Annotated in this window: 91 protein-coding genes, 1 tRNA gene and 2 pseudogenes (1 of these 94 running past the window's edge); 61 read left to right on the forward strand and 33 right to left on the reverse strand. The window is 73.1% G+C overall.

Annotation, left to right across the window (positions count from 1 at the left end):
• The 3 genes and pseudogenes from ABZ573_RS18000 to ABZ573_RS18010 all read left to right on the forward strand — a co-directional run.
• A pseudogene (locus ABZ573_RS18000) lies at positions 1–558 on the forward strand (class I SAM-dependent methyltransferase); the annotation flags it as partial.
• Between the two features lie 118 nt (positions 559–676).
• Entirely contained in the window at positions 677–2,014 is a 1,338-nt protein-coding gene (locus tag ABZ573_RS18005; protein WP_358119183.1) for a M23 family metallopeptidase, read from the forward strand.
• Between the two features lie 152 nt (positions 2,015–2,166).
• Positions 2,167–3,819, forward strand: a complete 1,653-nt coding sequence (locus tag ABZ573_RS18010) for an alpha-amylase family protein (protein ID WP_358119186.1) — start codon at positions 2,167–2,169, stop codon at positions 3,817–3,819.
• A gap of 49 nt (positions 3,820–3,868) precedes the next feature.
• Here the strand turns inward: ABZ573_RS18010 and ABZ573_RS18015 are convergent, their stop codons facing one another.
• A complete protein-coding gene (locus ABZ573_RS18015) occupies positions 3,869–5,452 on the reverse strand; it encodes a DUF4139 domain-containing protein (RefSeq protein ID WP_358119189.1) in 1,584 nt (527 codons plus the stop codon).
• Positions 5,453–5,564: 112 nt separating this feature from the next.
• Here ABZ573_RS18015 and fabG point away from each other — a divergent pair, with 112 nt between their 5' ends.
• Positions 5,565–6,323: a 3-oxoacyl-ACP reductase FabG gene (fabG, locus tag ABZ573_RS18020; RefSeq protein WP_151456211.1), complete on the forward strand. Its 759-nt coding sequence runs from the start codon at positions 5,565–5,567 to the stop codon at positions 6,321–6,323.
• A 39-nt stretch (positions 6,324–6,362) separates the two neighbouring features.
• Here fabG and ABZ573_RS18025 read toward each other — a convergent pair whose 3' ends face one another.
• Together ABZ573_RS18025 and ABZ573_RS18030 are read right to left on the reverse strand one after the other, a co-directional pair.
• Complete coding sequence (locus ABZ573_RS18025) at positions 6,363–6,785, reverse strand: hypothetical protein (RefSeq protein ID WP_358119192.1); 423 nt, start codon at positions 6,783–6,785, stop codon at positions 6,363–6,365.
• Positions 6,778–7,173 (reverse strand): hypothetical protein, encoded by a 396-nt coding sequence (locus tag ABZ573_RS18030; RefSeq protein WP_132231162.1) that lies wholly within the window; start codon positions 7,171–7,173, stop codon positions 6,778–6,780. Before ABZ573_RS18030 ends, ABZ573_RS18025 begins: the two co-directional genes overlap by 8 nt.
• Before the next feature lie 302 nt (positions 7,174–7,475).
• On the opposite strand from ABZ573_RS18030, the gene ABZ573_RS18035 reads away from it, so the two are divergent.
• The 4 genes from ABZ573_RS18035 (at position 7,476) to erm (ending at position 12,573) form a co-directional block, all read left to right on the forward strand.
• Positions 7,476–8,885 carry a glycosyltransferase gene (locus tag ABZ573_RS18035; RefSeq protein ID WP_151456208.1) on the forward strand — a complete coding sequence of 470 codons (1,410 nt, stop codon included), beginning with the start codon at positions 7,476–7,478 and terminating at the stop codon, positions 8,883–8,885.
• A gap of 90 nt (positions 8,886–8,975) precedes the next feature.
• Positions 8,976–10,202 carry a glycosyltransferase gene (locus ABZ573_RS18040; RefSeq protein ID WP_151456207.1) on the forward strand — a complete coding sequence of 409 codons (1,227 nt, stop codon included), beginning with the start codon at positions 8,976–8,978 and terminating at the stop codon, positions 10,200–10,202.
• 221 nt (positions 10,203–10,423) lie between these two features.
• Positions 10,424–11,329 (forward strand): Gfo/Idh/MocA family oxidoreductase, encoded by a 906-nt coding sequence (locus ABZ573_RS18045; RefSeq protein WP_358119198.1) that lies wholly within the window; start codon positions 10,424–10,426, stop codon positions 11,327–11,329.
• Between the two features lie 446 nt (positions 11,330–11,775).
• Positions 11,776–12,573: an ErmE/ErmH/ErmO/ErmR family 23S rRNA (adenine(2058)-N(6))-methyltransferase gene (gene erm, locus ABZ573_RS18050; protein ID WP_311412079.1), complete on the forward strand. Its 798-nt coding sequence runs from the start codon at positions 11,776–11,778 to the stop codon at positions 12,571–12,573.
• Between the two features lie 4 nt (positions 12,574–12,577).
• Here the strand turns inward: erm and ABZ573_RS18055 are convergent, their stop codons facing one another.
• Positions 12,578–12,769 carry a DUF2795 domain-containing protein gene (locus tag ABZ573_RS18055; RefSeq protein ID WP_151456204.1) on the reverse strand — a complete coding sequence of 64 codons (192 nt, stop codon included), beginning with the start codon at positions 12,767–12,769 and terminating at the stop codon, positions 12,578–12,580.
• A gap of 90 nt (positions 12,770–12,859) precedes the next feature.
• Here ABZ573_RS18055 and ABZ573_RS18060 point away from each other — a divergent pair, with 90 nt between their 5' ends.
• Positions 12,860–14,116 (forward strand): erythromycin esterase family protein, encoded by a 1,257-nt coding sequence (locus ABZ573_RS18060; RefSeq protein WP_358119203.1) that lies wholly within the window; start codon positions 12,860–12,862, stop codon positions 14,114–14,116.
• A 111-nt stretch (positions 14,117–14,227) separates the two neighbouring features.
• On the opposite strand, the gene ABZ573_RS18065 is transcribed toward ABZ573_RS18060, so the two are convergent.
• From ABZ573_RS18065 to ABZ573_RS18075, 3 genes are all read right to left on the reverse strand, one after another.
• On the reverse strand, positions 14,228–16,441 hold the full coding sequence (locus ABZ573_RS18065) for an MMPL family transporter (protein ID WP_358119206.1): 2,214 nt from the start codon (positions 16,439–16,441) through the stop codon (positions 14,228–14,230).
• A gap of 38 nt (positions 16,442–16,479) precedes the next feature.
• Positions 16,480–17,025, reverse strand: a complete 546-nt coding sequence (locus ABZ573_RS18070) for a TetR/AcrR family transcriptional regulator (protein ID WP_151452909.1) — start codon at positions 17,023–17,025, stop codon at positions 16,480–16,482.
• A gap of 98 nt (positions 17,026–17,123) precedes the next feature.
• On the reverse strand, positions 17,124–17,468 hold the full coding sequence (locus ABZ573_RS18075; RefSeq protein ID WP_358119459.1) for a helix-turn-helix domain-containing protein: 345 nt from the start codon (positions 17,466–17,468) through the stop codon (positions 17,124–17,126).
• A 263-nt stretch (positions 17,469–17,731) separates the two neighbouring features.
• Between ABZ573_RS18075 and ABZ573_RS18080 the strand changes: the two genes are divergently transcribed.
• The 4 genes from ABZ573_RS18080 (at position 17,732) to ABZ573_RS18095 (ending at position 22,843) form a co-directional block, all read left to right on the forward strand.
• Positions 17,732–18,529, forward strand: coding sequence for an isocitrate lyase/phosphoenolpyruvate mutase family protein (locus ABZ573_RS18080; protein ID WP_358119211.1), 798 nt, complete (start codon positions 17,732–17,734; stop codon positions 18,527–18,529).
• A gap of 31 nt (positions 18,530–18,560) precedes the next feature.
• Entirely contained in the window at positions 18,561–19,520 is a 960-nt protein-coding gene (gene ligD / locus ABZ573_RS18085) for a non-homologous end-joining DNA ligase (RefSeq protein ID WP_358119214.1), read from the forward strand.
• 388 nt (positions 19,521–19,908) lie between these two features.
• Complete coding sequence (locus ABZ573_RS18090) at positions 19,909–20,460, forward strand: DUF1772 domain-containing protein (RefSeq protein WP_327029455.1); 552 nt, start codon at positions 19,909–19,911, stop codon at positions 20,458–20,460.
• A 151-nt stretch (positions 20,461–20,611) separates the two neighbouring features.
• A complete protein-coding gene (locus ABZ573_RS18095) occupies positions 20,612–22,843 on the forward strand; it encodes a PQQ-binding-like beta-propeller repeat protein (protein WP_358119217.1) in 2,232 nt (743 codons plus the stop codon).
• Positions 22,844–23,143: 300 nt separating this feature from the next.
• Here ABZ573_RS18095 and ABZ573_RS18100 read toward each other — a convergent pair.
• The 4 genes from ABZ573_RS18100 to ABZ573_RS18115 all read right to left on the reverse strand — a co-directional run bounded on the left by ABZ573_RS18100 (position 23,144) and on the right by ABZ573_RS18115 (position 25,953).
• Positions 23,144–23,218 (reverse strand) — tRNA-Arg (locus ABZ573_RS18100).
• A gap of 279 nt (positions 23,219–23,497) precedes the next feature.
• Positions 23,498–24,190 carry a winged helix-turn-helix domain-containing protein gene (locus tag ABZ573_RS18105; RefSeq protein ID WP_151452913.1) on the reverse strand — a complete coding sequence of 231 codons (693 nt, stop codon included), beginning with the start codon at positions 24,188–24,190 and terminating at the stop codon, positions 23,498–23,500.
• 225 nt (positions 24,191–24,415) lie between these two features.
• The gene (locus ABZ573_RS18110; RefSeq protein ID WP_358119220.1) at positions 24,416–25,078 is read right to left on the reverse strand and encodes a DUF305 domain-containing protein; all 663 of its coding nucleotides are present in this window, start codon (positions 25,076–25,078) and stop codon (positions 24,416–24,418) included.
• 8 nt (positions 25,079–25,086) lie between these two features.
• On the reverse strand, positions 25,087–25,953 hold the full coding sequence (locus ABZ573_RS18115; protein WP_151452902.1) for a DUF3105 domain-containing protein: 867 nt from the start codon (positions 25,951–25,953) through the stop codon (positions 25,087–25,089).
• Between the two features lie 100 nt (positions 25,954–26,053).
• Here ABZ573_RS18115 and argS point away from each other — a divergent pair, with 100 nt between their 5' ends.
• Both argS and lysA read left to right on the forward strand, forming a co-directional pair.
• A complete protein-coding gene (gene argS, locus ABZ573_RS18120; protein WP_358119223.1) occupies positions 26,054–27,718 on the forward strand; it encodes an arginine--tRNA ligase in 1,665 nt (554 codons plus the stop codon).
• Between the two features lie 8 nt (positions 27,719–27,726).
• The gene (gene lysA / locus ABZ573_RS18125; RefSeq protein ID WP_151452900.1) at positions 27,727–29,139 is read left to right on the forward strand and encodes a diaminopimelate decarboxylase; all 1,413 of its coding nucleotides are present in this window, start codon (positions 27,727–27,729) and stop codon (positions 29,137–29,139) included.
• A gap of 118 nt (positions 29,140–29,257) precedes the next feature.
• Here lysA and ABZ573_RS18130 read toward each other — a convergent pair whose 3' ends face one another.
• Positions 29,258–30,370 (reverse strand): RNA-guided endonuclease TnpB family protein, encoded by a 1,113-nt coding sequence (locus ABZ573_RS18130; protein ID WP_358119226.1) that lies wholly within the window; start codon positions 30,368–30,370, stop codon positions 29,258–29,260.
• A gap of 107 nt (positions 30,371–30,477) precedes the next feature.
• On the opposite strand from ABZ573_RS18130, the gene ABZ573_RS18135 reads away from it, so the two are divergent.
• The 4 genes from ABZ573_RS18135 (at position 30,478) to ABZ573_RS18150 (ending at position 37,920) form a co-directional block, all read left to right on the forward strand.
• On the forward strand, positions 30,478–31,791 hold the full coding sequence (locus tag ABZ573_RS18135) for a homoserine dehydrogenase (RefSeq protein ID WP_358119462.1): 1,314 nt from the start codon (positions 30,478–30,480) through the stop codon (positions 31,789–31,791).
• A gap of 226 nt (positions 31,792–32,017) precedes the next feature.
• Entirely contained in the window at positions 32,018–33,067 is a 1,050-nt protein-coding gene (gene thrC, locus ABZ573_RS18140; RefSeq protein ID WP_132231180.1) for a threonine synthase, read from the forward strand.
• 191 nt (positions 33,068–33,258) lie between these two features.
• A complete protein-coding gene (locus tag ABZ573_RS18145; protein ID WP_358119230.1) occupies positions 33,259–36,564 on the forward strand; it encodes an efflux RND transporter permease subunit in 3,306 nt (1,101 codons plus the stop codon).
• A 111-nt stretch (positions 36,565–36,675) separates the two neighbouring features.
• Positions 36,676–37,920, forward strand: a complete 1,245-nt coding sequence (locus tag ABZ573_RS18150; protein WP_151452895.1) for an MFS transporter — start codon at positions 36,676–36,678, stop codon at positions 37,918–37,920.
• Between the two features lie 94 nt (positions 37,921–38,014).
• Here the strand turns inward: ABZ573_RS18150 and ABZ573_RS18155 are convergent, their stop codons facing one another.
• A complete protein-coding gene (locus ABZ573_RS18155; protein ID WP_151452894.1) occupies positions 38,015–38,545 on the reverse strand; it encodes a hypothetical protein in 531 nt (176 codons plus the stop codon).
• Positions 38,546–38,684: 139 nt separating this feature from the next.
• Here ABZ573_RS18155 and thrB point away from each other — a divergent pair, with 139 nt between their 5' ends.
• From thrB to ABZ573_RS18170, 3 genes are all read left to right on the forward strand, one after another.
• The gene (thrB, locus tag ABZ573_RS18160) at positions 38,685–39,629 is read left to right on the forward strand and encodes a homoserine kinase (protein WP_358119234.1); all 945 of its coding nucleotides are present in this window, start codon (positions 38,685–38,687) and stop codon (positions 39,627–39,629) included.
• Positions 39,630–39,925: 296 nt separating this feature from the next.
• The gene (gene rho / locus ABZ573_RS18165) at positions 39,926–42,133 is read left to right on the forward strand and encodes a transcription termination factor Rho (RefSeq protein WP_358119237.1); all 2,208 of its coding nucleotides are present in this window, start codon (positions 39,926–39,928) and stop codon (positions 42,131–42,133) included.
• A gap of 854 nt (positions 42,134–42,987) precedes the next feature.
• Positions 42,988–46,485, forward strand: coding sequence for a phosphodiester glycosidase family protein (locus ABZ573_RS18170; RefSeq protein ID WP_358119240.1), 3,498 nt, complete (start codon positions 42,988–42,990; stop codon positions 46,483–46,485).
• A 69-nt stretch (positions 46,486–46,554) separates the two neighbouring features.
• On the opposite strand, the gene ABZ573_RS18175 is transcribed toward ABZ573_RS18170, so the two are convergent.
• Positions 46,555–47,646, reverse strand: coding sequence for an AAA family ATPase (locus ABZ573_RS18175; RefSeq protein ID WP_358119465.1), 1,092 nt, complete (start codon positions 47,644–47,646; stop codon positions 46,555–46,557).
• Between the two features lie 104 nt (positions 47,647–47,750).
• Between ABZ573_RS18175 and rpmE the strand changes: the two genes are divergently transcribed.
• Positions 47,751–47,975, forward strand: coding sequence for a 50S ribosomal protein L31 (gene rpmE / locus ABZ573_RS18180; protein WP_088998650.1), 225 nt, complete (start codon positions 47,751–47,753; stop codon positions 47,973–47,975).
• A gap of 100 nt (positions 47,976–48,075) precedes the next feature.
• Positions 48,076–49,164, forward strand: coding sequence for a peptide chain release factor 1 (gene prfA, locus ABZ573_RS18185; protein WP_151452889.1), 1,089 nt, complete (start codon positions 48,076–48,078; stop codon positions 49,162–49,164).
• 20 nt (positions 49,165–49,184) lie between these two features.
• Here prfA and ABZ573_RS18190 read toward each other — a convergent pair whose 3' ends face one another.
• Positions 49,185–50,735: a GGDEF domain-containing protein gene (locus tag ABZ573_RS18190; RefSeq protein WP_151452888.1), complete on the reverse strand. Its 1,551-nt coding sequence runs from the start codon at positions 50,733–50,735 to the stop codon at positions 49,185–49,187.
• Between the two features lie 72 nt (positions 50,736–50,807).
• Here ABZ573_RS18190 and prmC point away from each other — a divergent pair, with 72 nt between their 5' ends.
• The 4 genes from prmC (at position 50,808) to ABZ573_RS18210 (ending at position 55,239) form a co-directional block, all read left to right on the forward strand.
• Positions 50,808–51,755: a peptide chain release factor N(5)-glutamine methyltransferase gene (prmC, locus tag ABZ573_RS18195; protein ID WP_358119244.1), complete on the forward strand. Its 948-nt coding sequence runs from the start codon at positions 50,808–50,810 to the stop codon at positions 51,753–51,755.
• A complete protein-coding gene (locus tag ABZ573_RS18200) occupies positions 51,755–52,399 on the forward strand; it encodes an L-threonylcarbamoyladenylate synthase (protein ID WP_151452912.1) in 645 nt (214 codons plus the stop codon). Before prmC ends, ABZ573_RS18200 begins: the two co-directional genes overlap by 1 nt.
• Complete coding sequence (locus ABZ573_RS18205; protein ID WP_151452887.1) at positions 52,400–53,011, forward strand: phosphotyrosine protein phosphatase; 612 nt, start codon at positions 52,400–52,402, stop codon at positions 53,009–53,011. It begins immediately after the preceding gene.
• 116 nt (positions 53,012–53,127) lie between these two features.
• Positions 53,128–55,239, forward strand: coding sequence for a transglycosylase domain-containing protein (locus ABZ573_RS18210; RefSeq protein ID WP_151452886.1), 2,112 nt, complete (start codon positions 53,128–53,130; stop codon positions 55,237–55,239).
• A 12-nt stretch (positions 55,240–55,251) separates the two neighbouring features.
• On the opposite strand, the gene ABZ573_RS18215 is transcribed toward ABZ573_RS18210, so the two are convergent.
• Positions 55,252–56,745 carry an SDR family oxidoreductase gene (locus ABZ573_RS18215; protein ID WP_358119249.1) on the reverse strand — a complete coding sequence of 498 codons (1,494 nt, stop codon included), beginning with the start codon at positions 56,743–56,745 and terminating at the stop codon, positions 55,252–55,254.
• 35 nt (positions 56,746–56,780) lie between these two features.
• Between ABZ573_RS18215 and glyA the strand changes: the two genes are divergently transcribed.
• The 13 genes from glyA (at position 56,781) to ABZ573_RS18280 (ending at position 67,728) form a co-directional block, all read left to right on the forward strand.
• Positions 56,781–58,067: a serine hydroxymethyltransferase gene (glyA, locus tag ABZ573_RS18220; RefSeq protein ID WP_358119255.1), complete on the forward strand. Its 1,287-nt coding sequence runs from the start codon at positions 56,781–56,783 to the stop codon at positions 58,065–58,067.
• Positions 58,064–58,495: a hypothetical protein gene (locus ABZ573_RS18225; protein ID WP_151452883.1), complete on the forward strand. Its 432-nt coding sequence runs from the start codon at positions 58,064–58,066 to the stop codon at positions 58,493–58,495. Before glyA ends, ABZ573_RS18225 begins: the two co-directional genes overlap by 4 nt.
• 164 nt (positions 58,496–58,659) lie before the next feature.
• Positions 58,660–58,881, forward strand: a complete 222-nt coding sequence (locus tag ABZ573_RS18230) for a hypothetical protein (protein ID WP_132231195.1) — start codon at positions 58,660–58,662, stop codon at positions 58,879–58,881.
• Positions 58,882–59,703, forward strand: a complete 822-nt coding sequence (gene atpB / locus ABZ573_RS18235; protein WP_151452882.1) for a F0F1 ATP synthase subunit A — start codon at positions 58,882–58,884, stop codon at positions 59,701–59,703.
• A gap of 93 nt (positions 59,704–59,796) precedes the next feature.
• Positions 59,797–60,024: an ATP synthase F0 subunit C gene (gene atpE / locus ABZ573_RS18240; protein ID WP_088998660.1), complete on the forward strand. Its 228-nt coding sequence runs from the start codon at positions 59,797–59,799 to the stop codon at positions 60,022–60,024.
• Between the two features lie 31 nt (positions 60,025–60,055).
• Entirely contained in the window at positions 60,056–60,586 is a 531-nt protein-coding gene (locus ABZ573_RS18245; protein WP_088998661.1) for a F0F1 ATP synthase subunit B, read from the forward strand.
• Complete coding sequence (locus ABZ573_RS18250; protein ID WP_151452881.1) at positions 60,586–61,407, forward strand: F0F1 ATP synthase subunit delta; 822 nt, start codon at positions 60,586–60,588, stop codon at positions 61,405–61,407. The genes ABZ573_RS18245 and ABZ573_RS18250 overlap by 1 nt, the downstream gene beginning before the upstream one ends.
• A 92-nt stretch (positions 61,408–61,499) precedes the next feature.
• On the forward strand, positions 61,500–63,155 hold the full coding sequence (gene atpA, locus ABZ573_RS18255) for a F0F1 ATP synthase subunit alpha (RefSeq protein WP_151452880.1): 1,656 nt from the start codon (positions 61,500–61,502) through the stop codon (positions 63,153–63,155).
• A 10-nt stretch (positions 63,156–63,165) separates the two neighbouring features.
• Entirely contained in the window at positions 63,166–64,095 is a 930-nt protein-coding gene (locus ABZ573_RS18260; protein WP_151452879.1) for a F0F1 ATP synthase subunit gamma, read from the forward strand.
• The gene (gene atpD / locus ABZ573_RS18265) at positions 64,095–65,531 is read left to right on the forward strand and encodes a F0F1 ATP synthase subunit beta (RefSeq protein ID WP_151452878.1); all 1,437 of its coding nucleotides are present in this window, start codon (positions 64,095–64,097) and stop codon (positions 65,529–65,531) included. Before ABZ573_RS18260 ends, atpD begins: the two co-directional genes overlap by 1 nt.
• A 212-nt stretch (positions 65,532–65,743) precedes the next feature.
• Positions 65,744–66,886: an LCP family protein gene (locus tag ABZ573_RS18270; protein WP_151452877.1), complete on the forward strand. Its 1,143-nt coding sequence runs from the start codon at positions 65,744–65,746 to the stop codon at positions 66,884–66,886.
• A gap of 89 nt (positions 66,887–66,975) precedes the next feature.
• Positions 66,976–67,260, forward strand: a complete 285-nt coding sequence (locus tag ABZ573_RS18275; protein WP_358119265.1) for a F0F1 ATP synthase subunit epsilon — start codon at positions 66,976–66,978, stop codon at positions 67,258–67,260.
• Positions 67,261–67,272: 12 nt separating this feature from the next.
• Entirely contained in the window at positions 67,273–67,728 is a 456-nt protein-coding gene (locus ABZ573_RS18280) for a DUF2550 domain-containing protein (protein WP_151452875.1), read from the forward strand.
• Positions 67,729–67,939: 211 nt separating this feature from the next.
• Here ABZ573_RS18280 and ABZ573_RS18285 read toward each other — a convergent pair whose 3' ends face one another.
• Positions 67,940–68,512 carry a cob(I)yrinic acid a,c-diamide adenosyltransferase gene (locus ABZ573_RS18285; RefSeq protein WP_132231212.1) on the reverse strand — a complete coding sequence of 191 codons (573 nt, stop codon included), beginning with the start codon at positions 68,510–68,512 and terminating at the stop codon, positions 67,940–67,942.
• Between ABZ573_RS18285 and murA the strand changes: the two genes are divergently transcribed.
• Positions 68,511–69,950 carry a UDP-N-acetylglucosamine 1-carboxyvinyltransferase gene (murA, locus tag ABZ573_RS18290; RefSeq protein WP_151454884.1) on the forward strand — a complete coding sequence of 480 codons (1,440 nt, stop codon included), beginning with the start codon at positions 68,511–68,513 and terminating at the stop codon, positions 69,948–69,950. The two genes, ABZ573_RS18285 and murA, sit on opposite strands and share 2 nt — an antisense overlap.
• A 174-nt stretch (positions 69,951–70,124) precedes the next feature.
• Positions 70,125–70,973 (forward strand): 3-hydroxyacyl-CoA dehydrogenase family protein, encoded by an 849-nt coding sequence (locus ABZ573_RS18295; RefSeq protein ID WP_358119270.1) that lies wholly within the window; start codon positions 70,125–70,127, stop codon positions 70,971–70,973.
• Positions 70,974–71,005: 32 nt separating this feature from the next.
• Here ABZ573_RS18295 and ABZ573_RS18300 read toward each other — a convergent pair whose 3' ends face one another.
• Positions 71,006–72,190: an MFS transporter gene (locus ABZ573_RS18300; protein WP_358119273.1), complete on the reverse strand. Its 1,185-nt coding sequence runs from the start codon at positions 72,188–72,190 to the stop codon at positions 71,006–71,008.
• Positions 72,191–72,248: 58 nt separating this feature from the next.
• Between ABZ573_RS18300 and ABZ573_RS18305 the strand changes: the two genes are divergently transcribed.
• Positions 72,249–73,205, forward strand: coding sequence for an ArsR family transcriptional regulator (locus ABZ573_RS18305; RefSeq protein WP_151454881.1), 957 nt, complete (start codon positions 72,249–72,251; stop codon positions 73,203–73,205).
• Positions 73,206–73,225: 20 nt separating this feature from the next.
• Here the strand turns inward: ABZ573_RS18305 and ABZ573_RS18310 are convergent, their stop codons facing one another.
• Together ABZ573_RS18310 and ABZ573_RS18315 are read right to left on the reverse strand one after the other, a co-directional pair.
• Positions 73,226–74,071, reverse strand: coding sequence for an ABC transporter permease (locus ABZ573_RS18310; protein WP_327029434.1), 846 nt, complete (start codon positions 74,069–74,071; stop codon positions 73,226–73,228).
• Complete coding sequence (locus tag ABZ573_RS18315; RefSeq protein WP_151454879.1) at positions 74,068–74,916, reverse strand: ABC transporter ATP-binding protein; 849 nt, start codon at positions 74,914–74,916, stop codon at positions 74,068–74,070. Before ABZ573_RS18315 ends, ABZ573_RS18310 begins: the two co-directional genes overlap by 4 nt.
• A 150-nt stretch (positions 74,917–75,066) precedes the next feature.
• On the opposite strand from ABZ573_RS18315, the gene ABZ573_RS18320 reads away from it, so the two are divergent.
• Positions 75,067–77,073, forward strand: coding sequence for a protein meaA (locus tag ABZ573_RS18320; protein WP_358119278.1), 2,007 nt, complete (start codon positions 75,067–75,069; stop codon positions 77,071–77,073).
• Positions 77,074–77,148: 75 nt separating this feature from the next.
• Here the strand turns inward: ABZ573_RS18320 and ABZ573_RS18325 are convergent, their stop codons facing one another.
• Both ABZ573_RS18325 and ABZ573_RS18330 read right to left on the reverse strand, forming a co-directional pair.
• Positions 77,149–77,451, reverse strand: coding sequence for a DUF1540 domain-containing protein (locus ABZ573_RS18325; RefSeq protein ID WP_151454877.1), 303 nt, complete (start codon positions 77,449–77,451; stop codon positions 77,149–77,151).
• A 61-nt stretch (positions 77,452–77,512) separates the two neighbouring features.
• On the reverse strand, positions 77,513–78,448 hold the full coding sequence (locus ABZ573_RS18330) for a polysaccharide deacetylase family protein (protein WP_358119281.1): 936 nt from the start codon (positions 78,446–78,448) through the stop codon (positions 77,513–77,515).
• A gap of 1,102 nt (positions 78,449–79,550) precedes the next feature.
• Between ABZ573_RS18330 and ABZ573_RS18335 the strand changes: the two genes are divergently transcribed.
• On the forward strand, positions 79,551–80,147 hold the full coding sequence (locus ABZ573_RS18335) for a hypothetical protein (RefSeq protein WP_358119284.1): 597 nt from the start codon (positions 79,551–79,553) through the stop codon (positions 80,145–80,147).
• 210 nt (positions 80,148–80,357) lie between these two features.
• Here the strand turns inward: ABZ573_RS18335 and ABZ573_RS18340 are convergent, their stop codons facing one another.
• The gene (locus ABZ573_RS18340) at positions 80,358–80,975 is read right to left on the reverse strand and encodes a DUF4126 domain-containing protein (RefSeq protein WP_151454886.1); all 618 of its coding nucleotides are present in this window, start codon (positions 80,973–80,975) and stop codon (positions 80,358–80,360) included.
• A gap of 71 nt (positions 80,976–81,046) precedes the next feature.
• On the opposite strand from ABZ573_RS18340, the gene nucS reads away from it, so the two are divergent.
• Entirely contained in the window at positions 81,047–81,706 is a 660-nt protein-coding gene (gene nucS, locus ABZ573_RS18345) for an endonuclease NucS (RefSeq protein ID WP_311412038.1), read from the forward strand.
• Positions 81,707–81,778: 72 nt separating this feature from the next.
• Here nucS and ABZ573_RS18350 read toward each other — a convergent pair whose 3' ends face one another.
• A complete protein-coding gene (locus ABZ573_RS18350; protein WP_151454874.1) occupies positions 81,779–82,456 on the reverse strand; it encodes a methyltransferase domain-containing protein in 678 nt (225 codons plus the stop codon).
• A 68-nt stretch (positions 82,457–82,524) separates the two neighbouring features.
• A complete protein-coding gene (locus ABZ573_RS18355) occupies positions 82,525–84,021 on the reverse strand; it encodes an aldehyde dehydrogenase family protein (RefSeq protein WP_358119289.1) in 1,497 nt (498 codons plus the stop codon).
• A 263-nt stretch (positions 84,022–84,284) separates the two neighbouring features.
• Here ABZ573_RS18355 and ABZ573_RS18360 point away from each other — a divergent pair, with 263 nt between their 5' ends.
• The 7 genes from ABZ573_RS18360 (at position 84,285) to ABZ573_RS18390 (ending at position 90,740) form a co-directional block, all read left to right on the forward strand.
• Entirely contained in the window at positions 84,285–84,749 is a 465-nt protein-coding gene (locus ABZ573_RS18360) for an FHA domain-containing protein (RefSeq protein ID WP_151454872.1), read from the forward strand.
• A gap of 98 nt (positions 84,750–84,847) precedes the next feature.
• Positions 84,848–85,906 carry an alpha/beta hydrolase gene (locus ABZ573_RS18365; protein ID WP_358119293.1) on the forward strand — a complete coding sequence of 353 codons (1,059 nt, stop codon included), beginning with the start codon at positions 84,848–84,850 and terminating at the stop codon, positions 85,904–85,906.
• A 197-nt stretch (positions 85,907–86,103) separates the two neighbouring features.
• On the forward strand, positions 86,104–87,891 hold the full coding sequence (locus ABZ573_RS18370) for a 3-hydroxybutyryl-CoA dehydrogenase (RefSeq protein ID WP_151454870.1): 1,788 nt from the start codon (positions 86,104–86,106) through the stop codon (positions 87,889–87,891).
• 40 nt (positions 87,892–87,931) lie between these two features.
• Positions 87,932–88,426: a SigE family RNA polymerase sigma factor gene (locus ABZ573_RS18375; protein WP_151454869.1), complete on the forward strand. Its 495-nt coding sequence runs from the start codon at positions 87,932–87,934 to the stop codon at positions 88,424–88,426.
• Positions 88,423–89,472: a hypothetical protein gene (locus tag ABZ573_RS18380; protein ID WP_358119299.1), complete on the forward strand. Its 1,050-nt coding sequence runs from the start codon at positions 88,423–88,425 to the stop codon at positions 89,470–89,472. Before ABZ573_RS18375 ends, ABZ573_RS18380 begins: the two co-directional genes overlap by 4 nt.
• A gap of 65 nt (positions 89,473–89,537) precedes the next feature.
• The gene (locus tag ABZ573_RS18385) at positions 89,538–89,864 is read left to right on the forward strand and encodes a hypothetical protein (RefSeq protein ID WP_358119302.1); all 327 of its coding nucleotides are present in this window, start codon (positions 89,538–89,540) and stop codon (positions 89,862–89,864) included.
• A 66-nt stretch (positions 89,865–89,930) separates the two neighbouring features.
• Positions 89,931–90,740 (forward strand): alpha/beta hydrolase, encoded by an 810-nt coding sequence (locus tag ABZ573_RS18390; RefSeq protein WP_358119305.1) that lies wholly within the window; start codon positions 89,931–89,933, stop codon positions 90,738–90,740.
• Positions 90,741–90,959: 219 nt separating this feature from the next.
• Here ABZ573_RS18390 and ABZ573_RS18395 read toward each other — a convergent pair whose 3' ends face one another.
• The 5 genes from ABZ573_RS18395 to mce form a co-directional block, all read right to left on the reverse strand.
• On the reverse strand, positions 90,960–92,222 hold the full coding sequence (locus ABZ573_RS18395; protein WP_358119308.1) for an AI-2E family transporter: 1,263 nt from the start codon (positions 92,220–92,222) through the stop codon (positions 90,960–90,962).
• A gap of 303 nt (positions 92,223–92,525) precedes the next feature.
• The gene (locus tag ABZ573_RS18400; RefSeq protein ID WP_358119311.1) at positions 92,526–94,835 is read right to left on the reverse strand and encodes a hypothetical protein; all 2,310 of its coding nucleotides are present in this window, start codon (positions 94,833–94,835) and stop codon (positions 92,526–92,528) included.
• Between the two features lie 186 nt (positions 94,836–95,021).
• Complete coding sequence (locus tag ABZ573_RS18405; protein WP_132231256.1) at positions 95,022–96,284, reverse strand: cell division protein DivIVA; 1,263 nt, start codon at positions 96,282–96,284, stop codon at positions 95,022–95,024.
• 310 nt (positions 96,285–96,594) lie between these two features.
• On the reverse strand, positions 96,595–97,950 hold the full coding sequence (gene ccrA, locus ABZ573_RS18410) for a crotonyl-CoA carboxylase/reductase (RefSeq protein ID WP_151456553.1): 1,356 nt from the start codon (positions 97,948–97,950) through the stop codon (positions 96,595–96,597).
• Between the two features lie 344 nt (positions 97,951–98,294).
• Positions 98,295–98,768, reverse strand: a complete 474-nt coding sequence (gene mce, locus ABZ573_RS18415) for a methylmalonyl-CoA epimerase (RefSeq protein WP_121399562.1) — start codon at positions 98,766–98,768, stop codon at positions 98,295–98,297.
• 60 nt (positions 98,769–98,828) lie between these two features.
• Here mce and ABZ573_RS18420 point away from each other — a divergent pair, with 60 nt between their 5' ends.
• The 6 genes and pseudogenes from ABZ573_RS18420 to ABZ573_RS18445 all read left to right on the forward strand — a co-directional run.
• Positions 98,829–100,028, forward strand: coding sequence for an acetyl-CoA C-acetyltransferase (locus ABZ573_RS18420; RefSeq protein WP_327029421.1), 1,200 nt, complete (start codon positions 98,829–98,831; stop codon positions 100,026–100,028).
• Between the two features lie 33 nt (positions 100,029–100,061).
• Positions 100,062–101,066 carry a methylmalonyl Co-A mutase-associated GTPase MeaB gene (meaB, locus tag ABZ573_RS18425; protein ID WP_327029420.1) on the forward strand — a complete coding sequence of 335 codons (1,005 nt, stop codon included), beginning with the start codon at positions 100,062–100,064 and terminating at the stop codon, positions 101,064–101,066.
• Positions 101,067–101,141: 75 nt separating this feature from the next.
• Entirely contained in the window at positions 101,142–101,555 is a 414-nt protein-coding gene (locus ABZ573_RS18430) for an Asp23/Gls24 family envelope stress response protein (RefSeq protein WP_151456557.1), read from the forward strand.
• Between the two features lie 108 nt (positions 101,556–101,663).
• Positions 101,664–103,352, forward strand: coding sequence for a methylmalonyl-CoA mutase family protein (locus tag ABZ573_RS18435; protein WP_151456558.1), 1,689 nt, complete (start codon positions 101,664–101,666; stop codon positions 103,350–103,352).
• A 230-nt stretch (positions 103,353–103,582) separates the two neighbouring features.
• Positions 103,583–104,500: a tetratricopeptide repeat protein gene (locus ABZ573_RS18440; RefSeq protein WP_327029419.1), complete on the forward strand. Its 918-nt coding sequence runs from the start codon at positions 103,583–103,585 to the stop codon at positions 104,498–104,500.
• Positions 104,501–104,604: 104 nt separating this feature from the next.
• Positions 104,605–105,513: pseudogene (locus tag ABZ573_RS18445) on the forward strand (arginase family protein); the annotation flags it as partial.
• Positions 105,514–107,146: 1,633 nt separating this feature from the next.
• On the opposite strand, the gene ABZ573_RS18450 reads toward ABZ573_RS18445, so the two are convergent.
• The gene (locus ABZ573_RS18450; RefSeq protein WP_358119319.1) at positions 107,147–109,108 is read right to left on the reverse strand and encodes a penicillin-binding transpeptidase domain-containing protein; all 1,962 of its coding nucleotides are present in this window, start codon (positions 109,106–109,108) and stop codon (positions 107,147–107,149) included.
• Between the two features lie 287 nt (positions 109,109–109,395).
• On the opposite strand from ABZ573_RS18450, the gene ABZ573_RS18455 reads away from it, so the two are divergent.
• A complete protein-coding gene (locus ABZ573_RS18455; RefSeq protein WP_151457063.1) occupies positions 109,396–114,474 on the forward strand; it encodes an NAD-glutamate dehydrogenase in 5,079 nt (1,692 codons plus the stop codon).
• An 85-nt stretch (positions 114,475–114,559) separates the two neighbouring features.
• Here ABZ573_RS18455 and ABZ573_RS18460 read toward each other — a convergent pair whose 3' ends face one another.
• Positions 114,560–115,243 (reverse strand): class F sortase, encoded by a 684-nt coding sequence (locus ABZ573_RS18460; RefSeq protein ID WP_358119322.1) that lies wholly within the window; start codon positions 115,241–115,243, stop codon positions 114,560–114,562.
• A 1-nt stretch (position 115,244) separates the two neighbouring features.
• A protein-coding gene (locus ABZ573_RS18465) for a hypothetical protein (RefSeq protein ID WP_358119325.1) crosses the window boundary here: on the reverse strand, positions 115,245–115,343 show its final stretch. The gene runs 996 nt beyond the window's last position; 99 of the gene's 1,095 nt are visible here — the last part of the coding sequence; the start codon falls outside the window, past its right edge — the gene reads right to left on this strand; its stop codon occupies positions 115,245–115,247.

A 115,343-nucleotide genomic window follows, 5' to 3' on the forward strand; every position in this document is an offset into this window, starting at 1 on the left:
GCCCTCTACGACCACACCGTGCCCGGCGGGGTGTGGATCAACAGCGACGTGTGCGGGCCGGACGGCCGGGACCGGACGGTGCACCTGCGCCTGGCCACGACGGACGGCGTCAACCCGCCAGCGCCGCGTGCCGACCTGGCGGCCCTGGCGCCCGGTGAGGTGACGGCGTACGTCGACGCGCTGTCGACCCGGGCCCGGCTGGACCAGTTCGCGGTCGACTACCGGTTCCCGTTCGCGTACCGCCCGGTGGACGGGGCGGACGGCGTGGTCGAGCTGACCCTCGGCGCGGCGATGGACTTCCTCACCCGCAAGGACTACACCGACAACTGGCTGTCGGAGACCCAGGAACAGTTCTGCGGCCTGGAGTACGCCGACTGGAAGTCGTTGCTCACCGACGTCGGGTTCGAGATCGACCCAGCGAGCGCGACGTCCCGCAACGACTGGATCGTCACCAACCGCCTCGCCCCGGTGGCCGCCCTCAGCACCCCGGCCGGCGAACCGCTGGACTGGCCCGTCACCCACGTACGCCTGATCGCCCGCCGTCCGGTCAACACCTGACGGCCCCGGCCCGGGCGTCCTCGCCGTCGCAGCACGGGCGCGGGGAGGACGCCGACGACTGCCTCGTCTATCTTGTCTCGGCAGTTGTATCGATGCCGATGAGATCGCGAGGCATGGCGTGACCAAGGAGACAGCGGGTAGGCGGCTGCGGGCGCTGACGGTGGCCGCGGCGGTTCTGTGCGGACTTGTGCTCGTGCCGGCGCAGCCGGCGGCCGCGCAGACCGGGGCCATGATCCAGCCGGTGGGCGGGCGGGTCACGGGGGTGTTGTCGAACAGGTGCGGCGCCACCGACAGCGACCACTACGGGGTGGACGTCGCGGGGAACGGTGGGACGGCGATCGGGGCCGCCTATCCGGGCACGGTCGCGTTCGCCGGTTGGACCTCCGGCGGGGGCAACATGGTGACGCTCTCGCACGCCAGCGGCTACCAGACCCGCTACCTGCACATGGCGCAGCCGGCGACGGTCGCGCTCGGACAGCAGGTCGGGCAGGGGCAGGTGCTCGGGTACGTCGGCAGCACCGGCAACTCGACCGGCCCGCACCTGCACTTCGAGATCCGCCGCAACGGCGCGGTCCACAACATCGCCCCGGCGTACGCCTGCGGCGCCACGGTGACCAAGGGCGCGCCGATCAACCTTCCCTTCCCGGACCTGACGCCGGCCGGGGCCGCTCCCGACCGGTTCGCGTTCGTCAACTCGGCGGGGGTGTTGTACGCGAAGGATGGCGCGTACTCGTCGTGGCAGGCGGTCAACGCCGGTGGGGCGACGAAGGTGGTGCTGTCCGGCAACCGGATCGGTTGGGTGCAGGGTGGCAACTTCTATGTCAAGGACGGTGTGTACGGGCAGTGGTTGACGCTGGCCGGGGGCGGGCAGGTGCGGGACATCGCGGTCAGTGGTGACCGGTTCGCGTTCGTGAACTCGGCGGGGGTGTTGTACGCCAAGGACGGCGCGTACTCGTCGTGGCAGGCGGTGAACTCGGGTGGGGCGACGAGGGTGGTGCTGTCCGGTAACCGGATCGGTTGGGTGCAGGGCGGCAACTTCTACGTCAAGGAGGGTGTGTACGGGCAGTGGTTGACGCTGGCCGGGGGCGGGCAGGTGCGGGACATCGCGGTCAGTGGTGACCGGTTTGCGTTCGTGAACTCGGCGGGGGTGCTGTACGCGAAGGATGGCGCGTACTCGTCGTGGCAGGCGGTGAACTCGGGTGGGGCGACGAGGGTGGTGCTCTCCGGTAACCGGATCGGTTGGGTGCAGGGCGGCAACTTCTACGCCAAGGACGGCATCCAGGGCGGGTGGCTCACCCTGGCCGAGGGTGGACAGGTCAGCGACGTCGCGGTCGGCGGCGACGACTGGTTCGCGTTCGTCGGCGGCGGGAACTTCTTCGCCAAGCAGGGCATCCACGCCGGGTGGCTGACGATGGCCGGCGGCGGGCAGGTCGGCGACGTCGACATCGCCACCTGACGGGCCGCGCCCGCCGGCCGGGCGCTGCGGGCGAGGTCGTGCCCGCACCGCCCGGCCGTCGCGCTGCCGGCTCTCCGGCCGGCCCACCGAGGAACTCGGAGCGCCGGGCCCCGGTGTTTGCGGGCAGCCGGGATCGGAGACATTAGCCCGGCATGGCTGACAGGTGGTACTCGGAGGCGGTCGTCTACTGCCTCGACATCGACACGTACGCGGACTCCGACGGCGACGGGGTCGGTGACATCCGGGGGCTCATCGGCCGGCTGGACTACCTCGCCCGGCTGGGCGTGACCTGCCTCTGGCTGCACCCCATCCACCCGTCGCCCAACCGCGACGACGGGTACGACGCGACCGACTTCTACAACATCGACCCGCGCTTCGGCACCCTCGGCGACTTCGCGGAACTGCTGCACCAGGCGCAGAACCGCAGCATCCGGATCATCATCGACCTGGTCGTCAACCACACGTCGAACGAGCACCCGTGGTTCCAGTCCGCCCGCTCCTCGCCGGACTCGCCGTACCGGGACTGGTACGTCTGGGCCGACCACGAGCCGGCCGACCGGCACCAGGGCATGGTCTTCCCCGGCGAGCAGCACGAGACGTGGACCTACGACCGGACCGCCAAGGCCTGGTACTACCACCGGTTCTACAAGTTCCAGCCGGACCTGAACTTCACGAACCCCGCGGTCCGCGAGGAGATCAAGAAGATCGTCTCGTTCTGGCTTCAGCTCGGCGTATCCGGCTTCCGGATGGACGCGGTGCCGTTCATCATCGAGCTGACCGAGCCGGGCAACCCGAACTCGCCGAAGGACTTCGAGTTCCTCACCGAGCTGCGCCAGCACGTGCAGTGGCGCCGGGGCGACGCCGTCCTGCTCGCCGAGGCCAACGTCGAGCCCGACCAGCTGCCGACCTTCTTCGCCGACAGCGGCGGCTCGGGCAACCGCCTGCACATGCTCTTCGACTTCATGCTCAACGGGCGCCTGATGCTGGCCCTGGCCCGGCAGGACCCGGAGCCGATCATCGAGGCGCTGCGGGACACCCCGGCGCTGCCCGAGGGCGGGCAGTGGGCCACCTTCCTGCGCAACCACGACGAGATCGACCTCTCCCGGCTCACCGCCGAGCAGCGCAACCAGGTGTACGCGGAGTTCGGCCCCGACGAGAACATGCGCATCTACGACCGGGGCATCCGCCGCCGGCTCGCCCCGATGCTCGGCAACGACCGCCGCCGCATCGAGCTGGCGTACGCGTTGCAGTTCTCGCTGCGCGGCACGCCGGTGCTGCGCTACGGCGAGGAGATCGGCATGGGGGAGGACCTGTCGCTGCCCGGCCGGGAGGCGATCCGCACCCCGATGCAGTGGTCGTACCAGCCGAACGCCGGCTTCTCCACGGCCGACCCGGAGAAGCTCGTCCGACCGGTGATCGACAAGGGCGAGTACAGCTACGAGAAGGTCAACGTGACCGTCCAGCGCAGCGACCAGAAGTCGCTGCTCGCCTGGTTCGAGCGGATGATCCGTACGCTGCGCGAGGCCCCCGAGGTGGGCTCGGGCTCGACCACCCACATCGACGTGGCGATGCCGCCGGGCGTGCTGGCGCACCGGGCCGACGGGCGCACCGGCACGATGGTCTTCGTGCACAACCTCGGCACCACCGACGCCGAGGTGGACCTGAGCATGCTGGAGCCGGAGGCGGACCTGCCCATCGACGTCCTCGCCGACCGCAACTACGGCGACGTGGGCAAGCTGGACCGGCTCAAGGTGGCCGGCCACGGCTACCGGTGGATCCGCCTCTGCCGGGGTCGCGGCCTCTGACCCGGCCGCCAGGTCGACGGCCGTCCGCCGCGCCCCGGCGGACGGCCGGTCACTCCCGCCAGCCGGCCAGCTCGACCCCCTTGGCGATCTCGACCCGGAAACCCATGGCGATCTCGCTGCTCTCGCCCGGCCCGAGCCGGAGCCGCCAGGTCAGCTCGCCCAGCTCCGTGCGCTCGGCCGGGGGCGGGACGAGGGTGGACTCCCGCACGACCACCGCCTCGTCCCGGGACACCGGCAGCTGGTCGCGCACCTCGACGCTCGCCGGCCGGGGCGTGTGGTTTGCCACGCTGATCCGGTACTCCACGTCCCGCCGCCGGGTCGAGCCGAGCGTGGCCCGGGTGTCGGCGCGCCGGCCCAGCTTCCGTTCCACCCGGACCCGGTCGTCCACGCCGAGCGCCAGCTCGGTCTCCTCACCGGGCGCCCACACCGGCAGCCGGGTGGCCGCGACGAAGTCGGCGCCGTGGAAGACCGCCGCCGGCCCGGGGAGCAGCGTGTGCGCCGAGGTGTTGCGGACCGTCGCACGCAGGTGCGCCTCGGTCGCGCGGACCGGCACGGTCACGTGGTCCAGCCGGGCCGGCAGCTCCAGCACGGCGATGGTGGCCCGGTGGGCGCTGCCGTCCGCCGGCACCGCGACCGGGCGGGCCGGCCGGTAGGTGGCCGCCGTGACCCCCTGCTCGACGGTGGCCACGCTCTCGCGCATCTCGGGGCGCGGCGCGCCGGACCGGGCCACGGCCCCGGCGGGCGGACCGGCGGGCGCCGCGGGGGCCGGCATCGCGCCGAAGCTGGCCGCCTTCGGCATCGGCGGCGGCACCGGCCGGAGCCGGTCGAGATACCAGGGCGTCAGTTCGGGTACGCGGGTCGCCGCCGCCGGCCGGGCCGTCGAGAGTTCGAGCACGCACTCCGGCCAGTCCTCGCCGGTGTCCTGGCTGACCAGCCCGAACCAGGTGACGGTCATGGTGTCGTCGACCAGCCGCAGGTCGTAGGAGGGCTGCCAGCGGGCCCCGTCGATCAGGTAGCTCAGCTCCAGGTCCAGCTCGTCGTCGTCGGCGTCGACCGACACGGTCACCTCGGCGACCAGCTGGTCCGGTCTCCGCTTGCCGCGCGTGGCGTCCAGTTGCCGCTCGACGGCCGCCAGCTCCTCGGTCAGGTCGGTACGCTGCCGGGCCAGCGCGCGACGGCGGCGCTGGGAGTCGGCGAGCTGACCGGCGACCGAGTCGGCGAAGGTGGCCACGTCGGTCGGGGCGGCGTCGCCGGAGGCCAGCGCGCGGGCGTACGTGCCACCGGCCCGGTCGGCCAGCCGGGTGAGGAACTGCCCCCGCTGCGTCTCGACCTCGCTCGCGTCGTCGACCTCGGCCAGCGCGTCGGCCAGTTCCCGGGTCCGCTGCTCCAGCTCGCGGACCTGCCCGTCGGTGCTGCGCGGCTGCCGCCACGTCGTGACGTCCACGCCGAGCACGGTGGCGGCGCCCCGCCCACCGACCCGCAGCGAGTCCCGCCGCAGGCCCATCGGCAACGGTGCGACGCGTACGCGGTGCTCACCGGCGGTCAACCGGGTGCTGCCCCGGCGGGTGACCCGGGCGCGGTCCGGGTAGACGGTGACACCGACGACGGGTGCTGCGATCTCCACTGCCTTCACGGCGGCGAGAGTAGCCGGGCGATGCTCGTGAGCGGTGTCCCGCGCGGGGCCGGCGTCGGCGTACGGCTGGGTTAAGCTCCTTCGATCGAGCGTAAGTTACCGGGAGGTAGGCATGTCGGAGGAGCAGCGGGTCGCCGTCGTCACGGGCGCGGCGCGGGGGATCGGGGCGGCCACCGCCCGGCGGCTGGCGGCCGACGGCCTCGCGGTCGCCGTGGTCGACATCGAGGAGTCGGCGACGAAGGAGACCGTGGACGCGATCGTGGCGGCCGGCGGCCGGGCGCTCGGCGTCGGCGCGGACGTGTCCGACCGGGCCCAGGTCGAGGCGGCCGTGGCGCGGGTCGCCGCCGAGCTGGGCGCCCCGACGGTGCTGGTCAACAACGCCGGCGTGCTCCGCGACAACCTGCTGTTCAAGATGACCGACGCCGACTGGGACACGGTCATGGGGGTGCACCTGCGCGGCGCGTTCCTGTTCAGCCAGGCCGCCCAGAAGCACATGGTCGAGGCGAAGTGGGGCCGGATCGTCAACCTCTCCAGCACCTCGGCGCTGGGCAACCGGGGCCAGGCGAACTACGCCGCCGCGAAGGCCGGCCTCCAGGGCTTCACCAAGACCCTCGCCATCGAGCTGGGCCCGTTCGGGGTGACCGTCAACGCGGTCGCGCCCGGCTTCATCGTCACCGACATGACCGCCGCCACCGCCGCCCGGATGAAGGTCGACTTCGAGGCGCTCCAGAAGCACGCCGAGTCGGAGATCGCGGTACGCCGGGTCGGCCGCCCCGAGGACGTCGCGCACACCATCTCGTTCCTCGCCAGCGAGGGCGCCTCCTTCGTCTCCGGCCAGGTGATCTACGTGGCCGGCGGCCCCAAGGACTGACCCCCGCGTACGCCCCGGCGGGCACCCGCCCGCCGGGGATCAGGCCGCCGGGGCGGGGCGGGTGCGCCAGAGCCAGAGCAGGCCGAGCACCGGCAGGACCAGCGGGATGTAGCCGTACCCGCTGCCGAACTGCGACCAGACCGTCTCGTCGGGGAAGAGCTCCGGATCGGCGAGGCTGAGGGCCCCGACGCCGAGCACCCCGACCAGCTCCACGGCGCAGCACGCGAGGGCGACGCGCCGGCCGGCGGCACCGGCGCGGGCCAGCCCCACCGCCGCGACGATGTAGATGGCCGCGGCGAGGGCCGAGAGCAGGTACGCCACGGGCGCCTCGTCGAACTTCGTGGCGATCTGGAGGCCCGCGCGGCTCGTCGCGGCGATCGCGAAGAGCAGGTAGACCGCGATCAGCAGCCGCCCCGGGCCGGCGTTGGTGCGCTTCGACTCCGGGGCGCGTACGTCAGCCACCCAGCACCTCCCAGGTCTGCTGGAGCCGTACGACGACCACCGGCGTGACCAGGCAGACCGCGCAGACGATCGCCGAGCCCCAGCGCGTCGGCTCCATCCGGGCGAGCACCCAGGCCAGCGGCGGCAGGCAGACCACCGTGGCGACGTACCCGAAGAAGGCCCCCGGCTCGCCCGGCCGCTCGCCCCCGCCGATGGCCACTAGCGCCACCGCCGCGAGCGCGAGCAGCGCCACCTCCAGCACGGCCAGGCCGGCGAACTGCACCCGGTCCGGTGCGCGGTGCCGGAGCGTCGCCACCAGCGCCCACGCGGCGACGAGGAGCGACAGCACGATCGAGGCCGTCGCGAGGAGCCCGTCCACCGGCGAACCCGCCGACGCCGCGCTGGTCATCGGGGTCGTCCGGGGTGTGTCTCGGTCACCGGCACAGCCTACTAACCCGCGTAGTACACCCCGTCACCCGCCGCCTCCTGTCAGGGGTCCGCCGTCCGTCCGCCCCGGCTCCCGGTGGTCCGACGGCGTCGGTCCGGCGGGCGTGGGAGCGTGTTCCGCCGAGGCGGCGGCGAATGTCGTCAGAGGACAGTGGGGTACCCCTATTGACCCCTACTCACGGGTAAGCGGAACGTCGCGGACCGTTATTCTCGGGCCACGTCGCCACACTCCGACGGCACGTTCGTCTGACGGAGAGGATCGCCATGTCGCTGCCCACCATCCCCCCGGCGCTGAGCGTGGTGATGCCGACCTACCAGGATCCGCAGTGCCTCGCGCTGACCCTGCGGGCGCTGACCCGGCAGACGCTGCCGCCGGAGCGCTTCGAAGTGATCGTGGTCCGGGACGGTGGTTCGTCCGACGGGTACGCCGAGGCCCTCGCCGAAGGTGCCGGCCTCCGCCTGCGCGTGGTGGAACTCCCCCGGCGCAAGGGCCGCTCCACCGCCCGGAACGAGGGGGCGCGGGCTGCCACCGCACCCCTGCTCGTCTTCCTCGACGCCGACTCGTGGGCCGTGCCCGACCTGTTGGAGAGGCACCTGGCGTGGCACGGCACGCCCGGCAACGCGGCGGTGCTGATCGGCCGGCGGGACGAGATCGGCCTCGCGGACCTCCCGGCCGTGCTGGCCGGCGAGTCGGACACGATCGCGCGTGCCTTCCCGCACGGTGGCGACCTGCGGTTCGCGACGGGACTCCCGGACGACGGCGGCGACTGGCTCCGGGCCGGCTGGGTGATCGCCTACACGCACAACATCTCGCTCTCCACCTCGCTCTTCACGAAGGTCGGTGGCTACCGCGAGGCGTTCGGGCTCAGCTACGGCGTGGAGGACGTCGAGCTGTTCTACCGCGTGGACCGGAGCCTGCCGGACGGCGTCAACTTCGGCTACGACGACGATGCCCGGGTCGTCCACCTGCCGCACCACAAGAACATCACCCGCAACTGGATGGAGATGAAGGCCAACTTCCAGCAGGCGGCCAGGTTGTACCCCTGCCTCGAGTGGGAGTTCCTCACCGCGGTCATGGGGTACGAGGCGATCCGGCGGATCCTGTACTACCGGTCGCTCGTCGACGAGTGCGTCGAGCGCTCGGCCTGCGCCATCGGGCCCGCCGTCGCGCGCCTCGCCGGCAAGTTGCGGGGACCCAAGGCGCTCTGGATCGGCACCGGCCGCGCCGAGGCGAGGCTGCCCGCCTCGGCGCTGACCTACGACTACTCCGCTCCCGTCGGGCCGGCCAACTTCCACCTGCTCGGCGTGGCCCCACCCATGCCGGCGGGCAGCATGGACGCGGTGGTCAGCGTCGACTTCTGGCGGTACCTGCTGTGGCCGGAACTCTGCCAGTTCATCTCCGCCTCGGTGCAGCTGGCCGGCGAGGTCCACCTGGTCGCCACCGCCGCCGCGACGCCGGGGATGTGCGCCGCCGACCCGCAGACGCTGGACTACCTGCGCCAGGCGCAGGCCGCCGAGTACGTGGCCGAACTGCGCGCGGTCGAAGGGCTCGGTGACGTGCTGACACTGCGGGCCCGCCAGCCCGTGACCGGCGCCGTGCGCCGGGTGCCCGGCCAGGTTCCCGCCAGGACACGACCCACGGCACTGGCGCCGGGGCGTCCCCCGGCGAGGTAGCAGATCGACGGTGCGGCCGGGCCCGACGTGCGGGTCCCGGCTCGCTGCACCGTGCCCGGATCCGTCGCTACAGCCGGAAAGGCGAGCATCATGCGCGTACTGTTGTCGACCCTCGGGTCACGCGGCGACGTCCAACCACTGGTGGCGCTGGCATCGCGGTTGAAAGCTCTCGGTCTGCAGGTTCGCCTCTGCGCCCCACCGGACTTCGCCCGGTGGGTGGCCACCTTCAAGATTCCGTTCGTGCCTGTCGGCCCGCCCTGGCGCAGGTCGGCGGCGCCCAGGCCGCGGGCCGCCGTACCCCGCCCGTCGCCGGCGCAGGTGCGTCAACTGGCGGAGTCCTCCGTCGGCATCCAGTTCGAGGTGTTGTCGGCGGCGGCCCGGGACTGCGACGCCGTCGTCGCGTCGACCGGCCTCCAGATCGCCGCCCGCACCGTGGCGGAGAAGCGGGGCATACCGTACGTCTTCACGGCGTTCTGCCCGGCGGCCCTTCCCTCACCGCACCACGCTCCGCTGCCGCTGCCCGCCCTCGGGGAGGTGCCCGCGCCCGCGTCGGCCGACAACCGCGAGCTGTGGGCCGCCAACCAGCGGCACGTCAACGACACCTTCGGCGCGCCGCTCAACGCGCTCCGGGCGACGATCGGACTGGTTCCGGTCGACGACGTCAGCGCCCACATCCACACCGACCAGCCGTGGCTGGCGGTCGACCGGACGCTGGCGCCCTGGCCGGACGCCGCCGACCGGACCGTCTACCAACCGGGCGCCTGGCTCCTGCCGGACGAACGACCGCTGCCGCCCGAGTTGACGGCCTTCCTGGACGCCAGCGACGAGCCGTGTGTCTACGTCGGATTCGGCAGTGTCGCCGCACCCCCAGGCCTGCTGGAGACGGCCGTCCAGGCGGTGCGCGCGGTCGGCTGCCGCCTGGTCGTCTCCCGGGGCTGGGCGCCGCTCTCGCTGGCCGTCCGGGCGCCCGACTGCCTGGTCGTCGGCGAGGTGAACCAGCAGGAGCTGTTCAAGCGGGTGGCCGCAGTGGTCCACCACGGCGGCTCGGGCACCACGACCACGGCCGCGCGGGCCGGGACGCCGCAGGTCGTCATCCCGCAGGTCTACGACCAGCACTACTTCGCGCGCCGCGTGTCCGCGCTCGGCATCGGCGGCGGGCACTCCGGCGCGGTACCGACCGTCGAGTCGCTGACCGCGGCTCTCAGCGCCGCACTGCGGCCCGAGGTGGCCGCCCGCGCCCGGGCTTTCGCCACCACCATCAGCACCGACGGAGCCCAGCTCGCCGCGGAGCGGTTGACCACCGCCCTGCGGAGCTGAGCCCGGTTACCGGCGGGTCAGCCGCGACGACCGCCGGCGGGGTGGGCACTGCCGTCCGGGCGGCATCGGGGAGTGGTCAGGGTGGCGGCCGAACCAGCCGCCACCCTGACCACCGATCCCCGAGCGCGGGCGCGGGCGCGCCGACGACACCCGGCACAGGGTCCGGCGGGGCGCACGGCCGCGGGTACCGTGGTGTGACTCGACGACGGTGGAGGTAGCTCGTGGTGCGGTTCGGGTTGTTCGGCACCGGTCACTGGGCGGCCGAGACGCACGCCGCGGCGCTGCACGCGCACCCGGGGGTCGCGTTCGCCGGCGTGTGGGGCCGGGACCCGCGCAAGGCCGCGGCCCTGGCCGAGCGCTACGGAGTGCCGGCGTTCGACGACGTCGACGCGCTCATCGACGCCTGCGACGCGGTCGCCGTGGCCCTCCCGCCGGACGTCCAGGCCGGCATCGCGGTCCGCGCGGCCACCGCCGGCCGGCACCTGCTGCTGGACAAGCCGCTCGCGTTGAGCGTCGCCGACGCCGACCGGGTGGTCGACGCCGCACAGGCGGCGGGCGTCGCCTCGGTGGTCTTCTTCACCGGCCGCTACCGGCCGAACATCGCCGCTTTTCTCGCCTCGACGGCCGCCGTCGGCGGGTGGCACACCGCCAAGGCGATCCGGTTCGGCTCCATCTTCCAGCCCGGCAGCCCCTACGGGGCCTCGCCCTGGCGCCGGGAGCACGGCGCGCTGTGGGACATCGGCCCGCACGCGCTGTCGCTCGTCCTGCCGGTGCTCGGCCGGGTCACCCGCGTCGCCGCGATGGACGGGCCGCGTGGGCTCGTCCACCTGCTCCTCACCCACGACGGGGGCGTGACCAGCACGGTGTCGCTGACCCTGGACGCCCCGCAGGAGGCGGTGAGCCAGGAGTTCGTCTTCTACGGCGAGAACGGCGTCGAGACCGTTCCGGCCGGCGAGGGCGACTCGGCGACCGCCCTCGGGGTGGCGATCGACCAACTGCTGGAGGAGATCGGCTCGGGCAGCCGGGACCACCGCTGCGACGTGCGCTTCGGCCGCGAGGTCGTGACCGTGCTCGCCGCCGCCGAGACCGCCCGCGCCGAGGGCCGCACCGTCGACCTGCCGAGCTGACGGCCGCACCGCGGAGGCGGAAAAGCGGTCGCCTCCCGGGGACGGGCGCGGCTAGGGTCGCCGGATGTCCGCACACGCTCTGATCGAGAGGGTCGGCACGCCGGCCGTCCTCGGGTCGCTTCTGGCGGCCCGTCTGCGAGTCCGGCGTCCGGCCCTGGCCGGCGCGACCCGCGACTGACCCCGCACCGCACCCGCGGCGCCACCGCCTGGGCATCCCCGGGCGAGACGCCGCCCCCGCCACGCATCCGGGTGCCGTCCCGGGGCTGAGTGCCGCCCGTCGGCACCACCCCGGTCGTCCGCTCCGACGTGGCGCTTCGCCGTGCGCCGCCGATCCCGCGTTCCGCGTCACGCCCAGGGCCGTCCGAGTCCCCGAACCCTCGGACAGGCCCCGTTCGCGGCTGCCTGTCCGCTCCGTCGCCGCACGGCGACAGACAGGACGACGACCCGTGGCGCCCCGCCGTACCCGAGCAACCGAACGCGACCGGTCCCGTCGCGTACTCTCCCAGAACTTCCTCGCCGACCCGGCCGCGATCGCCCGGATGGTGCACGCCGCCCGCCCCCGGCCCGACCGGCTCCTGCTCGAGGTGGGCGCGGGCCGGGGCCAGCTCACCCGGCCGCTCGCGGCCCGCTGCCGGCACCTGACGGCGTACGAGGTGGACCCGGCCGCCGGCGCCGAGCTGGCGAGGGTCTGCGCGGCTCTGCCGAACGTGACGCACCGGCAGGTCGACTTCCTCACCGTCACCCCACCGCCGGAGGAGTTCGACGTGGTCGGCAACATTCCCTGGTCGCTGACCTCGGCCGTGGTGCGCTGGTGCCTGGCCGCGCCCAACCTGCGCGCGGCCACCCTGCTCACCCAGGTGGAGTACGCCCGCCGCCGCAGCGGCGACTACGGCCGGTGGTCCAGGCTGACCGTGCTGACCTGGCCGGAGTTCGGCTGGCGGCTCGCCGGGCGGGTGCCCCGCACCTCGTTCCGCCCGGTGCCGGGGGTGGACGCCGGCATCCTGCGCGTCGAGCGGCGGCCGGAGCCGCTGCTGGCCGCGTCGGCGCTGCCCGCGTACCGCCGGATGGTGGAGATCGGCTTCGACGGGGTCGGCGGCTCGCTCGCGGCCTCGCTGGCCCGGCACCACCCGCGGGCGCGGCTGGCGGCGGCGCTGCGGGCGATCCGGCTCGACCCGGCCACCCCGGTCGGGCACGTCTGGCCCGAGCAGTGGCTGGTGCTGTTCCGGCTGCTGCACGCCCGCTGAGGACTCAGGCCAGCGTGTTGAGGGCCTCGCTCAGCTCGGCGGGGGAGTCGAACTCCTCCGCCGGCAGGGCCCGGAGCGTCTGGAGCATCGCCGTGCTGACCCCGTTCTCCTGGCCCCAGCGGATCAGGTCCTCCCGGGAGACCGGGTAGTCGAGCCCGGCCAGGTACTCCTGCAACTGCACGCCGGTGACGGTCATGCCGGCGGCCTACCCGCTCAGGCCGCCGGCACACGCCCGCCGATCGACGTCCGGCGGTTTGCCCCGGTGGCGCGCCGGGTAGCCGCCGACATGCTGGTTCAGCGGCTCGGCGCGCCGAGCGACTTCGACCCGTTGCTGGAGCGCGTCCGGGACGCCCGGATCGTGATGATCGGCGAGGCGACGCACGGCAACTACGACTACTACCGCCTGCGCGAACAGTTCACCCGCCGGCTGATCGCCGAGTGCGGGTTCTCCTTCGTGGCCGTGGAGGGGGACTGGCCCGACTGCGACCGGGTGCACCGCTCGGTGACCGCCGCCCCGGGCGGGGCCGCCGACCCGCGCGTCGCGCTGGAGCGCTTCGAGCGCTGGCCGACCTGGATGTGGGCGAACGCCGAGGTGGCCCGCTTCTGTTCCTGGTTGCGGGCGTGGAACGTGGAGCGTCCCCAGGACGCCCGGGCCGGCTTCCACGGCCTGGACGTCTACAGCCTGTGGGAGTCCATGCAGGCGATCTTCGACTATCTCGGCGAGGAGGACCCGGGTTCGCTGGAGGCGGCGCAGGACGCGTACCGCTGCTTCGAGCCGTACGGCAAGCGGGTCGAGGAGTACGGGGTGGCGAGCCGGTTCGTCTCCGCCCGCTGCGAGGAGGAGGTCGTGCGCCTGCTGGCGCGTACCCGCGAACAGGCCGCCGCGGACGGCCCGGACAGCTTCTCGGCCTGGCAGAACGCGGAGGTGGTGGCCGGCGCGGAGCGCTACTACCGGGCGATGGTGGGCGGCGGGCCGGAGTCGTGGAACATCCGGGACACGCACATGACGGACACCCTGGACCGGCTGCTGGAGCGTTACGGCCCGGGCGCGCGGGGCGTCGTCTGGGCGCACAACACGCACGTCGGCGACGCCCGGGCCACCGACATGGCCGCCGACGGGATGGTCAACATCGGCCAGTTGGCCCGCGAACGGCACGGCGCCGACGAGGTGGTCCTGGTCGGCTTCGGCGGCTACCGGGGCACGGTGATCGCCGCGCCCCGCTGGGGTTCACCGGCCGAGGCGATGGTGGTGCCGCCGGCCCGTCCCGGCTCGGTCGAGCACCGGCTGCACGAGCTGATGCCCGAGCGGGCCGTGCTGGTCTTCGGCGGCGACGACCAGCCCGGTTGGGTCACCGGAACCGCCGACCACCGGGCGATCGGGGTGGTCTACGACCCGTCCTTCGAGTCGTGGGGCAACTACGTGCCGACCCGGCTGGGGGAGCGCTACGACGCCCTGATCTGGTGCGACGAGACCACGGCCCTGCACCCCCTCCCGGCCCTGACCACCCCGGGCGAGATGGAGACCTATCCGGCCGGCGTCTGACCCCGGGCCCACCCAGGTCCCGGCGATCATGCAGTCGTGGTGCCCGTTCCAGCCGGGTTCGCCGGTTGTGCGGGGCACCACGACTGCATGATCGACCAAAGCGGTGGTGGGTCAGGGGTGGGCGGGGGACTTTTCGTCCAGGTGGGCGCGGAGGCCCTCGCCCTCGATGTCGACGTTGGGCAGGATCTTGTCCAGCCAACGGGGGAGCCACCAGGCCCGCTTGCCGAGCAGCGACATCACGGCCGGCACGATGGTCATCCGGACCACGAACGCGTCGATGGCGACGCCGATGGCGAGCGCGAAGCCCATCGACTTGATGACCGGGTCGTCGAGGAAGACGAAGCCGCCGAACACCGAGATCATGATCAGCGCGGCGGCGGTCACCACCCGGGCGCCGTGCCCCATCCCGTTGATGGTCGCCTGCTGCGCGGTGTCGCCGTGCACGAAGTCCTCCCGCATCCGGGAGACCAGGAAGACCTCGTAGTCCATCGCCAGGCCGAACAGGATGCCGATCAGCAGGATCGGCAGGAAGCTGACCAGCGGGCCGGGCGTGTCCAAACCGACCAGGTCGGCGAGGTGGCCCTGCTGGAACACCGCCACGGTGATGCCGAAGGTGGCGGCGACGGTGAGCAGGAAGCCCAGCGCGGCCTTCACCGGCACCAGCAGCGAGCGGAAGACCAGCATCAGCAGCAGCACCGACAGGCCCACCACCAGCAGCAGGTACACCGGCAGGGCGTCGGAGAGCTTCTCGGAGACGTCGATGCCGATCGCGGTCGCCCCGGTCAGCAGCACGTCGACGTCGGGGAACCCGCCCACCTCCGCACGGACGTCGTTGACCAGGGTCTCGGTGGCCTCGTCGGTCGGGCCGGTCTTCGGCACCACCCCGAGCAGCGCGGTACGGCCGTCCGGGCTGAGCTGCGGCGGGGCCACCGCGAGGACGTTCTCGGTGCGCTGGATCAGCGCGGTGACCTGCGGAATGGCGGCCGAGGTCGCCTGCGGGGTGTCACCGGCGACCACCACCGCGAGCCGGCCGGTGAAGCCGGGCCCGAAGCCCTCGGTGATCACGTCGTTCGACTCCCGGGCGGCCGAGCCGACCGGCGCGGTGCCCGCGTCGGGCAGCGCCAGCCGCATGTCGGGCGCGGGCAGGGCGAGCAGCCCCAGCCCGATCAGCCCGACCAGGATGACCGGAACCCGGAACCGGGTGACGAGGCGCGCCCAGCGGAACCCGAAGCCCGACCGGTCCTCGGCCGGCGGAGTGCCCGCGTCGGCGGCGTCGCCCGCCCGGTCCCCGGCTGCGGCGTCCCCGACCGTCGAGCGCAGCTTGCGGGGCAGCACCCGGCGACCGGCGAAGCCGAGCAGGGCCGGCTGGAGAGTGATCGCGACCAGCACCGCGACGGTGACCGTGCCGGCGGCGGCCAGACCCATCACCGTCAGGAACGGGATGTTCACCACGGCCAGCCCGGCCAGCGCGATGACGACGGTGGCGCCGGCGAAGACCACGGCCGAGCCGGCGGTGCCGACCGCGCGGCCCACCGCCTCGTCCGGTGGCAGCCCCTCCATCAGGTTCTGCCGGTAGCGGGAGGTGATGAAGAGCGAGTAGTCGATGCCGACCGCGAGGCCGAGCATCAGGGCGAGGATCGGCGCGGTGCTGCTCAGGTCGACCACGCTGCTGATCGCGAACAGACCCGCCATGCCGACGCCCACGCCGATCAGCGCGTTGAGCATCGTCATCCCGGCCGCCACCAGCGAACCGAAGGTGACCACCAGGACGATCGCGGCGACCGCCACGCCGATGACCTCGGTCGAGCCGACCTCCGGCACGCTGCTGAGCACCTCGCCGCCGGGCGCGACCTCCCAGCCCTGGGCCTCGGCCCGCTCGCCGACCTTCTCGTACGCGTCGCGCTGGGCGTCGGTCACCTCGTCGGCGCCGGTGGCGAACTGGACCTGGACCAGCGCGTACCGGCCGTCGGGGGAGACCGCCCCCACCTGGAACGGATCGACGGCGCCGACGACGCCGGGCAGCGTGGCGGCCTCCTGAGTGAGTTCCTTCACCACGGCCTGCCCCTGCGGGCTGGCGAGCGCGCCGTCGGCCGGCGCCCTGACCGCGATCGTGCCGGTCGCGCCGCTCGCCGCCGGGAACTGCTCGGCGAGCAGGTCCAGGGCGCGCTGCGACTCGGTGCCGGGCATGGTGAAGTTGTCGGCTATCGGGCCGCGCAGGGTCGCGGCGGCGAGGCCGAGACCGACGAGTACGACGAGCCAGATCGCCGCGACGAGTCGCCGCCGGCGCATCGAGCCCCGGCCGAGCCGGTAGAGCAGGGTGGCCATGAGTTCCTTGTCCTCGGTCGTGGATGGTTGGGTACGGATCAGTCGACGGGCTCCAGTGCCCGCCGGGCGAGCGCCAGCAGGGCGGCGCGCAGCTCCTCGTCGGGTACGTCGGCGAACTCCCCGCAGGTCTCGGAGATGCCGGCGAGCAGCACCAGCGCCACGATCCGGGCGGACGGCCGTTCCGGGTGCCCGGCGAGCGCGTCGACCAGGCGCTCGGACATCCGCTGGATGTGCGCGAAGGCGGGCTGCTTGAGCAGCTCCGGGAACTCGCCCCGGAGCAGGGCGATCTCGCGGCGGAAACGGACCGCGAGGTCGACGAAGCCCTCGGCGGCGACCCGTTGGGCGTCCGCGCCGCGATGTGCGCGGATCCGCTCGTCGAGCGCCTGGAGGACGTCGATCGCCGGGGCCATCAGCTCGGTGAGGATGGCCTCCTTGTTGGCGAAGTGGTAGAGCACCGCCGCCTTGGAGCAGCCCACCTCGCGGGCGATGTCCTGCAACGAGGTGCCCCGGTAGCCGGTCGTCGCGAAGCGTCGGGCCGCCGCCGAAAGGATTTCGTCGTGCGTCTCCGGAACCATCCGCGCCATGCCGGCCCACCTCCCCGACCAGCATGCCTGACCGATCGGTCAGACCCTGACCGATCGGTCAGATGGAGGGCGTGGCGTTCCCCACACGCGGCCGAGGTTTACCCCTCCGGAACGGGCGGGAGGTCCCCGCCGTGCGCCCGGTCGTACCTGGCCCGGGCGTCGGCGATCGCGCTGCGGTGCCGTTCCGCCCAGTGGGTCAGGGCCACCAGCGACTCGTGGAGTTCCAGCGCGATCGGGGTGGCGGTGTACTCCACCTTCGGCGGGACGGTCGGATGGACCTTCCGGTGCAGCAGCCCGTCGCGCTCGAGGTTGCGCAGGGTGAGGGTGAGCATCCGCCGGCTGATCCCCTCCACGCGGCGTTCCAGCTCCGTGAAGCGCACCGGGCCCTGGGAGGCGGCCACGAGGATGCCGATGCTCCACTTGCCGCCCACCCGGTCGAGCACCTCGCGGACCGTGCACGCCGTGGCCTGGCCGGGGGCGAAGGACCCGTCGACCGCCCCGCACGCCTCGGACGCCCGCCCGGCGGTGCCATCGCTGTTCCCCTGCGACACGCCCATGCCTCCTCACGCTCCGCCCTCATGGTCACAGAGGGTGTTCCCCGACGACAAACCGCGTCGCCCGTGCGCCGCCGGCGGCGGAAGCGGCAAGGTCCATCGACACGGAATCGGGGCTGCGTCCCGGGCGCCGGTCCGCCGAGAATCGGCGTATGACCGACGATCTCGCCGCCCGGGCGGCGGCGCTGCGCACGCTGCACCGGCCCGGTGACCCGCTGATCCTGCCCAACGCCTGGGACGCCAGCTCCGCCCGCCAGATCGCCGCCGCCGGCTTCCCGGCCGTGGCCACCAGCAGCAGCGCCGTCGCCGAGGCGCTCGGCCACGCCGACGGCGAGGCCACCCCGCCGGGGGAGATGTTCGCCGCCGTGGCCCGCCTCGCCCGCGCCGTCGCCGTCCCCGTCACCGCCGACCTGGAGCGGGGGTACGGGCTGCGCCCCGCCGAGCTGGTGGGGCGCCTGCTCGACGCCGGTGCGGTCGGGCTCAACCTGGAGGACTCCGACCCGCGTACCGGCCGGTCGGTCGACGCCGGGGCGCAGGCCGACCTGCTCGCCGAGGTCCGGGCGGCGGCCGACGCGGCCGGGGTGCCGGTGGTGCTCAACGCCCGCATCGACGTCTTCCTCGCCGGCGGCGGCGACCCCGCCGCCCTGCTCCCGGAGGCGGTCAGCCGGGCCACCCGCTACCTCGCCGCCGGCGCGGACTGCGTCTACCCGATCCTGCTCGCCGACCCGGCGATCCTGTCCGAGCTGGTGGCCGCCGTGCCCGGGGCGGTGAACGCGCTCGCCCGCCCCGGCGCCCCCACGGTGCCGGAGCTGGCCGCGCTCGGCGTGGCCCGGGTCAGCTACGGCGGTGGCCTGTACGCCGCCGCCCGCGGGCACACGCAGCGGATGCTCGACGTCGTCCGGGCCGGCGGCGATCCGTTCGCGGCGGTTCGCCCCGCCGCGTCCGGTTGACCGTCGGCCCCCGGGCCGCGAAGGTGGTCGGATGAGTGGCGCTGACGAGACCCGGGACGGGGTGTCGCTGACCAACCTCGACCAGCCGTTGTTCGACGGCGCCGACGCGACCAAGCGGGACCTGGTCGACTACCTCGACGCGGTGCACGAGCGGATCCTGCCGCAACTGCGCGGCCGGCCGCTGTCGGTGATCCGGGTCCGGCCGGGGCAGCCGCCGTTCATGCAGAAGAACCTGCCGAAGTACACGCCGGACTGGGTGGCCCGCACGCCGGTCTGGGCCGAGGCGTCGCACCGCGAGATCTCGTACGCGCTCTGCGACGACCGGCGCACCCTGCTCTGGTTCGCCAACCAGCGCGCGGTGGAGTACCACCCCACCCTGGCCACGGTCGACGACCTGCACCGCCCCACCCACCTGGTGCTGGACCTCGATCCGCCGGAGGGGGACTCCTTCGCGCTGGCGGTCGCCGCGGCACGGCTGGTCCGGCAGGCGCTCGCCGACGCGGGGCTCGCCGGCGCGGTCAAGACCAGCGGGGCCAAGGGCGTGCACGTCTTCGTGCCGGTCGCGGAGGGCGCCACGGTGGAGGACATGGCCGCCGCGACCCGGGCGGTGGCGGCCCGCGCCGAACGGCTCGACCCGGCGCTGGCCACCACCGCCTTCATCCGCGAGGACCGGGGCGGCAAGGTGTTCGTCGACTCGACCCGGGCCGGCGGGGCGACAGTGGTGGCCGCCTACAGCCCCCGGCTGCGGCCGGGCGTGCCGGTCTCCTTCCCGGTCGACTGGGCCGACCTGGGCGACGTGACCCCGGCCGACTTCACCATCCGCACGGCCCCGGCGCTGATCGCCGGACGCGACCCCTGGGCCGAGCGGCTGCCCGCGCCGCAGCAGCTCCCGGCGGACCTGGTCGCGGAGGGGCACACCATCCCGGTCGCCCGGGTGCAGGCCATGCACGAGGGCAAGCGCCGGGCCCGCGCCCGCCGCGCCGCCGGCTGACGTACGCGAACCAGCCCTCGCCCCGTCACCGGCGGCCCTGCCGGCGTCCGCCACCGTCGGCGCTGCTGGTGTCGGCCACCGGCGGCCCTGCCAGTGCCCGTCACCGCCGCCGTCGCTCGGCCCCGTCGCCTGTCGCCCGTTGCCCGCCGCCGTCGCTCGTCCCGTCGCCCGTCGCCCGCCCCGGGCTACGTCGGGAGGCGACGCCCGGCCGCGCGGACGGGCGACCGGCCTGCGCCGCCGTACGTCCACAGGCGACCCCGCCTTCACGCCCTCGGGCGGCAGACGGGCCGTGGCGGCCGACCTAGCGTCGACGACGACCCAGCGGACGGCGCCGGGACGACCCGGCCGACGGCGCCGGGACGGCGTCGACGGATCGGCAGGAGGAGACATGACCCGCGACAGGCTCACCTGGACGGTGCTCGTCGTTCTGGTGTGGACGGCGATGATGTCGTTCGGCGGCGTCGCCGCCGAGACCGTGATGCTCTACCCGAACATCTTCGGGGACCCGCCGGCGTCGCTGGACCGGGCCCGCGAGTTCCTGGTGGCGGGCGGCCCGAGTGACTACTTTCCGCCGCTCGGCGCGACCGTCGTGCTCGCCTGCCTCGCCGCGGCGGTGCTGACCTGGCGCGACCGCCGGCTGCGCTGGTGGATCGCCGGCGCGGCCGTGGTCTTCGTCGCCTGCGAGTTCCTGTTCTCCGTGTTCTTCTTCTGGCCGCGCAACGAGATCATGTTCGTCGACCCGGTCGGCACACACTCACCGGAGTACCTGCGTCAGGTCGCGGCCGAGTTCGTCGCCGGGCACCGGGTGCGCCTGGTGGGCGGGGCGGTGACCGCCGCGCTGGCGTTCGTCGCGCTGCTGCGTTGGGCAGGGCGGCCCGGCGCGGACCCGGCCGACCAGGCGGGACGGCGCGCCACGGACCCGGCCGACCAGGCGGCGTGACCCCGGTCCTGCAAGGAAGCGAACATTTCTCCGGCGATGTTGACGATCTCCTGCGGATCTCGGCGAGATGTGCAGGAGATCGCTGGTTCGGCGGTCGTGGCCCATGCCACACTTCCCGGCATTTCCCGCGCCCGTCGGAAGGACCGCACCCATGCCATCGCCGACCGCCAACGAACCCGCCCGTCTCCCGATGGACCGCCGCCGGCTGCTCGGCCTGGGCGTCGGCGCGGTCACCGCAGCGGCGACCGGCGCGACGGTCGGCGCCGCGCCCGCGACCGCCGGCCGGACCGCACCCCGCCCCGGTGGGCCCTGGTCGCCGGGGTTCGCGCTGCTGGGCGACACGCAGATCGACGTGGACCTGCCCGAGCGGACCGAGGGCGTGCGCTGGACGTACGAGCAGATCGCCGCCCGGAACCCGGAGGTCGTGTGCCACGTCGGGGACATCGTCGAGCACGGCTCCGTGGCCGAGTACGACACCTACCTCGACACCATCCCGGCGGCGCTGCGACCCCGGATCCGGCACGTGCCGGGCAACCACGACTGGCGCTGGGACAGCACGGCCGGTGAACGGTACGGGTCGTTGTTCGGGCCGAGCCGGTACTCGTTCGACCACGACGGCCTGCACTTCGTCGCGCTGGACCCGAGCCACCTGCTCCAGGAGCCGGGCGGGTTCGGCGAGTCCGGCATCCGGTGGCTGACCCGCGACCTGGACCGGGTGCCGCGCGGCGTGCCGATCGTCATGCTCTGCCACTTCCCGTTCGGCGGCGACAACTACTACGTCTCCGACCAGGAGCGGCTGCTGCGGCTGCTCGACCGCTACGACGTACGGGCCATGTTCGCCGGGCACGTGCACGCCGAGCAGGTGCAGCGCTTCAACGGGGTGACCCAGTTGGCGGTCGACGACACCCGCGGCTCGGCGATCTACTACTGGGTGCAGCGCACCGACGGGCCCGACGGCGAGGTGCTGAAGGTCACGGCCGTGCAGCGGGCCGCCGACGGCAGCGCCGAGTCCCGCGCGGTGCTGGACATCCCGATCGCCGGCCCGCGTACCGCCGCCGCGCAGCGACCCCAGGCGATCTCGCTCGACCCGGCGGGCGCCGCGCTGGCGGTGTCCGTGCGGCTCGCCCCGCACGCCCGCACCGCCAACGTCAAGGCCCAGCTCTATCCGCAGCACACCTACGGGCTCAAGGACGACGGCCAGTGGCGCAACCTGGCCCCCGACGGGGCCGGCCGCCGCTACACCGGCGGGCTGGACCTCACGTCGCTCCCGCCCGGCGAGCACCGGATGACCGTACGGGTCACCGACGCCGACGGCGCCTGGCACGAGCAGACCCGCACCTTCGCCCTCCCCGACACCGCCCGGCGGCTGCGCTGGAGCGAGCAGCTCGGCGCGCCGGTGCAGGCCGGCCTGGCGGCCCGGGACGGCCTGCTGATCGCGGCGACCACCGGCGGGAACGTCGTCGGCGCCCGGCCCACCCGCCGGGGACTGTCCCGGCGCTGGCAGACGCGGATCGGCGCGGTGCACGGCCGGCCGGCGTTCGCCCCCGACGGCGGGACCGTCTACGTCCCCTCCGACGACCACCGCCTCCACGCCCTCGACGCGGCCACCGGCCGGCGCCGGTTCACCTACGACGCCGGTGCCCCGGTGCTCGGCAGCCCGCTGGTCACCACGGTCGACGGCCGTACCGTCGTGGTGATCTCCGCCGGCGAGACCCGGCAGGCCGTCGACGCGCGCACGGGCGACCCGGTGTGGCGGGTGGTCGGGAAGGGCATGTTCGCCGGGCGCGCCGCGAGCGACGGCACCCGGGTCTACGCCGGCGCCGGCGACGGCAACGTCTACGCCCACGACGCCCGCACCGGTGCCGTGCTCTGGTCGTTCTCCACCACCACCCGCACCACCGCCTACAGCCGCCTCATCTACGGCCCCTGGGCGGACAACCTGGAGGTGCTGCCCAACGGGCTGGTCCTGGTGTCCACCGTGGCCAGCGCGTTCGCGCTGGACCCCGCGACCGGGGAACCGCGCTGGTCGGTGGCTGGCTCCTACGTCTACGCCCCGAAGCTCGTGCTGGACGGCGGCGACGTGCTGATGTTCGACGACGGCGGTCGCACCGCCTCCCGGGTGGACCCGGCCACCGGCCAGGCCCGCTGGACAGCCGGGCTGGGCGCCCGCCCGGTCAGCACCGGCGCGGCGATCCACGACGGCGTCGCGTGGGCCCCGACCACCACGGGACTGCTGGTCGGGCTCGACGTGGCCACCGGGGCCGTCCGCTCCCGGTTGCAACTGACGACCAGCGCCTACTGCTACAGCCCGCCGGTCGTCATCGGCGACCTGCTGCTGGTCGGCGACCAGGACGGTTTCCTGCACGGCCTCGCCGCCGACTGACCCCCGTAGCGGTGCGGCACCGCCGCCTGTTCGACGCGGTGCCGCCCGCCCGCACCCGGTCCGTGCCCGGCTTTCCGGCGGGCTCCCGCGCGGACGGCGGATGTGGGCGCGAGGGCGGCCCGGGTGACACCGCACCCGGGCCGCAGCAGTGCATCGCTGCGGGGAACGGCCTCGCCGCAGCCCTGGACACGGAGACGCCCGACGACACCTGTCGTCGGGCGTTTGCGTGGTCGTCGTCGTTCGAAGATCGACGGAGGGAACGGTCAACCTCGGATGAGCGAGGTGTTGACTGGTGTGGTGTGGTGCCCCCGGCAGGATTCGAACCTGCGCCCCCGCCTCCGGAGGGCGGTGCTCTATCCCCTGAGCTACGGGGGCTCAGCGACTGGAGAAGACTAGCAAACGTCTCCCCGGAACGCCGAATCGGTATCCGGCGCGCGCCCTCGTGTCGCCCCGCCCTGCTGGTGTCGTTCGCCGGAGGACCGGTGACGGGTGCCGCCCTGTTCCACCTGCGCCGGACGCCGCTGCCGGAGAGCCCTCCGGCCGGCACGAGTGGAACCTCACGGGTGTCTCCGGGCACCGGATACACCCCTGACGTTCCACTCGCCGATGCCGCTCGCGGATGCGGCCGGCTGGTGCGGGGGCGGGCGCGGGTGGTCAGGCGGCGACGGCGCGGCCGCAGCTCGGCAGCGGGTGCAGCACGATGCGGCGGGGCAGGCGCCGGGGCCACTCGTTGCGGGGCCAGGAGCCGTCGACGATCAGGTGCACGGTCCGCTGCTCCTCGCCGCTGAGCCGCAGCACGAAGTCGCGCGGGAGCGGCGGGTCGACCGACGGCGTGGTGATCATGAAGCGCACCCGGCCGCGGGAGGAGACGGCGGAGATGACGTCCGCCGCGGGCATCGTGCCCCGCAGGCGTACGCGGCCGATCCAGTAGACCTCGGCGAGGTGCTCCTGCGCCGCCCGGGTGATGGCCGGGTAGTCGCTGCGCACCCAGCGTTCCACCGCGCCGACGCAGAGGCCGCAGGCCCGTTCCCGGGGCTCCCGCGGGCCCAGCCCCCAGGCCCGCAGGTACGCGCCCACCGCCCCGGCGTCCATGGACGGCTCGAAGCGGTGCTGGATGAGGGTGTGCAGGCTCTGCCGCGTCCACAGCTCCTCGTCCAGGCCCAGCTCGTCGGGATGGACGCCCCGCAGGACGTCGATCAGTTCGAGCTCCTGTTCGCGGCTGAGCGTTCCCGGCTCGCCCTGCCGCTGTCCGCGACGGACGGCTGCCACCGCCCCGTCACCGCCGATGGTGTGGCGCCGGCACCAGCTGGTGACCGAACGCCGTGCGTCTCTCAGTGCAACCCCCACGTCCTGCGCAACGAGCCCGAATCGCAACTGGTCACGATATGTGTGGAGAAAACTCTCTTAGTGTCGCAATGGGGTAGATCGTGCATGACACCGCTTACCACTCAAAGCGGACAGGGGTGCGGGGTGGCCGGCTCCCTGAGGGGGCCGGGATGGCGAGAGGTCCGCGTCGGCCGGGTGAAACGGCGGCGACGCGGACCTCTCGACGGGCGACGGTGCGGCGGCGGGTCAGCCGCCCAGCCGCTTCAGCGCGTTCTGGAGATTGGTGAGGTCATTGCGCTGGGTGTTCTTCATGGTCTGCGCGGTCCTGACGACGTCGGGCTCGTCGCTGACGTCGAGGATGCCGTCGATCATGTGGATGCCGCCCAGGTGATGCCTGATCATCAGTTGCAGGAAGAGGACGTCCAGCTCCCGGCCCTCGGCCGCGTGCAGCTTCGCCATCTCCTCGGGGGTGGCCATGCCCGGCATGAGGCCGTTCCTGACCAGGCCGGCGCCGTCGGACATCCACGACATCGGCGGCTCGCTGCCCGCCGGGTCGAGCCCCCACGAGCGCAGCCACGTGTGCATTGTGCCGATCTCGCCCTGCTGGGAGGTGGCGATGTCGCCGCCGATGCTGCGGACCTCCGGGTCGCTGCCCTCGTCGAAGGCGACCAGGCCCATCTCCACCGCCTGCGCGTGGTGGGTCAGCATGTCCCGGGCGAAGCCCGCCTCCGCCGAGGCGTCGCCCGGCCGGGTGAGCCGGGGGGTCAGCATGCCACCGGCGTACCCGAGGAGCAGCCCGACCACGACGGCCAGGGCCAGCGCGGCCGTGCCCCAGCGGGCCGGCGACCGCCGTTCCTCCGGAGCCGGGCTGGCCGGCTCGCTGGTCGCGGTCATGGTCGGGATGCTCATCGCTCTCCTCAGCCCTGCGGCATCTGCTGGGCGTCGTCGCGCGGCGTGGTGCCGGTGGCGGTGATGCCCTGGCTGCACAGCGCGGTCGGCCCCTCGATCGAGGCGTTGACCCGCAGCGTCTTGATGAACTCGTCGATGCGGCCGTCGTCGGCGTTGTCGACCTTGAGCTGGTAGCCCCACGCCTGGAGCGAGATCGGCTTGTCCAGCCCCTCGAACGGGCTGAGCATCAGCTTCTCCTTGCCCCGCACCTTGTCGGCGAGCTTCGTCACCTGGTCGGCGGCCAGGTCCGGACGGTAGGTGATCCAGACCGTGCCGTGCTCCAGGCTGTGCACCGCGTGCTCGTTGGCGATCTGGGCGGGGTAGACGTCGCCCATGCAGTTCTGCCAGGCCGCGTTGTGGGGGCCGGCCACCGGCGGGAGCACCGTGTAGGTGAGGGGCCCCGTCTTGTGGTTGCCGCCGGACACGAGGTCCTTGTCCTTCTCGCGGAAGTTGACGATGCCGTCGATCGCGTCCGCCCGGTCCTCCCAGGGCTTGGCGCCCTGGAACGTCGCCCAGGCGCCGTAGCCGATGATCGCCACGGCCAGCACACCCACGGCGACGAAGAGCGCGATCGGCCCCCATGAGCGGCCCTGGCTCACCTTCACCGGGGTGATGGGCTTGCGGCCCTTGCCCCCGGCGCCGGGGCGGGTGCCCGTCGGCTTGCCGGACCCGGCCTTGGCGCCGGTGGAACCGGTCTTCGCGCCGGTGGAACCGGGCTTGGCGCCGCCGGACCCGGTCTTGGCGCCTGCTGCCGGCCGGCCCGCTGCCGGCTTCTTGCCGGTGCTGACCACGTTCGGGCGCCGCTCGGGGCCGCCACCCGGTGTGCTGATGCTCATCGTGCCTCGTCAGGTCGGTCGGTCAGGGGATCCGGCGGGCCGGTCTCACACACTGGGTCGCCGCCGCGGGTGCCGAGTCTACCCCCGATAACATGGATCAGTGACTCCCGCAGAACTCGCCGAGGTCGTCCTATCCGCAGCCCACGCCGTCTTCACCGAGCGTGGCCTGGACCGCTCCGCCCTGCCGGAGCGGACGGCGGTCGAGCGACCTCGCAGCCCCGAGCACGGCGACTACGCCTCCACGCTGGCCCTCCAGCTCAGCAAGAAGGTGGGCGTCCCGCCGCGCGAGCTGGCCACGGCCCTCGCCGAGCAGCTCGGCCGGGCCCCGGGGGTCAAGTCGGTGGAGATCGCCGGCCCGGGCTTCCTCAACATCCGGCTCGACGCGGCCGCCGCCGGCCAGCTCGCCCGCACGATCGTCGAGGCGGGCGAGGCGTACGGGCGCAGCGACCGGCTCGCCGGGCAGCGGATGAACCTGGAGTTCGTCTCGGCGAACCCGACCGGCCCGGTGCACATCGGCGGCGTCCGCTGGGCGGCCGTCGGCGACGCGTTGAGCCGGCTCCTGCGCGCCACCGGCGCCGAGGTCGGGACGGAATACTACTTCAACGACGCGGGCTCCCAGATCGACCGGTTCGCCCGGTCGCTGCTCGCCGCCGCGAAGGGCGAGCCGGCCCCCGAGGACGGGTACGCCGGTGCGTACATCAGCGAGATCGCCGACGCCGTCCGGGGTGCCCGACCCGACGTGCTGGAGCTGAACGACGCCGCCGCCCAGGAGGTCTTCCGGGTCGAGGGCGTGCAGCTCATGTTCGCCGAGATCAAGTCCTCGCTGCGCGGCTTCGGGGTGGAGTTCGACACCTACTTCAACGAGAAGGACCTGCACGAACGGGGGGAGCTGGACCTGGCCCTCCAGCGGCTGCGTGACCAGGGCCACCTCTACGAGTCGGACGGCGCGACCTGGCTGCGCACCACCGACTTCGGCGACGACAAGGACCGGGTGCTGCGCAAGTCCAACGGCGAGTGGACCTACTTCGCCGCCGACTGCGCCTACTACCTCGACAAGCGGGAGCGCGGCTTCGACCGCGTCGTGATCATGCTGGGCGCCGACCACCACGGCTACATCGGCCGGATGAAGGCGATGGCCGCCTGCTTCGGCGACGACCCGGAGCGCAGCCTGGAGATCCTGATCGGCCAGCTGGTCAACCTGGTCCGCGACGGTGCCCCGGTCCGAATGAGCAAGCGGGCCGGCACGGTGGTGACCCTGGAGGACCTGGTCGACGCGATCGGCGTGGACGCCTCCCGCTACGCGCTCGCCCGCTACTCCAGCGACTCCCCGATCGACATCGACGTCGAGCTGTGGACCCGGGCCACCCGCGACAACCCGGTCTACTACGTGCAGTACGTGGCGGCCCGGACGGCCAGCGTGGGCCGCAACGCCGCCGAGGTGGGGCTGACCCGGGGCGACGCCGAGGCGTTCCGCCCCGACCTGCTCGGCCACGAGAAGGAGAACGAGCTGCTCAAGGCGCTCGCCGAGTTCCCCGCCGTGGTCGCTGCGGCGGCCGAGCTGCGCGGCCCGCACCGGGTGGCCCGCTACCTGGAGGAGCTGGCCGGGGCCTACCACCGGTTCTACGACGAGTGCCGGATCCTGCCGCGCGGCGACGAGGAGACCACCGACCTGCACCGGGCCCGGCTCTGGCTGAACGACGCCACCCGCACCGTGATCGCCAACGGCCTGCGCCTGCTGGGCGTCTCGGCCCCGGAAAGGATGTAGGAGCGGTAATGCGTGCTCACGAGGCCGGTGCGCTGCACGGTGACATCGGCAGCCGGGGGCCGTCCTGGCTGCGTACCCCGGTCGACGTCAACGCCCTGGTGCCGCAGCTGTGGCCGCGCAACGTCACCCGCGACGGCGACGGCGTGCTCGCCGTGGCCGGCCTCGGCGTCCGCGACCTCGCGGCCGAGTTCGGCACCCCGGTGTACGTCCTCGACGAGGACGACCTGCGGTCCCGGGCCCGGGACTTCCGCACCGCCTTCGACGGCGTCGACGTCTACTACGCCGGCAAGGCCTTCCTCTGCCGGGCCGTGGTCCGGATGATCGCCGAGGAGGGCCTGCACCTCGACGTGTGCACCGGGGGCGAGCTGGCCACCGCGCTGTCGGCCGGGATGCCGCCCGAGCGGATCGGCTTCCACGGCAACAACAAGTCGGTGACCGAGCTGAGCCGGGCGCTCGACGCCGGGGTCGGCCGGATCATCCTCGACTCGTTCGACGAGATCGGCCGCCTCACCGCGCTCGCCCGTGAGCGGGGCGTGCGCCCCCGGGTGATGATCCGGGTCACCGTCGGCGTCGAGGCGCACACCCACGAGTTCATCGCCACCGCGCACGAGGACCAGAAGTTCGGCTTCTCCCTCGCGGGCGGGGCGGCGGCCGAGGCGGCCTTCCGGGTGCTCGACGAGGGCGTGCTGGAGCTGCGCGGCCTGCACTCGCACATCGGCTCGCAGATCTTCGACGCCAGCGGCTTCGAGGTCTCCGCCCGCCGGGTGCTCGGCCTCCAGGCGCAGATCCGCGACGCGCGCGGGGTGGAGCTGCCCGAGCTGGACCTCGGCGGTGGCTTCGGCATCGCGTACACGACGCAGGACGACCCGGCCGCCCCGCAGGACCTCGCGAAGCGGCTGCGCCGGATCGTCGAGGCCGAGTGCGCCGCCGAGCGGCTGGCGGTCCCGCACCTGTCGATCGAGCCGGGGCGGGCGATCGTCGGGCCGGCCGTGTTCACCCTCTACGAGGTCGGCACGGTCAAGTCCGTGCCGGTAGGCACTGGTGGTGACGGAGCGGACGGGCGTCGTGCCTACGTGAGCGTCGACGGCGGGATGAGCGACAACATCCGCACCGCGCTCTACGACGCGTCCTACTCCGCGACGCTGGCGTCCCGGGCGTCGACCGGCGAGCCGATGCTCGCCCGCGTGGTGGGAAAGCATTGTGAGTCCGGGGACATCGTGGTGAAGGATGAATTCCTGCCCGCCGACGTGCAGCCCGGAGATCTTGTCGCGGTGCCGGGCACCGGTGCCTACTGCCGGAGCATGGCCAGCAACTACAACCACGTGCCCCGCCCCCCGGTGGTCGCGGTGCGCGACGGCCAGGCGCGCCTGATCGTCCGGCGGGAGACCGAAGAGGACCTGCTGGCATTGGACGTGGGTTGACATCCTCCGCCGCCCTGATGGGCGGGGGCTCCTTCGGTCGCCCGAAGGTGTTCCTGCTTCGTCGCCGACTGCCCGTAGGGAGAATCCCGTGAGGTGTTACGTCAGCTCGACAGGCGTTTTACCTCTCCGCAAGCCCTGCGGCGAGAATGTTGTTGGCGGCGTTGACGTCCCGGTCGTGCGTGGTGTCGCAGCTGGGGCACGTCCAGACGCGGACGCCGAGGGTGAGTTTGGTGTTGATGCGTCCGCACGCCGAGCAGGTCTTCGACGACGGGTAGAACCGGTCGATGGCGATCACGGTGCGGCCGTACCAGGCTGCCTTGTACTCCAGCATGTTGCGCAGTTCCGACCAGGCCGCATCGGAGATGGCCCGGGCCAGCCGATGGTTGCGAAGCATGTTGCGTACGGTGAGATCCTCGATCATGACCGTTTGGTTCTCGCGGATGAGTCGAGTGCTCAGCTTGTGCAGATGATCGCGTCGCCGGTTGGCGATGCGGGCATGGATACGGGCCACCTTGACACGGGCCTTGGCCCGGTTCGCGGACCCCTTTTCCTTACGGGACAGGTTCCGCTGCGCTATGGCCAGCTTCCGCCGCTCGACGCGCGCGTGACGCGGGTTGGTGACCTTATCTCCGGTGGAAAGGGTCACCAGGCTGGTGAGGCCGGCGTCCACACCGACCACGCTGGACGAGGGCGGCAGCGGCACGACGGTCGGGTCTTCCACCAGCAGGGACACGAAACAGCGACCGGCCGTGTCTCGGGACACCGTCACCGTGGACGGATTCGCGCCTTCGGGCAGGGGCCGGGACCACACGACAGCCAGCGGCGCGTGCATTTTCGCCAAGGTGAGCCGACCGTCGCGCCAGCGAAACGCCGACCGGGTGTACTCCGCCGACGCGCGCGATTTGCGCTTGGACTTGAATCGGGGGTATCGGGCGCGCTTGTCCCAGAAGGCGGCGAAAGCGCTTTGCAGATGTCGCAGCGTCTGCTGCAACGGCACCGACGACACCTCGTTGAGGAACGCCAGGTCGTCGGTGCGTTTCCAATCCGTCAGCCACGCCGAGGACTGCACGTAGCTGGTGCGCTGCCGGTCGTTGGCCCATGCCCGGGTGCGCGCTGCCAACGCCCGGTTGTAGACCAGACGCACGCATCCGAACGTCCGGTTCAACTGTTCGGTCTGCTCAGGGGATGGATAAAAGCGGTACTTGTACGCCCGCTTCACTACCTCACCCACGCCTCATATCTTACCGGTCTGAGAACACTCACCGAGGGGAGGGAGCGGCGTTTCCTCCCCTGCCTGGAGGCCGGGGTATCCACGCCGCGACACCGATGACATCACCTGTGCGCCTGGCACTGCTCGGCTGCGGCACGGTCGGTAGCGAGGTGGTCCGGCTGCTGCACGAGCAGGCGGCCGACCTCGCCGCCCGGATCGGCGCCCCGCTGGAGATCGCCGGCATCGCCGTACGCCGTCTCGGCCGCGACCGGGGCGACCTGCCCGTCGACCCGACCCTGTTCACCACCGACGCGCTGGGGCTGATCAAGCGCGACGACGTGGACGTGGTCGTCGAGGTGGTCGGCGGCATCGAGCCGGCGCGGGGCTGGCTGGTGGAGGCGCTGCGGGCCGGCAAGAGCGTGGTCACGGCCAACAAGGCGCTGCTCGCCGAGGACGGCGCCGCCCTGCACGACGCGGCGGCCGAGGGCGGCGGCGACCTCTACTACGAGGCGTCCGTGGCGGGGGCGATCCCGCTGCTGCGCCCGCTGCGCGAGTCGCTGCACGGCGACCGGATCAACCGGGTCACCGGCATCGTCAACGGCACCACCAACTTCATCCTCTCCGCCATGGACGCCACCGGCGCCGGCTTCGCGGAGGCGCTGGAGGAGGCCACCGAGCTGGGCTACGCCGAGGCCGACCCGACCGCCGACGTGGAGGGCTTCGACGCGGCGGCCAAGGCGGCCATCCTCGCCTCGCTGGCCTTCCACACCCGGGTCGGCGCGGCCGACGTGCACCGGGAGGGCATCACCGAGGTCACGGCGGCCGACGTGGCCAGCGCCAAGGCGATGGGGTGCACCATCAAGCTGCTCTGCATCGCCGCCCGGGGCGCCGACGCCGCCGGCCGGGAGACGGTCAGCGTGCGGGTGCACCCGGCGATGATCCCGCTGGGCCACCCGCTGGCCAGCGTCGGCGACGCGTTCAACGCGGTCTTCGTCGAGGCCGAGGCGGCCGGGCCGCTGATGTTCTACGGCCGGGGCGCGGGCGGCGCGCCGACGGCCAGCGCGGTGCTGGGCGACGTGGTGGCAGTCTCCCGCAACCGGCTCGCCGGGGTCCGGTCGGCCAGCGAGAGCGCGTACGCCGACCTGCCGGTGCGGCCCATGGGGGAGGCGCTGACCCGCTACCACATCAGCCTCGACGTGGCCGACCGGCCGGGTGTGCTGGAGGCGGTGGCCGGCGTGTTCGCCCGGCACAACGTGTCGATCGCCACCGTGCGGCAGGGCCCGGCGGGCGGCGGCGCGACCGGCCGGGGCGAGGACGCCGACCTGGTGATCGTCACCCACGTGGCGCCGGACGCGGCGCTCGCCGCCACCGTGCGGGAGCTGCACGGGCTGGACATCGTCCGCTCCGTGGCGAGCGTGCTGCGGGTCGAGGGCGGGCTCTGAGCGGTCCGTCCGCGGGGCCCCGGTGACGGGAGCGGGCCGGCCCGTGACCGCCGGCGGTGCGGGTCGGGCGCGCCTGGGCCCGTCCGCTGTCCCGGCCCGGCGGGGCGAGCGCTTCCGCGTCTCGCCTGATGGTTAACTGCGGGTGCGCCGGCGGGCACACGGCGAGACTGGTCCAGGCTGGAGGCGTGCCCGACTCGGCGGGACGGTAGAGGCGAGGGAGAACGACATGTGGCGGGGTCTGATCGACGCGTACCGGGACCGGCTGCCGGTCACCGACGCCACCCCGGTCGTGACCCTGCACGAGGGGAACACGCCGCTGCTGCCCGCGCCGGTGCTCTCCGCCCGGCTCGGCTGCGACGTGCACCTGAAGGTGGAGGGCGCCAACCCGACCGGCTCGTTCAAGGACCGGGGCATGACCCTCGCGGTCTCCAAGGCGGTCGAGGCCGGCAACAAGGCGATCATCTGCGCCTCCACCGGCAACACCAGCGCCTCCGCGGCGGCGTACGCGGCCCGCGCCGGCCTGACCTGCGCGGTGCTCGTGCCGCAGGGCAAGATCGCGCTGGGCAAGCTGGCCCAGGCGCTCGTGCACGGGGCGAAGCTGCTCCAGGTCACCGGCAACTTCGACGACTGCCTGTCGCTGGCCGCCAAGCTCGCGCAGGACTACCCGGTCGCCCTGGTCAACTCGGTCAACATCGACCGGCTGCACGGCCAGAAGACGGCCGCGTTCGAGATCGTCGAGGCGTTGGGTGACGCGCCCGACATCCACTGCCTGCCGGTCGGCAACGCCGGCAACGTCTCCGCCTACTGGATGGGCTACTCGGAGGAGCTGCGGGACGGCAACGCCACCCGGGCCCCGAAGATGTACGGCTTCCAGGCCGCCGGCGCCGCCCCGATCGTCACCGGGGAGGTGGTCCGCGAGCCGTCCACGATCGCCACCGCCATCCGGATCGGCAACCCGGCGAGCTGGACCAGGGCGCTCGACGCCCGGGACTCCTCGGGCGGGCTGATCGCCGCCGTCACCGACCGGGAGATCCTGGCCGCGTACCGGCTGCTCGCCCGCGAGGTCGGGGTCTTCGTCGAGCTGGGCAGCGCGGCCAGCGTGGCCGGCCTGCTCCAGCAGGCCGCCGCCGGCCGGGTCCCGGCCGGCTCGACGGTGGTCTGCACGGTCACCGGCCACGGCCTGAAGGACCCGGAGTGGGCGATCTCCACCGCGCCCGTGCCCACCACCATCGCCAACGACCCGCTGGCCGCCGCCCGCTGCCTCGACCTCGCCTGAGCCGCGAGCGGGATCGGCCTCGCCTGAGCCGCCGGCGGATCGGCGCCGGCCGAGGTCGACGGGAGGAAAATCGGGGCGGCGCAGGCGAGTCCTGTGCATCGGACTGGGGCAGGGCCGACCGGGGCCGGTCGGGCCGGGTGGGGGAGAATCCGTACCCCCGCCAATCGCCTTTCCAGGAGTGAGTCACGCCGATGTCGCTGCTCGCCAGATTCAGCCTCGCCAACCGAGGGCTGATCGCCCTCATCGCGGTGGTGACCACGCTGTTCGGGGCGTTCGCCGTACCGTCACTGAAGCAGCAACTCCTGCCGTCGCTGGAGTTCCCGGCGGCCTTCATCGTGGCGGTCTACCCCGGCGCCGGGCCCGAGGTCGTCGAGTCGCAGGTCACCGAGCCGATCGAGAACGCCCTCCAGGGCATCCCCGGGCTGGACCAGGTCACCTCGACCTCCCGCGAGGGCTCCACGACCGTCCAGGTCCAGTACGAGTTCGGCACCGACCTGGACGACGTGGTCAACAAGATGCAGACCGCGCTCAACCGGATCGACGCGCAGCTGCCCGAGGGAGTCGACCCGCAGGTCATCGCCGGCAGCACCGACGACCTGCCCGCGGTGGTGCTCGCCGCCTCCGGCGGTGACGACCAGCGCGTCCTCGCGGAGAAGCTGCGCGCCACGGTGGTGCCCGAGCTGGAGGCGATCGAGGGGGTGCGGACGGTCGACCTGACCGGCGCCCGCGACGACGTCGTGGTGGTCACCCCGGACCCGGCCAAGCTGGCGGCGGCGAAGCTCCAGCCGACCGCCCTCGGCGCGGCGTTGAAGACCAACGGCGTGACGGTGCCGGCCGGCGCGGTGACCGACGGCACCCGCGCGCTCCCGGTGCAGGTCGGCACCCGGCTCGCCACGCTGGACGACCTCCGGGGCGTCGTGGTCGCGCCGGCGACGGGCCGGGCGGCCCCGGTCCGCCTCGGCGACGTGGCCACCGTCGAGCAGCAGCTCGCCCCGGCCACCGCGATCACCCGCACCAACGGCAAGGACAGCCTGGGCATCGCGGTCACCGCCTCCCCGGACGGCAACGCCGTGGAGATCTCCCACGAGATCCGGGACCGCCTCGCCGACCTGCGGGAGGCCTCCGGCGCCGAGCTGACCGTCGTCTTCGACCAGGCGCCCTTCGTCGAGAAGTCGATCGAGAGCCTGACCACCGAGGGCCTGCTGGGCCTGGTCATGGCCGTCATCGTCATCCTGGTCTTCCTGCTGTCGGTCCGCTCCACCGTGGTCACCGCGGTCTCCATCCCGCTCTCGGTGGTGGTCGCCCTGATCGCCCTCTGGATCGGCGACTACTCGCTCAACCTGCTCACCCTCGGCGCGCTCACCATCGCGGTCGGCCGGGTGGTCGACGACTCGATCGTCGTGCTGGAGAACATCAAGAGACACCTGGAGTACGGCGAGCCGAAGCGGCAGGCGATCCTCGCCGCCGTCCGCGAGGTGGCCGGCGCGGTGACCGCGTCCACCCTCACCACGGTCGCCGTCTTCGCGCCGATCGCCCTGGTGGGCGGCTTCGTCGGGCAGCTCTTCGCGCCGTTCGCGATCACCGTCACGGTGGCCCTGCTCGCCTCGCTGCTGGTCTCGCTGACCGTCATCCCGGTGCTCGCGTACTGGTTCCTGAAGCCGCCGAGCGGCACGGCGGACGACGCCGAGGTGCGTCGGGCGGCCGAGGAGAAGGAGCTGCGCAACCCGTTGCAGCGGGCGTACCTGCCGGTGATCGGGTTCGCCACCCGCAAGCGGGCCACCCGGTGGATCACGCTGGGGCTCGGCGTGCTCGTGCTGTTCGGCACCTTCGGCCTGTCCCGCCAGCTGGAGACCAACTTCATCGACGACTCCGGCCAGGACACCCTGAGCATCACCCAGGAACTGCCGGCGGGCACCGGCCTGCTCGGCACCGACGCGGCGGCCAAGCAGATCGAGGCCGTGCTGGAGCGCACCGAGGACGTCGAGACGTACCAGGTCACGGCGGGCGGCGGGGACAACCCGTTCGGCGGCGGCGGCAACAACGTCGCCAACTGGTCGCTGGCCCTCGGTGACGGGACCGACGCCCAGGAGATGCGGGAGAAGCTGCGCCGGGAGTTCGACGCGCTGGGCCCGGCCGTCGGTGAGGTCAGCTTCGGCGCCGGCCAGGGCGGGGCGGCGGCCAACCAGATCGAGGTGGTCGTCCAGGGCACCGACCCGGAGGCGCTGACCCGGGCCGCCGAGGAGGTCCGGTCGGCGATGGCCGGGCTGGCGGGCGTCGAGGACGTCTCCACCAGCCTCGCCACCCGGGTGCCGCGCGTCGACGTCACCGTCGACCGGGTCGCCGCCGGCCGGGTCGGGCTCACCGAGGCCGCCGTCGGCCAGGTGGTGGCCCAGGCGTTCCGTGGTTCGCCCCTGGGGCAGGTCACGCTCGACGACGGGCAGCGGGACGTGGTGCTGCGGTTCGCGGGCAAGCCGCCGACCACGGTGGAGGAACTGCGCGCGATGCCGGTCGGGCCGGTGAAGCTCGACGACATCGCCGACGTCACCCAGACCGAGGGCCCGCAGCAGGTGAGCCGGATCGACGGCGAGCGCAGCGTCTCCGTCACCGGTACGGCCACCGGCTCGAACCTCGGCGCCATCACGCAGGAGCTGCAGAAGAAGCTGGACGGCATCGACGTGCCGGGGGCGACCTTCGCCATCGGCGGCGTCAGCGCCGACCAGGAGGAGGCCTTCGCCGACCTGGGCCTGGCCGTGCTCGCCGCCATCGCGATCGTCTTCCTGATCATGGTGGCGACGTTCCGGAGCCTGGTCCAGGCGCTGATCCTGTTGATCTCCATCCCGTTCGCGGCGACCGGCGCGATCGGCCTGCTGCTGGCCACCGGCACCCCGATGGGTGTGCCGGCGCTGATCGGCGTGCTCATGCTGGTCGGCATCGTGGTGACAAACGCGATCGTGCTGCTGGATCTCGTCAACCAGTACCGGGCCCAGGGCATGGGGGTCCAGGAGGCGGTGGTCGAGGGCGGCCGGCGCCGGCTGCGGCCGATCCTGATGACGGCGATCGCCACCATCTTCGCGCTGCTGCCGATGGCGCTCGGCCTCACCGGGGAGGGCGGCTTCATCTCCAAGCCGCTGGCGATCGTGGTGATCGGCGGGCTGCTCAGCTCGACGCTGCTCACCCTGATCCTGGTGCCGACGCTCTATGCCATGGCGGAGAACACCAAGGAGTCGTTCCGCGCCCGTCGGGCCCGCCGCTCCGGCGGGGTGGCCCCGGCCACCGGCACGGGCGACGGCGAGCCGGCCGGCGACGACGGTGGGGCGCCCGCCGCCGAGCAGGTCCCGGTGCCCGCCGGGGGCGCCCCGTCCACCGCCGGCACGGAGGCCACCGACGCCCCGGCGTCCCGGCCGACGCCGTCGGGCGCGCTGGTGGACGGCACCGACCAGTTCGAGGTGCTGCGGCTGCCGAAGAGCCGCACGTCCCCGCTGCCGCCGGCCGAGTAACGGCAGTGCGCGAACACCCCCGACGGGTCCCACCCGCCGGGGGTGTTCGCGTTCGGTCAGGTACCCGCCGTACGCCTGGCCCGCCGGTCACCGCCCGGTAGGGTCCCGAACGTGCCGTCCACCGTCTCGGTCCTCACCCACAACCGCAACTTCCGCAATCTGTTCCTCGCCGAGCTGGTGGTCTTCGGCGCCGACTGGTTCGTCATGGTGCCGCTGCTGGTGCTGCTGCCGGACCTGACCGGCAGCGGCGTGTGGGGCGCGCTGGTGCTCGCCGTCGACACCGGGATCGTGGCGCTGCTGCTGCCGTACACGGGCACGATCGCGGACCGGTTCGACCGGCGCAAGATCATGATCATTTCGAACGTCGCGGCCCTGTTCGGCGTGCTGCTGCTGCTCGGCGTCCGCAGCGCGGAGACCGCCTGGCTGGCGATGGCCGGGATCGGTGTCGTGGCGGTCGCCAAGGCGTTCTACTCCCCGGCGGCCCAGGCGGCCCTGCCCAACGTGCTCGACCCCGACGAGCTGGCCGCCGGCAACGCCGTCGCGGGCTCGGCCTGGGGCACCATGACCGTCGTCGGCGCCTCCCTGGGTGGCGTGCTCAGCGCCGCCGTCGGCCCGTACGCCTGCTTCTGGGTGGCGGCGGTGGGCCTGGTGGTCGCCGCGGGCCTGGCCACGCTGATCCGCCGGCCGTTGCAGGCGCCCCGCGACGCGGAGCTGCCCGTGCAGCGGACCTGGCCGGCGATCCGGGAGGCGCTTGGCTACATCGGGCACCGGCCGAGGGTGCTGGCGCTGGTCACCGTGAAGTCGGCGGTGGGCCTCGGCAACGGCGTGCTGACGGTGTTCCCGCTGCTCGCGGCGGTGTACGGCGTGGGTCCCGTCGGCACCGGGCTGCTCTTCGCGGTCCGCGGGGCGGGGGCGCTCGTCGGGCCGATCCTGATGCGCCGGGTGCTGACCAACCGCGCCTGGCTGCTGCCCGGGCTGGCGCTGTCGATGTCCCTCTACGGCCTGGCCTACCTCGGCACCTCGGTCGCCAACTGGTTCCCGCTGGTGCTGGCCCTGGTCTTCGTCGCCCACTTCGCCGGCGGCAGCAACTGGGTGATGTCGAACTTCGCCCTGCAGGGGGAGGTGCCGGACCGGCTGCGGGGCCGCGTCTTCGCCACCGACATGATGCTGGCGACGCTCGCCGTCTCGGTCAGCCAGCTCGCCGTGGCCGCAGTGGTGGACACCGTGGACGAGCGGGTGGTGCTGGCCAGCTGCGGCCTCGTCACGGTGGTCTACGCGGTCGGCTGGCGGATCGCCACCCGCCGGCTCTCGCTCACGGACCCGGCCGCGCAACCGGCCCCGAGCGCCGCCCGCTGACGGCGGCGGCCGGCCCGAGCGCCGCGCGCTCGCACACGCCGCCCGCCGACTCCGAGCGCCGCGCGCTCGCGCCGCCCGCCGTCCCGCCCGGCGGTCAGGGCTGGTCCGTCCCGGCGCCCGTCGGCGTGTCCGGCCGGGATCGACCGCCCCACTGCGCCGGCACGTCGGCCCCGCCCTCCACGGTCCACCCCGGGTCGGTCGGCGGCACCGGCTGGGCGACGGGCCCCGGCGCGGTGGTCGGCACCGGCCCGCCGCCGGCGAGCGGCCGTCCGCCGAACGGGCCGGCCTCCGCGCCGCCCGCCCGCCGCCCGACCAGCACCGCCGCGATCAGCAGACCCGTCCCGATCGGGTACGCCAGGGCCTGCACCCCGCCGTAGGCCAGGTTCATGAGCCGGAAGTTCGAATATCCCCAGTCGAAACTGAACGCGCGGGACAGCAGCAGGATCCAGGCCACGTTGAACAGTGCGCTGCCCAGCAGCACGCCGAGCCCGGACAGCGCCAGCAGCCGGGGCTTCCGGGGCAGCCGCCCCCCAGCCGTCGCGGCCAGTACGAGCCCGACCAGCAGCACCAGCACCGTGGGCGCCTCGAAGACGACCGTCCTCGCCAGGTACTCGAATTCGCGCATTCCCGCCTCCAGCCGCCGTCGGTCGGGCCAGGCTAACGGACCGGCGGCGCCACCACCGTCCGGTGACGAGGCCGTCGGGCCCGGTCCCATCCGGCGGGCGGCGATCCGCCCCGTCGGTGCGCAGCCCTACCATGAGCCCGTGCCGACGAACTTCATCTCCGGCCCGGTCCGGGTCCGGGTCCCCGCCACCAGCGCCAACCTGGGGCCGGGGTTCGACGCCCTGGGGCTCGCCCTGGCGCTGCACGACGACGTGGCCGCCGAGGTGACGGCGGGGGGCGTCACGGTGACCGTGGCCGGGCAGGGCGCCGGGGAGTTGCCGGCCGACGACCGGCACCTGGTCGTCCGCGCCATGCGGGCGGCCTTCGACGGGCTCGGCGGGCAGCCGCCCGGGCTGGCGGTGGAGTGCGTCAACCGCATCCCGCAGGCCCGTGGGCTGGGTTCCTCGTCCGCGGCGATCGTCGCCGGCGTGCTGCTGGCCCGTGCGCTGGTCACCGACGGCGAGACCCGGCTCGACGACGCCGCCGCGCTGCGCCTCGCCGCCGAGATCGAGGGCCATCCGGACAACGTGGCGCCGTGCCTGCTCGGCGGCTTCACCCTGGCCTGGACGGAGCCCTCCGGCGCCCGGGCGGTGTCGCTGCCGGTCGCCGACGGCGTACGCCCGACGGTCTTCGTGCCGGCGGAGCGTGGCCTGACGGCCACCGCGCGGGCCGCGCTGCCGGCCACCGTGCCCCACGACGACGCGGCGCTGAACGCGGGCCGCGCCGCGCTGCTGGTGCACGCGCTGACCGCCGACCCGAATCTGCTGCTGCCGGCCACGGTCGACCGGCTGCACCAGGACTACCGCGCCGACGGCATGCCGGGAAGCGCCGCCCTGGTGAAAGCGCTGCGTGAGGCCGGTGTGGCCGCCGTGGTCAGTGGTGCGGGCCCGACCGTCCTGGCCCTGACCGGCCCGCCCGAGGGCTTCGACCCGGGAACAGGCTGGGAGGTCTGGCGGTTGGATCCAGACGGGCGCGGAGCACAGGTTGCCCGGGGTAGACTGGGACACGCAGAGCGGGACCCTGTTGCCGCAGGTCGGAAGAGTTGATTACGCTCTAGACTTAGCACAGCCGCGAAGCATGCGATCTCCCTGCGGGTCGGCGCACCCCCGAAGCTCTCGGCGGTCAGCCCGTCACCCCTGCCTAGGCCCACGCCGCACCGCAGTCTTCACAGGTCGCCGCAGACGGCGAGACCTGCTCACCGACCTTCGGTGAGTCGGGAAACCGACCGGCTGCTGTGTCACAGACTCCCGCGACGCGTCCATGCGAGGCGGGTGCACCGAGGCCGCCCGGCCACCTTGTTTTCGACTCCGGGCAGTCCCGGCCTATCGAGGGAAGGAATCCATTGAGCGACACCACCGACGTGACGTCGGATGTTTCCAACGTCGCTGGCGATGCCACCACCGCCGCCGCCCCCGCCCGTCGTCGGCGTAGCGGCACCGGCCTGTCGGCGATGCTGCTGCCGGAGCTGCAGAGCCTGGCCGCGTCGCTCGGCATCTCGGGCACGGCCCGCATGCGTAAGGGCGAGCTGATCAGCGCGATCTCCGAGCGGCAGGGCGGCGCCACCGCCGGGACCCCTCGACCGCGGGCCGAGGCCGCTGCCGCTCCCGCCCGTGAAGAGGCCCACGCCGAGGTCCGCGAGAGCACCGAGCGGCCGGCGGCCGGGCGGCGTACCGCGGAGCAGGCTCCGGCGGAGCCGGCGGCTGCCGAGGCCGAGCCCCGTGGCCGGACCCGGCGCAGCCGGGCCGCCACCTCCGAGGCACGGGCCGCGGAGGCCCGTCCGGCGGAGGCTCGTGAGGCGGAGGCTGCCCGTCCGGCGGAGGTTCGTCCGGCGGAGGCTCGTCCGGCGGAGACGCGCGCGGACGAGGCCGAGGCCGGCGAGCGTGCCGACCGCGGCCGTGAGCGCGGTGACCGCGCCGAGCGCGGCGACCGTGCCGAGCGCGGCGACCGTGCCGAGCGCGGCGACCGTGCCGAGCGCGGCGAGCGCGGCGAGCGTACGGAGCGGGGCGACCGTGCCGAGCGCGGCGACCGCAACGAGCGCGGTGACCGTGCCGAGCGTGCGGACCGCGGTGACCGCGCGGAGCGGGGTGACCGTGCCGAGCGCGGTGACCGTGCCGAGCGGGGCGAGCGCAACGAGCGGGGTGACCGCGGCGAACGTGCCGAGCGCGGTGACCGCAACGAGCGGGGCGAGCGTGCCGAGCGTGCCGAGCGGGGCGGCGACCGTGACCGCAACGAGCGCGGCGACCGGGGCCAGCGCGTCGAGCGTGACAACGACGGCGACGACGACGAGAGCGGTGGCCGGCGTGGCCGGCGCAGCCGGTTCCGGGACCGCCGCCGTGGCCGCGGTGAGCGCGCCGAGGGCGGCGACGGTGGCCGCGATGGCGGGCGCGACGGCGGGCGCGAGCCGCAGGTCGGCGAGGACGACGTGCTCGTCCCGGTGGCCGGCATCATCGACGTGCTCGACAACTACGCGTTCGTACGGACCACCGGCTACCTGGCCGGCCCGAACGACGTCTACGTCTCCATGTCGCAGATCAAGAAGTACGGCCTGCGGCGCGGCGACGCCATCACCGGTGCGGTGCGCGCCTCGCGCGACGGCGAGCAGCGGCGGGACAAGTACAACCCGCTGGTGCGGCTGGACACCATCAACGGGATGGAGCCGGACGAGGCGAAGCGCCGGCCGGAGTTCTACAAGCTCACCCCGCTCTACCCGCAGGAGCGCCTGCGGCTGGAGACCGAGCCGCACATCCTCACCACCCGGGTCATCGACCTGGTCATGCCGCTCGGCAAGGGCCAGCGCGCGCTGATCGTGTCGCCGCCGAAGGCGGGTAAGACGATGGTGCTCCAGGCCATCGCGAACGCGATCACGCACAACAACCCGGAGTGCCACCTGATGGTGGTGCTGGTGGACGAGCGGCCCGAAGAGGTCACCGACATGCAGCGGTCGGTGAAGGGTGAGGTCATCGCGGCGACGTTCGACCGTCCGCCGCAGGACCACACCACGGTGGCCGAGCTGGCGATCGAGCGGGCGAAGCGCCTGGTCGAGCTGGGCCACGACGTGGTCGTGCTGCTCGACTCGGTGACCCGCCTCGGTCGGTCGTACAACCTGGCGGCGCCGGCCAGCGGCCGGATCATGTCGGGTGGTATCGACTCCACCGCGCTCTACCCGCCGAAGCGTTTCCTGGGTGCGGCCCGCAACATCGAGAACGGCGGCTCGCTGACCATCCTCGCCACCGCGCTGGTGGAGACCGGGTCCATGGCGGACACGGTCATCTTCGAGGAGTTCAAGGGCACCGGCAACGCGGAGCTGAAGCTGGACCGGAAGATCGCCGACAAGCGCATCTTCCCGGCCATCGACATCCACCCGTCCGGCACGCGCAAGGAGGAGATCCTGCTCGCGCCGGAGGAGCTGGCCATCATCCACAAGCTCCGGAAGGTCCTGCACTCGCTGGACTCGCAGGCGGCGCTGGACCTGCTGCTGGACAAGCTCAAGCAGACCCGCACCAACATCGAGTTCCTGATGCAGATCGCCAAGTCGACGCCGGGGGAGTGACCCTCCCCGGGTGAGACAGCGAGAAGGGCACGGCCAGGAGGCCGTGCCCTTTTCGCGTCCCTGCCCGTCGGTTTCGTGGGTGAGCTTCGGTGCCGCGTGCCGGTGCCGGTGCCGGTGCGGTGCCGGGTGCCGGGCGTCGGCCGGGTGCCGGGCGTTGGGCGCTGTGTACCGCAGACGGGCAGCCGGACGATACACCTTGCCAGCTCGCTTCCGTGACGATCGGTAACCTTCGGCTCGAAGAGCCTTCGTTGTGACTCTACGTGACCGAATTTGGGCGCGTGAAGAGCTTGCCGCCTCGGCCGTCGCTGCTGAGGGCCTGTGACCAGGTAATTCGTCGTGGGGTGCGATCCGGCCGCATCATCCTCCAGTTCCCCTTTGCTCTGCATCCACATAGGCACCGCTTACATGGCGTGTCCGGTGCGGATATGGATGCAGAGCAAAGGGGGCGGAGCGAGGGGTGGAGCGGCGCAGAGTCGCCCACTCTCCGTGACCGAATGTGGGTGGTCGTGCGGTCCCGGGCGCACGCCGCAGGGCGACCCACCGAGCGCACGCGCGGTGTGGGTGGCCGTGGGGCCTCGAGCACATGTCGTGGTGTGGCCGTGGGGTGCGGCGGCGGGGCGCGCGGTCGCGGCACGTGCTGCCGGATTGTGGCTCCGCTTGTGCGGTGCGGTGCGGTGCGGGGAGGTGCGGTGCGGTGCGGGGCCCGCGCTCCCTGAGGCCCGCGCTCCGAGGGGCCCGTGCTCCGGAGGGCGGTGTCGGCAATGGCGGGGACGACCGCCGGAAGGGTGGAGTTTTCCTTCGCTTTGGCCGGCAGCTATTGAAACTTCTATTCATCGTCCGGTTGACTGTCGCCCATGCGTACCCGCAGACGATCCGCCCGGCTCGCAGGCGTCCTGCTGCTGACGCCGCTGCTCACCCTGGCCGGCACCGTGCCGGCGAACGCCGGTGCGCCCGCTCCGGCCACCGACCCGTCCCTCACCGCCGCCGAGGACGCGCCGCGCGCCTCCTCGTACTCCGCAGGCTCCGTGACGCTCGCCGGCGATCCGGCCGCGAGCATGTCGGCCGCCGCGGCCCCGACCGGCGTGGAGCCGGCCGGCGGGCTGGAGACGGCGAAGACCACCCGCCCGGTCGCCCCGGGCCTCAACCTGACCTCCTTCGACCGGTACGACGCCGACGGCTGGCTGCGCGCGGACGCGCTGACCGCCGACCTCACCGGCGGCCTCACCGTGGACTACGTCAATTCCGGCGCGGTCAGCCGGGCCGAGCCGCTGCGCGGCGCCGTCGACGCGGCCCGTGCGGTTGCCGCCGTCAACGGCGACTTCTTCGACATCAACAACTCCGGTGCCGCCCAGGGGGTCGGCGTCCGCGACGGCCAACTGGTCCAGTCCGCGGTCAGCGGGCACCGCAACGCCGTCGCGATCACCACCGAGGGGCTCGGCCGGGTCATCGAGGTGAACTTCGACGGCACCGCGACCCTGCCGACCGGTCCGGTGACGCTGACCCAGTTCAACAACATGATCCAGGCGAACGGGATCGGCGTGTTCACCGCGCTCTGGGGATCGTACACCCGGCAACGTGCGGTCGAGGGCGCCGCCCGCGTCACGGAGGTCACGGTGGTCGACGGCCGCGTCGCCACCGTCGCCGGGACGGCCGGAAGCGGGGCGGTCCCGGCCGGCACCACCGTGCTGCTCGGCCGCGACGCCGGCGCGGACGCCCTCGCCGGGCTGCGTCCCGGCGACGCGGTGACGGTCGCCTACCGGCCCAAGCCGGCCGACGGCAGCAACCTGCACGCGGCCGTCGGCGGCGGCAACGTGCTGGTCCGCGACGGGGTGGTGCAGAGCATCGCCGACGCGTCGCTGGCCCCGCGCACGTCCGTCGGCTTCTCCGCCGACGGCCGGCGCATGATCATGATGACTGTGGACGGTCGGCAGGTCGACAGCCGGGGCGTCACCCAGACCGAGATGGGCCGCATGATGGCCGAACTCGGCGCCCACCACGCGCTCAACCTCGACGGCGGCGGCTCCTCGACGCTGCTCGCCCGGGAACCGGGTGCGGCGGCCGTGCAGGTGGAGAACAGCCCGTCCGACGGCAGCGAGCGGGCCGTGCCCAACGGCCTGGCCATCTACGCGCCCAAGGGCAGCGGCCGGCTCACCGGGTACTGGCTGGAGACCGCCAGCGACCCGACCACCGCTCCCGGCGTCGCGCCGGTGCGCGGCGGCCGGCCCGACCGCGTCTTCCCCGGCCTGACCCGCCAGCTCACCGCCGCCGGCCACGACGAGACGTACGGCCCGGCGGCCGGCGCGCCGACGTGGCGGGCCAACCCGGCGGTGCACGGCGTCGTCGACGGCAAGGGCCGCTTCCGGGCCCTCCTGCCCGGAAGCACCACGGTCACCGCCTCGCGGGGCGCGGCCCGTGGCACCCTCGACCTGACCGTGCTCGGGCCGCTGGCCCGGATCGACTCCACGGTGGACCGGGTCGGCCTGACCGGTGCCGAGGGCAGCGCGCTGTTCGGCGTCGTCGGTTACGACGCCGAGGGCAACACCGCCCCCATCGAGCCGGCCGACCTGAAGCTCGACTACGACAAGGACCTGCTGAAGATCGCGCCGACCGCCGACGGCAACCTCGCCGTCACCGCCCTGCGGGACACCGGCTCGGCGCTGGTCACCGTCCACGTCGGCCGGAGCAGCACCGTCCTGCCGGTCACCGTCGGGCTGACCGACGTGCCGGTGGCCGGCTTCGACGACGCGGCGGCCTGGAAGTTCAGCCAGGCGCGGGCCAGCGGCGCGGTCGCGCCCGCGCCGGGCCGCACCGGCACGGGCCTGAAGATGACGTACGACTTCAGCCAGTCCACCGGCACCCGGGCCGCGTACGCGGACCCGCCCGCCTGGATCGAGGTCGCCGGCCAGCCGCAGGCGTTCGGCATGTGGATCCACGGCAACGGCACGGGGGAGTGGCCCAGCCTGCACCTGCACGACGCCCAGGACACCCAGCACGTGCTGCGCGGCCCGCTGATCACCTGGACGGGCTGGAAGTACGTCGAGTTCGCCGTCCCCGCCGGGGTGCAGTACCCGGTGCGGGTCCGCCGGTTCTACGTGGCGGAGACCAACGCCGCCGCGCAGTACCGCAGCGAGGTCATCATCGACGACCTGGTGGCGAAGGTGCCGCCGACGGTCGACGCGCCGGCCGAGAAGCCGCGCACCGACCGGGTGGTGCTGCGCGACGGCACGGTGGACGGGGCGCCCTGGCGCTTCGCCGTCCTGTCCGACGCGCAGTTCGTCGCGGCGAACCCGGACAGCGACCTGGTCGCCCAGGCCCGCCGTACGCTCCGCGAGGTCAAGGCCGCGAAGCCGGACTTCCTGGTGATCAACGGCGACTTCGTGGACACCGCCTACCCGGCGGACTTCGCGCTCGCCAAGCGGCTGCTGGACGAGGAACTCGGCGGGGAACTGCCGTACTACTACGTGCCCGGCAACCACGAGATCATGGGCGCCCCGATCGCCAACTTCCGGGCCGCCTTCGGTGACACCGAGCGGACCTTCGACCACAAGGGCACCCGGTTCGTCACGCTGAACTCGTCGACGGGTTCGCTGCGCGGCGGCGGCTTCGACCAGGTGCGGATGCTGCGCGAGGCGCTCGACTCGGCGGCCGGTGACCCGGCCGTCGGCTCGGTGGTCGTGCTGCACCACCACCCGCCGCGCGACCCCAGCCCGGCCAAGGCCAGCCAGCTCGGCGACCGGAAGGAGGCGGCGCTGCTGGAGCAGTGGCTGGCCGACTTCCAGCACCGCACCGGCAAGGGCGCCGCGTTCGTCGGCGGGCACGTCGGCACCTTCCACGCCGACCGGGTCGACGGGGTGCCGTACCTGATCAACGGCAACTCGGGCAAGAACCCCTCCACCCCCGCCGACCAGGGCGGCTTCACCGGGTGGACCGAGTTCGGGGTGGACCCGGTGAGCCCGGCCGAGGCCGACCGGGCCCGGCGCAACCCCCTCGTCGAGGGCCCACGCTGGGTCAGCGCCGAGACGCACGCACACGTCGACGCGCTCACGCTGACCGCCCCGGCCAGCGTCGCGGTCGGCGCCCCGGCGACGGTCACCGCCACGGTGACCCAGCCCGGCGGGCGTACGGTGCCGGTGGCGGCGCCGGTGAGCGCGGACTGGTCCGCCTCGCCGAACGTGCACGTCGGCTCGATCCTCGGGCTGAAGCCCTGGCACGTGGCCCGCTTCGACCCGGCCACCGGCAAGCTCACCGCCCTGCGCCCCGGCGCGCAGGTCAAGCTCGCCGTCGCGGTCAACGGCGCGCGGGCGGAGGCCACCGTCACCCTGACGGCCGCCGCCGCGGCTCCCGCCGCCTGAGATGCAAGGAAGGGCACCTTCCTGTCGCCCAGGCGATGGGAAGGTGCCCTTCCTCACACCCGCGACCGCTCAGAAGTCGCCCTCGGCCACCTGGAAGACGGTGAGGCCGAGGGCGCGCCACATCCGCACCACCTGCTGACGGTCGTCGAAGACGCCGACCACCCGGTAGCGGTCGGCGATCTCGCGCTCGTAGATCTCCCGCTTGACCACGGAGTCCTTCCGGCTGTCGCCGACGGCGCGCAGGTGCAGGCCGAGGTAGGGGACCCGGACGTGCCGGGCCAGCCACGCCTCGGTGGCGGCGCGCGCGGTGGCGTCCCGGCCCGAGCAGAACACCACGCCGTATCCGGCGGCGTGCATCGCCCGGACCGCCGCGATCACCGCCGGGTTGGGCTCGTCCTCGGCGACCCGGGTCATGTCGTACGGGCTGCGCGAGACGTTCAGCGCGACCGTGCCGTCGATGTCCACCAGGACGATCTCCGGCGGCTCGGTCGACGGGGCGTGCACCGTGGCGGGCCGCCCCGTCCGGGCCTGCGGCACGGGCAGCGGCAGCGTACGACCTTCCAGGTAGCGCTCGTGCAGCCGGCGGATCCACGCCTCGCCGACCCGGTCGGCCTCGGGGCGGGCGGCGTCGCGGCGCAGGCACTCCGCCAGCGGCACGTCGGTGAAGTCGTGCACCTCGAACCCGGCGCCGTGCCGGGCGGCCAGGTCGGCCCAGTCGCGCAGGGTCCGCGACCGCAGGTTGGTGTCGTCGACGCAGACGTCGGCGTGGACCCGCAGCAGCGCCTCGACCTGCGCCCGCTGCACGACGGTGACCTGCCACTCCGCCCACTGGGTGAACAGCCGCTCGCCGTGCAGCATGCGGCGCAGGTCGTCGCGGTTGACGCGGACCACGGAGGGCTGGAGGGTCCGGGCGAACGTGGTCTTGCCGGAAGCGGGCAGTCCCCGGGTGGCGATCAGGCGGGCCATCGGCTCCTCCGTGTCGTACGTCGTCGGCGGTCCCGCCGTCCGCGCCGCGTGCCCCGGGCGGGGCACGACGCCGACGGCGGCCGTGCCGGGACGAATGCCCGGCCAGGCGTCGGGAATGCAGCAGGTGGGGCGTGCGTTGTCGATGCCGGACCAGCCGTGCGGCCCGACTGCCGGGTCGGCGTACGCCCATGGCACACTGGTCAATCGGCCACCGGTTCCGGTTCACGCCCGAGCCCGTCGCGCGCCGCGACGGACACCGACGGCGACCCGGCGACCATCCACGAGAGGACCGAGGCGAGATGAAGTCCAACATCCACCCGGAGTACGTGACCACCGAGGTCAGCTGCTCCTGCGGTAACACGTTCACCACCCGCAGCACCGCCAAGGGCGGCTCGATCCACGTCGAGACCTGCAGCGCCTGCCACCCGTTCTACACCGGCAAGCAGCGCGTCCTGGACACCGCGGGCCGGGTGGCGAAGTTCCAGCAGAAGTACGCCAAGGTTCAGGCCAAGAAGGCCAAGTAGCTCCTCGTTCGGCGCCCGCGTCCGGTTTCGTGCCGGACGCGGGCGCCGTCCGTATTCCCCCTGGTCCTGCCCCCGTCCCCGTCGAAGGAGCCTCCCCCGCATGAGCAGCGAGCGCCTGGCCGCCCTCCTCGACGAGTACGCCGAGCTGGAGAAGCGGCTGGCGGACCCGGCCATCCACGCCGACCAGAACACCGCCCGCCGGGTCGGCCGCCGGTACGCCGAGCTGGTCCCGCTGCACAAGGCGGCCGGGGAGCTGGAGCAGGCCCGCGCCGACCTCGCCGCCGCCCGGGAGCTGGTCGCCGAGGACGCGTCCTTCGCCGCTGAGGCCGAGTCGATCGCGGAGAGCCTGCCGGCGCTGGAGCAGCGGCTGGCGGAGCTGCTGATCCCGCGCGACCCGCACGACGCCAAGGACGTGATCGTCGAGATCAAGGCGGGCGAGGGCGGCGAGGAGTCCGCCCTGTTCGCCGGCGACCTGCTGCGGATGTACACCCGCTACGCCGAGCGGCGCGGTTGGCTCACCGAGGTGATCGACGCCCAGGACTCGGACCTGGGCGGGGTGAAGGACGTCTCGCTGGCGATCAAGACCAAGGGTGTGCCCGAGGGCGGCAACGGCGTCTGGTCCCGGCTCAAGTGGGAGGGCGGCGTGCACCGGGTGCAGCGCGTACCCGTCACCGAGTCGCAGGGCCGCATCCACACGAGCGCCGCCGGGGTGCTGGTGCTGCCGGAGGCCGAGGACGTCGACGTCACCATCGACCCGAACGAGCTGCGCATCGACGTGTTCCGCTCGTCGGGGCCCGGCGGCCAGTCGGTGAACACCACCGACTCGGCGGTACGGATCACGCACGTGCCGACGGGCATCGTGGTCTCCTGCCAGAACGAGAAGTCCCAGTTGCAGAACCGGGAGCAGGCGATGCGGATCCTGCGCGCCCGGCTGCTGGCGGCGGCCCAGGAGCAGGCCGACGCGGCCGCCTCGGACGCCCGCAAGGCGCAGGTGCGCACCGTGGACCGCTCCGAGCGGATCCGCACCTACAACTTCCCGCAGAACCGGATCACCGACCACCGGATCGGCTACACCGCGTACAACCTGGACCTGGCGCTCGCCGGTGACCTGGACGCGGTCCTCGACGCCCTCGCCGAGGCCGACCGCGCCGCCCGCCTCGCCGGCGACACCGAGCTGACCCGCCGCTGACCCCGGGGCCCGACGAGGCGTCAGGAGGCACGGGGGCGGGTCTTCGCCGCCAGCATCGCGCGGTCGGCGGCCTCGAACGCGGTGCCGAGGGCGTCGCGCAGGCCGGGACCGGTGGCGCCCACCTCGGCGAAGCCGACGCTGACCCCGACCGGCGTGCCGGGAACCAGTGACTCCCAGTCCTCGGTGCGCACCGCGGCGTCGATACGGCGGCCCACCTCGGCCGCCTCGGTCATTCCGGCGCCGGGCAGCACCACCACGAACTCGTCCCCGCCGTAGCGGGCCACGAAGTCGCCCCGGCGCATCACCCGGTTGATCACCCCGGCGATGCGCTGGAGAACCAGGTCGCCGGAGTGGTGCCCGTGCCGGGTGTTGACGGCCTTGAAGCCGTCCAGGTCGCAGACGCCGATGACCACCCGGTCGCCGTGGGCGACCAGGGTGGCGATGTAGCGCTCCAGCCGCCGCCGGTTGGGCAGCCCGGTCAGCGGGTCGGTCAACGCCTCGCCCTCGAAGCGGGCCGCCTCGCGGCGCATCTCCTCGTGGTCGATGCGGGCGGCGATGCCGTCGATGTAGACGTCGCGGAGCCGGTCGTTGCGCTGGGCGGCCAGCCGGAACGCCAGCCGGTCGGCCCGGTGCGCACCCGCGTGGTCGCCGGCGCGGGCCAGGGCGATGCTGCGCAGCCGGGCCGGTTCGGCCGCGCCCAGCGTCTCCGTGGAGACCTGGACGGTGTCCAGCCGGGTGACGGCCTCGATCGGCCGTCCCTCGGCGACGGCCAGGCAGACCTGGCCGAGCTGGCGCATGTCGCGGGCGCGGGCGCTGTCGCCGCCGTGGCCGAGCAGCCGGGCCGGGCCGGCCTGCGGGGCGACGTCCCACCGGTCGCCGAGGGCCGCCCGCCGGGCGGCGGCGTAGCCGTACGCGGCCAGGCTGCTGGGGCGCAGCTTGCCGGCCCGTCCGCTGCCCAGGAACCGGTCCAGGTCGGCGGCGACGTCGCGCAGTACCCGCAGGCAGCCGTCGCTGTCGCCGTTGTGGTCCAGGGCGACGGCGTTGCGCAGCCGGATCCCGGGGGCGGCGAAGGTCTCCTCCGGGATCTCGGCGGCGCTGCCGAGCTGCCGCGCCCGTTCGATGGCGCCGAGGGCGTAGCCGTGGAAGCTGAGGTACGAGTAGGCCATCGCCAGGTCGTGCCAGCCCCACGCGGTGTCCCGGTCGGGGTCCGCCACCGCGCCCAACGCCCGGGCGGCCTTCACCAGGTGGGTGACGCAGCGGTCCAGCGCGCCCTGGTGGTGCGCGGCGAGGGCGGCCAGCGCGTTGAGGTGCCCGAGCAGGTAGGGCTCGGCGAGGTCGCGGACGGCGGTGGAGGCCTCCTCGACGGCCCGGGTGTACTCCGCCGTCCGCCCGAGGTTGATCACCGCGGAGAGGCGCTGCACCAGGGCGTCGGCCCGCGCGTACGGGTCGGTGGTGGTGGCGACGACCCGGTCGAGGATCGCGTACGCCTCGGCGGAGCGGCTGGACTCCTGGAGGGCCCGCGCCCGCGTCAGGGCGTCAACCTGGTCGGTGACCCGGTCGAGCCAACCCACCGCGACCTCCTGTCGGTGTGCGTCCGGACGCATCCGCTCGTGATGTCCAGCGCGACGCCCCATGATTATCTCGTGACCACCGTGCCGCAACACCCGTCCGAAGGGACGAGACGGCAGCGCCCTTCCGTGGCGTTGGCCCGGGCGTCCCGGGCCCTCGCCGACGCCGGTATCGCCTCGCCCCGCGCCGAGGCGGAGCAGTTGGCCGCGTACGTGCTGGCGGTGCCCCGGGGTCGGCTGGCGCTGGCCGACGACCTCACGGCCGACCAGCTCGACCGGTTCGACGAGCTGGTCGCGCGGCGGGCCGGGCGGGAACCGTTGCAGCATCTCACGGGCAGCGCCGGCTTCCGGCACCTGGAACTGGCCGTCGGGCCGGGCGTCTTCGTGCCCCGGCCCGAGACGGAGCTGCTCGCCGGCTGGGGGATCGCGCAGGGCCGGCGCCTGGGCGCCGCGCTGGTGGTGGACCTGTGCAGCGGCTCGGGGGCGATCGCCCTCTCGGTGGCCCAGGAGCTGCCGGCGGCCCGGGTGGTGGCGGTGGAACGGTCGGCGGCGGCGCTGCCCTGGCTGCACCGCAACGCGGCGGCCCGCGTCGAGGCGGGGGACCGGCCGATCGAGGTGGTGGCGGCGGACGTCACCGCCGCCGACCTGCTCGCCGACCTGGTGGGCCGGGTCGACGTGCTGCTCTGCAACCCGCCGTACGTGCCGTCGGGGGTGGCCGTACCCCCGGAGGTGGGCCGGCACGATCCGGCGAACGCGGTCTTCGGCGGTGGGGACGGCCTGGCGGTGATCCGCCCGGTGATCGCGCGGGCGGCGGCGCTGCTGCGCCCGGGCGGCGTGTTCGGCGTGGAGCACGACGACACGCACGGCACGGCGGTGCCCGACCTGCTCGCCGCGGACGGCCGGTTCGAGGCGGTCGCCGGCCACCCGGACCTGACCGGACGGCCCCGCTTCGCGACCGCGTCCCGTCGGGCGGACGGCCAGCACGCCGCCGTCGCCGCGACGTGGCAGACTGACTCCTCGTGATGCTCTACGACTGCCGGTCGCCCGCCGACCGGGACCGCGGCATCGCCGCTGCCATCGAGGCGGTCAAGAACGGCGAGCTGGTCGTCCTGCCGACCGACACGGTCTACGGGATCGGCGCGGACGCGTTCACCCCGTACGCGGTCAAGGCCCTGCTGGACGCCAAGGGTGGCCGTCAGGTGCCGCCGCCCGTGCTGATCGGCTCCCGGCACACCCTCGACGGCCTGGTCTACTCGCTGCCCCAGGCGGCCCGGGACCTCGTCGAGGCGTTCTGGCCCGGGGCGCTGACCATCATCGTGGCGCACTCGCCCAGCCTGCGCTGGGACCTCGGCGACTCCTCGGGGACGGTGGCGGTGCGGATGCCGCTGCACCCGGTGGCGCTGGAGGTGCTGCGCGAGACCGGCCCGATGGCGGTCGCCTCGGCCAACAAGACCGGCCAGCCGGCCGCCCTCACCGCAGAGGAGGCCCGCGACCAGCTCTCCTACTCGGTGCGGGCCTACCTGGAGGCCGGGCCCTGCCCGGACCCGGTGCCGAGCACGATCGTGGACCTCACCGGCGAGGTGCCGCAGCTCCTCCGCCAGGGCGCCGTCGGGTTGGAGAAGCTCCGCGACGTGGTGCCCGACATCCTCGTCGGCCAGGGGGTCTGAGTGCCTCCGTTCACCGTGCTGCACGTGTGCATGGGCAACATCTGCCGCTCCCCGATGGCTGAGCGGCTGCTGGCCCTCGCCGTCCGGGAACGGCTGGCCCGCCGCGAGGTCGACCCGGAGCGCGCCGACGAGCTGCTGCACAGCCACAGCGCCGGCACCGGGGGCTGGCACGCCGGCGAGGAGATGAACCCGCCGGCGTCGCGTCAGGTGACCTCCCGGGGCGGCAGCGTCGCCGGCTTCGCCGCGCGCAAGCTGCGGTCGGACCACATCGACGCCGCCGACCTCGTCCTGACCGCCACCGCCGACCAGCAGGAGTACGTGGTGGCGCTGCGCCCCGACGCCGAGTCGCGCACGTTCGTGCTGGGCGAGTTCGGCCGGCTGCTCGCCGGCGTGGACGCCGCCGCCCTGCCGGCGGCCGAGGCGACCCCCGACGCGGTGTACGCCCGCGGCGTGGCCCTGGTGGAGGCCGCCCACGCAGCCCGGCTGGGCACCACCTCGCTGCCCACCGACGATCTCGACGATCCGTGGGGGCGCGGCGACCAGTGCTTCAGCCGGGTCGCCGACGAGATCGAGGAGAGCGTCCACCCCCTCGCCGCGGTGCTCCTGCCGTAACCCGCCCGAGTTACCCGCCCGCGTGAGTTTCCTGCGGGTTTGGGGGAAAGGGGCGGCCCAGAGGGGCTTTCGGGTCATTCTGAGTGGGTCCTGACCGGCTCCTGCGGGGAGAGCTGATGACCCGGGCACGCCTCGACAAAGTGTTCACCGTGCTGCTCGCCGGCTCGCTGGCCGGGCTGGCGCTCGCGGTGGCGGCCCTCCCGGCCGCGCTGGTCTTCGGGATCGGGTTCTCGGCGCTCGCCGCGCCGTACTCGGAGCTGCCGAACACGCTGCGCACGCCACCCACGCCCCAGCGTTCGAACCTCTACGCCAACGACGGCACCACGCTGATCACCTCCTTCTACCAGGAGGACCGGGTGGACGTGCCGCTGGCCGAGGTGGCACCGGTGATGCGGCAGGCGGTCATCGCCGCCGAGGACACCCGGTTCCACGAGCACAGCGGGGTCGACCTGCGCGGCGTGGCGCGGGCCTTCACCGTCAACCGGGGGGCCGGGGAGACCCGGCAGGGCGCGTCCACGCTGACCATGCAGTACGTCCGCAACGTGCTCAGCAACGACCCCCGGCTGAGCGAGCGGCAGCGCGCCGCCGCCACCGAGCTGAGCACCGCGCGCAAGATCCAGGAGATGCGGTACGCGCTGGCCCTGGAGCGGGAGCTGAGCAAGGACGAGATCCTCGCCCGCTACCTCAACATCGCCTACTTCGGCGCGGGCGCGTACGGGGTGGCCGCCGCGAGCCGCCGCTACTTCTCGAAGCCGCCGGCGGACCTCACCCTGGCCGAGGCGGCGCTGCTGGCCGGACTGGTCCGCTCCCCGCACACCGACGACCCGATCAACGGCGACGCGGACGCGGCGGTCGCCCGCCGGGCGTACGTGCTGGACCGGCTGGTGGAGTCCGGGCAGGTCCCGGCCGAGGCGGCGGACCGGGCCAGGGCGGAGCAGTTGACGCTGCGCCCCAGCCAGACGCCCAACGACTGCACGGCGGTGCCGGCGGAGCACAACGACTGGGGCTTCTTCTGCGACTGGTTCACCCGCTGGTGGAACGCCCAGCCGGCGTTCGGCGCGACGGTCGACGAGCGGCAGCTCACGCTGCGCCGGGGCGGGTTCTCCATCGTCTCCTCGCTCGACCCGGCGGTGCAGCGCGCCACCACCGAGCAGGTGCGCCGGATCTACTCGGTGGACGACCGCCGGGCGGCGCCGACGGCGGTGGTCCAGCCCGGCACGGGCCGGGTCCTCGCGATGGCGGTGAACCGCAACTACGGCGTGGCCGCCAACCCGGCCGGGCAGAAGAACCACCCGAACACGGTCAACCAGCTGGTCGCCGGGGGCGGGGCGATCGAGGGCTACCAGGCCGGCTCCACGTTCAAGGTCTTCACGATGCTGGCCGCGCTGGAGTCCGGGCTGCCGCTGAGCACGGAGTTCGACGCGCCGGAGCGGATCGTGACCGACTACTCGGCGAGCGGGGCGGCGAGCTGCGACGGGTACTGGTGCCCGCGCAACGCCAGCGACCTGATGGACGGCCGGCACACCATGTGGACCGCCTTCGGCGAGTCGGTCAACACGTACTTCGCCTGGCTGACCGAGCGGGTCGGCGCGGACCGGGTGGTGGAGATGGCCGAGCGGCTCGGCATCGTCTTCCGCGCCGAGGAGGACGCGCGGCTGGCCCGCCACGGCGCGCGCGAGTGGGGGCCGTTCACCCTCGGGGTCTCCGCCACCACCCCGCTCGACCTGGCCGGCGCGTACGCCGCCGTGGCGGCCGAGGGCTCGTGGTGCGCGCCGCTGCCGGTCGTCTCGATCGCCGACGCCGCCGGTCGCCCGGTGGCCGCCGCGCGGACGCACTGCCGGCAGGCGGTGGACCCGGACGTGGCCCGGGCGGCGGCCGACGCGGCCCGCTGCGCGGTCGGCGACCAGTCGATGTACCGGGAGTGCGACGGCGGCACCGCGGAGGGGCTGCGTCGGCTGCTCGGCCGGCCGGTGGCGGGCAAGACGGGCAGCTCGGACGGGTACGCGACGGAGACCGTGGTCGCCTTCACCCCGCAGCTGGCGGTCGCCTCGATCGCCGCGAACCCCGACGACCCGCGCGACGCGGTGGGCCAGCGGGTGCAGGGGCAGCTGGTCGAGGCGGTGGGGGAGGTGCTCGCCTTCGCGCTGCGCGACGAGCCGGTCCGCGACTTCGTGCCGCCCAGCGAGGAGACCGCCTTCCGGCTCACCGGCGCCCGCGCCGGCAACTGAGCCCCGGGCGTCTCAGCGGCGCGGGGACGTGGCCACGGGCCGGCGGGCCGCCTGCTCGGCCTGGCGGGCGATGTTGCGGGCCATCCCGCCGAAGACCACCGCGTGGAAGGGCGCCACCGCGCCCCAGTACGCGTGCCCGGGCAGCCCGCGCGGCAGGAACACCGCCCGCTGCTGGTAGCGGCTGCCCTCGCCGTCCACCCGGACCACCCGCATCTCCAGCCAGGCCCGGCCCGGCAGCCGCATCTCGGCGCGCAGCCGCAGCAGCTCGCCGGGCACGATCTCCTCCACCCGCCAGAAGTCCAGCGCCTCGCCGACCTGGAGGCGGTGCGGGTCGCGCCGGCCCCGGCGCAGCCCCACGCCGCCGATCAGCCGGTCCAGCCAGCCGCGGACCGACCAGGCCAGCGGGAACGAGTACCAGCCGTGCTCCCCGCCGACGCCCTCGACGACCCGCCACAGCTCCTCCGGCGGTGCGTGCACCGCCCGCTCGCGGACGTCGGTGTAGGCGGTCCCGCCGGACCACTCCGGGTCGCTGGGCAGTGGCTCGGCCGGCGCGTCGGGGCCGCTCGCGGTCGACCAGCGGGTCTCCACCTCGCCGTCGCGGACCTTCGCCAGGGCCGCCGCGACCGCCTGGTCGAAGCCGGTCAGCCCCTCCGGCGGGTCGGGCACGTAGGCGGCGATGTCGTGCTCGTGGGCGACGGCCTCGTGGACCAGGCTCTCCACCAGCGGTCGGGCGATCGCGTTCGGCACCGGCGTGACGAGCCCGACCCAGTGCGAGGAGAGCGACGGCGTCAGCGGTCGCACGGGCACGATGGTCCGCCGGCGCAGCCCGGCCACCCGCGCGTACCGCTGCATCATGTCCTGAAAGGTGAGGATGTCCGGCCCGCCGATGTCGAAGGCGCGGTTGACCTCGGGCGGCAGGTGCGCGCAGCCGGCCAGGTAGCGCAGCACGTCCCGGACGGCGATCGGCTGGATCCGGTTGCGGACCCAGCGGGGGGTGACCATGGCCGGCAGCCGCTCGGTCAGGTAGCGCAGCATCTCGAACGAGGCCGACCCGGACCCGATGATCACCGCGGCCCGCAGCACCGCCGTCGGCACCCCGCTGTCGAGCAGGATCCGCCCCACCTCGGCCCGGGAGCGCAGGTGCGCCGACGGGACCTCCCGGTCCGCCGCCGGCTCCGGCCCGCCCAGGTAGACGATCCGGCGTACGCCGGCGGCCCGCGCGGCCTCGGCGAACCGGGTGGCGGCCTCCCGGTCGGCGGCCTCGAAGCCGGCCTGGCCGAGCGAGTGCACCAGGTAGTAGGCGACGTCCACGCCCTCGAACGCGGCCGGCAGCGTCTCCGGCGCGCGCAGGTCGCCCTCGACGATCTCCGTCCGCGCCGCCCAGGGCACGTCCCGCAGCCGTCCCGCCTTGCGGGCGAGGCAGCGCACCGTGTGCCCCTCGGCCAGCAGCCGGGGCGTCAGCCGCCCGCCGATGTAACCCGTCGCTCCCGTGACCAGGCATCTCACGGTCTCCAGTGTGCGGCCCAATAGACTCTGGCGTCGTGGCTACTGAGACGAGCACCTTCTGGGGGCCGGACTTCGACCAGCTCCGCGCGACCGACCCGGAGATCGCCGGGGTGGTGCTCGGCGAGCTGGACCGGCTCCGGGGCGGCCTGCAACTGATCGCCAGCGAAAACCTCACCTCGCCGGCGGTGCTGGCCGCGCTCGGCTCGACCCTGACCAACAAGTACGCCGAGGGCTACCCGGGCCGGCGCTACTACGGCGGCTGCGCCGAGGTCGACCGGGCCGAGGAGATCGGCATCGCGCGGGCGAAGGAGCTCTTCGGCGCGGAGCACGCCAACCTCCAGCCGCACTCGGGGGCGAGCGCCAACCTGGCCGCGTACGCGGCGCTGGTCCAGCCGGGGGACACGGTGCTCGCCATGGACCTGCCGCACGGCGGCCACCTCACCCACGGCAGCCGGGTCAACTTCTCCGGCAAGTGGTTCCACACGGTCGGCTACACGGTCCGGCGGGACACCGAGCTGATCGACTACGACGAGGTACGCGACCTGGCCCTCGCGCACCGGCCCAAGATGATCATCTGTGGGGCGACGGCGTACCCGCGGTTGATCGACTTCGCGCGGTTCCGCGAGATCGCCGACGAGGTCGGGGCGTACCTGATGGTCGACGCCGCGCACTTCATCGGGCTGGTCGCCGGGCAGGCCGTCCCGTCGCCGGTGCCGCACGCCGACGTCGTCTGCCTCACCACGCACAAGGTGCTGCGCGGGCCGCGCGGCGGCATGATCCTGTGCCGGGAGTCGCTGGCCCAGCGCATCGACAAGGCGGTCTTCCCGTTCACCCAGGGCGGCCCGCTGATGCACGTCGTCGCCGCCAAGGCGGTCGCGCTGCGCGAGGCCGCCCAGCCCGAGTTCCGGGCCTACGCCGAGCGCGTGGTGGCGAACGCGCGGGCGCTCGCCACCGGGCTGGCCGACGAGGGGATGCGCCCGGTCTCCGGGGGCACCGACACCCACCTCGCCCTGGTCGACCTGCGCGAGGTCGGGGTCACCGGCGCGGACGCCGAGGCGCGCTGCGACGCCGCCGGCATCACCCTGAACAAGAACGCGATCCCGTACGACCCGCAGAAGCCGATGGTCGCCTCGGGCATCCGGGTGGGCACCCCGAGCGTCACCACCCAGGGCATGCGCGAGCCGGAGATGCGCCAGGTCGCGTCGCTGATCGCCCGCGCCGTGCGCACCGATCCGGCCGCCCCCGGGGGCACCGACACCCTCGCCGCGCTCGCCGGCGAGGCCGCCGAGCTGGTCGCCGCCTTCCCGGCGTACCCCCGATGAGCGAGCCGCGCGCGGGCGAGCCGGGCGCCATCCGGTCCCGGCTGCCGCACCTTCGCCTGCCGCTGCTGGCCTGCGCGGTGCTCGCGCTGGTCGGGGTCCCGGCCGCGGCGGTGCTGCGCGGCGGCACCGGCGCGGCCGGCGTGGCCGCCGGGATCGCGCTGGTCGTCGTCAGCTACCTGGTCTCCGGCGTCTCGGTGGCCTGGGCCGACGCCGTCAACCCCCGGATGATCATGTCGGTGGGGCTGGTCACCTACGCCACGAAGATCGTGGTGCTCGGGGTGGCGATGGCGGCCGTGGCGGCCACCGGCTGGCCCGGCCTGCCGGACATGGGGGTGGCCATCATCGCGGCCGTGGTGGTCTGGACGGGCGCCCACCTGGGCTGGGCCCTGCGTACGCCGCTGCCCACGTTCGAGCGACGCGGTGAGTGAGCGTTCTGTCGGATCTGCGTCCGGCATTTCGGGCTGCCGCGGCGGGCCGCACGGGAGTAACCTGACCAACGACTTTCGCGCCCGCGCCATGGCCCGCACGCTGTTCGCAGTGTGGGGGGTGCCGCACACTCCCGCGCGCTCCTGCTGATATTGTTCGCCACGTCATGGCCGAAGACCCACACCCCCGCAGGTCCGACGACCCTTCGTCGGAAGGCGCGGCAGGTGCCGTTCTGGGCTACCTACTCGCCGGCATCGTGGTGTGGGGCTTCCTCGGGTGGTTGGCGGAGCGTTTTCTCGATCTGCGAACCGGCGTCGGGGTCGCCCTCGGCATGATCTTCGGCGCGGCCGGAGCGATTTACCTGATCATGAAGAGGCTCAGTGCTTGAGTGCCAGCACGCGCGGGTCTGTCGAGTGCGGAGGATGACACGGTGAGTGGACAGCTCGTCGCCGCAGAGGGGCTTCCCTGGCCCCCCAGCGTCGGAGATTTCTACCCGCCGGACGTGGCTGGCCCCTGGGTCACCAAGTTCGGGATCATGGTCTGGCTCGCGGTCGCGTTGCTGATCGTCTTCTTCATGCTCGCCTACCGGAAGCCCAAGCTGGTCCCCGGTAAGGCCCAGTGGTACGCGGAGTCGGTCTACGGCCTGGTCCGGGACAACATCGCCCGCGAGCAGATGGGCAACGCGGGCATCCGCTTCGCGCCCTACTTCACGGTGCTGTTCAGCTTCATCGTGCTGACCAACCTCTTCGCCATCGTGCCCGGGTTGCAGATCTCGCCGAACTCGCACATCGCGTTCCCCATCGTGCTCGCCGCGATCTCCTACGTGATGTACCTCTACATCGGCGCCCGCAAGCACGGCCTCGGCAAGTACCTCAAGATGAGCCTGATCATCCCGAACGTGCCGTGGCCCATGCACATCCTGCTGATCCCGATCGAGTTCATGCAGACGTTCATCGTCCGGCCCGTCACGCTGGCCCTGCGGCTCTTCGCGAACCTGTTCGCCGGCCACCTCCTGCTGCTGGTCTTCACCATCGGCGGCTTCGTGATGCTCAACTCGAGCAGCCTGTTCATCCAGGTGACCTCGGTCTTCTCCTTCCTGATGGCGATCGTGATGGCCTTCTTCGAGGTGCTGGTCGCCGTCCTGCAGGCCTACGTCTTCGTCACGCTGAGCGCGAACTACATCGGAAGTTCGCTCGCCGACGAGCACTGATCGGGCTCGGCGGGCCACCCGGCCCGACCAAGCTTCTGGTACCGACCCGCGTACGCGTGAGCCCTCACGCGTCGAACAGGAGGAATACCCGCAATGACTGTTCTTGCCGAGATCGGCGGTAGCGTCAACACCATCGGCTACGGCCTCGCCGCCATCGGCCCCGGTATCGGTGTCGCCCTGGTCTTCGCGGCCTACATCCAGTCGAGCGCGCGCCAGCCGGAGTCCGCCGGCTACAACCGCACCTGGCTGATCCTGGGCTTCGCCCTGGTCGAGGCGCTCGCGCTGTTCGGCCTGGTGCTCGCCTTCGCTGTCGGCGGCTGACGAAAGCTCTCTCCCGACCCGGAGGTCTGACATGTTCATCGCCGCAGAAGGTGTGGAGCACAACCCGATCCTGCCCATCTGGCAGGAGATGGTCGTCGGGACCATCGCCTTCGCCCTGCTCTGCTTCGTCCTGCTGAAGTTCGTCATGCCCCGCATGGAGGCGATGTACCAGGCGCGGGTCGACGCGATCGAGGGTGGCCTCAAGCGGGCCGAGGCCGCCCAGGCCGAGGCGAACCAGGTGCTCGAGCAGTACCGGGCCCAGCTCGCCGAGGTGCGTACCGAGGCGGCCCGGATCCGGGACGACGCCCGGGCCGACGCCGAGGGCATCCGCCAGGACATCCTCGCCAAGGCGCGGGAGGAGTCCGACCGGATCATCGCCGCGGGCAAGGAGCAGCTCGCCGCCGAGCGCGCCACCATCGTGCGCGAGCTGCGCACCGAGGTCGGCACGATCGCGGTCGACCTGGCCAGCAAGATCGTCGGGGAGTCCCTCGCCGACGAGGCGCGCCGCAAGGGCACCGTCGACCGGTTCCTGAGCAACCTCGAGAGCGCGGGGGCCCGCTGATGCAGGCCGCCAGCCGGGAGTCGTACAAGGTCGCGGCCGAGCGCCTCGACACGTACGTCCGCGGTGCGGAGCCGTCGGCGGTGGCCACCACCGCCGACGCCATCCTCTCCGTCGCCAACCTGCTGCGGCGCGAGCCGCGGCTGCGCCGGGCGCTCTCCGACCCGGCCCGCACCGGTGCCGACCGTGCCGGGCTGCTCGGCGAGCTGCTGCGCGGCAAGGTCGACGCCGAGGCGCTGGACCTGATCGCCTCGCTGGTCTCCGGCCGCTGGTCGGCGCCCTCGGAGCTGCTCGACGCCGCCGAGCGGCTGGGCGTCGACGCTCTCCTGGCGGGCGCCGACTCCGCGGGCGAGCTGGGCGAGGTCGAGGACGAGCTGTTCCGCTTCGGGCAGGTCGTCGCCGGCTCGCCGGGGCTGTCCAGCGCGCTCTCCGACCCGACCGTCCCGGCCGAGCGGCGGGCCACGCTGGTCGACCAGCTGCTCGCCGGCAAGGCCCGGCCGGTCACCGGCTACCTGGTCGGGGTCGCGCTCGCCGGGTTCGGTGGACGCAACTTCGCCGGGGCGCTCACCCGGCTGGTCGAGCTGGCCGCCGACCGGCGGGACCGGCAGGTGGCGTACGTGACCGCCGCGGCCCCGTTGAGTGAAGAGGACGAGCGCCGGCTGGGCGCGAGTCTCTCCGCGATATACGGTCGGGAGGTCTCCGTCAAGCAGACGGTGGACCCCTCGGTTCTCGGTGGCGTGAGCGTGCGGGTCGGTTCCGACCTGTACGACGGCACCGTCCTGCGCCGCCTCAACGAGAGCCGCAACGCGCTCGCGAAGCGCTGAGGCGGCACCCCCGCTCAGCGCCTGTGAATAGACGCCATTCGGACCGGTCGGTACTAGGTATCCCGGGCCCCTGATACTTAAGGAAGCAGAGGATGGCCGAGCTGACCATCTCGACGGAGGAGATCCGCGGCGCCCTGGAGCGCTACGTCTCCTCCTACTCGTCCGAACTCTCCCGCGAGGAGGTCGGCACCGTCGCCGACACCGGCGACGGCATCGCCCACGTCGAGGGCCTCCCCTCGACCATGACCAACGAGCTCCTGGAGTTCGAGGACGGCACGCTGGGTGTGGCGCTGAACCTCGACGTCCGGGAGATCGGTGTCGTCGTTCTCGGTGACTCCGCCAAGCTCGAAGAGGGGCAGCGCGTCAAGCGCACCGGCCGGGTGCTCTCCGTGCCGGTCGGCGACGCCTTCCTCGGCCGCGTGGTCAACGCGCTCGGCCAGCCGATCGACGGCCTCGGCGACATCGCCAACGAGGGCTTCCGCGAGCTGGAGCTCCAGGCCCCGAACGTGATGGCCCGGCAGTCCGTCGACGAGCCGCTGCAGACCGGCCTCAAGGCCGTCGACGCCATGACCCCGATCGGCCGTGGCCAGCGTCAGCTGATCATCGGCGACCGGAAGACCGGCAAGACCACCGTCGCGCTGGACACCATCCTCAACCAGCGGGACAACTGGCGCTCGGGCGACCCGAAGAAGCAGGTCCGCTGCATCTACGTCGCCATCGGCCAGAAGGCCTCCACGATCGCCTCGATCAAGGGCGTCCTGGAGGAGGCGGGCGCGATGGAATACACCACCATCGTCGCCTCCCCGGCCTCCGACCCGGCCGGCTTCAAGTACCTCGCCCCCTACACCGGCTCGTCCATCGGGCAGCACTGGATGTACGGCGGCAAGCACGTCCTCATCGTCTTCGACGACCTGAGCAAGCAGGCCGAGGCGTACCGCGCCGTGTCCCTGCTGCTGCGTCGCCCGCCGGGCCGCGAGGCGTACCCGGGTGACGTCTTCTACCTGCACTCCCGCCTGCTGGAGCGCTGCGCGAAGCTCTCCGACGAGCTGGGCGGCGGCTCGATGACCGGCCTGCCGATCATCGAGACGAAGGCCAACGACATCTCGGCCTTCATCCCGACCAACGTCATCTCCATCACCGACGGCCAGATCTTCCTCGAGACCGACCTGTTCAACCAGGGCGTCCGGCCGGCCATCAACGTCGGCACCTCGGTCTCCCGGGTCGGTGGCGCCGCGCAGGTGAAGCCGATGAAGAAGGTCGCCGGTTCGCTGCGGCTCAACCTGGCCCAGTTCCGCGAGCTGGAGGCGTTCGCCGCCTTCGCCTCCGACCTGGACAAGACCTCCCGCGCCCAGCTGGACCGGGGTTCCCGCCTGGTCGAGCTGCTCAAGCAGGCGAACTACTCGCCGTACCCGGTGCAGGAGCAGGTCGTCTCGGTCTGGGCCGGCACCGAGGGCAAGCTGGACGACGTCCCGGTCGGCGAGATCCGTCGCTTCGAGTCGGAGTTCCTCCAGTACCTCCGGCACAAGCACGAGGGCGTCCTGGCGAGCATCGCCGACCACCAGTGGAACGACGACATCATCAACTCCCTGGACTCCGCCATCGCCGAGTTCAAGCAGGTCTTCCTCGGCAAGGAGGACGAGCGGCGGATCAACGACGCGCCGGCCGCGCCGCTCGAGGGCGAGCAGGACCGCGAGACGGTGAGCCGCTACCGCGACGGCACGGGTGACCGCCCGGCCGAGAACCGGTAAGGGCTGATTCATGGCGGCCCAGGTTCGCGTTCTTCGTCAGCGGATCCGCTCGGCGAAGGGGATGAAGAAGATCACCAAGGCGATGGAGCTCGTGGCGACGAGCCGCATCGCCAAGGCCCAGGCCCGGGTGGCGGCGTCCCTGCCGTACGCCCAGGCGGTCACCGGCGTGCTCACGGCGCTGGCGTCCAACGCGCGGATCGACCACCCGCTGCTCACCCCGCGCGAGCGGGTGCGGCGGGCGGGCGTCCTGCTGGTCACCTCCGACCGCGGCCTCGCCGGCGGTTACAGCTCCAACGCCATCAAGATGGCCGAGTCGCTGATCGCCCGGCTGCGCGCCGACGGCAAGGAGCCGGTGCTCTACGTCATCGGGCGCAAGGGTGTCGGGTTCTTCCGGTTCCGTGACCGGCCGATCGAGGCCAACTGGACCGGGTTCTCGGAGCAGCCGACCTTCGCCGACGCCCGCGCCGTGGGCGAGACGCTGATCAAGGCGTTCACCGCCGGTGCGGACGACGTCGACGGCGGCGCCGGGGCGGACGGGGTGCTCGGCGTCGACGAGCTCCACATCGTCTACACCGAGTTCCACTCCCTGATGACCCAGACCCCGGTCGCCCGGATCATGGGCCCCATGCAGGTGGAGGACCGGCCCCGGTCCGAGGGTGCACTGCCGGCCTACGAGTTCGAGCCGGACGCGGAGGCGCTGCTCGACGCGCTGCTGCCGAAGTACATCAACACGCGGATCTACGCGGCGTTGCTGGAGTCGGCGGCAAGCGAGTCGGCGGCCCGTCGGCGGGCGATGAAGAGCGCCACCGACAACGCCGAAGAGATGATCGAGAAGTACACGCGTGAGATGAACTCGGCCCGCCAGGCCGGGATCACCCAGGAGATCAGCGAGATCGTCGGCGGCGCTAACGCGCTGGCCGCGTCGGGAAGTGAAGTGTGATGACTGCCCCAGTAGAGACCAAGACGGCCACGGGTCGCGTGGTCCGGGTCATCGGCCCGGTCGTCGACGCCGAGTTCCCGCGCGACGCCATGCCGGCCCTGTTCAACGCCCTGCACGTGGACGTGACGCTCTCCGGCGGCGAGAAGACGCTGACCCTGGAGGTCGCCCAGCACCTGGGTGACAACATGGTCCGCGCCATCTCGATGCAGCCGACCGACGGCCTGGTCCGTGGCACCGAGGTGCGCGACTCCGGCTCGCCGATCACCGTTCCGGTGGGCGACACGGTCAAGGGCCACGTGTTCAACGCGATCGGCGAGTGCCTCAACCTCACCGAGGGCGAGACGCTCCAGCCGGACGACCACTGGGGCATCCACCGCAAGGCTCCGGCCTTCGCGGACCTGGAGCCGAAGACCGAGATGCTGGAGACCGGCATCAAGGTCATCGACCTGCTCGCCCCGTACGTCAAGGGCGGCAAGATCGGCCTGTTCGGCGGTGCCGGCGTCGGCAAGACGGTGCTCATCCAGGAGATGATCACCCGTGTCGCCCGGAACTTCGGTGGTACCTCGGTCTTCGCCGGCGTGGGTGAGCGCACCCGCGAGGGCAACGACCTCATCGCCGAGATGACCGAGTCCGGCGTCATCGACAAGACCGCGCTGGTCTACGGCCAGATGGACGAGCCGCCGGGCACCCGGCTGCGGGTCGCCCTGTCGGCGCTGACCATGGCGGAGTACTTCCGCGACGTCAAGAAGCAGGAGGTGCTGCTCTTCATCGACAACATCTTCCGCTTCACCCAGGCCGGCTCCGAGGTCTCCACCCTGCTCGGCCGCATGCCGAGCGCGGTGGGCTACCAGCCGACCCTGGCCGACGAGATGGGCGAGCTCCAGGAGCGGATCACCTCCGTCCGGGGCCAGGCCATCACCTCGATGCAGGCGATCTACGTGCCGGCGGACGACTACACCGACCCCGCCCCGGCCACCACGTTCGCCCACCTCGACGCGACCACCAACCTGGAGCGGTCGATCTCCGACAAGGGCATCTACCCGGCCGTGGACCCGCTGGCGTCCTCGTCCCGGATCCTCGCCCCGGAGTTCGTCGGCGCCGAGCACTTCGCGGTGGCGACCGAGGTGAAGCGGATCCTGCAGAAGTACAAGGACCTGCAGGACATCATCGCCATCCTCGGTATCGAGGAGCTCTCCGAGGAAGACAAGATCACCGTGCAGCGCGCGCGGCGCATCGAGCGCTTCCTGTCGCAGAACACCTACGCGGCGGAGCAGTTCACCGGCGTGCCGGGCTCGACGGTCCCGATCGAGGAGACCATCGAGGCCTTCCGGAAGATCAGCGAGGGCGAGTACGACCACTTCCCCGAGCAGGCCTTCTTCATGTGCGGCGGTCTCGAGGACCTGGAGCGCAAGGCAGCCGAGCTCATGAAGAGCTGACCTGTCGGTCCTGACGAAAGGCCGCCCCGGCATTGCCGGGGCGGCCTTTCGTCCGTTTTCGGATCCGATGATCGCCGCTGGCCGGTTCCGCGTGGTCGGCGATCATGCCGTACGCGAGGTACCGTCGATCCGCCCACCCACCACGTGGGCGTCGATCCGCAACGAATCGGCTGCATGCGCCCGTCTCCTGATCGTGGGCGTGACGAACGGAGATGATCGTGGGTAAGGCCGACAAGGGCGGCGGCAAGCCGTCCAGGTGGTCGGGGGTGCCGCGCTGGGCCCGGGTCTGCACCGTGTTCGGTGCCGTCCTGATGCTGCTCAGCGGGGCCGTGCTGGTCGGTGCCGAGGCGCTGATGGCCCGTTACGAGGGCGCCGTCGGCAAGGCCGACCTCTTCGGCGACCAGGCCGCCGGGGCGAAGGAGCGCAAGAGCGACATCAAGGGGCCGCTCAACATCCTGCTGGTGGGCATCGACCCGCGCAACCCGGAGATGCCGCCGCTGGCCGACTCGGTCATGGTGCTGCACGTGCCGGCGGAGCTGGACCGGGCCTACCTCTTCTCGATGCCGCGTGACCTCATCGTGGAGATCCCCGAGTTCAGCCGGGCGGAGTTCGACGGCGGCACCGACCGGCTCAACGCGGCGATGTCGTACGGCAGCCGGGTGCCCGGCGGCAACCCGGACGCGGCCCGCGGATTCGAGCTGCTGGCGACGACGGTGCAGAACGTCACCGGCATCACGCGCTTCGACGCGGGCGCCATCATCAACTTCAACGGCTTCAAGAAGATCGTCGACGCGATGGGCGGCGTCGACATGCACATCGAGCGCGAGGTGCGCTCCGAGCACCGCGAGCCGGACGGCAAGCACCGCAAGGGCAACCCCAACGGCGAGGGCTACGTCGGCCCGCAGGCGGTCTACAAGAAGGGCAACCAGCACCTCAGCGGCTGGCAGGCGCTCGACTACGTCCGCCAGCGCTACCCGAAGAACGGCGTCCCGGACGGCGACTACGGGCGGCAGCGGCACCAGCAGCAGTTCGTCAAGGCCATGGCCGGTCAGGCGCTCAGCGCCGACGTGGTGACCAACCCGGTCAAGCTGGACCGGGTGCTGCGCGCGGCCGGGCAGTCGCTGATCTTCAGCGGCCGGGGCCACGGCGTGGTCGACTTCGGCCTGGCGCTCAAGGACATCCGCCCGGAGACGATCCAGATGATCAAGTTGCCGGGTGGCTCGGTCATCCAGAACGGCGAATACCGGGGCGAGAAGTTCCAGCCCGCCGTGGACGACTTCTTCGCCGCGCTGCGCAAGGGACAGCTCGACGCGTTCCTGGTGGAGCATCCCGACTTCCAGAACAAGGCGAAGTAGCCGTGGCGCAGGTCTCGCCACCCGCGTTGGGGGCGGGTCTGCGGCACGACTAGACTTTCGACAATCCGCCGCCGCAGCAAGGAGACAGCGTGGCAAAGCAGCTTCACGTCGAGCTCGTAGCCGTCGAGGAGAAGGTCTGGTCCGGCGAGGCCGAGATGGTCGTCGCCCGCACGACCGAGGGCGAGCTGGGTGTGCTGGCGGGGCACGCGCCCCTGCTCGGCCAGCTTGCCGAGCCCGGCCAGGTGCGCATCAAGCTTCCCGGCGGCGAGCAGGTCTCCTACGAGGTGGCCGGCGGCTTCCTGTCGGTGACCGCCGAGGGCGTCACCGTCCTGGCCGAGAGCGCCGCCCCGGTCTCCGCCGCGCAGAGCCGCTGAGCCGAAGCGTCGATGGAGATCGTCGAGGGGATCGGAATCGGCGTCGCCGTCATCCTCGGCGCACTCCTGATCCTCTTCGCCCGGCGGACCGTCGTCACCCGTAGCGGTGGCATCATCCGGCTCGGCGTCCGGACCTCCACGATGCTCGACGGCCGAGGCTGGTCTCCCGGCTTCGGCCGCTTCGTCGGCGACGAACTCCGCTGGTACCGGCTGTTCAGCTTCGCCATCCGGCCCGCCCGGGTGCTCTCCCGCGAGGGGCTGGCCGTCGAGCGACGGCGCCTGCCCGAGGGGCAGGAGCGCCTCTCGATGCCCGCCGACTGGGTCATCCTCCGCTGTACGAGTGACCACGCCCCGGTGGAGATCGCCATGGCCCGGTCCACCGTCACCGGATTCCTCTCCTGGCTCGAGGCCGCCCCTCCGGGGGCGGTCTCGCCGCGTCTGGCCTCCCAGGACTGGCCCGCCGCCTGACGTCCCCTCGTCCTTGGGGGTTTCCGGGGAGCCCACCCGCTCCGGGCGGTCAGGCTTGATCCCTCCGCGGGTGGGCTCCCCGGAAACCCCTGCCGTCGCACTGCCCGCGGTCCGGCGCCCGCTTGTCTCACCTTCCACCGTCACCGGTCTGGGCAGGCGCCGGATCGACTACTGGCGTAGCGACGCGACCAGTTTCGTCAACGGTGGGTGGTCAGCGGTTGCCGCCCGGCACCCATAGCACATCTCCGTCCGGATTTGCCGTTCTTGACAGGATAAAGAGCAGATCCGATAGCCGGTTGAGATACTTTGCCGGGAGCGAGCTGGTCCGCTCGGGGTCGTGCGCGACCAGGGCCCATGCCGCCCGCTCGGCGCGTCGGGCGACCGTCCGCGCCACGTGCAGCAGCGCCGCACCCGCGGTGCCGCCGGGGAGGATGAAGGAGTCGAGCTTGCTCAGGCGTGCGTTGTACTCGTCGCACCAGCCCTCCAGGCGCTCGACGTACGCCTCGGTGACCCGCAGCGGCGGGTACTTCGGGTCGGGTTCGACCGGGGTGGCCAAATCGGCGCCCACGTCGAACATGTCGTTCTGGATCGACGCCAGGACGGCCCGCAGTTCCTCGTCGAGTTGTCCCAGGGCGAGCGCCACGCCGATCGCGGCGTTGCACTCGTCGACGTCCGCGTACGCGGAGATGCGCGGATCGGTCTTCGGCACCTGCTCGTTGTTGCTCAGCCTGGTCATGCCGGCATCGCCGGCCTTGGTGTAGATGCGCGTGAGGTGGACGGCCATGACGCACAGCCTACGGATACCGGACCTGACTATCCCGGAGCGGCCGGGCGGCACCGCCGTCCGATCAGCCGGGAGCCCCGGCGACGCCGGTGACCCGGCGGTCCACGACCTCGACGTCATCCGGGTGCGCGGCGACGCGCGCCTGGCCGGCTCGGTGCACGTCGTGGGCGCCAAGAACTCGGCGCTGAAGCTGATGGCCGCCGCGCTGCTCGCGCCGGGCCGCAGCGTCATCACCAACGTGCCGCGCATCACCGACATCGCGATCATGGGCGAGGTGCTCCGCCGGCTCGGCTGCGGCGTCCGGTTCGACGCCGACGACCCGGTCGACCCGATGGTCGCGTACGGCGGGGTGGCCCGGTCCCGGTCGGTCGTCATCGACGTGCCCGAGCAGCCCGGCGCCGAGGCGGACTACGACCTCGTACGCCGGCTGCGCGCCTCGATCTGCGTGCTGGGCCCGCTGCTGGCCCGCCGGGGGCACGTGCGGGTGGCCCACCCGGGCGGCGACGCCATCGGCTCGCGGGGCCTGGACATGCACGTCTCCGGGCTGACCCGGATGGGTGCCGAGATCTCCGGGGAGCACGGCTTCGTGATCGCGTCGGCGCCGCACGGGCTGCACGGCGCGGAGATCGTGCTCGACTTCCCCAGCGTCGGGGCGACCGAGAACCTGGTCATGGCGGCGGTGCTGGCCCGGGGGCCGAGCGTCATCGACAACGCCGCCCGGGAGCCGGAGATCGTCGACATCTGCACGATGCTGAACCAGATGGGCGCGCGGATCTCCGGCGCCGGCACCTCCACCCTGCACATCGAGGGGGTGCCGGGGCTGCGGCCGGTGCGGCACGCGACGGTGGGGGACCGGATCGTCGCCGGTACCTGGGCGTTCGGCGCGGCGATGACCCGGGGGGACGTCACCGTGACCGGGGTGGAGCCGGCGTTCCTGGAGGTCGCGCTCGACAAGCTGGTCTCCGCCGGGGGCCTGGTGGAGACCCGGGGCGACGCGTTCCGGATCCGGATGGACGACCGGCCGAAGGCGGTGGACGTCGTGACGCTGCCGTACCCGGGCTTCGCCACCGACCTGCTGCCGATGGCGATCGGGCTGGCGGCGGTCAGCGACGGGGCCTCCCTGATCACCGAGAACATCTTCGACGGCCGTTTCATGTTCGCCAACGAGATGATGCGGCTGGGCGCGGACATCAAGACCGACGGCCACCACGCGGTGGTCCGGGGCCGGGACCGGCTCTCCGGCGCGCCCGTGCGCGCCACCGACATCCGGGCCGGCGCCGGGTTGATCATCGCCGGGCTCTGCGCCGAGGGGGTCACCGAGGTGTCCCACGTGCACCACGTGGACCGGGGCTACCCGGACTTCGCGGCCGACCTGCGCGCGCTCGGGGTCGAGGTGGAGCGGGGCACCGCACCGGAGGAACCGGACCTGAGCATCTGAGCCCGCGCCGAGCGGCACCTCGCCCTCCGAGGCCCACGGCCCCCGGCGGGGCCGCGCACCTGGGAGGGCGTGGGCCGGCACCTGGAGGGTCCACCGCGCCCGGCCGCCTTAGCATCCGTTCAGGCTCGCCGACTAGGGTGCTGGCAGACACTCAATCAGGCGAGGGAGAAGCAGATGGCGGGTCGACTCGCGGTCGTCGGGGCCGGGCTGATGGGCGCGGGCATCGCCCAGGTGGCGGCGCAGGCGGGCTGGCAGGTGACGCTGCGGGACCTGGACGACGCGGCCACCGGGCGGGGCATGGACGGCATCCGGAAGTCGCTGACCAGGTTCGCCGAGAAGGGCAGGATCGAGGCGTCCGAGGTCGAGGCGGCGCTGGGCCGGATCACCCCCACCACCGACCTGGAGGCGGCGGCCGACGCGGACATCGTGGTCGAGGCGGTCTTCGAACGGCTGGAGATCAAGCACGAGGTGTTCCGCGCGCTGGACAAGGTCTGCAAGGCCGACGCGGTGCTCGCGACCAACACCTCGGCCATCCCGGTGACGCAGATCGCCGCGGTGACCGAGCGCCCGGAGGCCGTCGTCGGCACCCACTTCTTCTCGCCGGTGCCGATGATGAAGCTCTGTGAGCTGGTGCGTGGCTACAAGACCAGCGACGAGACCCTGGCCACGGCGAAGTCGTTCGCCGAGGAGATCGGCAAGACGGTCGTGGTGGTCAACCGGGACATCGCGGGCTTCGTCACCACCCGGCTGATCGCGGCCCTGGTCGTCGAGGCGGTCAAGCTCGTCGAGTCGGGCGTGGTGTCGGCCGAGGACCTGGACACCGCCTGCCGCCTCGGCTTCGGTCACGCCATGGGCCCGCTGGCCACCACGGACCTGACCGGCGTGGACGTGCTGCTGCACGCCTCGAAGAACATCTACACCGACACGGCGGACGAGAAGTTCTTCCCGCCGGAGCTGCTCCAGCGCATGGTCACCGCCGGCGACCTCGGGCGCAAGAGCGGCAAGGGCTTCTACACGTACTGACGGGCAGCCGGGGCGCGACGTCCCCCGGCCGCTCAGCGGACCGCCTCCACGGGCGCGGGGGCGGTCCGCCGCAGCCCGGCGGTGAGCATCAGGGTGGCCGCCAGCGCCGCCGTGGCGAGCAGCGCGACGGCCCAGCCCGCCGGGACCAGGTCCGCGACCGTGCCGGCGAGCACGGCACACAGCGCCTGCGCGGCCATCATGCCGTTGTGCTGCAGGCCCAGCACCTGGCCCCGGAACTCGATGGGTGAGTGGGCGATCAGGCGCTCCTGCAACGGCAGCCCGGCGGCGAAGCCCACCGAGGCGACGACCGCGACCAGCATGGCCAGCGGTAGCGCCGGCGACAGCGCGTAGGCCAGGTAGGGCAGGACGAGCAGCAGCCGCAGGGCGGGAACCAGCCGGTTGCGCCGGGCCGGGGGCAGGAACCGTCCCACCACGACGTCGCCCGCCAGCATGCCGAGGGCCGCGGCGGCGTAGAGGAAGCCGGCGCGGTCCCCGGCGTACGGCACGAACAGCGCCTCGCAGCCGACGACCAGGCCGGGCGGCAGCCACAGGTTGAGCAGGAGCGAGCGGCGGCCGGGATCCGTCCACAGCTCGCGGTTCACCCGGAGCGTGCGCCCCACCGTCGTCCGGGCGGTGGTCCGGGCCGGGCGCTCCGAGATGCCGAACCACCCGACTGCCGCCGCCACCGCCCGCAGCACCGCCGCGAGCAGGAACACCTCGTACGGGTCCAGCCAGAACAACAGGACGCCGCCCAGCCCGAAGCCGGCGATCTGCATCGCCCCGACGCTCGTGTTCATGGTGGACCTGCCCAGCACGTAGGCGTCGGTCGGCAGGATGTCGGTGAGCAGCGCCCACCGGGCCCCGCCCGTGATCGAGCCGACGTACGCGCCGGTGAAGATGATCGCGAACCGGGCCCACAGCGGCAGGCCGGGCACCGCCTGGAGTGCCGCTCCGGCGGCGACCAGCACGGCGGCGAAGGTCAGCGCCCGGCGGGGCGGCAGGCTGTCCGCGGCCGACAGCAACGTCAGGCTGCCGAGCACGCCGGCGAGCGGCGCGCCGAACATGCTCAGCGCGGTGAGCAGCGCCGAGCCGGTCGACGCGTAGGTCAGCGAGCCCAGCGCCAGCGCCGACGTGGTGTGCGCCGCGATGCCCGCGCAGTTCGCCAGGAACAGGTTGCGGAACTCCCGGACCGCGAACAGATCTGCGTACGTTCTCACGGGCCCGATCGTGTGGGGTGCCGGGTGGATCTCCTAGAGTTACGTCTGGAGGCGAAACATGGCCGTCTGGCAGGTGCCGTCGGATCTCCTCGCGCGCAGCCGCTTCACGGTCTCGCCGATGGTCGACACGGTCGCCGCGCTGCGCGCGCTGCACGACCCGCGTAGCCCGTGGCAGCGGGCCTGGCGGGAGCCGCACGTCGCGGCGTTCCGGCGGATGCTGGCCGGTCGGCCGGTGGTCCGGGCGCTGCTGCCCGCGTCGTTCCACCCCCGGTGGACCGCCGACTTCCTCACCGTCGCGCCCGCCTCGCCGGAACCGACGTTCGCGGCGGAGCTGGCAGCCGTCGGGCGGTTGTCCGACGAGCGGATCCGGGCCGACCTGCGCGCCACCCGCCCGGAGCCGCTCGCCGCCGAGCTGCTGGCGGACGGTCTCACCGGGCAGGTGGTGGAGCTGCTCGACTGGGTCTGGACGCACACCGTCGAGCCGGAGTGGCCGGAGCGGGAACGCCGGCTCCGGGCGGACATCGTGGCCCGCACCGCCGCGTTGAGCGCGGGCGGCTGGGCCGGGGTGTTCGCCGACCTCAACCGCAACGTGTGCTGGCTGGGCGACGGTCGGCTCCAGGTCAACGACTACCCGGAGCCGCCGCTGTCGCTGGACGAGGCCGAGCAGTTGGTCTTCCTCCCGGCGCACTGCCGTCGCGGCTGGGTGGTCTGGGACAGGCCGACCCGGTTCGGGATGGTGTACCCGGTGCGCGGGATCCTGGTCGATCCCACCTCACCGGCACCCGACGGGCTCGCCCGGCTGATCGGCGCGAACCGGGCCCACATCCTGGTCCGGCTGGACACACCGCTGAGCACCTCGCAACTCGTGGCGGTGACCGGGCTCTCCCTCGGGACGGTGGGCGACCACCTGCGGGTGCTGCTGGACGCGGGCGCCGTCGGCAAGCGGCGGTCCGGGCGCGAGGTGCTCTACTGGCGTACGCCGCTCGGTGTCGCGCTCACGACGTCCACGCGTTAGCCGGGGCCCTTCCTCAGACCTCAGCCGTCGCGCTTGGTCGTCCAGCGGAACGTGGTCAGGCAGAGCACCAGGCCGATCACGCACCACGCGACGAGGACCAGGGCGACCCGGTCCAGCTCGAACGAGCCACCCGGCTCGCGGGCGCCGAAGCCGTCCGGCAGGAAGACCGAGCGCAGGCCCTGGCACATCCACTTCAGCGGGAAGAGCGCCGCCACCTGCTGCATCCAGGTCGGCAGCTCGGTGAAGACGAAGAACACCCCGGAGATGAACTGGAGCACCAGCGCGACCGGGGTGACCACCGCCGAGCCGCTGCGGGCGGTGCGGGCCAGCGACGAGATGGCGATGCCGCACAACGTGCAGGCGGTGACGCCGAGCACCGACACCCAGCCGAAGGTCAGCCACTTCGCGGCGGTCCCGGGCAGCTCCAGGTCGAACAGCGCCACCGAGACCGCGAGCAGCAGCACGGTCTCGGCGATGCCGATCGCCACGACCATGATCACCTTGCCGGCGAACCAGACCCACTTCGGCATCGGCGTGCCCCGGTAGCGCTTGAGCACCCCCCGGTCCCGCTCGATCGGGATCCAGATGCCCAGGTTCTGGAAGCTCACCGTCATCAGGCCCGTGGCGATCATGCCGGTGATGAAGTATTGCGTGTAGCTGACGCCGGGGGCGATCTCGTCGTCGAAGATCGCCGCGAAGATCAGGATCATGATGACCGGGAAGCCCATCGTGAAGACGACGGACTCCCGGCTGCGCAGGAACTGGGTGATCTCCAGCCGGCTCTGCCGCAGGCTGAGGGCGACCGGGCCGGGTCGCCGGGCCGGTGCCGTGGTGGCCGGCGCGGCCGGCTTCGTCGTGGTGGTCATCGGTGTCCGATCATGCGCAGGTAGATGTCCTCCAGGGTCGGCCGGGTCACCGTCAGGCCGGGGACCTCGCCGCCGAAGCGCGCCGCCAGCTCCGCCACCAGCGCCGTCGGCGTCGCGCTCTCCGCCGTTTCCCGCGCCCCCTCCGGCGTACGCCAGGAGACCGTCGCCAGGGCCTCGCGCCGGTTGCCGAGCTGGTCGGGCGTGGCCACCTCGACCACCCGGCCGCCCGCGATGACGCCGACCCGGTCGGCGAGGGACTCCGCCTCGTCGAGGTAGTGGGTGGTGAGCACGATGGTGGTGCCGGCGGCGGCCAGGTCGCGGATCAGCTCCCAGAACTCCCGGCGCGCCTCCGGGTCGAAGCCCGTGGTGGGCTCGTCCAGGAAGAGCAGCTCGGGGCGGCCCACGATGCCGAGCGCCACGTCGAGCCGGCGCTTCTGCCCGCCGGAGAGGGTGTGCGTACGCGCCTTCGCCTTGCCGGCCAGCCCCACCCGCTCGACGACCTTGTCGGGGTCGTCCGCGTCGGCGTAGAAGCCGGCGAAGTGGCGCACCACCTCGGCGACCGTCAACTCGTCGAACTCGCCGGTGCCCTGGAGCACGATGCCCACCCGGGAGCGCCAGTCGGCGGCCGGACGGGCCGGGTCGCTGCCGAGGACGTCGACGTCGCCGGCGTCGCGCCGCCGGTAGCCCTCCAGGATCTCCACGGTGGTGGTCTTGCCGGCGCCGTTGGGGCCGAGGAGGGCGAAGACCTCGCCGCGGTGGACGTCGAGATCCACGCCCGCCACGGCGACGTTGTCCCCGTACGCCTTGCGCAGCCCCCGGACGGAGATCGCCAGCTCGTCATGCATGCGTCAAGTGTGCGACCTGGCCGCGGCGGTGGGCCGGCCGGGGTGTGGTGGTCGCGCCCATGTCGGGCGCTTCGCACCCGGGTTTCCGCTCCATGGAGCTGTGTGGTTTTCCACAGCTCTGGTGACTGAACGGTAACTTAGACTCCCGCCATGGACGAGAAGGCTCTCCCCGGCCGGCTGCCCGAGCGCGACCGCCCCTGGGTGATGCGCACCTACGCCGGGCACAGCTCGGCCGCGGCGACGAACGCGCTCTTCCGCCGCAACCTGGCGAAGGGGCAGACCGGCCTGTCGGTCGCCTTCGACCTGCCGACCCAGACCGGCTACGACCCCGACCACGAGCTCGCCGCCGGCGAGGTGGGTCGGGTCGGTGTGCCGGTGGCGCACCTCGGCGACATGCGGGCCCTCTTCGACGGCATCCCGCTGGCCGACATGAACACGTCCATGACCATCAACGCGCCGGCGATGTGGCTGCTCGCCCTCTACGGCACGGTCGGCGAGGAGCAGGGCGCGGAGCTGTCCCGCTGCGCCGGCACCACGCAGAACGACATCATCAAGGAGTACCTCTCCCGGGGCACCCACATCTTCCCGCCGGCCGCGTCGCTGCGGCTGACCGCCGACGTCGTCGCGTACGCGCTGCGCGAGATGCCGCGCTGGAACCCGGTGAACATCTGCTCGTACCACCTCCAGGAGGCCGGCGCGACGCCGGTGCAGGAGGTCGGCTTCGCGCTCTCCACCGCCGTCGCGGTGCTCGACGCGGTCCGCGACTCGGGGCAGGTGCCCGCCGAGCGGATGGGCGACGTCGTGCAGCGGATCTCCTTCTTCGTCAACGCCGGGGTGCGCTTCGTCGAGGAGATCGCCAAGATGCGCGCCTTCGGGGCGCTCTGGGACGAGATCACCCGCGAGCGCTACGGGGTGGAGAACCCGAAGCAGCGGCGGTTCCGCTACGGCGTGCAGGTCAACTCGCTGGGCCTGACCGAGGCGCAGCCGGAGAACAACATCCAGCGCATCGTGCTGGAGATGCTCGGCGTGACCCTCTCCCGGGACGCCCGGGCCCGCGCCGTGCAACTGCCCGCCTGGAACGAGGCGCTCGGCCTGCCCCGGCCGTGGGACCAGCAGTGGTCGCTGCGCATGCAGCAGGTGCTCGCGTACGAGTCGGACCTGCTGGAGTACCCGGACCTGTTCGAGGGCTCGCACGTGATGACGGCGCTGGTCGAGGAGATCGTCACCGGGGCCCGGGTCGAGCTGGAGAAGGTGCTGGAGATGGGCGGCGTCGTCGCGGCCGTCGAGACCGGCTACCTCAAGAGCGCGCTGGTCGCCTCGCTGGCCGAGCGCCGCCGCCGGATGGAATCCGGCGCTGACGTGGTGGTCGGCGTCAACCGGTTCACCGAGACCGAGCCGTCGCCGCTGACCGCCGCCGGCGCCGAGTCCGTCGAGCAGGTCGACCCGGCCGTCGAGGCGGCGGCCACTGAGGCCGTACGCCGGTGGCGGGCCGGGCGGGACGACTTGGCTGTCGACGCGGCACTGGCCCGGCTGCGCGCGGACGCCGCGACCACGACGAACCTGATGCCGGCGACGCTGGAGTGCGTGCGGGCCGGGGTGACCACCGGCGAGTGGGCCGGCGCGCTGCGCCAGGTCTTCGGCGAGTACCGGGCGCCCACCGGCCTGACCGGCGCCGCCGGGGCCGGCGGGGACGCCACCCTGGCCGCCGTCCGGGCGCGCGTCGCCGCCACCGCCCGCGAGCTGGGCAGCGGCCGGCTGCGGCTGCTCGTCGGCAAGCCCGGCCTCGACGGGCACTCCAACGGCGCGGAGCAGATCGCGGTACGCGCCCGCGACGCCGGCTTCGAGGTGGTCTACCAGGGCATCCGGCTGACCGCCGGGCAGATCGTCGCCGCCGCCGTCGAGGAGGACGTGGACCTGGTCGGCCTCTCGGTCCTCTCCGGCTCGCACCTGGCGGCGGTACCGGCGGTGCTGGACGGCCTGCGCGCCGCCGGCCGGTCGGACCTGCCGGTGGTGGTCGGCGGGATCATCCCCGCCGGCGACGCGGAGCAGCTCCGCGCCGCCGGGGTGGCCCGGGTCTTCACGCCGAAGGACTTCGCCCTGACGGGGATCATCGACGACCTGGTGACCGTGGTCCGGGAGGCCAACGGCCTGCGCTGAGGGGAAGGCCCCCGGCGAGGACGCGTCGCCAGGGGCCTGTCCGTCGCGGCCCGACGCCGGTGCGCCCGTGTCAGGTCAGCGGCTGACGTAGGTCATGCAGTCGGCCATGTCGTTGTCGGGACCGACCTTGATCGACGGCGCGTGGCATTCCAGCTGCTCGTTGTGCTGGCAGTCCGCGCGCTGGCAGGCGCCCACCTGCGCGGTCATGCCGCCGTCGACCCCGCCACGGACCGCCGGCATCTCGACGAAGGTGTGGCAGTGCGCGTGGTCCGGGCTGCCGATGGTGATGGCGAAGGCGTGGCAGTCGTTGGTGTGGTTGTACGAGCACGCCGCCACGACACATTCCTGGACGCGGGGCATCTCCACTGCTGCGGTCATGGTGACCTCCTATAGAGTCGTGCCCCGATTTTAGGCTTTTGTGGGTTTTGCCGAGCCTGCTTCAGCCCACTCCGAGCACCTCGGACAGCGGGGCCGGCTCGAGGCCGCGCTCGGCCAGCCCGGCCAGGATGTGCGGCAGCGCCTCGTCCGTCATCGGCGCGTTCGCCTCCGTCACGTGCAGGACGATCACCGATCCCGGACGCACCCCGTCCAGCGCGGCATGCACCACCGGCCGCCAGGACTTCGCGAACGGGTCGCCGCTGACCACGTCGCCGTCGACCACCGTCACCCCCAGCGGCGCCAGCGCGGCCAGCGCCTTCCTGTCGTGGCACAGCCCGGGGAAGCGGAAGTACCGGGTCTGCCGCCCCCCGTACGCGGCCACCACGTCGAACGTACGGGCCACGTCGGCCGTCATCTCCCGCTCCGCGATACGGGGCAGGCCGTAGCAGTCCGGGGTGAAGGCCAGGTGCCCGTAAGTGTGGTTGGCCAGCTCGAAGCGCGGGTTCGCGGCGAGTCGACGGGTCACGTCCGGGTACTGCTCCACCCACTTGCCGGTGAGGAAGAAGGTGGCCGGCACCCGCTCCCGCTCCAGCAGGTCGATGATCTTCAGGTTCGCGTACGACCGCACCGCGCCGCTGCGCAGCTGGTACCGCATCCCGTCCGTCATGTCGGCGTCGAAGGTGAGCGCCACCTTGTTCCCCGTACGCGGCCCGTGGTCGACGACAGGTGGCCTGGTCCCGACCGGGGTCGCGCCGGGGACCGTCGCCGCAGGCGCGGCGGAGGCCGTGTTCTCCGGGGTGGCCGGGGCCACCGTCACCGCGGGCGCGGCGGGGGCCGTGGTCTCCGGGGCGGCCGCGGCGCGATCGGTTGCCGGGATGCGGACGATGCCGGCGTCGGCCGGCGCGCGCAGCGGGTTTGGGAGGACGAGGAGAGCCGCGGCGGCGACGACGGCGGTGAGGGTCGCGACGAGCGGAACGCGGGGGATCTTCACGTGCACCGGGAGATGATGTCAGCGCCTGACATTTCCTGCGTGCCCGCTGTCGAGCGTGCTACCTGAACCGGCTGCGCACGGGGACCCCGTCAGGTTGGTCGCGCGGCCTTGTCCTGGCGGCTTGCGCGGGCCGTGTCCGGTTGATTCCACGGCCTTGTCCCGGCTGCTTGCGCGGGCTCTGTCCCGGCTGGTTGTGCCTGCCTCATCCCGGCTGGGCAGTGCCCGGTGGGTCCCCGCTCATCCCGACATCGGGTGCCGCGAACCGAGCGACGCAGACCGGGCGATACGACCGCGGTGCCGCGACCCGGTCGACGCGCCCCGGACGGCCCGTTCAAGCCGGCCGTGCAGAGGGCCGGTCGCCGCAACGGGAGCACTCACCCTGCCTGCCGCCGTGAAGCGAGCATTGGTGATCAGGACGCCATGGACCTTATCGGGCGGCTTTAACGTCCATGGCGTCCTGATCACCAGTGGGTGGACCGGTGTTCTTGGCTTGCTCGGGTGTGGCGAGGCGGGCAATTCGGGCGGGGTGCGGCGGTCGGCACCTGTTTCCTGGCTGCACGGGTGTCCGGGCTTGTCGCCAAGGTCCGGTCGGGGCCGCGTCGGGCATCACCTGACGCCCCGTCCCAATGTTTTGTCCGGTTTGTGGATGTGACCGGAGGCATTGCGGGGGCGGAATCGTGGCTGCGGCGGGGTCGTTACACCGTGCGTACGACCGAGCAAGGCCGCCGTCGCGGGAGGCTGAACCAAGGCCGCCATTCTCTCGCCGCCCGCGCCCTCGGGCCAGTTCGAGTGGGTCAGGCCACGTTGTCCGACGGGCTGGCGGGCCTGGGGCCCGGAATGATGGCGGGCCGGCGGTGGTTACACATGGTCACGGCCCGCGTAAGGGCACCCGCAACGCGAAGCGTGAGGGCGTCCCCGCCCCGCGAGACAGCCTCGACCTCCACTGGTCAGCAGGCGGGCGCGGCCGATCTGATCTTCCTCCGGACGAGTTGCCGGAGATCTCCTGGTTCCTGAGTTGAGCCGAGTTCGTGAGCGCCGGACGGTGCTTGCACCCGCGTGAGCCGATCCCCCTCGGTGCGGGTGCCGACCCCCGAATGGAGCGTTTCCGATGAACACGATCATGCGTAAGAGCGTTCTTGGTATCGCTGGCCTGGCGGTCGCCGGTGGTCTGGCTGCCGGTCCGCTGAACCACGCCAACTCCGGTGTCGAGGTCGAGGCGGGCTCGCCGATCACGGCGGCTGCGGTGCAGGCCGACAAGCCGGACATGGGCAAGCTGGTGCCGCATGGCGTGCAGAGCGCGCAGTCGCACGTTGACCTGTCGGACGAGCAGGTCGCCAACGTCAAGGCGATCATCGCGGCGACGAAGAAGGCCGGCATGGACGAGCGCGCCGCGGTGGTGTCGATCGCGACGGCGTTGCAGGAGTCGAAGCTGGAGAACCTGGGTCATCTGGGTGACCGCAACGACCACGACTCGCAGGGCCTGTTCCAGCAGCGTCCGTCCAGTGGGTGGGGCACGGTGGAGCAGATCACCGACCCGGAGTACTCGACGACGGCGTTCCTGAAGGGTCTGAAGCAGGTCGACGGGTGGCAGGACATGCCGCTGACGAAGGCCGCGCAGACGGTGCAGGTGTCGGCGTACCCGGACCACTACGCCCAGTGGGAGCAGCAGGCCGCTGACCTGGTGGCCGAGCACTGGAACAGCTGACGACAGCAACTGAACGTCGCTCTGGCCGGCACCCCGAGGTGGGGTGCCGGCCAGACGCATGTCCGGGGCCGGGGCGGGCGTTGTTCGGCGGGCCGTGGTCAGTTCGCCGACCCCAGCCGGCGGTGCCGGGCACGTCGGGCAGCGGCGCGTGCCGGGTGGACACCAGCAACGCGCCACCGGCAGACGGGAGGCGGTCGGGGCGTACGACGATCAGACGCGGAAGCCGGCGGCCCGCGCCGCCTGACGCTCCCGGCGGCGGTCGGAGCGGCGGCGCACGAACCAGAAGACGAAGACGACCAGCCCGAGCAGGAACGCCAGCACCAGCACCGGCAGCAGGATCGCCACCACCGACATGGCCACGCTGGTGGCGTCCTCGGCGGTGCTGGCCACGGGTGCGCCGACGCCGGCCGTGGTCGCGTTGATGACCGGTCGGGCGGCGGACTTCAACAGGTGTACGCCGAGGGCGATCACCACCCCGGCCACCACGGGGACCCACTGGCTGGACGAGAAGAAGGTGTCAGGGTCACTGACCGTCACCGTCTCCGAGGACGAGCCCGCGCCGAACGCCAGGCCGCCGGCTGTCGGCCGGACCACGGTCTGCACGACGTCGTTGACGTGGTCGACCACCGGGACCTTGTCGGCGACGACCTCGACGACCAGCAGCACCGCCAGGATCGCGATCACCCAGCCGTTGCCCAACCACTGCCAGCCGCCGGGCAGGTCGATCAGGCTGGTGTAGCGGGCCAGGAGACCCATGGTGAGCAGGGGGATGTACGCGTTCAGCCCCGCCGAGGCGGCGAGACCGGTACCGGTGAGAACTTCGAGCACCATCTCAGCATCGCACCGGCGCGCCAGTGCCGCTCGGTGGCGCGGACCGGGGTCTCCGCTACCCTCGTCGGGTGCGGTTGGTCATTGCGAAGTGCTCGGTGGACTACGTCGGACGGCTCTCGGCCCACCTGCCGCTGGCCACCCGGTTGCTCATGGTGAAGGCGGACGGGTCGGTGTCGATCCACGCCGACGACCGGGCGTACAAGCCGTTGAACTGGATGAGCCCGCCCTGCCGGTTGGAGGAGGCCCCCGGCGTCTGGCGGGTCGTCAACAAGGCGGGGGAGGAACTGCGGATCACCCTGGAGGAGATCTTCCAGGACACCTCGTACGAGCTGGGTGTCGATCCGGGCCTGCGCAAGGACGGCGTGGAGGCGCACCTTCAGGAGCTGCTGGCGGCCAACCCGGAAGCGCTCGGCGAGGGGTTCACGCTGGTCCGCCGGGAGTACATGACGGCGATCGGCCCGGTCGACCTGCTCTGTCGGGACGCCAACCAGGGCGCCGTGGCTGTGGAGGTGAAGCGGCGCGGCGAGATCGACGGCGTGGAGCAGCTCACCCGGTACCTGGAGCTGATGAACCGCGACCCGCTGCTCGCGCCGGTCGCCGGGGTCTTCGCGGCACAGGAGATCAAGCCGCAGGCCCGGGTGCTCGCCACGGACCGGGGCATCCGCTGCGTCGTCGTCAACTACGACAAGCTGCGCGGCATCGAGCGCGACGAGCTCACCCTGTTCTGACTGTGAGGCTGGCCGGGGCGGACCGTCCTCGCGGCGTTGCGGCGGACGCCGGAGGCCGGGCCCGCCGCAGCGTCAACGGGGCGGCTCCGGCGGGCCGTCCGCGCGGACGGCGATCAGCGACTTGGGCAGGCCGGCCACCCGCTCGACGAGGATGCGTGAGTCGGGGAAGTAGTGCCGCATCTGCGAGCGGTCCAGCAGCTCCGTCCAGAGCACCTGGTGGATGGCGGCCTCGTGGCTGCGGGTCGGCTTGTGCCCGAGCGGCCAGCGGCGGGCGAACGCGGTCCGCAGCCGCACGGGGAGGAACTGCATGCCCGGCGCGATCCAGTGCGGCTCGATGGGGAAGTAGCGGTAGGGCGTCTGTACCCAGTGCCGGTCGCCGAGGTTGCGCACGGCGTCAGCGAAGCGCAGCCGCCGCTCGTGCCCGCCGACGTGCTCCAGCACCGAGTTGGAGAAGACCAGGTCGTAGCGGCGCCCGGTGATCCGGGCCGGTAGGTCGCAGGCGTCGGCCCGGTCGACCTCCGCCCACTCCGGGACGTCCGTGGGCGGTCGCTCCAGGTTGACCACGTGTACGCGCGCCGGCCGCACGTCGGCCCGGGTCCAGGTGCCGAGCCGGCCACCCAGGTCGATGACGTGCATCTTCTCCAGGTCAGGGAACGTCCGGACCAGCCAGTCGGCGCGGCGACGCCGCTGCCGGGCACTCCACGACCGGTCACTGTCGACGAGGTGGAAGCGCAATCGATGGGGGCGCATTTAACGCAATGTACCGCTCCCACCACGTTGGACACATGTGAGGGTCTTCATGATCGGTTATCCGACAGTCACCTGCCGTACATGACCTTGATGGCCTTGACGAGTCGTGCGACGTCGGCCGGCGTCCGCTCGAAGGTCGTCGAGGGCAGCAGCGACCGGGCCCGCCGCCGGGTGATGGCCTTGGCGCGGCTGAACTCGCGCAGCCCGTCCTCGCCGTGGATGCGCCCGAAGCCGGAGTCGCCGACGCCGCCGAACGGCAGGGTGGACATCCCGGCGAAGGTCAGTGCCGAGTTCACCGACGCCATGCCCGAGCGCAGCCGCCGGGCGATCGCCACCGCGCGCCGCCGGCCGAAGACCGAACCCCCCAGGCCGTACGACAGGGCGTTGGCGCGGGCGACGGCCTCGTCGGCGTCGCGGACCCGGTTGATGGTCAGCGTCGGCCCGAACGTCTCCTCGCGTACGGCGGCGGAGTCCTCCGGGACGTCCACCAGCACGGTCGGCCGCACGTACGGCGGCTGCACCGCGTCCGCGCCGCCGAGCACGGCCCGGCCGCCCCGGGCCAGCGCGTCGTCGATGTGCCGGCGGATCACGTCGACCTGGCTCGGCATGGTGATCGGGCCGATGTCCGCGTCGTCCGCGCCGACGGTCAACCGGCCGGCCCGCTCGACGACCTTGCCGACGAAGGCGTCGAAGACCGGCTCGACCGCGTAGACCCGTTCGATGCCGATGCAGGTCTGGCCGGCGTTGGTCAGCGCGCCCCAGACGCACGCCTCGGCGGCGGCGTCCAGGTCTGCGTCGGCGTCGACGATCATCGCGTCCTTGCCGCCCGCCTCCAACAGCACCGGCGTCAGCGACTCGGCGCAGGCCGCCATCACCTTCCGGGCGGTGGCCGACGAGCCGGTGAAGGCCACCTTGTCCACTCCCGAGCGGCAGAGCGCCGCCCCCACGTCGCCGAGCCCGTGCACCGCGGTGAACACCGGCTGCTCCGGCACCACCTCGGCGAACGTGTCGACCAGCCACTGCCCGACGACGGGGGTGTACTCGCTGGGCTTCAGCACCACCGCGTTCCCCGCCGCCAGCGCGTACGCGGCGGAGCCGATCGGGGTGAAGACGGGGTAGTTCCACGGGCCGATCACGCCGACGACGCCGTACGGCTGGTATTCGAGGTGGGCGGAGAACTCGGCCAGGACGAGCCGTGAGCGGACCCGGCGGGGGCCCAGCACGCGGCCGGCGTTGCGGGCCGCCCAGTCGACGTGCTCGACGGCGCTGACGAGTTCGACGACGGCGTCGGCGATCGGCTTGCCGCCCTCGACGTGCACCAACTCGGCGATCTCCTCGATCCGCCGGGCGAGGAGGCTGCGCCAGCGCAGCAGCCGCTCCCTGCGCCCGCCGAAGCCGAGCCCGGCCCACCACTCGCCGGCCGCTCGGGCCCGCTCGACGGCCCGCCCGACGTCCTCGGCGGTGGCGACCGGCAGGCACCCGGCCTCCGCGCCGGTCGCCGGGCTCGTCGACACCAGCCGACCGTCCTCGATGATCGGGGTACCCGGGACACGCACAGCCGTCATGGCGGAAGTCTAGACCTGAGAATTACTCGCCGGTAGGGCCGCGACGGCAGGGTCCCGCCGGTCGGACCGGCCGCGGAACGGCGGAACGGGGTGGACGGCGGTCGGCCGGACTTGTGATGATTCTTCCGCCGGAGGGCGCCGAATCGCCGAACGCGAGGTGTCCGGCCGGGGACGCGGAGGTGACCATGCGGCGGTGGAGGCGACTACCGTGTGGTGGCAGGCTGACGCGCGGGGTGACCGCGCGGGGTGGAGGCTGACATTCCATGGAGGAACATCCGGAACTGAGACCGTTGTTGACGGTGGCCGGTGGGGCGATGCGGGGGCTGAGCGTCCGGGTGGGCCCCGAGCGGCAGGTCATCGGCCGGGGGTCGACCGCGGACATCGTGGTGCACGACGCCCACCTGAGCCGCCGGCACGCCGAGGTCTGGCTGACGGGCGAGGGGGCGGCCCTGGCGGATCTGGGTTCCACCAACGGCACCTGGCTGAACGACCGGCGGATCACCGGCGTGGAGCGGCTGGCCGACGGGGACGTGATCCGGCTCGGCCGCACCGAGCTGCGCGTCTTCGACCCGGGCGTGGCGCGGACCGACCCGGTGGGCTTCAGCTTCGGCGAGCCGCGCCGGGACCGCCGCCCGACCTTGCCGCTGCCGATCGCGGCGCAGGCCGCACCGGCCGTCGACGCGGTGTCGCCGGTGGCGCTTCCGGCGGCGGTGTCCGCGCCGTCCTGACCGGCGCCGACGGCGGATGCCGGCGCACACCTCCGGGCCGGTGAAGGTGGCGGGCCGGCCCATGGACGCGTCCGGCGCCGCGTGGCAGCATCCGGCGGATGGAGACCGGACAGCGGCAGGTGTCGGCGAACGGGATCACCCAGGCGGTACGGGTGGCCGGGCCGCCGGACGGCGTTCCCGTACTGCTGATCCACGGCAACTGCTCGTCGGCGGCCTTCTGGGAGCCGCTCGTGCGGCGACTGCCGGCCACCCTCCGGGTGGTCGCGCCCGACCTGCGCGGCTACGGGCTGACCGACACCGTCCCGGTGGACGCGACCCGGGGGCTGCGCGACTTCGCCGACGACGTCGCCGCGCTGCTCGACGAGCCGTCCCTCTTCGCCCCCGGCGTCCGGCCGGTGGTGGTCGGCCACTCGCTCGGCGGCGGGGTGGCCATGCGGCTGCTCGTCGACCACCCCGACCGGGTGGGCGCGCTGCTGCTCGCCGCTCCGGTCTCGCCGTACGGCTACGGCGGCACCCGGGACCTGACGGGGACGCCGACCACCCCCGACTTCGCCGGCACCGGCGGCGGCACCGCCAACGGAGAGTTCGTCAGGCGGCTGGCCGCCAGCGACCGGGGCGCGGACAGCCCGGCCAGCCCGCGCGCCGTGCTGCGGGCCACCTACGTGGCGGACCCGGCCTCGCTCGGCGACGACGAGGAGCTGCTGCTGGACAGCCTCCTCTCCACCGCGACCGGTGACGACAACTACCCCGGTACGGCGGTGGCCTCGGCGAACTGGCCCGGCACCGCCCCGGGACGGCGTGGCGTGCTCAACGCCCTCTCCCCGGCGCACTTCCGGATCGCCGACGAACTGGTCGCCGTGGCCGGGAAGCCGCCGGTCACCTGGATCCACGGGGACGCCGACGTGATCGTCTCGGACACCGCGATGATGGACCTGGCCCACCTGGGCTCGCTGGGCGTGGTGCCCGGCTGGCCGGGGGAGGCGGCCTGCCCGGCGCAGCCGATGGTGGCGCAGACCCGGGCGGTGCTGGAGCGTTACGCGGCGGCCGGCGGGGCGTACCGCGAGGTGCTGCTGCCCGGCTGCGGGCACAGCCCGCACCTGGAGCGGCCGGCCGAGTTCGTCGCCGAGCTGCTGAGGTTGACCGACACGGTGGGCTGATCGACGGGCGAGCGCGGCCGGCGCGGCGAGGCGACCGGCCGGGAGCCGACCCGCCTCGTCGAACGGCGCGCGCGCAACCCCGCTGGGCTCGTGAAATTTCCCACGGCGCCTCGACAACGCAACGTCACGTGGCAGACTCGCGCGCATAACCTTAATGGTCGTTAACGCGGCTGTGCGGAGCATCGAGGAGGCTGGTCGTGGCGCGTGATTTCACCAGCGTGGGCGTTGTGGGTCTGGGCACCATGGGTGCCGGCATCGTCGAGGTATTCGCGCGCAACGGGGTCGACGTCGTCGCGGTGGAGGTCTCCGAGGACGCGCTGGAACGCGGCCGGGCCATCCTCACCGGGTCGACGGACCGGGCCGTGGCCAAGGGCAAGCTCGCCGAGGCCGACCGGGACGCGCTGCTGAGCCGCGTACGGTTCGCCGTCGGGCTGGACGCGCTGCACGCGGTCGACCTGGTCATCGAGGCGGTGCCCGAGCACCTGGACCTCAAGCAGCGGATCTTCGCCGAGCTGGACCGGGTCTGCAAGCCCGAGGCGATCCTGGCCACCAACACCTCGTCGCTGAGTGTCACCGAGATCTCCGTCGCCACCAGCCGTCCCAACCAGGTGATCGGCATCCACTTCTTCAACCCCGCCCCGGTGATGAAGCTGGTCGAGGTGGTCCGGACGGTGGTCACCTCCGCCGACGTGGTCGCCGACGTGGAGGCGCTCTGCAAGCGGCTCGGCAAGGTCGACGTCACCATCAGCGACCGGGCCGGCTTCATCGCCAACGCGCTGCTCTTCGGCTACCTCAACCACGCCGTCGGGATGTTCGAGGCGCACTACGCCACCCGCGAGGACATCGACGCGGCCATGAAGCTCGGCTGCGGCCTGCCCATGGGCCCGCTGGCGCTGATGGACCTGATCGGCCTGGACACCGCGTACGAGATCCTCGACACCATGTACCGGCGCGGCGGGCGGGACCGCCGGCACGCCCCGGTGCCACTGATCAAGCAGATGGTCACCGCCGGGCTGCTCGGCCGCAAGTCCGGCCGGGGCTTCTACACCTACGAGCGGCCGGGCTCCCCGGTCGTCGTACCCGACGAGCAGACGCCTGTGGCGACGGAGGCCGCGCTCGGCGGCGCCGCCGCGATCGCGAAGGTCGGCGTCGTCGGATCCGGGACGATGGCCACCGGCATCATCGAGGTCTTCGCGAAGGCCGGCTACGAGGTCGTCTCGGTGACCCGGGGCGCGGAGAAGTCCGCCAAGGTCTTCGAGGCGGTCAGGACCTCGCTCAACAAGGGCGTGGTGCGCGGCAAGCTCAGCGAGGCCGACCGGGACGCCGCGCTCGGCCGGATCAACTGGTCGGCCACCCTGGACCACCTCGCCGACGTCGACCTCGTCGTCGAGGCCGTGGTCGAGGAGCTGAGCGTCAAGAAGGCCCTCTTCGCCAGCCTCGACGAGATCTGCAAGCCGGGCGTCGTGCTCGCCACCACCACCTCATCGCTGCCGGTGATCGACGTCGCGATGGCCACCCAGCGGCCCGCCGACGTGATCGGGCTGCACTTCTTCAACCCGGCGCCGCTCATGCCGCTGGTCGAGGTCGTGGAGACCATCCGCACCTCGACGGAGACCACCGCCACCGCCCGCGCGGTCTGTGCCGCGCTGGGCAAGACGGGCGTGGTCTGCGGCGACCGGTCCGGCTTCATCGTCAACGCGCTGCTCTTCCCGTACCTCAACGACGCCGTGAAGATGCTGGAGGCGAGCTACTCCACCGCCGACGACATCGACCACGCCATGAAGCTGGGCTGCGGCTACCCGATGGGCCCGTTCGAGCTGCTCGACGTGGTCGGCCTGGACGTCTCGCTGGCCATCCAGCGGGAGCTCTACCTGGAGCTGCGCGAGCCGGGCTTCGCGCCCGCGCCGCTGCTGGAGCACCTCGTCACGGCCGGCTACCTGGGGCGCAAGAGCGGCCGGGGCTTCCGCGACCACACCCGTCGCTGACCCGGTCAACACCGCCCGCCGGTGACGGCGTCTGCATGGTGTGACCTTCGAGGAGTACGTCGGCAGCCGAGGCCCCGCCCTGATGCGGCTGGCCCGGCTGCTGACGGGCGACGAGCACCGGGCCGAGGACCTCACCCAGGACGTCCTGACCCGCGCGTACGTGCACTGGCGGCGGATCGCCCGGGTGGACCGGCCGGACGTGTACGTGCGCCGGATGCTGGTCAACGCCAACAACTCCTGGTGGCGCCGGCGGACGAACCGGGAGCTGGCCACCGCCGACTTCGCGGAACGGCCCCAGCACGGCGACCTCGGCGGCGAGACGGCCGACCGGGACGCCATGTGGCGGCTCATCCTCGGGCTGCCGGACCGCCAGCGGGCGGTGCTCGTGCTGCGCTACTACGAGGACCTCGACGACGCGACCATCGCCCAGATCCTCGGCTGCTCGCCGGTCACCGTCCGCACCCATGCCATGCGGGCGCTCAACAACCTCCGGGAGCGCCACGGCGTCCCGGCGACGAACGGGAGCCGGCCGTGACCGACCTCGACGAACGGATCGTACGGACGCTGCGGGAACGCGCCGAGGGGACGGTCGACACCGACCGGCTCACCTCCCGTGCCGTCGCCGGGGGACGGGTCCGTCGCCGTCGCCGTCGGGCCGGCGCGGGCCTCGCGCTGGGCGTGGCGGCGGTGCTCGGGTTCACCGTCGCCACCGGCGTGGGCCTGCCGGAGCGGGTACGCCCGCCGGACGCCGCCGCGCCGGACGCCGCCACCGCCGCGCCGCCCCGGCTGGAGAACGTCCCCGGCGCGGCCGCCCGGCCCGACCTGGTCGGCACGGATCCGCAGGTACTGCACTTCGGGTTCGACCCGGCCCGTGCCCGCTACCGGGGCTGGCACGTCGGGTTCGGCGTGGAGAGCATCCGCGTCGAGGTCGGCGGTGGCCGGCCGGTGAGCGTCGCGCTGGCCCGTTCCGCCGACGCGCTGTGGGAGTACGCGGTCGAAGGGCTGCCGCCGGGGGCCACCGGGATGACGGGCGGGACGGTCTTCGACGGCACCGATCGCCTGCACCGGGAGGGCGGCACTTCCATCTGGATCCGGCTCTGGCAACCGGCCCCCGGCCTGTACGCCCGGGCCGCCGTGACCGCCGTGACCGCCCAGGAGATCGAGGTGGCGGTCGGCGCCCTCCGGTTGGGTGAGGCGCGCCGCTGCGTCGCGCCGGTGCGGCTCACCACGCTGCCCGCCGGCGCCCGGCTGGACCAGTGCACCGTCGATGCGGGGTCCTTCCCCGCCACGTTGCACATGTCGCTGGTGGTGAACGGGCCCGGGGAAGCGGAGACGCGTGTCGCGTTCGACTACGCGCGCTCGACGGTCACCGGCCGTACGGCGGGCAACCGGACGATCGGGGGCCGGGCCGCCTACCTCTATCCGCGGGGCGACCAGTTGGAGCTGCTCGGCATCCCTAAGGCCCACCTGATCGTCGATTTCAGCTGGTCGCACGGGGACTTCACCGAGGCGGACGCCGCCGTCCTGCTGGGCGGGGCGCAGGTCGCCACCGATCCCGGTGACCCGGAGACCTGGGACTGACCAGCGGCGGGGCCGGCCCGCCCACCCCGGGCCGGTCCCGCCGCCGGCCCGTACGCTTGGCAAGCGTGAGCCCCCGTCGCAACCGACAGCGCCGCGATGACGCCGCGCACCTCGACTCCGACCGGGCCCGGCAGGGCGTCGCCTCGGTGCAGCAGTGGCGCGACGGCGACTGGCAGGTACGCGGGATCAGCGGCGGCGCGTCCACCAAGACGTACCGCTGTCCCGGCTGTGACCAGGAGATCCGGCCCGGGGTGGCGCACCTGGTGGCGTGGCCGGCGGACGGGCGGGGCGACCTGACCGACCGGCGGCACTGGCACAGCGGGTGCTGGCGTGCCCGCGACCGGCGTGGGCCGGTCGTCCAGCGCGGTCGCGGTGCTCCCCGCTACGGCTGAGCGATCTGGATCACGCTGTTTCCGCCCCGCCCGGCGGTTCCCGGCCGCACCGGCGAGACTGGTGGGGTGAGCACACCGATCCGCGCGTCCTCCATCCTGCCCGGGCACCGCGAGGACATCGAGCTGCACACCGCTGACGGTCTGCGGCTGGTCGGCGAGTTGGCCCGGCCGCTGGACCGTGCGCCGGTGGGCACCCTCGTCTGCCTGCACCCGCTGCCGACGCACGGCGGGATGATGGACAGCCACGTGTTCCGCAAGGCGGCGTGGCGGTTGCCGGCCCTGGCCGATCTGGCGGTGCTCCGCTTCAACACCCGGGGGACCAGCAGCGTGCGCGGCACCAGCGAGGGGGCCTTCGACAACGCGGTCGGCGAGCGCTTCGACGTCGCCGCCGCCATCGAGTACGCCGAGTTCCACGAGCTGCCGAACGTCTGGCTGCTCGGCTGGTCGTTCGGCACGGACCTGACCCTGAAGTACGGCTGCGACCCGGCCGTCGTCGGGGCGATCCTGCTCTCCCCGCCGCTGCGTTTCTCCGCCCCGGCCGACCTGGAACACTGGACGGAGTCCGGCAAGCCGCTGACCGCGCTGGTGCCCGAGTTCGACGACTACCTGCGCCCCGACGAGGCCCGGGAGCGCTTCGCGGCGGTGCCGCAGGCCGAGGTGGTCGGGGTGCCCGGGGCGAAGCACCTCTGGGTCGGCGACGCCGAGACCGTGCTGGACGAGGTGGTCCGCCGGGTCAACCCGGCCGCCGCCGTGCCGCTGCCGACCACCTGGGACGGCCCGATGGAGACCGGCGACGTCAGCGCGTACGCCGACCGCACGGTGGCCTCCTTCGCGGACCGCCCGGTGCCCGGCCCGCCTGCCGGCCAGGCCGGCTGACCCGCCCTCGGCCTCGCGCTCGCGTCACGGACCCGCCCTCCGCCGCGCGCTCCCGCCGCGGACCCGCCCTCCGCCGCGCGCTCCCGTCACGGGCCCGGCCGACCCGGTCCACCCGTGGCCGACCCGGTCCATCCGTGGCCGACCGGTCTGGCCGTGGCCGCCCGGTTCACCCGTGGCGGCCCGGTCCACCGGTGGCCGGTCGGGCCGGGCCGGGCGGGGTCAGCGGGACTCCTGCCGGGGCAGGACCACCTCCCGCAGGATGAGCTGGAGCGCGGCCACCGCCGGGATCGCGATCAGCGCGCCCACCACGCCCAGCAGGGAGACCCCGAGCAGGGCTCCCACCAGGGCGGCCACCTCGTTGACCGACACCGACCGGCGCATGATCTTGGGATAGATCAGGTAGTTCTCCACCTGCTGGTAGATCAGGAAGAACACCGCACAGGCGATGCCGATCGGCAGGTCCGTGGCGAACCCGACCAGGCTGACGATCACCGCGCCGAGGGTCGCGCCGATCTGCGGGATCAGGTCCGTCACCGCGACCACCACGGCCAGCGCGAACGGGTACGGCAGCCCGACGATCAACGCGAAGACGAACGTGGACACCCCGGCCAGCACCGCGATGCTGAGCGCGCCGACCATGTACGCGCCGACCTTCGTCAGGATCTCGTCCCCGATCAGCCGTACCCGCTCCCGGCGCGAGCGGGGCACCAGCGAGTAGCCCAGGTCGCGGAGCCGGTCGAAGTAGGCCAGGAAGTAGATGGTCAACACCAGCACGGTCAGCCCCCGGAAGACCGTGCCGAAGATCAGTTGGGCGCCGCCGAGCACCCCGCCGAGGGCCTGACCGACCGTGTCCGCGTTCGCCGCGCTCTGCACCCGCTCCATCAGGTCGTACCGCTCCACCAGGTCGTTGACCGTCTCGTTGCGGCGCAACGCCTCCAGGTAGCTCGGGAGCTGCTCGATGAACTGCCCGCTCTGCGTCACGATCGGCGGCACCAGGGCGAACAGGCCACCGCAGAGGAGTAGCACGACCGTCAGCGCGACCACCGCCACGGCGAGCCCGTGCGGCAGCCCCCAGGACCGCAACCGGACCACCGCGGGGTGCAGGCCGACGGCGAGGAAGAGCGCGATGACCACCAGGACCAGGATGCCGGCCGCGTTGCGCACGCCCAGATAGAGGGCGTACGCGAGCAGCACCCCGGCCGCGCCGGTGAAGCCGACCAGGAAGCTGCTGCGCTTCAGCGGCCGCCCCGGCGTACCGAAGCGGCTCGACCCGTTTCCCGCCGGCTCGCCGTCGTCCGCCGTGCCGGTCGTGTCTCTCGTGCTCGTCGTGTCTCTCGTGCTCGTGGTGCCTGTCGTGCCTGTCGTTCTGTCGGCGTGTTCGGGCGCGGTGGCGTGCTCCGGCTTCCGGTTCCTGTCGCCCGGTGCCGGGGCGCGATCGGGCTCCCGGTCGCCGCTCGACGCCATCGGTCCGTCGTCCGCCATCGGACCTCCCTGGATCGATTCCCGCGGGACGGCCCGACCACGGCTCACGTCGGCGAAATCCCACCGGGAGCGTACGCCGCAGGCTTGCCCGCGCCACCCACCCGAGCCGTGTCACCCGCCCCGGCGGTGCCACCCGACCTGGCTGGGCCACCGGGACCAGCCAACGCCGCCCCTCCGCGCACCCTCTGGGTGCGGGCAGGACCGAAGTCCTGAGATCTTGGTACGGCACGGCCCCTATAGGGGCCTGATCCTTCCAAGATCCGCTGGACGGCCTCAGCTGTCGGGCGGTGGAGCGGTCCGGGGTCAGTCCTTTTCGACGACGACCTTGCTCGGCTTGGCGCTGCGCTCGTCGGTGGTCGGCTTCGCCGGACGCTTGCCGTTCTCGCCGGTGCTGGTGATCTTCGTCGGGGTGGCGCCCCGACCTCCCTCGCCAGGCACCGCCGCCACGGTCGGCTCCCCGTCCACGCCGGCGCTGGCCGTACCCCCGTCGACGGTGGTCACGGTGGCCTTGCCGTTGGCCGGCTGCCCGGCGTCGGCCGGCTCGATCCGGCCCTTGGCCGGCTGCCCGGCGTCCTCCGGCTCCACCTTGCCGGCGGCGGGCTTCCCGTCCGAGGAGGACGGAGCCGCTGCGGGGCCCGTCGCCCCGCCCGCGACCGGAGCCTTGTCCGCGGAGCCCGTATCCGCCGGGGTCCTGCCCGCCGTGCCCGCGCCCGCCGGGGCGGTGGCCGCATCCGCCTTGGCCGCTTCCGTCGGGGTCGTGCCCGCACCCGCCGTGGCCGCACCCGCCGTGGCCGCGCCCGCCGGGGTCCTGTCCGCCTTGTCCGTGCCCGCGCCGACCGGGGTCGCACCCGCGCCCGCCGAGGTCTTGTCCGTGTCGGGGCGGGGCCTGCCGCCGTTCGCCGTGGCCGGCTTGCCGTCCGCCACCACCGGGGCGGCGGCGCCGTCCGTACCGCCCGGCAGGTCGGCCGCGGCGAGCCGACCCAACCGCAGCTCCGCCACCTGTCGCTGGAGCTCGTCGGACTCCTGCCGGGACTTCCAGGTCTCCTGCCGCAGGTCGGCCAGCTCCTGCTGGGCCTGGGCGATCTCCAGCATCACCTGGGCGAGCTGCTGACGGCTGGCGGCGGCCTCCTGCTGGGTGGCGGCGAGGTGCTGCTGGGTGGTGGCCAGGTGCTGCTGCGTCGTGGCCGCGTACTCCTCGAACTGCCGCCGCGACGTCGCCACGTGCTCGTCGGCCTTGCGGCGCTTGTCGGCCGCCTCCGACTCGGCCCGGCCGAGCAGCGCCGCGGCCTCCTCCTCGGCCTGCCGGCGCATCGTCAGCGCGTCCTGCTCGGCGGCCTGGCGGACGGCGGTGGCACCCTGCTCGATCTCGTTCTTCCGGGCGGTGTACTCCGCCTCCAGCGCGGTGCGGCGCGACTCGAACCCGGACTCCAGCTCGTCGTGCCGGCTCGTGTGCTGCTTCTCCAACTCGGCGAGCCGGGTCTTGTACTGCTTCTCCAGCTCGTCGCGGCGCTTGGTGAACTCCTGCTCGGCCGCCGCGCGGCGCTGGGTCAGCTCGCGGTCCGCGGCTTCGCGCCGGCTGTTGACCTCCTGCTCCACCCCGGCCCGCCAGGCGCCCAGCTCCTGCTGCGTCTGGGCCCGGGCGTGCTGCACGTACGCCTCGGTCTCGCTGCGCATCCGCTGCACGTACGCCTCGGTCTCGGCGCGGTTGCGCTTGGCCGTCTCGGCCGCCTGGGTGGTGAGCCGCTCGGCCTCCTGGCGGGCCTTCTCGCGGGTGGCCCGGCCGGCGCCGGCGGCGTCGTCGATGATCTGCTTGGCGTCCCGCTGCGCCTTGGCGTGGGTGGCCCGGCCTGCCTCGGTGGCCTGGTCGACCAGGCGCTTGGACTCCTGCTGGGCCTTGGCGTGCACCTCCTTGGCGGCCTCCCGCAGCTGGGTGGCCTCCTGCTGCGCCTTGGCGTGCACCTCCTTGGCGGCCTCGCGCAGCTTGGTCGCCTCCTGCTGGGCCCGCTGGTGGATCTCCTTGGCCGCGTCCCGCAGTTGGGTGGCCTCCTGCTGGGCCTTCGCGAGCGCCTCCTGGGCGGCCTTGCGCAGCCGGGCGGCCTCGTCCTTGGCGGTGCGGACGGCGGCGTCCGCCTCGGCCTTGCGGGCCGCGGTGTGCCGCTCCTCCTCCGTCCGGCGGGCGGCCAGCGCGATCTCGAAGTCCTTGAGGGCGGTGGCGGCCTGCTCGCGGGCCTCGTCGACGATGTGCTCCGCGGCGGCCCGGCGAGCCTCGATCTCCTCGTTGGCGGAGGCCAGGATCGCGTCGGCCTGCTCCTCGGCGATGGTGAGGATCTGCTCCACCCGCGGGCCCAGGTGCCGGTAGGAGACGTTCTCCAGAGCCCCGGACGACTTGCGTGCCTGGGCGAGGTCACGTTGGAGCACCTCGACCTGGCCGGCCAGCTTGTGGATCTGTGTGTAGGCCTGTTCCCGCTCGGCCGCCAGGGCCGCGATCTCGTGCTCCGCGCGAGCGACGTACCGGTCGACCTGTCGTTTCTCGTACCCCCGCAGAGCGGACTCGAAGCTGGGCTCCGTGGTCACATCCCCGCCGAGAGCGAACAGTTCCTCGCCGTGCGACATGCCCCCATCCTCACACGCCTCCAGTCCGGCTGGGGCGATACGGACGCCCCGGATAGGACCTACTTCACTGCCGACACGCCCGGGCAATTCGCTCGGCGGGAAAAAGCGTACGGCGCGGGGCGCACCGGTCACCCGGTGTCACCCCGCGCCGTGGAAATCATGCCCCGGTCGGGTGGGTCGGTCGGGTCAGTTGGCGGTCTCCGCGGCCACCCGCTCGTCGGCGTTGTCGGCCTTCTTCGCCTCCGGCTTGGCCGGCGCGGCCGGCGGCGTGGCGGGCACGCCCGGCACGATGCCGGCGAGGCCGGAGAGCATCTGGCCGAGCTGCGAGGTGACGGCGTCCTTCTGCCGGGTGAGGTCCTCGACCTCGCGACGGGCCGCCTGGGTGGTCAGCTCGGCCTCGGTGCGCGCCTCGGTGAGCAGGCGCTTCGACTCGGCCTTCGCCTCGGTGAGCGTCTTGTCGGCCAGCGCCTTGGCCTTGTCGACCGTCTCGTTGGCGGTGCGCTCCGACTCGACCCGGCGGGCCTCGGCGCGCTGCTCGATCTCCTTGGCCCGCTCCTGCGCGGCGTGGGCCCGCTGCTCGGCCTCGCTGACCAGCTTCTGGGTCTGGGCCACCTGCGCGGCGTGCCGCTCGGACTCCTCGCGCTCGGCCTTCTCCCGGCGCTCGGCAAGCTGGAGCTCCAGGGCCTGGAGGTCCTTGTCGCGCTTGTCGCGGGCGTCGGTGAGCAGCTTGGTCGCCTCGGCGCGCTTCTCCTCGGCCTCGCGGGCCGCCTTCGCCCGCTGCTGGGTGATCTCCCGCTCGGCGGTGGCCCGCAGGGTGGCGACCTCGCGCTCGACGGTGGACTTCAGCTCGGCGACCTCGTGGGCGGTGACCGTGCGCAGCTGCTTGGTCTCCCGGTCGGCGTCGGCGCGCAGCGTGTCGGCCTCGCGCCGGGCCTGGACGCGGACCTCGGCGGCCTCGCGCTCGGCGGCGGTGCGGACGCTGCCCGCCTCCCGCTCGGCGTTGGCCTTCATGGCCGCCGCCTCGGCGCGCGCCTTGTCGGTGATCTCGCGCGCCTCGAGGCGGGCGGCGGAGAGGATGCCCTCCGACTCGCGCTTGGCCTCGTTGCGGTGGTCGTTGGCCTGCTCCTCGGCCAGCCGCAGGATCTGCTCGACGCGGGTGCCGAGGCCGGAGAGGGTGGGCCGGCTGTTCTCCTCGAGCTGCTTGTTGGTGTCGGCGAGCTTCTGCTCCAGCGCGCTCATCCGCTGCTCGGCCTGGCGGAGCCGTCGCTGGGCGTCGTTCATCCGCTGCTCGGCCTCGGCGCGGGCCTGCTCGGACTGGGTCAGCGCGGCCGTCATCCGGCCGATGAAGTCATCGACCTGGTGGGTGTTGTAGCCGCGCAGGCCAACGGTGAAATCGGGCTGCGAGTTCGCGTTATCGAAGAACGCAAGAGGGGAGGACTGCTGGGGCATTGGGACATACTCGCAGACCCCCCAGGGTGCTTCGCAAGAGCGGTGCCGAGCTTTCGTGTCCTCATTACATGGTCAACTGCGGGTCCGCCGAGGACCGGGCAGATCGCCGATCTTGGCAGGTCCCGGGCGGGTCGGACGGCACGGAGCGTGACAGGGGAGAGGGCACGGAGCGTGACATGGAAAAGGGCCGCGGGAGTACCCCGCGGCCCTTTGTCGCGCCATGGTCGGCATCGCTCGAATGAGCGTCAGACACTAGGCGGAAAGGCAATCGCCGTTCACCGCAATGGGCGACGGCGCCTCGTCCCTCGGGTCAGTGGCCGCGGAACCGGTTGATCGCGTCCTCGTGCCGGGAGCGCAGCTCGCGGTCGCGTACGCCGAGCCCGTCCGTCGGGGCCAGGCAGCGGACGCCGACCTTGCCCTGGTGCGCGTTGCGGTGCACCTCGTACGCGGCCTGGCCGGTCTGCTCCAGCGCGTAGGTCTTCGACACGGTGGGGTGGACCTTGCCCAGTGCCACGAGCCGGTTGGCCTCCCACGCCTCGCGGTAGTTGGCGAAGTGGCTGCCGATGATCCGCTTCAGATGCATCCAGAGGTAGCGGTTGTCGTACTGGTGCAGGTAGCCGCTGGTGGAGGCGCAGGTGACGATGGTGCCGCCCTTCTTGGCCACATAGACGCTGGCGCCGAAGGTCTCCCGGCCGGGGTGCTCGAAGACGATGTCCGGGTCGTCGCCGCCGGTCAGCTCGCGGATGCGCTCGCCGAAGCGGCGCCACTCGTCCTGGTCCTGGGTCTGCTCGTCCTTCCAGAAGCGGAAGCCCTCGGCGGTGCGGTCGATCACCAGCTCGGCGCCCATCCTCCGGCACAGCTCCGCCTTCTCCGGCGAGGAGACCACGCAGACCGGGATCGCGCCGCCGTTGAGCGCCATCTGGGTGGCGTAGCCGCCGAGGCCGCCGGAGGCGCCCCAGATCAGCACCACGTCGCCCTGCTTCATGTTCGCCCCGTGGTGCGACACCAGCTGCCGGTACGCAGTCGAGTTGACCAGCCCCGGGCTGGCCGCCTCCTCCCAGCTCAGGTGGCGCGGCTTGGGCATCAGCTGGTTGGCCTTGACCACGCACAGCTCGGCCAGGCCGCCGAAGTTGGTCTCGAAGCCCCAGATCCGCTGCTGCGGATCCAGCATGGTGTCGTCGTGCCCGGCCGCGTCCTCCAGCTCCACGGAGAGGCAGTGCGCGACGACCTCGTCGCCGGCCTTCCACTTCGTGACCCCGGGCCCGGTGCGCAGCACCACGCCGGCGGCGTCGGAGCCCACCACGTGGTACGGCAGGTCGTGCCGGCGGGTCAGCTCGGAGAGCCGGCCGTAGCGCTCGAGGAACTTGAAGGTCGGCAGCGGCTCGAAGATGCTGGTCCAGACCGTGTTGTAGTTGATCGCGCTCGCCATCACCGCGACCAGCGCCTCGCCCGGCCCCAGTTCCGGCGTCGGCACCTCCTGCACGTGCAGCGCCTTGCGCGGGTCCTTGTCCCGGGTGGCCAGGCCGTCGAACATCCGGGTCTCGTCGGCGCGCACCACCACGCCGCGGTACGTCTCGGGTACCGGCAGGCCGGCGATCCCGGCGAGCTCCCGTGCGGGTTGGTCGGATCCCTCCGCCGCCATGATCGCTTCGAGGATGTCCTGCACGTCGACCTCCCGTTCGTCCGCACCCCGCCCACGCGGGCCTGGGTGCTGCCATCGTCGGCGTCGGTGCGGCCCACCGCCATGTCGGCATCCGACACATCCGGTACCGGCCGCGCTCCTGTGGGGCGGGACGTTACTGAAGAGTAGGTAGGGCCGGAAGTCCTCTGTGAAAAACTGCATTGGCCGATGCGTGGAGGTGCCCGGGCGGCGGTGGAACCACGCACCGGCGCGCTCGGCGGGGCCTCCGACCCCTCTCCCACCAGCCGGGGAGTGGCCTCCGGCCCCTTTTCGCCAGATGGAGTGTGGCCTCCGGCCCCCGCCCGGTCGGCGGGAGCCGGAGGTGGGGATCAGTGCCCGGCGGCGGGCTCGACGAGTTCGACCAGCACCCCGCCGGCGTCCTTCGGGTGGACGAAGTTGACCCGCGAGTTGGCGGTGCCGCGCTTCGGGGTGTCGTAGAGCAGCTTCACGCCCCGCTCGCGCAGCTTCGCGCAGGCGGCGTCGATGTCCTCGACGGTGTACGCCACCTGCTGCACGCCGGGGCCCTTCTTGTCGAGGAACTTGGCGATGGTCGACTCCGGGGTCAGCGGGGCGAGCAGCTGCACGCAGCCGCCCTCGGCGTCCGGGCCGACGGCCAGCATCGCCTCGCGTACGCCCTGCTCGGCGTTCACCTCGGTGTGCACGCAGCGCATCCCGAAGGTGCGCTGGTAGAAGTCGATCGCGGCGTCCAGGTCGGCGACGGCGACCCCGACGTGGTCGATGCGGCGCAGGCCGATGTCTGTGACATAGTCGGCAGCGGTCTCGACGGGGGAGTTCTCAGCCATGGCGCTAGTCTGACCGAACAATCGTTAAGGCGTACAGGTCGGCACCCCTCGGAGGCAGGCATGGCTTCGGTGATCGTCAGCGGCGCGCGGACCCCGATGGGGCGCCTGCTGGGCAACCTCAAGGACCTCCCCGCGACCAGGCTCGGTGGCGTCGCGATCAAGGCGGCGCTCGAGCGGGCCGGCGTCGCCCCCGAGCAGGTCCAGTACGTGATCATGGGGCAGGTGCTCCAGGCCGGCGCCGGACAGATCCCGGCCCGCCAGGCGGCGGTCGAGGCCGGCATCCCGATGTCCGTGCCGGCGCTGACCGTCAACAAGGTCTGCCTCTCCGGCCTGGACGCGATCGCCCTGGCCGACCAGCTGATCCGCGCCGGCGAGTTCGACATCGTCGTCGCCGGCGGCATGGAGTCCATGACCAACGCCCCGCACCTGCTGCTCGGCCAGCGCGGCGGCTACAAGTACGGCGACGTGGTGGTCAAGGACCACATGGCGCTCGACGGGCTCACCGACGCCTGGGACAGCTGCGCGATGGGTGAGTCCACCGAGCGGCACAACGGGCGGCACGGCATCACCCGCGAGGAGCAGGACGCGTTCGCCGCGGCCAGCCACCAGCGGGCCGCCGCCGCGCAGAAGAACGGCCACTTCGCCGACGAGATCACCCCGGTGGTCATCCCGCAGCGCAAGGGCGACCCGCTGGTGATCAGCGAGGACGAGGGGATCCGCCCGGACACCACCGTCGAGTCGCTGGCGAAGCTGCGCCCGGCGTTCGCCAAGGACGGCACCATCACCGCCGGCAGCTCCTCGCCGATCTCCGACGGCGCCGCCGCGGTGGTCGTCATGAGCAAGGCCAAGGCCAAGGAGCTGGGGCTGACCTGGCTGGCCGAGATCGGCGCGCACGGCAACGTCGCCGGCCCGGACAACTCCCTGCACTCGCAGCCGTCCAACGCGATCCAGCACGCCCTCAAGAAGGGCGGGCTCGGCATCGAGGACCTGGACCTCATCGAGATCAACGAGGCGTTCGCCCAGGTGGGCATCCAGTCCACCCGTGACCTCGGGATCAGCCCGGACAAGGTCAACGTCAATGGCGGGGCGATCGCGCTGGGCCACCCGATCGGCATGTCCGGCGCCCGGCTGGTGCTCACCCTCGCGCTGGAGCTCAAGCGCCGGGGCGGCGGCACGGGCGCCGCGGCGCTCTGCGGCGGCGGCGGCCAGGGCGACGCTCTGATCATCCACGTCCCGGCCCCCGGCGAGAGCGGTCACTGACCGCCGGCCGGCCGATCCCGTAGAGGCAGCACAGTGAGCGAGATCGTCGACGGCGTCCCGGCGGCCGGCGCACCCCCGGTGCGCCGCAGCCGGGACGTGCCGATGCTGGTCGAGCGGGCCCGCGCGGGCGATCCGCGCGCGGTGGCCCGGCTGATCACCCTGGTCGAGTCGGGCGACGAGACGCTGCCGCGGATCGCGGCGGCCCTCGCGCCGTACGCCGGCCAGGCCCAGGTGGTCGGGCTGACCGGCTCGCCCGGGGTGGGCAAGTCGACCACCACCAACGAGCTGGTCCGGGCGCTGCGCGCCCGCGGCCACCGGGTGGGCGTGCTGGCCATCGACCCGTCCAGCCCGTTCACGGGCGGGGCGATCCTCGGCGACCGGGTCCGGATGCAGGACCACGCCACCGACCCGGGCGTCTACATCCGGTCGATGTCGAGCCGGGGCCACCTGGGCGGGCTGTCGGCCGCCACGCCGCAGGCGGTGCGGGTGCTGGAGGGCGCCGGCTGCGACGTCGTGCTGGTGGAGACCGTGGGCGTCGGGCAGGCCGAGGTGGAGGTCGCCTCGCTGGCCGACACCACGCTGGTGCTGCTCGCCCCGGGCATGGGCGACGCCATTCAGGCGGTCAAGGCCGGCATCCTGGAGATCGCCGACGTCTTCGTGGTCAACAAGGCCGACCGGGACGGCGCCGACGCCACCTACCGCGACATCCAGGGCATGATCGCCCTGGGCGAGCGCGGCCCGGGCGACTGGCGGCCGCAGGTGGTGCGCGCGATCGCCTCCCGGGGCGAGGGGATCGACGACATCGCCGCCGCCATCGACAAGCACCGTGGCTGGCTGGTCGAGCACGGCGAGCTGCGCCGCCGCCAGGAGGCGCGGGCCGCCGCCGAGGTCGAGGCGATCGCGCTGGGCGTGCTCCGTGCCCGGATCGGTTCCCTGCGCGACGGTACGGAGCTGCCGGCGCTCGCCGCGAAGGTGGCCGAGGGCGCCCTCGACCCGTACGCGGCGGCCGACGAACTGCTCTCCCAACTCGGCTCCTGAGGGGCCCGTCGAGCTAGTACGCTCGCACCGCTCCACGGTCGGCGTGGGGCGGTGCGCGGCGGAGTGGGGGAGACCATGGGCGACGAGGCGACGCAGGAGCTGTCGGTGACGCCGGACGCGGTGCCGGGCGGGACGACGCTCGTCTCCGACGAGGTGGTGGAGAAGATCGCGGTGGCCGCCGCGCGGTCCGTGCCCGGGGTGGTCGAGCTGGGCGGGGACGTGGCCCGGTTCTTCAACGCGGTGCTCGACAAGGTCGGGCTCGACCAGGTCGGCGACGCCCGGCGTGGCTGCTCGGCCCACGTCACGAACGGCGCGGCGGTGGTCAACCTGGTCATCGTGATCGAGGCCGGCCGCGCGGTGCCGCAGGTGACCGCCGAGGTCCGGGAGCAGGTCGCCGGGGCGGTCGAGGCGTACGGGCTGCGGGTCGACGAGGTCAACATCAGGGTCGACGACGTGGCCCTGGGCGGTCCCGCCGCGCCCGTCGCGTGACGCGTCCGGCGGCCCAGGTTACCTGCCGGTACGAACTTACTTAGCGATCGTTCAGGTCTGGGCTCTACACTCGCAGTGCAGTCGAGGACTCGAGGAGGAGCCCCGCCGATGAACGCCGACGAGATCGCCGCCGGACGGGCACGCTGGCAGGCCCGCTACGACGCCGCGCGCAAGCGGGACGCCGACTTCACCACGCTCTCCGGGATGCCCGTCGACCCGGTCTACGGGCCGCCGGAGGGCGTGGACCACCCGGGCTTCGAGCGCATCGGCTGGCCGGGCGAGTACCCGTACACCCGGGGCCTCTACCCGACCGGCTACCGCGGACGGACCTGGACGATCCGGCAGTTCGCCGGGTTCGGCAACGCCCAGCAGACCAACGAGCGCTACAAGATGATCCTGGGCGCCGGCGGCGGCGGTCTCTCCGTCGCCTTCGACATGCCCACGCTGATGGGCCGGGACTCCGACGACCCGCAGGCGCTCGGGGAGGTGGGCCACTGCGGCGTCGCCATCGACACCGCCGCCGACATGGAGGCCCTCTTCGACGGCATCGACCTCGCCGGGGTCACCACGTCGATGACCATCTCCGGGCCGGCGGTGCCGGTGTTCTGCATGTACCTGGTGGCCGCCGAGCGGCAGGGCGCCGACCTGTCCACCCTGGACGGCACGTTGCAGACGGACATCTTCAAGGAGTACATCGCACAGAAGGAGTGGCTCTTCGACCCGGAGCCGCACCTGCGCCTGATCGGTGACCTGATGGAGTACTGCGCCCGGGAGATCCCGCGCTACAAGCCGCTGTCGGTCTCCGGCTACCACATCCGCGAGGCCGGCTCGACCGCCGCGCAGGAGCTGGCGTACACCCTCGCCGACGGCTTCGGCTACGTCGAGCTGGGGCTCTCCCGGGGGCTCGACGTCAACGTCTTCGCACCCGGCCTGAGCTTCTTCTTCGACTCGCACGTCGACTTCTTCGAGGAGATCGCCAAGTTCCGCGCCGCCCGCCGCATCTGGGCCCGCTGGCTGCGCGACGTCTACGGCGCGACCAGTGAGAAGGCGCTCTGGCTGCGGTTCCACACGCAGACCGCCGGGGTGTCGCTGACCGCCCAGCAGCCGGTCAACAACGTGGTGCGTACCGCCGTGGAGGCACTCGCGGCGGTGCTCGGCGGCACCAACTCGCTGCACACCAACGCCCTGGACGAGACCCTGGCGCTGCCCACCGACGAGTCCGCCGAGATCGCCCTGCGTACCCAGCAGGTGCTGATGGAGGAGACCGGGGTGACCAACGTGGCGGACCCGCTGGGCGGGTCCTGGTACGTCGAGGCGCTCACCGACAAGATCGAGGCCGAGGCGGAGGAGATCTTCGCCCGGATCCGGCAGCTCGGTGGGGAGGGTCCGCACCAGATCGGCCCGATGACCTCCGGCATCCTGCGCGGCATCGAGGACGGCTGGTTCACCGGCCACATCGCCGAATCCGCCTTCGTCTACCAGCAGGCGCTGGAGAAGGGCGACAAGCGGATCGTCGGGGTCAACTGCCACACCGGCACGGTCGCCAAGGACCTGGAGATCCTGCGCATCTCGCACGAGGTGGAGCTGGAGCAGCGCCGGGTGCTGGCCGAGCGGAAAGCCGGCCGCGACGAGGCCGCCGTCAAGGCCGCCATCGAGCGGATGGTCACCGTCGGCCGGACCGACGGCAACATGATCCCGGCCATGCTGGACGCCGTCCGCGCGGAGGCCACCCTCGGCGAGATCTGCGACGCCCTGCGCGCCGAGTGGGGCGTCTACCGCGAACCCGCCCGCTTCTGACCCCGTCCCCCTCGACCCCGCTCCACCGCGATCCCGCACCCCGTGTCCCGGCAGTTGCCGCGCAGGCCTCCTGCCGAGGACCGGAGGTGCGGGATCGCGCCATGCCGGGCGGGAGGTCGGGCAGGGGCGCGGGGACGGGGTGGGCAAGGGCGGGAGCAGCCGTGACAGTCACAACTGTCGCCGTCGCGGTTGATCTGAGTTCCGTGGGTCGCGTGCGAGACTAGGTAACCATGAGCGACCCACGGATCACCTCGTCGATCTTCACCCGCGGCGCGGTCGACCTCAGCGCGCTGCGCACCCCTGCACCGGCCCCTGCCCGCCCCGCCACCCCGGCCCAGTCAGCCCCCTCCGCCGATTTCCCCGGCGCCGCCGGTGGCGGCGTCGCCGTCATCGACGTGAGCGAGGCGACATTCCAGTCCGAGGTTCTCGAGCGTTCGCTCACCACACCGGTGATCGTGGACTTCTGGGCCGAGTGGTGCGAGCCGTGCAAGCAGCTGAGCCCCGTGCTGGAGCGGCTGGCCGCCGAGGGCGGCGGCGCCTGGGTGCTCGCCAAGGTCGACGTGGACGCCAACCCCCGGATCGCCCAGATGTTCCGGGTGCAGGGCATCCCGATGGTCTACGCGGTGGTCGGCGGCCAGCCGGTCGACGCCTTCTCCGGAGTGGTGCCCGAGGCGCAGCTGCGGCAGTGGATCCAGGCGGTGCTCAAGGCCGGTGGCGTGAGCGTCGCCGAGCCGGAGGACCCGCGCCTCGACGAGGCCGACGACGCCCTGATGAGCGGCGACCTCGACGCGGCCGAGCAGGCGTACCGCAAGATCCTTGCGGAGTCGCCCGCGGACGCCGCGGCGGAGGCGGGCCTCGCCCAGGTCGGGCTCGCCCGCCGGGTGGCCGGGGCCGACCCGGGCGCGGCGGTCGCCGCCGCCCAGGCGAACCCCGACGATGTCGAGGCCCAGCTCCTGGCCGCCGACATCGAGGTGCTCAGCGGTCAGGCCGAGGCGGCGTACGCCCGCCTGGTGGGCGTGGTCCGCCGCACCGCCGGTGAAGAGCGGGAGAAGGTACGCCAGCACCTGGTCAGCCTCTTCACGGTCGCCGGGCCGGAGGATCCCGCCGTCGCCGCGGCGCGCCGGGCCCTGGCCAGCGCCCTGTTCTGAGCACCACGCCCTGTTCGTGATCACGCCCTGCTTGTGAGTACGTAGCACGCCAGCGCGGGCCGGCGTTCCGGCCGGCCCGCCCGACACCTCGAGGACGGGAGCCCATGATGCGCCGGATCGCCGTCCTCGACGCGCCCAGCAACCTCGGCCTGCGCCCACCCACGTCCACCTCGGTCCCCGGCTGCGGCAAGGCCCCGGGCGCGCTGCGCGACCAGGGGCTGCTCGCCCGGCTGCGGGCCCGCGACGCGGGCTGCCTCACCGCTCCCCGCTACGACCCCGGCGACTGGCGACCGGGGGACGGGGTCTGCCACGCCCGCGAGATCGCCGACTACTCGGTGGCGCTCGCGGAACGGATCGGCGCCATCATCGACCGCAGCGAGTTCCCGCTGGTGCTCGGCGGCGACTGCTCCATCCTGCTCGGTTCGGCACTGGCCATGCACCGGCTCGGCGAGGCGGTCGGCGGGCGCATCGGGTTGGTCTTCGTCGACGGCCACTCCGACTTCCGGCACCCCGGCAACGCCTCCTACGTGGGCGCGGCGGCCGGCGAGGACCTCGCGCTGGTCACCGGGCGGGGGCAGGCCGACCTGGCCGCCATCGAGGGGCGCCGGCCGTACTTCCGGGACATCGACGTGGTGGTGCTCGGCATCCGGGCGCAGGACGAGTACCGCCTCGACCTCCAGGCCGCCGGGATCACCACCCGGCCGGTGCCGGCGCTGCGCGCCGAGGGCGCCGCGCGTACGGCACAGTGGGCGCACGAGCAGCTCGCCGACTGCGCCGGCTACTGGGTGCACATCGACGTGGACGTGCTGGACCCGGCCGTGATGCCGGCGGTCGACGCCCCCGACCCGGGCGGGATCGCCTTCGCCGAGCTGGAGATCCTGCTCGCCGGCCTCGTCGACACCCCGCACTGCCTCGGCGTCGAGCTGACCGTCTTCGACCCCGACTACGACCCGGACGGCGCGTACGCGGCCGAGATCGTCAACACCGTGGTGGCCGGGCTGCGCCCGGTCTCGGCGCCGACGGCTTCGCCGCCCCGACTGCTGCCGGGCCCGTCGGCGTCCGCCGCCTCGTCCGCGCCGTCACGGTCTGCCGCCCCCACCAGGCGTTCCGCCCCCTCCGCCCCCACCACGTCCTCTGCGTCCGCCGCGCCGACGGTGCTGTCGCCGTCTGCCGCCCCCGGGATGCCGTCTGCGTCTGCCGCCCCCGGCGTGCCGTCTTCCTCTGCCGTGTCGGCTGGGCCGTCTGCCGTGTCGGCTGGGCCGTCTGCGGTGTCGGCTGGGCCGTCTGCGTTTGCCGCCCCTGCCACGCGCTCGGCGTCTGCTGGCTCGGTTGGGCCATCGGCGTCTGCGGATTCGGCCGGGCCGTCGGCGTCTGCCGGCTCGGTCGTGCCCTCGGCTCGGCGGAGCAACGGTCGACCCGAGGTGCCGATCATGCCTCCGTCGGCCTCCGCCCCGGCGCTCGTTTCCGCCCCCGTTCCACGCGTTGACGGAGACGACCGGCACCCGGGCGGCGCCGAGGAGCGTGCCGAGGGCGCTCCGCCAGCCCCGCTCCGGCCGCTCGGGCCGGTGGCCCCGGGTGGCGCCGCCTCCGACGGTGTCGCCGTGCCGGAACCCGTCGGCCCGCCCGCCTCCGCTGGTCCGGGCCTGCTGCGCCGGGCACCGCTCGCGGGCCTCGACCCGGGCGACCCGCCGCCCGCGCCCGAGGACGGCACCTCGCCATCCGCCGCCGGTATCGCCTGACCCCCTGTCGAGCTGCCCCATCTGTGCGCCCACCTGCCGGGCCCGGTCGCGCCGGGACGGTTGATCGCACGTGCCCGGTGCAGGGCGAGGTGGGCGGCTGATCGCACGTGCCCAGGGCAGGGCGAGGTGGGCGCCTGATCGCACGTGCCCAGGGCAGGGCGAGGTGGGCGGCTGATCGCACGTCCCCAGGGCAGGGCGAGGTGGGCGGCTGATCGCACGCGCCCGGTTCAGGGCAAGGCGGGGCGGCTGGTGGCACGTGCCCAGGGCAGGTCACGGCCGGGCGGCTGGTGGCACGTGCCCAGGGCAGGTCACGGCCGGGCGGCTGGTGGCACGTGCCCAAGACGATCGAGACTGGCGCGGTCGAGGCAGGGCCGATTGCTCTAGGGCCGGCCCACCTGCCGGGTTCGGTCGCGGAGGCTGGTGGGACGCGAGGTGACGGGTGGAACACCAGGGGTGTCACCGAAGGTTTTTGACACCCATGGTGTTCCACCGGTGGATTGCCGGCGTGCGCCCGGCGGGCGTCGGCGCCTGCCCCGTCGGTAGGGGCAGCTCCACAGCGTCGCTCCGGTTGCGCGGGAACGCCCGCCATCCAGTGGTGATCAGGACGCCATGGACGTTAAAACCGCCCGGTAACGTCCATGGCGTCCTGATCACCAATGCTCGCTTCCTGGCGGCAGGCAGGTGGGGCTCCCGGTGCGGCGACCGGCCCTTTGTGCGGCCGGCTTGGGCCGCCGAGGCTGCCGCAACTACACGTCGCCGTCGCCGACACGTGATGGACCACGCCGACCAGGACGTGGCCGCGTGAACGGCGAAGCGGCGGTGCCCACGGGTGCCCGACGCCGCCAGTCAACGCCAACGCCATCGCCGCCGCCGCCACCGGTGCCGAGACCGGTGTCGGTGAGGCTGGTCAGCGGGAGAGGGCGCGGAGGAAGCGCTCGGCGGCCGGGACGGCGGTGGCGGTGCTGGCTCCGCCCTTCTCGACGAAGACCGCGAACGCGACGTCGCCCTGCCAGCCGACGAACCAGGCGTGCGTGTGCGCCGGGTTGTTGTCGTACTCGGCGGTGCCCGTCTTGCCGTGCACCGGCGCGCCCGGTACGTCCCGCAGCGCGCTGCCGGAGCCGGCCGTGACCACCTCCCGCATCATCGCCCGGACCCCCTCGACCGACTCCGGCTTGAGCTGCGGGCCGGGGGCGGCGGGCTGGGCCGGGGCGGGGTCGAGGACCAGCTTCGGCTGTTCGAACCGACCCCGGGCGACCGCCGCGGTGGCCGACGCCATGGCCAGCGGGCTGACCAGCGTGGTGCCCTGGCCGATGGCGGCGGCGGCCTGCTCGGTCGCCCCGCCGTTCGCCGAGACCTTGCCGGTGAAGGCGTCGAGGCCGACGTCCCACTGCCCCTCCAGCCCGAGGGAACGACCGGTCACGGCCAGTCCGTCGGGGCCGAGCTTCGGCGCCAGCGCGGCGAACGCGGTGTTGCAGGACTTGGCGAAGTCGGTGCGGAAGGGCACCGGCCCCAGCACGAAGTTGTCGGAGTTCTTGAACGGCCTGCCGTCGACGGTGAACGTCTTCGGGCAGTCCACCGTCGCGTCCGGCGTGACCGCGCCCCGGTCGAGCAGGCCGAGCGCGCTGACCATCTTGAAGGTGGAGCCCGGCGGAACCTGGGCGGTGAAGGCCAGGTTCTCCCCGGCGGCGCCGGGACCGTTGGCCGCGGCGAGCACCGCGCCGTCGCTGATCCGCACCGCGACCAGCGCCGCCCGGCGCTTCTCGCCGCGCAGGGCGGTGTCGGCCGCGTTCTGGGTGGCCACGTCGAGCGTGGTCCTGACCGGCTGCCCCGACTTCGGCTCGCTGCGGAACACCTCGGTGCCGGTGGGCACCAGCGTGCCGTCCGGGCCGGGGCGCTCGGTGATCACGGTCAGCCCCGGCGCGCCGCGTAGCCGCTCGTCGTGGTGGCCCTGGAGGCCCCCGTGGCCGACCAGGTCGCCGGCCTCGTAGCGGTCGGGGTGCTGGGCGAGGTCGTCGGCCTGGGCCGGGTCGACGGAGCCGAGCACCGCCCGGGCGAACTCGCGGGTGGGGGCCAGGTCGAGCTTGTCGCTGCGGAACTTGGTGCCCGGCAGGTCGTAGATGCGTGGTTTGATCTGCCGGTACGCCTCCTCGCGCAGGGTCACCACCTCGACGAACGCGCCCGGATCCGCGTCGGCGAGCCGCTTGCGCAGATCGGAGAGGTCCACCGGCGGGGTGATCGCCGGTCGGATCGCCCGGAAGGCCGCGTCCAGCTTCCGGGTCAGGCCCGGGAGGTCCGTGACCTCGCCCGGTTGGAGCCCGACCCGCACCACGGGTCGGGGCGCCACGATCGGCTGGCCGGCGGCGTCGAGCACCGCGGCCCGGGTGGCGGTGTCGCGGCGCAGCCCGAGCCGGTCGCCCCGGGTGAGCTGCTCCTGCACCACCTGCGGCTCCCAGATGACCCGCCACTCGTCGCCGCCGCGGGTGAGCCGCACCGGACGCTCGTACGCCCAACGGGTTCCGCCCGGGAGGGCCCAGTCGACCTTGACCACCGCGGTCGCGATGTCCTTGGTCACCTTCGCCTCGCCCCGGCGGGTCAGCGTCGGCGGCGTGGCCGCCAGCTCGCCGGAGAGCTCCTTGAGCTCGCGGGCGACGTCGGCCGCCGGCACCTTGGCGCCGGTCGGGTCGACGAGGCCGACGGCCTGGAGGTCGCCCGAGCGCCAGCCGGCCAGGAACGCGTCGACGCTGCGCTCCGGTCCGTCACCGCCCGAGCACGCGGTGAGGGCGCCGGCTGCGAGCGCGGTCGCGGCGAGCAGCGCCAGCGGCGGGCGGAGCCGGTTGCGGCGGGGGCGGCGGGGGTACGACAGGCGCATGGAAGCGGATCTCCGATCTCGGAACTGCCCTGCACGCTAGTACGGCGGCGCCGTCCGCACCGTCCCCCCGCACCGGGACGTGCGGAAAGAGAGCCGCTGCCCGGGTGATGAACGACTGGTGGCGGGGTACTCCCGAACCGGCCAACCTCGTACCCGCAACGGGTGAAAGGACGAAGTCCGGAACCGGACGTCCGCACTGTGGTCCGCCGAGCAAGGGGCGGAACGGCAGGGCCTAGGCTGGGCGGCAGAGTGACCCACAATGCGGTGGGTCGAGGGGAGTGGCACCGATGGACCGGCGTCCGGCGATCAAACCGGGACCCGACCTCCGGCAGGATGACACCGGCCGGGACGACAGCTTCGATTCGGCGACCGACGGGGACGGCTTCGGCCGGCTCGACACAGGAGTGACCGGGATGACCGGTTCGAGTATCGACACCCTCTACGATCTGGGCCTGCCCGTCGACGCGCTGGCCGACGACGTGGAGGACAACGAGCTCGACGAGCCCGTTCCCAACGTGGAGCGCCTGGTCGCCCAGGCGGTCGCGCTCGCCGGCGACGACCACGACGCGGCGACCCTGGTCAGCCGCTTCTGGCGGTTCGCGCCGGACGAGGAGCTGATCGGCTTCACCGCCGAGGAGATGCTGGAGGCGGCCCGCGCGCACCGCGACCTCGCCGAGCAGCGCGTACCGGGCGAGTTGAAGCTGCGCATCCACGAGCCCGACGCCGAGCAGCACCACTCCGTCATCGAGATCGTCACCGACGACATGCCGTTCCTGGTCGACTCGGTGACCGCCCTGCTCAACTCGCACCACCTGGACGTGCACCTGCTGGTCCACCCGCTGGTGGTGGTCCGGCGCGAGCCGCTGGGCCGGCTGGTCGAGGTCTCCGCCGACGTCGAGCCCGACGACGCCATCGCCGGCGACCTGGTCGAGAGCTGGATGCACATCGAGATCGACCCGGTACGCGACGCCGCCGAGCGGGACAGGCTGCGCCGGGAGCTCCAGCGGGTGCTCACCGACGTGCGGGAGGCGGTGGAGGACTGGCCGAAGATGCGCCAGCGCGCCCTCGCCCTCGCCGACGAGCTGGCCGCCGCGCGGACGTCGGACAACCGGCCGCCGGTGCCGGAGAAGGACATCACGGACTCGGTGGAGCTGCTCCGCTGGCTCGCCCACGACCACTTCACGTTCCTGGGCTACCGGGAGTACCGGCTGGTCGACACCGGCGAGTCGGGTGCCGCGGACGGGGAGCGGGGCAGCGGCCAGGCCCTGGAGGCGGTGCTCGGCACCGGGCTGGGCATCCTGCGCCAGGACTCCCCGGATGCCAGGCCGCTGTCGTCGATGACGCCCGAGGCGCACGACAAGGTCACCGAGAAGCGGCTGCTGATCATCACCAAGGCGAACTCGCGGGCCACCGTGCACCGCTCCGCCTACCTCGACTACATCGGCTTCAAGATCTTCAACGAGGCCGGCGAGGTGATCGGCGAGCGGCGTTTCCTGGGGCTGTTCTCCACGGCCGCGTACCGGACCAGCGTGCAGGAGCTGCCGGTGGTCCGCCGCAAGGTGGCCGAGGTGCTGGACCGCTCCGGCCTGAGCCAGCGCAGCCACTCCGGCAAGGACCTGCTCCAGATCCTGGAGACCTACCCGCGCGACGAGCTGTTCCAGATCAAGACCGAGGACCTCTACCACGCGGTCATCGGGGTGCTGCGGATGGCCGGCCGCCGGCAGCTGCGGGTGTTCCTGCGCCGGGACGCGTACGGGCGGTTCATCTCCTGCCTGATCTACCTGCCCCGGGACCGGTTCACCACCCAGAACCGCCTGCGGATGCAGGACATCCTGCTGCGCGAGCTGAACGGCGTCGGGGTCGACTACACGACCCGGGTCACCGAGTCGATGCTCGCCCGGGTGCACTTCATCGTCCGGACCGACCCGAGCAGGACTCCGGGCGACATCGACGCCGACCTGCTCGCCGAGGAGCTGGCCGACGCGACCCGGCTCTGGGACGACGACTACCGGCTGGTGCTGGAGCGCAAGCTCGGCGACGAGCAGGCCAAGCACCTGTTCACCCGCTACGCCGACGCCTTCCCAGAGGGCTACAAGGACGGCCACACGCCGTACGAGGCCATGAAGGACCTGGCGAAGCTGGAGCTGCTGGAGGAGCCCGGCCAGCTGGAGATGCACCTGTTCCGCAAGCAGCTCGCGCCGCGGGCCGGCGGGCGGGGGCCGGACGTCGACGAGGCGATGGACGTCCGCTTCAAGGTCTACCGCTACGGCGAGCCGATGATGCTCTCCGCCGTGCTGCCGGTGCTGCACTCGCTCGGCGTCAAGGTGGTCGACGAGCACCCGCACGAGGTGGACCGGATCGACGGTCGGGTCTACCTCTACGACTTCGGGCTGCGGCTGCCGGAGGGCCACCAGGAGCTGTCCGAGGTGCGCCCGCACGTGGAGAACGCCTTCGCGGCGGCGTGGCGGGGCGAGGCCGAGGTGGACGGCTTCAACGAGCTGGTGCTGCGCGCCGGCCTCACCTGGCGGCAGGTCGTGGTGCTGCGCGCGTACGCGAAGTACCTGCGCCAGGCCGGCACGGTCTTCTCCCAGGAGTACATGGAGCAGACCTTCATCGCGTACCCGAGGATCGCCGCCCTGCTGGTGGAGTTGTTCGAGGTGCGGTTCGCGCCCGGCGAGGACGGCCACGAGCAGCGGCAGCAGCGCAGCGCCGAGCTGGTGGGCGACATCCGGGCCGCGCTGGACGACGTCGCCAGCCTCGACCAGGACCGGATCCTGCGCGCCTACCTGACGATGATCCAGGCCACCCTGCGCACCAGCTTCTACCAGAAGCGCACCGACGGGCGGCCGAAGTCGTACGTGGCGCTCAAGCTGGACCCGCAGGCGATCCCGGACCTGCCGGCGCCGCGGCCGAAGTTCGAGATCTTCGTGTACTCGCCGCGCTTCGAGGGCGTGCACCTGCGGTTCGGGCCGGTGGCCCGGGGCGGGCTGCGCTGGTCCGACCGCCGGGAGGACTTCCGCACCGAGGTGCTCGGCCTGGTCAAGGCGCAGATGGTGAAGAACGCCGTCATCGTGCCGGTGGGCGCCAAGGGCGGCTTCGTGCTCAAGCAGAAGCCGGGGGACCGCGACGAGGCGGTCGTCTGCTACAAGGAGTTCATCTCGGCGCTGCTGGACGTCACGGACAACATCGTCAGCGGCGAGATCGTGCCGCCGGAGGACGTGGTCCGGCACGACGGCGACGACCCGTACATGGTGGTCGCGGCGGACAAGGGCACGGCGACGTTCTCGGACATCGCCAACGAGATCTCCACGGCGCACCAGTTCTGGCTCGGCGACGCGTTCGCCTCCGGCGGCTCGGCCGGGTACGACCACAAGAAGATGGGCATCACGGCCCGGGGCGCCTGGGAGTCGGTGAAGCGGCACTTCCGCGAGATGGGTCACGACACCCAGACCCAGGACTTCACCGTGGTCGGTGTCGGCGACATGTCCGGCGACGTGTTCGGCAACGGGATGCTGCTGTCGGAGCACATCCGGCTGGTGGCCGCGTTCGACCACCGGCACATCTTCCTCGACCCCGACCCGGAGGCCGCCGCCTCGTACGCCGAGCGGAAGCGGCTGTTCGACCTGCCCCGCTCGTCGTGGGAGGACTACGACCGGGGACTGATCTCGGCCGGCGGCGGGGTGTACCCGCGTACCGCCAAGTCGGTGCCGGTCTCGCCGCAGGTCCGCGCGGTGCTGGGCCTGGGCGACGACGTCACGCAGATGTCGCCGCAGGAGCTGATGAAGGCGATCCTGACGGCGCCGGTCGACCTGTTCTGGAACGGCGGCATCGGCACGTACGTGAAGGCCTCCAGCCAGACCAACGCGGAGGTGGGCGACAAGTCCAACGACGCGATCCGGGTGGACGGCAGGAACCTGCGGTGCCGGGTGGCCGGCGAGGGCGGCAACCTGGGCTGGACCCAGCTCGGTCGCATCGAGTACGCCCAGACCGGCGGCCGGATCTACACGGACTTCATCGACAACGCGGCCGGGGTGGACTGCTCCGACCACGAGGTGAACATCAAGATCCTGCTGAACACGGCGGTCGCCGACGGCGCGTTGACCGTCCCCGAGCGGGACGAGCTGCTCGCCGCGATGACCGACGAGGTCGCCGAGCTGGTGCTGAGGGACAACTACGACCAGGCCCGGGCGATCAACAACGCGCAGGCGCAGGCCGCCTCGCTGCTGCCCGTGCACCGGCGGATGATCACCGATCTGGAGCGCTCGGGGGCGCTGGACCGGTCCCTGGAGGCGCTGCCGCCGGACGACGAGATGGCGGTGCGGACCGAGTCCGGGCTGACCGCGCCGGAGTTCGCGGTGCTGCTCGCGTACGTCAAGATCGTCCTTGAGACGGAGATCCTGGCCGAAGGGCTCGCGGACGAGGAGTGGACGACCGACGTCCTGGTCAACTACTTCCCGACGCCGATGCGTGAGCGGTTCGCCGACCGGATGGGCCAGCACCGGCTGCGCCGGGACATCGTGACGACGGTGCTGGTCAACGAGGCGATCAACCGGGGCGGCATCTCGTTCGTCTTCCGGGTGGTCGAGGAGACGGCCGCCCCGGCGGCGGACGTCATCCGGGCGTACGTGGTGGTCCGCGAGGTGTTCGGGCTGGGCGCGCTCTGGGACGCGGTGGAGGACCTGGACAACAAGGTCGACCCGGAGTTGCAGACCAGCGTGTACCTGGACACCCGGCGGCTGGTCGACCGGGCGGTGCGGTGGTTGGTGACCAACCGCCGGTCGCCGATCGACGTGCCGGCGGAGATCGCCCGGCTGCGCGACGGGGTGGCCCAGCTCCTGCCCGACCTGGAGGAGCGCTTCTACGGCAGCGAGCGGGACTCCCTCGCGGCGCACATCGACTCGCTCACCGAGCGGGGGCTGCCGCGTGACCTGGCCGAGCAGGCGACCCGGCTGATGTACAGCTTCGGCCTGCTCGACGTGGTGGAGACCGCGGCGAGCAGCGGGCGGGACGTCGGCGAGGTGGCCTCGGTCTACTTCGTGCTCTCCGACCGGTTCCGGGTCGACTCACTGCTGTCGAAGATCTCCCTGCTGCCGCGTGAGGACCGCTGGCAGACGCTGGCTCGGATGGCGCTGCGCTACGACCTGTACGCCGCGCTGGCCGCGCTGACCGCGGAGGTGCTCGACTCCACCGCCGGCAGCCTGTCGCCGCAGGAGCGGGTGCTCCAGTGGGAGCAGTCGAACGCCACGTCGATCCACCGCGCCGAGCGGGCGATGGGGGAGTTCGACGAGTCCCGGGCGGACCTCGCCGCCCTGTCGGTGCTGCTGCGCCAGATCCGCACCCTGGTGCGGACCTCCGCCGCCGCCTGACGCGTACGGCACGCGGCCCGGCCGGTCTCCCGACCGGCCGGGCCGCGTCGTGTCCCCCGGTGGAGGCTGCCGCGTGGTTGCCGGCTCACGCCGGCATGGAGGCGAAGACGACCACGTTGTCGGGGTAGCTGCCGGCGGCCTGGTCGAAGGTCCCGCCGCAGGTCACCACGCGCAGGCCGGGCCGGTCGCTGGGACCGTAGACCTGCTCGGTCGGGAACTCCGTCTTCGGGTACGCCTTGACCGACTCGACCGTGAAGGTGGCCTGCTGCCCGTCCTCCCGGGTGACGGTGATGGTGTCGCCCGGTTGCAGGGCACCGAGGGAGAAGAAGACCGCCGGCCCGATCTCCGCGGAGTCGACGTGCCCGACGATGACCGCGTTGCCGATCTCACCCGGGCTCGGCCCCGGCTCGTACCAGCCGGCCAGCTGCGCCTGCTCCAGCGGGGGCACCTGGACGGTGCCGTCCGGGTTGGTGCCGAGCGACATGATCGAGGCGTCGACCCCGATGCGGGGGATGGCGATCGTGGTGGGGGCGGAGCGCGCCAGGCCCGTGCCGGAGACGTCCGGGTCCGCGTCGGGGTTCGGCACGTCGGCGTCCGCCGGCCCGGTGCTGGCGGGCGCGGCCAGGGGCTGCGGGGGGCGGGGCGCGGGCCCGGTCTTGGCCGAGGCGCCGATCAGACCGGCGCCGACCATGGCGACCACGACGACGACGGCCGCGCCGGCGGCGCGCCACGGTGTCCCGTGACGGCCGCCGGCCGGTGTCGCCGTCATGTCAGACGAAGGACTCATCGGTCCGACGCCGGCGCATCAGCACGAGGCCGCCCAGGGCGGCCGCGCCGATCAGGCTCGCCCCACCGGCGGCCAGGCCCCG

The organism is Micromonospora sp. NPDC007220 (genome assembly GCF_040634035.1).
Taxonomy (GTDB): Bacteria; Actinomycetota; Actinomycetes; order Mycobacteriales; family Micromonosporaceae; genus Micromonospora; species Micromonospora reichwaldensis.

What these genes read in the sequence shown, in the direction of transcription:
- ABZ573_RS18315 (WP_151454879.1), bottom strand. Translation starts at nt 74,916, where the DNA reads ATGCATGACGAGCTGGCGATCTCCGTCCGGGGGCTGCGCAAGGCGTAC.
- ABZ573_RS18080 (WP_358119211.1), top strand. Translation starts at nt 17,732, where the DNA reads ATGACCGACGATCTCGCCGCCCGGGCGGCGGCGCTGCGCACGCTGCAC.
- atpE (WP_088998660.1), top strand. Translation starts at nt 59,797, where the DNA reads ATGACTGTTCTTGCCGAGATCGGCGGTAGCGTCAACACCATCGGCTAC.
- ABZ573_RS18250 (WP_151452881.1), top strand. Translation starts at nt 60,586, where the DNA reads ATGCAGGCCGCCAGCCGGGAGTCGTACAAGGTCGCGGCCGAGCGCCTC.
- ABZ573_RS18110 (WP_358119220.1), bottom strand. Translation starts at nt 25,078, where the DNA reads ATGAGCATCCCGACCATGACCGCGACCAGCGAGCCGGCCAGCCCGGCT.
- ABZ573_RS18225 (WP_151452883.1), top strand. Translation starts at nt 58,064, where the DNA reads ATGAGCGAGCCGCGCGCGGGCGAGCCGGGCGCCATCCGGTCCCGGCTG.
- ABZ573_RS18030 (WP_132231162.1), bottom strand. Translation starts at nt 7,173, where the DNA reads ATGACCAGCGCGGCGTCGGCGGGTTCGCCGGTGGACGGGCTCCTCGCG.
- ABZ573_RS18200 (WP_151452912.1), top strand. Translation starts at nt 51,755, where the DNA reads ATGCTCTACGACTGCCGGTCGCCCGCCGACCGGGACCGCGGCATCGCC.
- atpD (WP_151452878.1), top strand. Translation starts at nt 64,095, where the DNA reads ATGACTGCCCCAGTAGAGACCAAGACGGCCACGGGTCGCGTGGTCCGG.
- rpmE (WP_088998650.1), top strand. Translation starts at nt 47,751, where the DNA reads ATGAAGTCCAACATCCACCCGGAGTACGTGACCACCGAGGTCAGCTGC.
- prfA (WP_151452889.1), top strand. Translation starts at nt 48,076, where the DNA reads ATGAGCAGCGAGCGCCTGGCCGCCCTCCTCGACGAGTACGCCGAGCTG.
- mce (WP_121399562.1), bottom strand. Translation starts at nt 98,768, where the DNA reads ATGGCTGAGAACTCCCCCGTCGAGACCGCTGCCGACTATGTCACAGAC.
- ABZ573_RS18065 (WP_358119206.1), bottom strand. Translation starts at nt 16,441, where the DNA reads ATGGCCACCCTGCTCTACCGGCTCGGCCGGGGCTCGATGCGCCGGCGG.
- ABZ573_RS18230 (WP_132231195.1), top strand. Translation starts at nt 58,660, where the DNA reads ATGGCCGAAGACCCACACCCCCGCAGGTCCGACGACCCTTCGTCGGAA.
- ABZ573_RS18320 (WP_358119278.1), top strand. Translation starts at nt 75,067, where the DNA reads ATGGACGAGAAGGCTCTCCCCGGCCGGCTGCCCGAGCGCGACCGCCCC.
- ABZ573_RS18405 (WP_132231256.1), bottom strand. Translation starts at nt 96,284, where the DNA reads ATGCCCCAGCAGTCCTCCCCTCTTGCGTTCTTCGATAACGCGAACTCG.
- ABZ573_RS18010 (WP_358119186.1), top strand. Translation starts at nt 2,167, where the DNA reads ATGGCTGACAGGTGGTACTCGGAGGCGGTCGTCTACTGCCTCGACATC.
- lysA (WP_151452900.1), top strand. Translation starts at nt 27,727, where the DNA reads ATGCGTGCTCACGAGGCCGGTGCGCTGCACGGTGACATCGGCAGCCGG.
- ABZ573_RS18360 (WP_151454872.1), top strand. Translation starts at nt 84,285, where the DNA reads ATGGAGGAACATCCGGAACTGAGACCGTTGTTGACGGTGGCCGGTGGG.
- atpA (WP_151452880.1), top strand. Translation starts at nt 61,500, where the DNA reads ATGGCCGAGCTGACCATCTCGACGGAGGAGATCCGCGGCGCCCTGGAG.
- ABZ573_RS18295 (WP_358119270.1), top strand. Translation starts at nt 70,125, where the DNA reads ATGGCGGGTCGACTCGCGGTCGTCGGGGCCGGGCTGATGGGCGCGGGC.
- ABZ573_RS18435 (WP_151456558.1), top strand. Translation starts at nt 101,664, where the DNA reads ATGAACGCCGACGAGATCGCCGCCGGACGGGCACGCTGGCAGGCCCGC.
- ABZ573_RS18365 (WP_358119293.1), top strand. Translation starts at nt 84,848, where the DNA reads ATGGAGACCGGACAGCGGCAGGTGTCGGCGAACGGGATCACCCAGGCG.
- ABZ573_RS18170 (WP_358119240.1), top strand. Translation starts at nt 42,988, where the DNA reads ATGCGTACCCGCAGACGATCCGCCCGGCTCGCAGGCGTCCTGCTGCTG.
- murA (WP_151454884.1), top strand. Translation starts at nt 68,511, where the DNA reads ATGACGCACAGCCTACGGATACCGGACCTGACTATCCCGGAGCGGCCG.
- fabG (WP_151456211.1), top strand. Translation starts at nt 5,565, where the DNA reads ATGTCGGAGGAGCAGCGGGTCGCCGTCGTCACGGGCGCGGCGCGGGGG.
- ABZ573_RS18145 (WP_358119230.1), top strand. Translation starts at nt 33,259, where the DNA reads ATGTCGCTGCTCGCCAGATTCAGCCTCGCCAACCGAGGGCTGATCGCC.
- ABZ573_RS18090 (WP_327029455.1), top strand. Translation starts at nt 19,909, where the DNA reads ATGACCCGCGACAGGCTCACCTGGACGGTGCTCGTCGTTCTGGTGTGG.
- ABZ573_RS18210 (WP_151452886.1), top strand. Translation starts at nt 53,128, where the DNA reads ATGACCCGGGCACGCCTCGACAAAGTGTTCACCGTGCTGCTCGCCGGC.
- ABZ573_RS18310 (WP_327029434.1), bottom strand. Translation starts at nt 74,071, where the DNA reads ATGACCACCACGACGAAGCCGGCCGCGCCGGCCACCACGGCACCGGCC.
- ABZ573_RS18060 (WP_358119203.1), top strand. Translation starts at nt 12,860, where the DNA reads ATGCTGGTTCAGCGGCTCGGCGCGCCGAGCGACTTCGACCCGTTGCTG.
- ABZ573_RS18355 (WP_358119289.1), bottom strand. Translation starts at nt 84,021, where the DNA reads ATGACGGCTGTGCGTGTCCCGGGTACCCCGATCATCGAGGACGGTCGG.
- thrC (WP_132231180.1), top strand. Translation starts at nt 32,018, where the DNA reads ATGTGGCGGGGTCTGATCGACGCGTACCGGGACCGGCTGCCGGTCACC.
- ABZ573_RS18035 (WP_151456208.1), top strand. Translation starts at nt 7,476, where the DNA reads ATGTCGCTGCCCACCATCCCCCCGGCGCTGAGCGTGGTGATGCCGACC.
- ABZ573_RS18400 (WP_358119311.1), bottom strand. Translation starts at nt 94,835, where the DNA reads ATGTCGCACGGCGAGGAACTGTTCGCTCTCGGCGGGGATGTGACCACG.
- ABZ573_RS18450 (WP_358119319.1), bottom strand. Translation starts at nt 109,108, where the DNA reads ATGCGCCTGTCGTACCCCCGCCGCCCCCGCCGCAACCGGCTCCGCCCG.
- ABZ573_RS18260 (WP_151452879.1), top strand. Translation starts at nt 63,166, where the DNA reads ATGGCGGCCCAGGTTCGCGTTCTTCGTCAGCGGATCCGCTCGGCGAAG.
- ABZ573_RS18460 (WP_358119322.1), bottom strand. Translation starts at nt 115,243, where the DNA reads ATGACGGCGACACCGGCCGGCGGCCGTCACGGGACACCGTGGCGCGCC.
- ABZ573_RS18335 (WP_358119284.1), top strand. Translation starts at nt 79,551, where the DNA reads ATGAACACGATCATGCGTAAGAGCGTTCTTGGTATCGCTGGCCTGGCG.
- ABZ573_RS18040 (WP_151456207.1), top strand. Translation starts at nt 8,976, where the DNA reads ATGCGCGTACTGTTGTCGACCCTCGGGTCACGCGGCGACGTCCAACCA.
- ABZ573_RS18350 (WP_151454874.1), bottom strand. Translation starts at nt 82,456, where the DNA reads ATGCGCCCCCATCGATTGCGCTTCCACCTCGTCGACAGTGACCGGTCG.
- ABZ573_RS18095 (WP_358119217.1), top strand. Translation starts at nt 20,612, where the DNA reads ATGCCATCGCCGACCGCCAACGAACCCGCCCGTCTCCCGATGGACCGC.
- ABZ573_RS18115 (WP_151452902.1), bottom strand. Translation starts at nt 25,953, where the DNA reads ATGAGCATCAGCACACCGGGTGGCGGCCCCGAGCGGCGCCCGAACGTG.
- ABZ573_RS18325 (WP_151454877.1), bottom strand. Translation starts at nt 77,451, where the DNA reads ATGACCGCAGCAGTGGAGATGCCCCGCGTCCAGGAATGTGTCGTGGCG.
- ABZ573_RS18070 (WP_151452909.1), bottom strand. Translation starts at nt 17,025, where the DNA reads ATGGCGCGGATGGTTCCGGAGACGCACGACGAAATCCTTTCGGCGGCG.
- ABZ573_RS18055 (WP_151456204.1), bottom strand. Translation starts at nt 12,769, where the DNA reads ATGACCGTCACCGGCGTGCAGTTGCAGGAGTACCTGGCCGGGCTCGAC.
- ligD (WP_358119214.1), top strand. Translation starts at nt 18,561, where the DNA reads ATGAGTGGCGCTGACGAGACCCGGGACGGGGTGTCGCTGACCAACCTC.
- ABZ573_RS18430 (WP_151456557.1), top strand. Translation starts at nt 101,142, where the DNA reads ATGGGCGACGAGGCGACGCAGGAGCTGTCGGTGACGCCGGACGCGGTG.
- ABZ573_RS18245 (WP_088998661.1), top strand. Translation starts at nt 60,056, where the DNA reads ATGTTCATCGCCGCAGAAGGTGTGGAGCACAACCCGATCCTGCCCATC.
- ABZ573_RS18155 (WP_151452894.1), bottom strand. Translation starts at nt 38,545, where the DNA reads ATGCGCGAATTCGAGTACCTGGCGAGGACGGTCGTCTTCGAGGCGCCC.
- ABZ573_RS18440 (WP_327029419.1), top strand. Translation starts at nt 103,583, where the DNA reads ATGAGCGACCCACGGATCACCTCGTCGATCTTCACCCGCGGCGCGGTC.
- ABZ573_RS18285 (WP_132231212.1), bottom strand. Translation starts at nt 68,512, where the DNA reads ATGGCCGTCCACCTCACGCGCATCTACACCAAGGCCGGCGATGCCGGC.
- ABZ573_RS18420 (WP_327029421.1), top strand. Translation starts at nt 98,829, where the DNA reads ATGGCTTCGGTGATCGTCAGCGGCGCGCGGACCCCGATGGGGCGCCTG.
- ABZ573_RS18270 (WP_151452877.1), top strand. Translation starts at nt 65,744, where the DNA reads ATGATCGTGGGTAAGGCCGACAAGGGCGGCGGCAAGCCGTCCAGGTGG.
- ABZ573_RS18395 (WP_358119308.1), bottom strand. Translation starts at nt 92,222, where the DNA reads ATGGCGGACGACGGACCGATGGCGTCGAGCGGCGACCGGGAGCCCGAT.
- ABZ573_RS18455 (WP_151457063.1), top strand. Translation starts at nt 109,396, where the DNA reads ATGGACCGGCGTCCGGCGATCAAACCGGGACCCGACCTCCGGCAGGAT.
- ABZ573_RS18280 (WP_151452875.1), top strand. Translation starts at nt 67,273, where the DNA reads ATGGAGATCGTCGAGGGGATCGGAATCGGCGTCGCCGTCATCCTCGGC.
- ABZ573_RS18305 (WP_151454881.1), top strand. Translation starts at nt 72,249, where the DNA reads ATGGCCGTCTGGCAGGTGCCGTCGGATCTCCTCGCGCGCAGCCGCTTC.